115 protein-coding genes and 1 pseudogene (2 of these 116 cut by a window edge) are annotated in these 114,021 nt (G+C 66.9%); 43 read left to right on the top strand and 73 right to left on the bottom strand.

The genetic code is table 11. The features are described 5' to 3' along the window. The 8 genes from AC59JP_RS18750 to AC59JP_RS18715 all read right to left on the bottom strand — a co-directional run. Window positions 1-729, bottom strand: the 5' portion of a protein-coding gene (locus tag AC59JP_RS18750) for a DNA-directed RNA polymerase subunit alpha (protein ID WP_188545693.1). Its footprint begins 333 nt before the window's first position; the window shows 729 of its 1,062 coding nt (coding positions 1-729); it begins with the start codon at window positions 727-729; the stop codon falls past the left edge of the window. Window positions 730-839: 110 nt separating this feature from the next. Next, window positions 840-1,445: a 30S ribosomal protein S4 gene (rpsD, locus tag AC59JP_RS18745; protein ID WP_188545694.1), complete on the bottom strand. Its 606-nt coding sequence runs from the start codon at window positions 1,443-1,445 to the stop codon at window positions 840-842. Between the two features lie 18 nt (window positions 1,446-1,463). After that, window positions 1,464-1,877, bottom strand: a complete 414-nt coding sequence (gene rpsK, locus AC59JP_RS18740) for a 30S ribosomal protein S11 (RefSeq protein ID WP_188545695.1) — start codon at window positions 1,875-1,877, stop codon at window positions 1,464-1,466. Continuing rightward, on the bottom strand, window positions 1,877-2,251 hold the full coding sequence (gene rpsM, locus AC59JP_RS18735; RefSeq protein ID WP_497327319.1) for a 30S ribosomal protein S13: 375 nt from the start codon (window positions 2,249-2,251) through the stop codon (window positions 1,877-1,879). The genes rpsK and rpsM overlap by 1 nt, the downstream gene beginning before the upstream one ends. 182 nt (window positions 2,252-2,433) lie before the next feature. Next, the gene (gene rpmJ, locus AC59JP_RS18730) at window positions 2,434-2,547 is read right to left on the bottom strand and encodes a 50S ribosomal protein L36 (protein ID WP_024332746.1); all 114 of its coding nucleotides are present in this window, start codon (window positions 2,545-2,547) and stop codon (window positions 2,434-2,436) included. A gap of 92 nt (window positions 2,548-2,639) precedes the next feature. Further along, window positions 2,640-2,861, bottom strand: coding sequence for a translation initiation factor IF-1 (infA, locus tag AC59JP_RS18725; RefSeq protein ID WP_003418601.1), 222 nt, complete (start codon window positions 2,859-2,861; stop codon window positions 2,640-2,642). A gap of 241 nt (window positions 2,862-3,102) precedes the next feature. Further along, on the bottom strand, window positions 3,103-3,519 hold the full coding sequence (locus tag AC59JP_RS18720; RefSeq protein WP_497327318.1) for a VOC family protein: 417 nt from the start codon (window positions 3,517-3,519) through the stop codon (window positions 3,103-3,105). Window positions 3,520-3,524: 5 nt separating this feature from the next. Continuing rightward, complete coding sequence (locus AC59JP_RS18715) at window positions 3,525-4,364, bottom strand: helix-turn-helix domain-containing protein (protein ID WP_497327317.1); 840 nt, start codon at window positions 4,362-4,364, stop codon at window positions 3,525-3,527. 67 nt (window positions 4,365-4,431) lie between these two features. Here AC59JP_RS18715 and AC59JP_RS18710 point away from each other — a divergent pair, with 67 nt between their 5' ends. The 5 genes from AC59JP_RS18710 (at window position 4,432) to AC59JP_RS18690 (ending at window position 8,683) form a co-directional block, all read left to right on the top strand. After that, window positions 4,432-5,178: a hypothetical protein gene (locus AC59JP_RS18710; protein WP_497327316.1), complete on the top strand. Its 747-nt coding sequence runs from the start codon at window positions 4,432-4,434 to the stop codon at window positions 5,176-5,178. Further along, window positions 5,175-6,020, top strand: a complete 846-nt coding sequence (locus tag AC59JP_RS18705) for an LLM class F420-dependent oxidoreductase (RefSeq protein WP_497327315.1) — start codon at window positions 5,175-5,177, stop codon at window positions 6,018-6,020. The genes AC59JP_RS18710 and AC59JP_RS18705 overlap by 4 nt, the downstream gene beginning before the upstream one ends. Window positions 6,021-6,098: 78 nt before the next feature. After that, entirely contained in the window at window positions 6,099-7,163 is a 1,065-nt protein-coding gene (locus tag AC59JP_RS18700; protein WP_497327314.1) for an ABC transporter ATP-binding protein, read from the top strand. After that, complete coding sequence (locus tag AC59JP_RS18695; protein ID WP_497327313.1) at window positions 7,160-7,924, top strand: ABC-2 transporter permease family protein; 765 nt, start codon at window positions 7,160-7,162, stop codon at window positions 7,922-7,924. Before AC59JP_RS18700 ends, AC59JP_RS18695 begins: the two co-directional genes overlap by 4 nt. 3 nt (window positions 7,925-7,927) lie before the next feature. Next, complete coding sequence (locus AC59JP_RS18690; RefSeq protein ID WP_497327312.1) at window positions 7,928-8,683, top strand: SDR family oxidoreductase; 756 nt, start codon at window positions 7,928-7,930, stop codon at window positions 8,681-8,683. An 11-nt stretch (window positions 8,684-8,694) separates the two neighbouring features. On the opposite strand, the gene AC59JP_RS18685 is transcribed toward AC59JP_RS18690, so the two are convergent. From AC59JP_RS18685 to AC59JP_RS18670, 4 genes are all read right to left on the bottom strand, one after another. Then, a complete protein-coding gene (locus AC59JP_RS18685) occupies window positions 8,695-9,645 on the bottom strand; it encodes a TAXI family TRAP transporter solute-binding subunit (RefSeq protein ID WP_497327311.1) in 951 nt (316 codons plus the stop codon). Between the two features lie 23 nt (window positions 9,646-9,668). Next, window positions 9,669-11,030 (bottom strand): MFS transporter, encoded by a 1,362-nt coding sequence (locus tag AC59JP_RS18680; RefSeq protein WP_497327310.1) that lies wholly within the window; start codon window positions 11,028-11,030, stop codon window positions 9,669-9,671. An 82-nt stretch (window positions 11,031-11,112) separates the two neighbouring features. Next, window positions 11,113-12,504, bottom strand: a complete 1,392-nt coding sequence (locus AC59JP_RS18675; protein WP_497327309.1) for a sensor histidine kinase — start codon at window positions 12,502-12,504, stop codon at window positions 11,113-11,115. Window position 12,505: 1 nt separating this feature from the next. Next, window positions 12,506-13,165: a response regulator transcription factor gene (locus AC59JP_RS18670; protein WP_497327308.1), complete on the bottom strand. Its 660-nt coding sequence runs from the start codon at window positions 13,163-13,165 to the stop codon at window positions 12,506-12,508. 59 nt (window positions 13,166-13,224) lie between these two features. On the opposite strand from AC59JP_RS18670, the gene AC59JP_RS18665 reads away from it, so the two are divergent. Beyond that, window positions 13,225-17,025, top strand: a complete 3,801-nt coding sequence (locus AC59JP_RS18665; RefSeq protein WP_497327307.1) for an ABC transporter ATP-binding protein — start codon at window positions 13,225-13,227, stop codon at window positions 17,023-17,025. A 36-nt stretch (window positions 17,026-17,061) separates the two neighbouring features. Continuing rightward, a complete protein-coding gene (locus AC59JP_RS18660) occupies window positions 17,062-20,829 on the top strand; it encodes a multifunctional oxoglutarate decarboxylase/oxoglutarate dehydrogenase thiamine pyrophosphate-binding subunit/dihydrolipoyllysine-residue succinyltransferase subunit (protein WP_497327306.1) in 3,768 nt (1,255 codons plus the stop codon). Window positions 20,830-20,916: 87 nt separating this feature from the next. Here AC59JP_RS18660 and AC59JP_RS18655 read toward each other — a convergent pair whose 3' ends face one another. Together AC59JP_RS18655 and AC59JP_RS18650 are read right to left on the bottom strand one after the other, a co-directional pair. Next, window positions 20,917-21,948 (bottom strand): beta-ketoacyl-ACP synthase III, encoded by a 1,032-nt coding sequence (locus AC59JP_RS18655; protein ID WP_497327305.1) that lies wholly within the window; start codon window positions 21,946-21,948, stop codon window positions 20,917-20,919. A gap of 52 nt (window positions 21,949-22,000) precedes the next feature. Next, window positions 22,001-22,648, bottom strand: a complete 648-nt coding sequence (locus AC59JP_RS18650) for a TetR/AcrR family transcriptional regulator (RefSeq protein ID WP_497327304.1) — start codon at window positions 22,646-22,648, stop codon at window positions 22,001-22,003. A 74-nt stretch (window positions 22,649-22,722) separates the two neighbouring features. Between AC59JP_RS18650 and AC59JP_RS18645 the strand changes: the two genes are divergently transcribed. From AC59JP_RS18645 to AC59JP_RS18635, 3 genes are read left to right on the top strand one after another with little or no spacing between them, the layout of a single operon-like run. Further along, a complete protein-coding gene (locus AC59JP_RS18645; protein WP_497327303.1) occupies window positions 22,723-24,258 on the top strand; it encodes a flavin-containing monooxygenase in 1,536 nt (511 codons plus the stop codon). Next, window positions 24,255-25,085: an SDR family NAD(P)-dependent oxidoreductase gene (locus tag AC59JP_RS18640; RefSeq protein ID WP_497327302.1), complete on the top strand. Its 831-nt coding sequence runs from the start codon at window positions 24,255-24,257 to the stop codon at window positions 25,083-25,085. Before AC59JP_RS18645 ends, AC59JP_RS18640 begins: the two co-directional genes overlap by 4 nt. Then, the gene (locus tag AC59JP_RS18635; protein WP_497327301.1) at window positions 25,085-25,987 is read left to right on the top strand and encodes an alpha/beta hydrolase; all 903 of its coding nucleotides are present in this window, start codon (window positions 25,085-25,087) and stop codon (window positions 25,985-25,987) included. Before AC59JP_RS18640 ends, AC59JP_RS18635 begins: the two co-directional genes overlap by 1 nt. Here the strand turns inward: AC59JP_RS18635 and AC59JP_RS18630 are convergent. Then, window positions 25,981-26,757, bottom strand: coding sequence for a glycine betaine ABC transporter substrate-binding protein (locus AC59JP_RS18630; protein ID WP_497327654.1), 777 nt, complete (start codon window positions 26,755-26,757; stop codon window positions 25,981-25,983). The genes AC59JP_RS18635 and AC59JP_RS18630 overlap by 7 nt on opposite strands. Window positions 26,758-27,016: 259 nt before the next feature. On the opposite strand from AC59JP_RS18630, the gene AC59JP_RS18625 reads away from it, so the two are divergent. From AC59JP_RS18625 to AC59JP_RS18610, 4 genes are read left to right on the top strand one after another with little or no spacing between them, the layout of a single operon-like run. Continuing rightward, the gene (locus AC59JP_RS18625; RefSeq protein WP_497327300.1) at window positions 27,017-27,964 is read left to right on the top strand and encodes an ABC transporter substrate-binding protein; all 948 of its coding nucleotides are present in this window, start codon (window positions 27,017-27,019) and stop codon (window positions 27,962-27,964) included. Further along, the gene (locus AC59JP_RS18620) at window positions 27,961-29,088 is read left to right on the top strand and encodes an ABC transporter ATP-binding protein (protein ID WP_497327299.1); all 1,128 of its coding nucleotides are present in this window, start codon (window positions 27,961-27,963) and stop codon (window positions 29,086-29,088) included. The genes AC59JP_RS18625 and AC59JP_RS18620 overlap by 4 nt, the downstream gene beginning before the upstream one ends. Then, on the top strand, window positions 29,085-29,744 hold the full coding sequence (locus AC59JP_RS18615) for an ABC transporter permease (protein ID WP_497327298.1): 660 nt from the start codon (window positions 29,085-29,087) through the stop codon (window positions 29,742-29,744). Before AC59JP_RS18620 ends, AC59JP_RS18615 begins: the two co-directional genes overlap by 4 nt. After that, the gene (locus AC59JP_RS18610; protein ID WP_497327297.1) at window positions 29,741-30,424 is read left to right on the top strand and encodes an ABC transporter permease; all 684 of its coding nucleotides are present in this window, start codon (window positions 29,741-29,743) and stop codon (window positions 30,422-30,424) included. The genes AC59JP_RS18615 and AC59JP_RS18610 overlap by 4 nt, the downstream gene beginning before the upstream one ends. On the opposite strand, the gene AC59JP_RS18605 is transcribed toward AC59JP_RS18610, so the two are convergent. From AC59JP_RS18605 to AC59JP_RS18585, 5 genes are all read right to left on the bottom strand, one after another. Next, window positions 30,421-31,665 (bottom strand): HNH endonuclease signature motif containing protein, encoded by a 1,245-nt coding sequence (locus tag AC59JP_RS18605; RefSeq protein WP_497327296.1) that lies wholly within the window; start codon window positions 31,663-31,665, stop codon window positions 30,421-30,423. The two genes, AC59JP_RS18610 and AC59JP_RS18605, sit on opposite strands and share 4 nt — an antisense overlap. Before the next feature lie 90 nt (window positions 31,666-31,755). Then, a complete protein-coding gene (locus tag AC59JP_RS18600; protein ID WP_497327295.1) occupies window positions 31,756-32,940 on the bottom strand; it encodes an NAD(P)-dependent malic enzyme in 1,185 nt (394 codons plus the stop codon). Between the two features lie 180 nt (window positions 32,941-33,120). After that, window positions 33,121-33,381: a hypothetical protein gene (locus tag AC59JP_RS18595; protein ID WP_497327294.1), complete on the bottom strand. Its 261-nt coding sequence runs from the start codon at window positions 33,379-33,381 to the stop codon at window positions 33,121-33,123. Window positions 33,382-33,385: 4 nt separating this feature from the next. Beyond that, entirely contained in the window at window positions 33,386-34,000 is a 615-nt protein-coding gene (locus tag AC59JP_RS18590; RefSeq protein WP_497327653.1) for a MarC family protein, read from the bottom strand. Further along, a complete protein-coding gene (locus tag AC59JP_RS18585) occupies window positions 33,997-34,860 on the bottom strand; it encodes a PHP domain-containing protein (RefSeq protein ID WP_497327293.1) in 864 nt (287 codons plus the stop codon). Before AC59JP_RS18585 ends, AC59JP_RS18590 begins: the two co-directional genes overlap by 4 nt. A gap of 155 nt (window positions 34,861-35,015) precedes the next feature. On the opposite strand from AC59JP_RS18585, the gene AC59JP_RS18580 reads away from it, so the two are divergent. Beyond that, window positions 35,016-36,038 (top strand): magnesium and cobalt transport protein CorA, encoded by a 1,023-nt coding sequence (locus tag AC59JP_RS18580; protein ID WP_497327652.1) that lies wholly within the window; start codon window positions 35,016-35,018, stop codon window positions 36,036-36,038. A 69-nt stretch (window positions 36,039-36,107) separates the two neighbouring features. Here the strand turns inward: AC59JP_RS18580 and AC59JP_RS18575 are convergent, their stop codons facing one another. After that, window positions 36,108-36,689, bottom strand: a complete 582-nt coding sequence (locus AC59JP_RS18575) for a suppressor of fused domain protein (RefSeq protein ID WP_497327292.1) — start codon at window positions 36,687-36,689, stop codon at window positions 36,108-36,110. Window positions 36,690-36,730: 41 nt separating this feature from the next. On the opposite strand from AC59JP_RS18575, the gene AC59JP_RS18570 reads away from it, so the two are divergent. Both AC59JP_RS18570 and AC59JP_RS18565 read left to right on the top strand, forming a co-directional pair. After that, window positions 36,731-37,426, top strand: coding sequence for a metallophosphoesterase family protein (locus tag AC59JP_RS18570; RefSeq protein WP_497327291.1), 696 nt, complete (start codon window positions 36,731-36,733; stop codon window positions 37,424-37,426). After that, window positions 37,416-38,264 (top strand): chromosome partitioning protein ParB, encoded by an 849-nt coding sequence (locus AC59JP_RS18565; RefSeq protein ID WP_497327290.1) that lies wholly within the window; start codon window positions 37,416-37,418, stop codon window positions 38,262-38,264. Before AC59JP_RS18570 ends, AC59JP_RS18565 begins: the two co-directional genes overlap by 11 nt. Window positions 38,265-38,310: 46 nt before the next feature. Here the strand turns inward: AC59JP_RS18565 and AC59JP_RS18560 are convergent, their stop codons facing one another. The 5 genes from AC59JP_RS18560 to AC59JP_RS18540 all read right to left on the bottom strand — a co-directional run bounded on the left by AC59JP_RS18560 (window position 38,311) and on the right by AC59JP_RS18540 (window position 43,335). Then, window positions 38,311-39,471 carry an ABC transporter ATP-binding protein gene (locus tag AC59JP_RS18560; protein ID WP_497327289.1) on the bottom strand — a complete coding sequence of 387 codons (1,161 nt, stop codon included), beginning with the start codon at window positions 39,469-39,471 and terminating at the stop codon, window positions 38,311-38,313. Between the two features lie 4 nt (window positions 39,472-39,475). After that, a complete protein-coding gene (locus AC59JP_RS18555; protein ID WP_497327288.1) occupies window positions 39,476-40,306 on the bottom strand; it encodes a carbohydrate ABC transporter permease in 831 nt (276 codons plus the stop codon). A gap of 3 nt (window positions 40,307-40,309) precedes the next feature. Beyond that, window positions 40,310-41,254, bottom strand: a complete 945-nt coding sequence (locus AC59JP_RS18550; protein ID WP_497327287.1) for a carbohydrate ABC transporter permease — start codon at window positions 41,252-41,254, stop codon at window positions 40,310-40,312. Beyond that, window positions 41,251-42,591 carry an extracellular solute-binding protein gene (locus AC59JP_RS18545; protein ID WP_497327651.1) on the bottom strand — a complete coding sequence of 447 codons (1,341 nt, stop codon included), beginning with the start codon at window positions 42,589-42,591 and terminating at the stop codon, window positions 41,251-41,253. Before AC59JP_RS18545 ends, AC59JP_RS18550 begins: the two co-directional genes overlap by 4 nt. A gap of 252 nt (window positions 42,592-42,843) precedes the next feature. Beyond that, window positions 42,844-43,335, bottom strand: coding sequence for a YflT domain-containing protein (locus AC59JP_RS18540; RefSeq protein WP_497327650.1), 492 nt, complete (start codon window positions 43,333-43,335; stop codon window positions 42,844-42,846). Window positions 43,336-43,417: 82 nt separating this feature from the next. Between AC59JP_RS18540 and AC59JP_RS18535 the strand changes: the two genes are divergently transcribed. The 5 genes from AC59JP_RS18535 to AC59JP_RS18515 all read left to right on the top strand — a co-directional run bounded on the left by AC59JP_RS18535 (window position 43,418) and on the right by AC59JP_RS18515 (window position 48,483). After that, window positions 43,418-44,692, top strand: a complete 1,275-nt coding sequence (locus AC59JP_RS18535) for a magnesium transporter MgtE N-terminal domain-containing protein (RefSeq protein WP_497327285.1) — start codon at window positions 43,418-43,420, stop codon at window positions 44,690-44,692. After that, the gene (locus tag AC59JP_RS18530) at window positions 44,689-45,285 is read left to right on the top strand and encodes a DUF1003 domain-containing protein (RefSeq protein ID WP_497327284.1); all 597 of its coding nucleotides are present in this window, start codon (window positions 44,689-44,691) and stop codon (window positions 45,283-45,285) included. The genes AC59JP_RS18535 and AC59JP_RS18530 overlap by 4 nt, the downstream gene beginning before the upstream one ends. Window positions 45,286-45,367: 82 nt before the next feature. Then, a complete protein-coding gene (locus tag AC59JP_RS18525) occupies window positions 45,368-46,360 on the top strand; it encodes a lytic transglycosylase domain-containing protein (RefSeq protein ID WP_497327283.1) in 993 nt (330 codons plus the stop codon). Window positions 46,361-46,475: 115 nt separating this feature from the next. After that, a complete protein-coding gene (locus AC59JP_RS18520) occupies window positions 46,476-47,321 on the top strand; it encodes a lytic transglycosylase domain-containing protein (RefSeq protein ID WP_497327282.1) in 846 nt (281 codons plus the stop codon). A 25-nt stretch (window positions 47,322-47,346) separates the two neighbouring features. Next, on the top strand, window positions 47,347-48,483 hold the full coding sequence (locus tag AC59JP_RS18515; RefSeq protein WP_497327281.1) for an Mrp/NBP35 family ATP-binding protein: 1,137 nt from the start codon (window positions 47,347-47,349) through the stop codon (window positions 48,481-48,483). Window positions 48,484-48,492: 9 nt separating this feature from the next. On the opposite strand, the gene tatB is transcribed toward AC59JP_RS18515, so the two are convergent. The 4 genes from tatB to sigE all read right to left on the bottom strand — a co-directional run bounded on the left by tatB (window position 48,493) and on the right by sigE (window position 51,559). Beyond that, on the bottom strand, window positions 48,493-48,915 hold the full coding sequence (gene tatB / locus AC59JP_RS18510; RefSeq protein WP_497327280.1) for a Sec-independent protein translocase protein TatB: 423 nt from the start codon (window positions 48,913-48,915) through the stop codon (window positions 48,493-48,495). A 34-nt stretch (window positions 48,916-48,949) separates the two neighbouring features. Next, on the bottom strand, window positions 48,950-50,428 hold the full coding sequence (locus AC59JP_RS18505) for a S1C family serine protease (RefSeq protein WP_497327279.1): 1,479 nt from the start codon (window positions 50,426-50,428) through the stop codon (window positions 48,950-48,952). Window positions 50,429-50,478: 50 nt separating this feature from the next. Beyond that, complete coding sequence (locus AC59JP_RS18500; protein ID WP_497327278.1) at window positions 50,479-50,823, bottom strand: hypothetical protein; 345 nt, start codon at window positions 50,821-50,823, stop codon at window positions 50,479-50,481. Window positions 50,824-50,899: 76 nt separating this feature from the next. After that, the gene (gene sigE / locus AC59JP_RS18495) at window positions 50,900-51,559 is read right to left on the bottom strand and encodes an RNA polymerase sigma factor SigE (protein ID WP_497327277.1); all 660 of its coding nucleotides are present in this window, start codon (window positions 51,557-51,559) and stop codon (window positions 50,900-50,902) included. A 262-nt stretch (window positions 51,560-51,821) separates the two neighbouring features. On the opposite strand from sigE, the gene AC59JP_RS18490 reads away from it, so the two are divergent. After that, window positions 51,822-52,442, top strand: a complete 621-nt coding sequence (locus AC59JP_RS18490; RefSeq protein WP_497327649.1) for an O-methyltransferase — start codon at window positions 51,822-51,824, stop codon at window positions 52,440-52,442. Window positions 52,443-52,457: 15 nt separating this feature from the next. Here the strand turns inward: AC59JP_RS18490 and glgC are convergent, their stop codons facing one another. Then, on the bottom strand, window positions 52,458-53,672 hold the full coding sequence (gene glgC / locus AC59JP_RS18485) for a glucose-1-phosphate adenylyltransferase (protein WP_497327276.1): 1,215 nt from the start codon (window positions 53,670-53,672) through the stop codon (window positions 52,458-52,460). A gap of 78 nt (window positions 53,673-53,750) precedes the next feature. Between glgC and glgA the strand changes: the two genes are divergently transcribed. Continuing rightward, window positions 53,751-54,917, top strand: coding sequence for a glycogen synthase (gene glgA / locus AC59JP_RS18480; protein WP_497327275.1), 1,167 nt, complete (start codon window positions 53,751-53,753; stop codon window positions 54,915-54,917). Window positions 54,918-54,958: 41 nt separating this feature from the next. Here the strand turns inward: glgA and AC59JP_RS18475 are convergent, their stop codons facing one another. From AC59JP_RS18475 to dapE, 10 genes are all read right to left on the bottom strand, one after another. Then, entirely contained in the window at window positions 54,959-55,807 is an 849-nt protein-coding gene (locus tag AC59JP_RS18475) for a methyltransferase domain-containing protein (RefSeq protein WP_497327274.1), read from the bottom strand. Window positions 55,808-55,883: 76 nt separating this feature from the next. Further along, window positions 55,884-56,051 carry a DUF3117 domain-containing protein gene (locus tag AC59JP_RS18470; protein ID WP_008714277.1) on the bottom strand — a complete coding sequence of 56 codons (168 nt, stop codon included), beginning with the start codon at window positions 56,049-56,051 and terminating at the stop codon, window positions 55,884-55,886. A 109-nt stretch (window positions 56,052-56,160) separates the two neighbouring features. Beyond that, entirely contained in the window at window positions 56,161-56,763 is a 603-nt protein-coding gene (locus tag AC59JP_RS18465) for a DNA-3-methyladenine glycosylase I (RefSeq protein WP_497327273.1), read from the bottom strand. Further along, window positions 56,760-57,101: a DivIVA domain-containing protein gene (locus AC59JP_RS18460; protein WP_497327272.1), complete on the bottom strand. Its 342-nt coding sequence runs from the start codon at window positions 57,099-57,101 to the stop codon at window positions 56,760-56,762. The genes AC59JP_RS18465 and AC59JP_RS18460 overlap by 4 nt, the downstream gene beginning before the upstream one ends. A gap of 27 nt (window positions 57,102-57,128) precedes the next feature. Further along, window positions 57,129-58,049: a glucosyl-3-phosphoglycerate synthase gene (locus AC59JP_RS18455; RefSeq protein ID WP_497327271.1), complete on the bottom strand. Its 921-nt coding sequence runs from the start codon at window positions 58,047-58,049 to the stop codon at window positions 57,129-57,131. After that, on the bottom strand, window positions 58,046-58,924 hold the full coding sequence (gene folP, locus AC59JP_RS18450) for a dihydropteroate synthase (RefSeq protein WP_497327270.1): 879 nt from the start codon (window positions 58,922-58,924) through the stop codon (window positions 58,046-58,048). Before folP ends, AC59JP_RS18455 begins: the two co-directional genes overlap by 4 nt. A gap of 19 nt (window positions 58,925-58,943) precedes the next feature. Further along, window positions 58,944-60,719, bottom strand: coding sequence for a long-chain-acyl-CoA synthetase (locus AC59JP_RS18445; RefSeq protein ID WP_497327269.1), 1,776 nt, complete (start codon window positions 60,717-60,719; stop codon window positions 58,944-58,946). A gap of 57 nt (window positions 60,720-60,776) precedes the next feature. Next, window positions 60,777-61,358, bottom strand: a complete 582-nt coding sequence (locus AC59JP_RS18440) for an LOG family protein (protein ID WP_497327268.1) — start codon at window positions 61,356-61,358, stop codon at window positions 60,777-60,779. Continuing rightward, window positions 61,355-62,131 (bottom strand): LOG family protein, encoded by a 777-nt coding sequence (locus AC59JP_RS18435; protein WP_497327267.1) that lies wholly within the window; start codon window positions 62,129-62,131, stop codon window positions 61,355-61,357. The genes AC59JP_RS18440 and AC59JP_RS18435 overlap by 4 nt, the downstream gene beginning before the upstream one ends. A 14-nt stretch (window positions 62,132-62,145) precedes the next feature. Further along, the gene (gene dapE, locus AC59JP_RS18430) at window positions 62,146-63,255 is read right to left on the bottom strand and encodes a succinyl-diaminopimelate desuccinylase (RefSeq protein WP_497327266.1); all 1,110 of its coding nucleotides are present in this window, start codon (window positions 63,253-63,255) and stop codon (window positions 62,146-62,148) included. On the opposite strand from dapE, the gene AC59JP_RS18425 reads away from it, so the two are divergent. Beyond that, window positions 63,254-64,150, top strand: coding sequence for an NAD-dependent epimerase/dehydratase family protein (locus AC59JP_RS18425; protein ID WP_497327265.1), 897 nt, complete (start codon window positions 63,254-63,256; stop codon window positions 64,148-64,150). The genes dapE and AC59JP_RS18425 overlap by 2 nt on opposite strands. 16 nt (window positions 64,151-64,166) lie before the next feature. Continuing rightward, window positions 64,167-65,117, top strand: coding sequence for a 2,3,4,5-tetrahydropyridine-2,6-dicarboxylate N-succinyltransferase (gene dapD / locus AC59JP_RS18420; protein ID WP_497327264.1), 951 nt, complete (start codon window positions 64,167-64,169; stop codon window positions 65,115-65,117). Here the strand turns inward: dapD and AC59JP_RS18415 are convergent. The 11 genes and pseudogenes from AC59JP_RS18415 to AC59JP_RS18365 form a co-directional block, all read right to left on the bottom strand. Further along, window positions 65,114-66,066: pseudogene (locus AC59JP_RS18415) on the bottom strand (isopenicillin N synthase family dioxygenase). The gene dapD and the pseudogene AC59JP_RS18415 overlap by 4 nt on opposite strands. Then, a complete protein-coding gene (locus AC59JP_RS18410; protein ID WP_497327263.1) occupies window positions 66,063-66,509 on the bottom strand; it encodes a nucleoside deaminase in 447 nt (148 codons plus the stop codon). Before AC59JP_RS18410 ends, AC59JP_RS18415 begins: the two are co-directional and overlap by 4 nt. Next, window positions 66,506-67,894: a purine-cytosine permease family protein gene (locus AC59JP_RS18405; RefSeq protein ID WP_497327262.1), complete on the bottom strand. Its 1,389-nt coding sequence runs from the start codon at window positions 67,892-67,894 to the stop codon at window positions 66,506-66,508. Before AC59JP_RS18405 ends, AC59JP_RS18410 begins: the two co-directional genes overlap by 4 nt. A gap of 64 nt (window positions 67,895-67,958) precedes the next feature. After that, on the bottom strand, window positions 67,959-68,795 hold the full coding sequence (locus tag AC59JP_RS18400; RefSeq protein WP_497327261.1) for a hypothetical protein: 837 nt from the start codon (window positions 68,793-68,795) through the stop codon (window positions 67,959-67,961). An 85-nt stretch (window positions 68,796-68,880) separates the two neighbouring features. Next, window positions 68,881-70,281, bottom strand: a complete 1,401-nt coding sequence (locus AC59JP_RS18395; protein ID WP_497327260.1) for an acyl-CoA synthetase — start codon at window positions 70,279-70,281, stop codon at window positions 68,881-68,883. A gap of 12 nt (window positions 70,282-70,293) precedes the next feature. Then, window positions 70,294-70,512 carry a hypothetical protein gene (locus AC59JP_RS18390; protein ID WP_497327259.1) on the bottom strand — a complete coding sequence of 73 codons (219 nt, stop codon included), beginning with the start codon at window positions 70,510-70,512 and terminating at the stop codon, window positions 70,294-70,296. A gap of 32 nt (window positions 70,513-70,544) precedes the next feature. Continuing rightward, on the bottom strand, window positions 70,545-71,084 hold the full coding sequence (locus AC59JP_RS18385) for a DUF6584 family protein (protein ID WP_497327258.1): 540 nt from the start codon (window positions 71,082-71,084) through the stop codon (window positions 70,545-70,547). 11 nt (window positions 71,085-71,095) lie between these two features. Further along, on the bottom strand, window positions 71,096-72,217 hold the full coding sequence (gene dapC / locus AC59JP_RS18380) for a succinyldiaminopimelate transaminase (protein ID WP_497327257.1): 1,122 nt from the start codon (window positions 72,215-72,217) through the stop codon (window positions 71,096-71,098). Between the two features lie 2 nt (window positions 72,218-72,219). Continuing rightward, on the bottom strand, window positions 72,220-72,543 hold the full coding sequence (gene fdxA / locus AC59JP_RS18375) for a ferredoxin (protein ID WP_497327256.1): 324 nt from the start codon (window positions 72,541-72,543) through the stop codon (window positions 72,220-72,222). A gap of 112 nt (window positions 72,544-72,655) precedes the next feature. Beyond that, complete coding sequence (locus AC59JP_RS18370) at window positions 72,656-73,417, bottom strand: hypothetical protein (protein ID WP_497327255.1); 762 nt, start codon at window positions 73,415-73,417, stop codon at window positions 72,656-72,658. Next, the gene (locus tag AC59JP_RS18365; RefSeq protein WP_497327254.1) at window positions 73,414-75,987 is read right to left on the bottom strand and encodes a bifunctional FO biosynthesis protein CofGH; all 2,574 of its coding nucleotides are present in this window, start codon (window positions 75,985-75,987) and stop codon (window positions 73,414-73,416) included. The genes AC59JP_RS18370 and AC59JP_RS18365 overlap by 4 nt, the downstream gene beginning before the upstream one ends. Before the next feature lie 162 nt (window positions 75,988-76,149). Between AC59JP_RS18365 and AC59JP_RS18360 the strand changes: the two genes are divergently transcribed. Genes AC59JP_RS18360 through AC59JP_RS18350 form a run of 3 tightly spaced genes read left to right on the top strand, consistent with a single transcriptional unit; the run spans window position 76,150 to window position 78,958 of the window. Continuing rightward, a complete protein-coding gene (locus AC59JP_RS18360; RefSeq protein WP_497327253.1) occupies window positions 76,150-76,704 on the top strand; it encodes a PH domain-containing protein in 555 nt (184 codons plus the stop codon). Beyond that, the gene (locus tag AC59JP_RS18355) at window positions 76,701-78,248 is read left to right on the top strand and encodes a PH domain-containing protein (RefSeq protein ID WP_497327252.1); all 1,548 of its coding nucleotides are present in this window, start codon (window positions 76,701-76,703) and stop codon (window positions 78,246-78,248) included. The genes AC59JP_RS18360 and AC59JP_RS18355 overlap by 4 nt, the downstream gene beginning before the upstream one ends. Beyond that, window positions 78,233-78,958: a uracil-DNA glycosylase gene (locus AC59JP_RS18350; protein WP_497327648.1), complete on the top strand. Its 726-nt coding sequence runs from the start codon at window positions 78,233-78,235 to the stop codon at window positions 78,956-78,958. The genes AC59JP_RS18355 and AC59JP_RS18350 overlap by 16 nt, the downstream gene beginning before the upstream one ends. Before the next feature lie 15 nt (window positions 78,959-78,973). On the opposite strand, the gene AC59JP_RS18345 is transcribed toward AC59JP_RS18350, so the two are convergent. The 5 genes from AC59JP_RS18345 to typA all read right to left on the bottom strand — a co-directional run bounded on the left by AC59JP_RS18345 (window position 78,974) and on the right by typA (window position 84,234). After that, window positions 78,974-79,384, bottom strand: coding sequence for a hypothetical protein (locus AC59JP_RS18345; RefSeq protein WP_497327251.1), 411 nt, complete (start codon window positions 79,382-79,384; stop codon window positions 78,974-78,976). Beyond that, window positions 79,381-79,539, bottom strand: coding sequence for a hypothetical protein (locus tag AC59JP_RS18340; RefSeq protein WP_497327250.1), 159 nt, complete (start codon window positions 79,537-79,539; stop codon window positions 79,381-79,383). Before AC59JP_RS18340 ends, AC59JP_RS18345 begins: the two co-directional genes overlap by 4 nt. Window positions 79,540-79,623: 84 nt before the next feature. Next, window positions 79,624-80,511 carry an N-acetyl-1-D-myo-inositol-2-amino-2-deoxy-alpha-D-glucopyranoside deacetylase gene (gene mshB / locus AC59JP_RS18335; protein WP_497327249.1) on the bottom strand — a complete coding sequence of 296 codons (888 nt, stop codon included), beginning with the start codon at window positions 80,509-80,511 and terminating at the stop codon, window positions 79,624-79,626. After that, the gene (locus AC59JP_RS18330) at window positions 80,508-82,292 is read right to left on the bottom strand and encodes an ABC transporter family substrate-binding protein (protein ID WP_497327248.1); all 1,785 of its coding nucleotides are present in this window, start codon (window positions 82,290-82,292) and stop codon (window positions 80,508-80,510) included. The genes mshB and AC59JP_RS18330 overlap by 4 nt, the downstream gene beginning before the upstream one ends. 22 nt (window positions 82,293-82,314) lie before the next feature. Then, entirely contained in the window at window positions 82,315-84,234 is a 1,920-nt protein-coding gene (gene typA / locus AC59JP_RS18325; protein WP_497327247.1) for a translational GTPase TypA, read from the bottom strand. A 184-nt stretch (window positions 84,235-84,418) separates the two neighbouring features. On the opposite strand from typA, the gene AC59JP_RS18320 reads away from it, so the two are divergent. Then, the gene (locus tag AC59JP_RS18320) at window positions 84,419-84,598 is read left to right on the top strand and encodes a hypothetical protein (protein WP_497327689.1); all 180 of its coding nucleotides are present in this window, start codon (window positions 84,419-84,421) and stop codon (window positions 84,596-84,598) included. Between the two features lie 15 nt (window positions 84,599-84,613). Here the strand turns inward: AC59JP_RS18320 and AC59JP_RS18315 are convergent, their stop codons facing one another. Continuing rightward, window positions 84,614-85,033 carry a (deoxy)nucleoside triphosphate pyrophosphohydrolase gene (locus AC59JP_RS18315; RefSeq protein WP_497327246.1) on the bottom strand — a complete coding sequence of 140 codons (420 nt, stop codon included), beginning with the start codon at window positions 85,031-85,033 and terminating at the stop codon, window positions 84,614-84,616. Here AC59JP_RS18315 and AC59JP_RS18310 point away from each other — a divergent pair. Continuing rightward, window positions 85,032-85,319 carry a 4a-hydroxytetrahydrobiopterin dehydratase gene (locus AC59JP_RS18310; RefSeq protein ID WP_497327245.1) on the top strand — a complete coding sequence of 96 codons (288 nt, stop codon included), beginning with the start codon at window positions 85,032-85,034 and terminating at the stop codon, window positions 85,317-85,319. The genes AC59JP_RS18315 and AC59JP_RS18310 overlap by 2 nt on opposite strands. On the opposite strand, the gene AC59JP_RS18305 is transcribed toward AC59JP_RS18310, so the two are convergent. After that, window positions 85,264-86,553 (bottom strand): mannosyltransferase, encoded by a 1,290-nt coding sequence (locus tag AC59JP_RS18305; RefSeq protein WP_497327244.1) that lies wholly within the window; start codon window positions 86,551-86,553, stop codon window positions 85,264-85,266. The genes AC59JP_RS18310 and AC59JP_RS18305 overlap by 56 nt on opposite strands. A 372-nt stretch (window positions 86,554-86,925) precedes the next feature. Between AC59JP_RS18305 and AC59JP_RS18300 the strand changes: the two genes are divergently transcribed. Further along, complete coding sequence (locus AC59JP_RS18300; RefSeq protein WP_497327243.1) at window positions 86,926-87,621, top strand: Rv1157c family protein; 696 nt, start codon at window positions 86,926-86,928, stop codon at window positions 87,619-87,621. Window positions 87,622-87,804: 183 nt separating this feature from the next. Here AC59JP_RS18300 and AC59JP_RS18295 read toward each other — a convergent pair whose 3' ends face one another. Further along, on the bottom strand, window positions 87,805-88,542 hold the full coding sequence (locus tag AC59JP_RS18295; RefSeq protein WP_497327242.1) for a DUF1906 domain-containing protein: 738 nt from the start codon (window positions 88,540-88,542) through the stop codon (window positions 87,805-87,807). Between the two features lie 180 nt (window positions 88,543-88,722). Beyond that, complete coding sequence (locus AC59JP_RS18290) at window positions 88,723-89,316, bottom strand: class I SAM-dependent methyltransferase (RefSeq protein WP_497327241.1); 594 nt, start codon at window positions 89,314-89,316, stop codon at window positions 88,723-88,725. Between the two features lie 71 nt (window positions 89,317-89,387). On the opposite strand from AC59JP_RS18290, the gene AC59JP_RS18285 reads away from it, so the two are divergent. Further along, a complete protein-coding gene (locus AC59JP_RS18285) occupies window positions 89,388-89,927 on the top strand; it encodes a permease (RefSeq protein ID WP_497327240.1) in 540 nt (179 codons plus the stop codon). A 6-nt stretch (window positions 89,928-89,933) separates the two neighbouring features. Here AC59JP_RS18285 and AC59JP_RS18280 read toward each other — a convergent pair whose 3' ends face one another. From AC59JP_RS18280 to AC59JP_RS18265, 4 genes are read right to left on the bottom strand one after another with little or no spacing between them, the layout of a single operon-like run. Then, window positions 89,934-90,704 carry a site-2 protease family protein gene (locus AC59JP_RS18280; protein ID WP_497327239.1) on the bottom strand — a complete coding sequence of 257 codons (771 nt, stop codon included), beginning with the start codon at window positions 90,702-90,704 and terminating at the stop codon, window positions 89,934-89,936. Between the two features lie 23 nt (window positions 90,705-90,727). Next, the gene (locus tag AC59JP_RS18275) at window positions 90,728-92,041 is read right to left on the bottom strand and encodes a WS/DGAT domain-containing protein (RefSeq protein WP_497327238.1); all 1,314 of its coding nucleotides are present in this window, start codon (window positions 92,039-92,041) and stop codon (window positions 90,728-90,730) included. Window positions 92,042-92,060: 19 nt separating this feature from the next. Next, complete coding sequence (locus tag AC59JP_RS18270; protein ID WP_497327237.1) at window positions 92,061-92,528, bottom strand: SRPBCC family protein; 468 nt, start codon at window positions 92,526-92,528, stop codon at window positions 92,061-92,063. A gap of 16 nt (window positions 92,529-92,544) precedes the next feature. Continuing rightward, a complete protein-coding gene (locus AC59JP_RS18265; protein ID WP_497327236.1) occupies window positions 92,545-92,910 on the bottom strand; it encodes a VOC family protein in 366 nt (121 codons plus the stop codon). Between the two features lie 78 nt (window positions 92,911-92,988). Between AC59JP_RS18265 and AC59JP_RS18260 the strand changes: the two genes are divergently transcribed. Beyond that, window positions 92,989-93,558, top strand: coding sequence for an FAS1-like dehydratase domain-containing protein (locus AC59JP_RS18260; protein WP_497327235.1), 570 nt, complete (start codon window positions 92,989-92,991; stop codon window positions 93,556-93,558). Here AC59JP_RS18260 and AC59JP_RS18255 read toward each other — a convergent pair whose 3' ends face one another. Further along, on the bottom strand, window positions 93,559-93,969 hold the full coding sequence (locus AC59JP_RS18255) for a DUF6992 family protein (RefSeq protein ID WP_497327234.1): 411 nt from the start codon (window positions 93,967-93,969) through the stop codon (window positions 93,559-93,561). After that, window positions 93,966-95,237 carry an MFS transporter gene (locus tag AC59JP_RS18250; protein ID WP_497327233.1) on the bottom strand — a complete coding sequence of 424 codons (1,272 nt, stop codon included), beginning with the start codon at window positions 95,235-95,237 and terminating at the stop codon, window positions 93,966-93,968. The genes AC59JP_RS18255 and AC59JP_RS18250 overlap by 4 nt, the downstream gene beginning before the upstream one ends. Before the next feature lie 13 nt (window positions 95,238-95,250). Here AC59JP_RS18250 and AC59JP_RS18245 point away from each other — a divergent pair, with 13 nt between their 5' ends. The 3 genes from AC59JP_RS18245 to AC59JP_RS18235 all read left to right on the top strand — a co-directional run bounded on the left by AC59JP_RS18245 (window position 95,251) and on the right by AC59JP_RS18235 (window position 100,028). Beyond that, window positions 95,251-97,398, top strand: a complete 2,148-nt coding sequence (locus tag AC59JP_RS18245; protein ID WP_497327232.1) for a molybdopterin-dependent oxidoreductase — start codon at window positions 95,251-95,253, stop codon at window positions 97,396-97,398. Window positions 97,399-97,401: 3 nt separating this feature from the next. Continuing rightward, window positions 97,402-98,421 carry an LLM class flavin-dependent oxidoreductase gene (locus tag AC59JP_RS18240; protein ID WP_497327231.1) on the top strand — a complete coding sequence of 340 codons (1,020 nt, stop codon included), beginning with the start codon at window positions 97,402-97,404 and terminating at the stop codon, window positions 98,419-98,421. Between the two features lie 203 nt (window positions 98,422-98,624). Next, a complete protein-coding gene (locus AC59JP_RS18235) occupies window positions 98,625-100,028 on the top strand; it encodes a WS/DGAT/MGAT family O-acyltransferase (RefSeq protein ID WP_497327230.1) in 1,404 nt (467 codons plus the stop codon). 21 nt (window positions 100,029-100,049) lie between these two features. Here AC59JP_RS18235 and AC59JP_RS18230 read toward each other — a convergent pair whose 3' ends face one another. Genes AC59JP_RS18230 through AC59JP_RS18215 form a run of 4 tightly spaced genes read right to left on the bottom strand, consistent with a single transcriptional unit; the run spans window position 100,050 to window position 103,032 of the window. Beyond that, window positions 100,050-100,949 carry an alpha/beta fold hydrolase gene (locus AC59JP_RS18230; RefSeq protein WP_497327229.1) on the bottom strand — a complete coding sequence of 300 codons (900 nt, stop codon included), beginning with the start codon at window positions 100,947-100,949 and terminating at the stop codon, window positions 100,050-100,052. A gap of 55 nt (window positions 100,950-101,004) precedes the next feature. Further along, window positions 101,005-101,439: a VOC family protein gene (locus AC59JP_RS18225; protein ID WP_497327228.1), complete on the bottom strand. Its 435-nt coding sequence runs from the start codon at window positions 101,437-101,439 to the stop codon at window positions 101,005-101,007. Window positions 101,440-101,449: 10 nt separating this feature from the next. Then, window positions 101,450-102,529, bottom strand: coding sequence for a redox-regulated ATPase YchF (ychF, locus tag AC59JP_RS18220; protein WP_497327227.1), 1,080 nt, complete (start codon window positions 102,527-102,529; stop codon window positions 101,450-101,452). Between the two features lie 20 nt (window positions 102,530-102,549). Next, window positions 102,550-103,032: a CD225/dispanin family protein gene (locus tag AC59JP_RS18215; protein ID WP_497327226.1), complete on the bottom strand. Its 483-nt coding sequence runs from the start codon at window positions 103,030-103,032 to the stop codon at window positions 102,550-102,552. Between the two features lie 169 nt (window positions 103,033-103,201). Here AC59JP_RS18215 and AC59JP_RS18210 point away from each other — a divergent pair, with 169 nt between their 5' ends. The 4 genes from AC59JP_RS18210 (at window position 103,202) to AC59JP_RS18195 (ending at window position 107,963) form a co-directional block, all read left to right on the top strand. Beyond that, window positions 103,202-105,475 carry a carbon starvation CstA family protein gene (locus tag AC59JP_RS18210; protein ID WP_497327225.1) on the top strand — a complete coding sequence of 758 codons (2,274 nt, stop codon included), beginning with the start codon at window positions 103,202-103,204 and terminating at the stop codon, window positions 105,473-105,475. Next, window positions 105,472-105,663 (top strand): YbdD/YjiX family protein, encoded by a 192-nt coding sequence (locus tag AC59JP_RS18205; protein WP_497327224.1) that lies wholly within the window; start codon window positions 105,472-105,474, stop codon window positions 105,661-105,663. Before AC59JP_RS18210 ends, AC59JP_RS18205 begins: the two co-directional genes overlap by 4 nt. Window positions 105,664-105,685: 22 nt before the next feature. Further along, the gene (locus AC59JP_RS18200) at window positions 105,686-106,594 is read left to right on the top strand and encodes a DNA-3-methyladenine glycosylase family protein (RefSeq protein WP_497327223.1); all 909 of its coding nucleotides are present in this window, start codon (window positions 105,686-105,688) and stop codon (window positions 106,592-106,594) included. A 103-nt stretch (window positions 106,595-106,697) separates the two neighbouring features. Next, a complete protein-coding gene (locus AC59JP_RS18195; RefSeq protein WP_497327222.1) occupies window positions 106,698-107,963 on the top strand; it encodes an AI-2E family transporter in 1,266 nt (421 codons plus the stop codon). Between the two features lie 2 nt (window positions 107,964-107,965). Here AC59JP_RS18195 and AC59JP_RS18190 read toward each other — a convergent pair whose 3' ends face one another. Together AC59JP_RS18190 and AC59JP_RS18185 are read right to left on the bottom strand one after the other, a co-directional pair. Next, the gene (locus AC59JP_RS18190) at window positions 107,966-110,947 is read right to left on the bottom strand and encodes an AAA family ATPase (protein ID WP_497327221.1); all 2,982 of its coding nucleotides are present in this window, start codon (window positions 110,945-110,947) and stop codon (window positions 107,966-107,968) included. Beyond that, a complete protein-coding gene (locus tag AC59JP_RS18185) occupies window positions 110,944-112,146 on the bottom strand; it encodes an exonuclease SbcCD subunit D (RefSeq protein WP_497327220.1) in 1,203 nt (400 codons plus the stop codon). The genes AC59JP_RS18190 and AC59JP_RS18185 overlap by 4 nt, the downstream gene beginning before the upstream one ends. 111 nt (window positions 112,147-112,257) lie before the next feature. On the opposite strand from AC59JP_RS18185, the gene AC59JP_RS18180 reads away from it, so the two are divergent. Together AC59JP_RS18180 and AC59JP_RS18175 are read left to right on the top strand one after the other, a co-directional pair. Next, window positions 112,258-113,442, top strand: coding sequence for a DNA recombination protein RmuC (locus tag AC59JP_RS18180; RefSeq protein ID WP_497327219.1), 1,185 nt, complete (start codon window positions 112,258-112,260; stop codon window positions 113,440-113,442). A gap of 23 nt (window positions 113,443-113,465) precedes the next feature. Next, a protein-coding gene (locus AC59JP_RS18175; RefSeq protein WP_497327218.1) for a DUF6542 domain-containing protein crosses the window boundary here: on the top strand, window positions 113,466-114,021 show its 5' portion. Its footprint extends 473 nt past the window's final position; 556 of the gene's 1,029 nt are visible here — the first part of the coding sequence; the start codon lies at window positions 113,466-113,468; its stop codon lies off the right edge, out of view.

Below are 114,021 nucleotides of genomic sequence, written 5' to 3'. Positions count from 1 at the left end.
GTGATCGGCCTCGGCGGGCGAGGGTCCGATCTCGATGCCTTCTGCTTCGACGTTGAGCTCACGGGCGAGCCCGAAGAGTTCAACCAGGGTCTTGCCCGCCGAGGCGAGCGCGTCCCGCGCGGTGATGGAGTTCTTGGTCTCCACGTCGAGAACGAGCCGATCGAAGTCGGTGCGCTGTTCGACGCGGGTGGCCTCCACCTTGTAGGTGACCTTGAGCACGGGCGAGTAGATCGAGTCGACCGGGATGCGGCCGATCTCGGCGCCGGACGCCTTGTTTTGAACGGCGGGAACGTAGCCGCGGCCGCGCTCGACGACGAGCTCGATCTCGAGCTTGCCCTTGTCGTTCAGAGTGGCGATGTGCAGATCGGGGTTGTTCACGGTGACGCCGGCCGGGGGCACGATGTCGCCTGCGGTGACAGTGCCGGGGCCCTGCTTGCGGACGTACATGGTGACCGGCTCGTCCTCTTCGGAGCTCACGACGAGGCCCTTGAGGTTCAGGATGATGTCGGTGACGTCTTCCTTGACTCCGGGGACCGTGGTGAATTCGTGGAGAACGCCGTCGATGCGGATGCTGGTGACAGCAGCGCCGGGGATCGACGAGAGCAGCGTGCGACGGAGCGAGTTGCCGAGGGTGTACCCGAAGCCAGGCTCGAGGGGCTCGATGACGAACTTCGAGCGGTCGTCAGCGATGACCTCTTCGGTCAATGTGGGTCGCTGAGAAATGAGCATTGATGTCCTCCTGTAGGAGCGTCCGCTATTTGACGCTCGGGATTGGGCCTACGGCCGTGCGCGAAAACCGCCCCGCCAGGGGCCGTTTTCGCGCACGGTCGCGTAGTGCCTTACTTCGAGTAGTACTCGACGATCAGCTGTTCGGTCAGCGCGATGTCGATCTGCGCGCGTTCCGGCTCCTGGTGGACCAGGATGCGGAGGCGGTTCGGAACGACCTGCAGCCAACCCGGGATCGGGCGGTCACCCTGGGTCTCGCGGGCGATCTGGAAGGGCAGTGTCGCCAGCGACTTCTCCTTGACATCGATGATGTCGTACTGGGAGACGCGGTAGCTGGGGATGTCGACCTTCTTGTTGTTCACCAAGAAGTGGCCGTGCGAGACCAGCTGACGTGCCTGGCGGCGCGTACGTGCGAGTCCGGCGCGGTAGACGACGTTGTCGAGGCGAGTCTCGAGGATGCGCAGCAGGTTCTCACCCGTCTTGCCCTTGAGGCGGTTCGCTTCCTTGTAGTACAGCGAGAACTGCTTCTCCATGACGCCGTAGGTGAAGCGTGCCTTCTGCTTCTCCTGCAGCTGGAGCAGGTACTCGCTCTCCTTGATGCGCGCGCGGCCGTGCTGGCCCGGCGGGTAGGGACGACGCTCGAAAGCCTGGTCGCCTCCGACGAGGTCGACGCGCAGTCGACGCGACTTGCGGGTGATGGGTCCGGTATAGCGTGCCATTGTTCTTGTTCCTTCCCGCTAGACGCGACGGCGCTTGGGCGGACGGCAGCCGTTGTGCGGCTGGGGGGTGACATCGGAGATGGTGCCGACCTCGAGGCCTGCCGCCTGGAGCGAACGGATCGCGGTCTCGCGGCCGGAGCCGGGACCCTTCACGAACACGTCGACCTTCTTCACGCCGTGCTCCTGCGCCTTGCGGGCAGCGGACTCGGCAGCGAGCTGAGCGGCGAACGGAGTCGACTTACGCGAGCCCTTGAAGCCGACATGGCCCGAGGACGCCCACGAGATGACGTTTCCGGCCGGGTCGGTGATCGACACGATCGTGTTGTTGAACGTGCTCTTGATGTGTGCGGACCCGTGGGGGACGTTCTTCTTGTCCCTGCGACGCGTCTTCTGCGTCTTCTTGGGTCCGGCGGTGCGTGACTTGGGGGGCATTACTTCGCCTTCTTCTTGCCGGCAATGGTGCGCTTCGGGCCCTTGCGGGTGCGCGCATTGGTCTTCGTGCGCTGTCCACGTACGGGCAGACCACGACGGTGGCGAAGGCCCTGGTAGCAGCCGATCTCGATCTTGCGACGAATGTCGGCCTGAACCTCGCGGCGCAGGTCGCCTTCGACCTTGAGCGACTCCTCGATGTACTCGCGGAGCTTGGTCAGGTCCTCGTCCGTGAGGTCCTTGCTGCGCAGGTCGGGGCTGACGCCCGTTGCGCTGAGGATCTCGTGTGAGCGGGTACGGCCGATGCCGTAGATGTAGGTGAGTGCGATCTCCATGCGCTTCTCGCGCGGAAGATCCACACCGGCTAGACGTGCCATGTGGCGGTTTCCTTTGTTGTGTGCGGAGGTCTTCTCCCAGTCCGTCCCCACGTGTGGTGCTCGGGGCCTCGGCCTCCGCGGCCGAGGGTGTACTGCTCGCGAATGAGCAGCTGGTGCTGAGAGGTCTTCTTTTCACCGGTGCTACCGGTTGGTGCCAAGTGGATCTTCGAGATGGGGGTTGATCAGCCCTGACGCTGCTTGTGACGCAGGTTTTCGCAGATCACCATGACCCGGCCGTTACGGCGGATCACTTTGCACTTCTCGCAGATCGGCTTGACGCTGGGGTTTACCTTCACGTCTGTTCGATCTCCTGGTCGTGTGTTCGGAAGAAGTTGGAGCATCCCGAACATGGTTGATCCCCGACTGATGACCCAGCCGGGGACGGGTGTTACTTGTAGCGGTAGACGATGCGTCCGCGTGACAGGTCGTAGGGAGACAGCTCGACCACGACGCGATCCTCGGGGAGGATGCGGATGTAGTGCTGCCGCATCTTGCCGCTGATGTGGGCCAGAACCTTGTGACCGTTCTCCAGCTCAATGCGAAACATTGCATTGGGCAGGGGTTCGACAACTCGACCCTCGACCTCGATTGCGCCGTCTTTCTTTGCCATGTCCTCCGCGATCCTGGCGTTGTCACACCTTGATTGACTTCGTTCTTCCACCTGCCGGTGCTCGAGCCGATCGGGAGGGGAACGCGCGGAAACGAGCACGCGGACACACAGACGACCGGCGCGTGAAACGCACCGACGTTCCATGCTACCGGCTTTTGCAGGTCAGTCCAAATAACCCCGGACCGACGACGGCAGGGCTCGTTGATGACGACGATACGACACCCTGCCGACGTGCGCTCGACTAATCGGTGCTGGTTTCTTCACCGCGATACGTGCCCAGGCTCCAGTGCACTCCCTCGGGATCCCGGCACACGAAACCGCTGCCGCCGTAGTCCTCGGTCTGCAGCTTTCGCGGCATCGGAGCGCCGCCCGCCACCGCCCGCTCGTAGATGCGAGTGAGCTCCTCCTCCGTGTCGATCACCAGGTAGACGGACCCGACGCCGGCGGGAACCTGTGAGATCGCGCTGTCCTCGCGGGCGCTGCCCAACATCACTCCCCCGCCGCCCGGCCGGTTCAGCTGCGCGTGCTCGACGCGATCACCCTCGCCGTACACCGCGGTCTCCTCGAACCCGAGCACGTCGACGAGCCACCTGATCGCCGCTCGTGCGTCGTCGTAGCGGAGTGCGGGCCATACCAGTGTCTTCGTTGTCGTAGTCATGACGATCAGTATCGAGACACGAGGTCGTCGGAGTCTTGGACGAATGCGAACTGTTCGTTGGCCCGCCAGATCGAAGGAGCCGATCCCGCCAGCTCGCGCCATTCGCGCGCCATGTGCGCCTGGTCGTAGTAACCGCACCGAGCGGCAATGGACGCGAGCGGTAGGGGGCGCTGCCGCTTCAACAGCTGATGCGATCTGTCGAAGCGGGCAACCCTCGCAGCGTCCTTGGGGGTGACCCCGTACTCGGCGACGAACTTGTTGATCAGATGTCGACGGCTCCACCCGAGCGTGTCGGCCACCGACTGAACCCTCGGCCCGTCCGTCCCGACGAGCAGATTCCATGCAGCGTCCACCCGCTCCTCCGGCCCGACGGCGTCGGCGGCGACGCCGAGGCGTCGGGTCAACACCTCGTCGAGCACGGCGAATCGCTCGCCCCAATCCGACTGCGACGCGATCCGGTGGTGGATTTCGGCGGCGTCACGGGCGAGCAGGTCGTCGAGCGAGACCACGAGATCCTTGATCTCCGCGGCCGGAACAGCGAGAAGGGTGCGCGCACCGCGAGGCGTCAACGACAACTGGACCCCGTGCTGCGCGCCCGAATGGAAAATCGTGATCGGAGTGGTTCCGAGACCGCTCGCCAGCGGGCCGAATCGGGCCGACGGTTCCCCCGGCCAGGCGAGCTCCAGCGGATCGTCCAGCGGGATGATGACGGTGATGTCCGGTGAGGGCATCCCGACGTGGGTTCCGGCCTCGAAGCCGCTCATGCGGTAACCGTCGTACCTCGTCACGAACGGGCGCAGCGCCGGGCACGGCCTCGCCGTCGCGCCGCTCGACACACCTCCCATGCGCCCACGTTAAGGCCTCGAGCTGCGAACATCCAGGGCCGTCGGAGCGCGTCCATAGGATGGAAACATGGCAACCGACGAAGGACGCATCGAGAAGGCGCTCGTGTCGATTCTCGACAACGGGAGCAAGCTGCAGGGCCCGACCGTCGACAAGTACGTGTGGAGAATTCGGCGCGCGCACCCCGACGAATCGCCCGCTCAGATCATCGAGCGCATGGAGAAGACGTTCCTCACCGCCGTCACCGGAAGCGGCGGTGCTGCCGGTGCGACGGCAGCGGTTCCGGGCGTCGGCACCCTCGCGTCCGTTGCCGCCGTCGGGGCCGAGACCACCTTCTTCGTCGAGGCCTCCGCGCTGCTCACACTCGCGGTGGCGTCGGTACACGGAATCCCGGTGCACGATCAGGAACAGCGCAAGGCGCTGGTACTCGCGGTGGCGCTCGGCGAGACCGGTCGAGAGATCGTGCAGAAGACCCTCGGCACAACTTCGGGCAACGTCGGCAAACTCATCACCGGCAAGATCCCGGGAGCGGGCGGGCTGTCCGGGCTCAACAAGCGACTCATCAAGAAGTTCGTCGCCAAGTACGCGGCCAAACGCGGCGCCCTCTTCCTGGGCACGATGCTGCCGGCCGGTATCGGTGCAGTCATCGGCGGCGCCGGCAACCGCTCACTCGGCAAGGGCGTGATTCGCAACGCGCGCGAGACCTTCGGCCCGCCCCCCACCTCGTGGGCGACGGCGCCAGGAGTGATCGACGATCGACCGGACGAACTGAAGGCAAACGACATGAAGGCAAACGACATGGAGGCACTGCCGTGACCACGACACCACCGCTCGGTACCTACGGCCTGTGGCGCGCTGCGGGCGGCGTCACCGGAGAACTCGCGGCCACCGTCGAGACACTCGGGTTCGGCACGCTGTGGGTCGGCGGGTCACCCGACGCCGACCTCGCCGTCGTCGAGACGGCTCTCGCGGCCACGACCTCGCTGACCGTCGCCACCGGCATCGTCAACATCTGGTCCGCGGACGCGCACGAGGTTGCTGCCTCGTATCACCGACTGGCAGAGCGCTTTCCGGGACGTTTCCTTCTGGGGATCGGCACCGGGCACCCCGAGGCGACGAAGGAATACAAGAAGCCCTACGCCGCGATGGTCGAGTACCTCGACGTGCTCGATGCGGACGGCGTCCCTCCCGAGGGCCGCGTGCTCGCCGCTCTCGGCCCGCGCGTCATGCAGCTCGCCGCCGACCGGTCGGCGGGCGCGCACCCCTACCTGACCGTCCCGGACCACACCCGTAGCGCCCGCGAGATTCTGGGACCCGACAAGATCCTCGCGCCGGAACACAAACTCGTGCTCGAAGCGGACCCCGAGCGCGCCCGTGAGATCGGGCGCCCACCGGTGAACAACCCGTACCTGCACCTGCGCAACTACACCAACAATCTCGAGCGGCTCGGATACTCGCCGGAGGAGATCGCCGACGGCGGCAGCGATCGCCTGATCGACGCCCTCGTCGCACACGGAACCGCCGGCGAGATCGTCGACACCGTGACCGAACACCTCACGGCCGGCGCCGATCATGTTGCGCTGCACGTGCTTCCGGACACCGAGGATCCGTCGGACGTACTTCGGCGACTCGCCGAGGTCATCGGGGCGGGGCGATGATCGGGATCGAGCAGTAACCTCCACGCTCGAGACTGCACAGACCTACGCACCCGATCCTCGATCCACGGGAGACCCGCGTTGAGCTACCCCGGATACGGACCACCGCCCGCCCCGGCACTCGAAGCCAGAGGGTTGAGCAAGACCTTCGGGTCGATACAGGCGGTACGCGACCTGTCGTTCTCGGTGCAGCGAGGCTCCGTGACGGGGTTTCTCGGCCCCAACGGCTCGGGCAAGTCCACGACCCTGCGCATGATGTTGGGGTTGGTGCGCCCCACGACGGGCGACGCCTTGGTGAACGGAGTGCCGTACACCAGCCTGCAGCACCCCTCGCGCGTGGTCGGCGCGGTGCTGGACGCTCAGAGCGTGCACCCGAAACGCACTGCGCGCCATCACCTTCGGTTGTTCACCCCGGTCCTCGGACTGCCGGATCAGCGGGCCGACGACGTGCTCGCGCTGGTCGGTCTGACCGATGCCGCGGACCGTCCTGCCGGCCAGTTCTCGCTCGGCATGCGCCAGCGGCTGGCCCTCGCCACAGCACTGCTGGGCGACCCCGAGATCCTGGTGCTCGACGAACCCGCCAACGGACTGGACCCCGAAGGCATCGCCTGGCTGCGTGACTTCCTGCGGTCGTACGCGCGATCGGGGCGCACCGTGCTGGTGTCGAGCCACATCATTCGTGAGGTCGAGCAGATCGTCGACCACCTGGTGATCCTGAGCTACGGGTCCCTCGTCTACCAGGGCAGCATCGATCAGCTTCGACAGATGCGACCCGGCCACGTGCTCGTCGCCTCGTCGGACCCGCCCGCTCTCGCCGTCGCGCTGGCCGCCCGCGGAGTGACCGACACGCGCATCGGCCCCGACGGGCGTCTGGTGGTGACGGGGTCGTCGGAACCCGACATCAACGCGATCGCGTCCGAGGCCGGGGTGACCGTGTTCGGGACATCGGCGGAGCACATCGATCTCGAGCAGGTGTTCCTGTCGATGACCGCCGGTCAGTACGTCGCGGCACCGGTCGGGCCGAACCAGCCACAGAACTATCCGCCACAGAATTACGCACCACCGAATCAACAGTGGGGTCAGCCGCAGCAGTGGGGACCGCCGCCGCCGTACCAGCAGGGCCCGTGGAACGGAGGTCGGCCGTGAACGGTCTGCTCGTATCCGAAGTTCGCAAGGTCACCTCCCTCAAGTTCTGGTGGGCACTGTTGATCGCCCCCGTCGTGATCGGCGGGTTCGCCAGCGCCATCTACGCGAGCATCGCGTCGAGTTCGTCGGTCACCGAACTCGGCATCGAGGGCGAGATCTCGATGGTGGGACTCTTCGTCACGATCGCCGCGACCACGCTGTTCGCCGCCGTCTTCGGGGCCGTCAATGCCGCGGGAGAACTGCGACACCACACGATCACGACGTCGTTCCTGTCGTCGTCGGGTCGCGGCGGCGTCATCGGAACCAAACTGGCCGTCACCGCGATCTTCGGACTCGCGTACGCGCTGGTGGCCCAGATCATCAGCATCATCTCGATGCTGCTGTTCGGTATCGGCACGTTCGAGGTCACCGGTTTCGTCGTGCAGGTGTTCCTGCTCGGTCTGCTGGTCACCACGATCTGGACGGTGATCGGCGCGGGACTGGGTCTGCTGTTCGCGTCGCCCACCTGGGCGGCGGTGACACTGGTGGTGTGGATCCCGGTCGGCGAATCCATCGTCGTTGCCATCCTCAGCGGCATCGACGCGCAGCCGCTCGCGCAGTTTCTGCCCGGTATGTCCACGATCTCGACCCTCGCGGCCGGATCGATCTCCGACGGCGATCCGTTCCTCGGTTCGGTGGCCGGCACGGTGGTGCTGATCCTGTGGGCCGTCGTGTTCGGCGGCGCGGGATGGCTGCGGACCCAGCAGCGAGACATCGCCTAGACCATGGCCGATGTCGAACGCAGCGCACAGGTCGTAGTGGTCACCGGCGCGGGATCGGGGCTCGGCCGCGCGATGTCGGTGGCGTTGCTCGACGCCGGTCACCACGTCGTGCTGGTCGGACGCACTCGAGACACTCTGGAGGAGACGGCAGCGGGCCGGGACAACGCGGTCGTGGCCGCCGCGGACGTGACGTCGGCGCAGTCCGTCGAATCGCTGTTCGGGGAGGTGGTCGGTCGGTTCGGCCGACTCGACGTTCTGATCAACAACGCGGGCACCTTCGGGCCGTCCGCAAGCGTGGACGCTCTCGATCCGGACGGGTGGGACGCCACCGTCGCCGTCAACCTCACCGGCGTCTTCCTCTGCGCGCGCGAGGCGATGCGCATCATGAAAGCGCAGGACCCTCGCGGCGGGCGGATCATCAACAACGGATCCATCTCCGCGCATACGCCGAGACCGTCCAGCGCCGCGTACACGGCAACCAAGCACGGGGTGTCGGGGTTGACGAAGTCGATCTCACTGGACGGCCGCGCGTTCGACATCTGCTGCACCCAGATCGACATCGGCAACGCCGCGACGGACATGACGTCCGGCATCGGTCACTCGGCGCTTCAGCCGGACGGCTCGACTCGCCCGGAGCCCACCTTCGACCCGAAGCACGTGGCCGACACGATCGTTCACCTCGTGGACCTGCCGCTCGACGTCACCGTGCCGACGCTGACGATCATGGCGAACCGGATGCCGTACGTCGGCCGCGGCTGAGCAGTTCCCGCTCAGCCGTGTCGCCTGCGGTATTCCTCCTCCGCACCGGGATGCAGCGCAACGGCGCCGGTCATCACCAGCGACCTGGCGTCGAGAAACTGAGTGCCGATGGCCTGCTGCGGAACCAGCGCCGACGACCGGTCGAGCAACACACCCACCAAAGCGGCGACGGCGTCGTTCGGCACCTCGGGACGCACCAACAGCAGATTCGGAATGCCGACGGTCGACACCTCGGGGTGCTCGCCGTAGACGTCGGCCGGCACCGTCACCACCTCGTACGCCGTGCCGAAACGTCCCCGCAGGGACGCGACGAGCCCTCCCAGATCGAGCAGTCGAATAGGCGTCGGCGGGTCGGCGAACGCGGGGGTCGGTAGCCCACCCGCCCACATGACGGCGTCCACCTCGTTCGCGGCCAGAGCGCCGACCGCCGAGTTCATCGCCAGCTGGACCGTGCGCACCGCGCCGGGATCGGACAGACCGGCGGCGCCCAGAACACGCTGCGACACCATGGCCGCGCCGGAGCCGCTGGCCCCGATGCTCACCGTGCGTCCCCGAAGGTCGGCGAGGGTCGCGATGGACGAGTCGCTGCGCACGGCAACCTGGAAGTAGTTCTCGTAGACGCAGCCCACGGCGACCAGAGTGCCGACCGGCCGACCGTAGGCGGTGTCGGTGAGCGTCATCGCCAGTTCGGCGCCGCCGGCGGTCAGAATGTCGAGGTTCTCGATCGAGCCGGACGTCTCGAGGGGAACGATCGCCGCGGCCCCCGCATCGGCGGCGGCGGAGGACAGCAATCCGGCGAACTCGTAGAAGAATCCGCCCGATTCTCCCGCAGCGAGCCGCAGCCGGACGGGCGGCGGGGACGCGCACGAGCCCGTCGCGGCCATCACCGAGAAGGCCAGACCGGCCCGCAGCACCGTCCTCCGGGAGAACGGTGCTGCGGTTATCGAGCCGGCCGAGGGCATGGGGCCAACCCTAGGATGCCGGTTCAGTGAAACGCTCGACCCTGCTCCCGGTCGAGCACCGTTTCGGACTTGTTCCGCAGAACGAACACGTACATCAGGAGCGACACGGCGATCACGACGGTCACGTAGAGGATGAACCACGTGACGTGGCCGCCGTTCTTCGCGGCCTGGTAGATCAGCGGAGCCGTTCCGCCGAACGCCGAGTTCGCGAGTGCGTAACCGAGGCCGACGCCCAGTGCGCGGATGTGAGACGGGAACAGTTCGGCTTTCACGATCGCGTTGATCGAGGTGTAGCCGGTCAGAATGACGTAGCCGACGCAGATCAGCGTCAGGGTCTGCACCACGGAGGTTGCCGTGGGCAGGTACGTGATGAGCACGTAGGTGTAGATCACGCCGCCGATTCCGAAGAACACGAGCAGCGGCTTGCGCCCGACCTTGTCGCTGACGAGTCCGCCGATCGGCTGCAGCAGCATGAGGAAGATCAGTCCGGCGAGGTTGATCCACGTGCCGGTCATCCCGCGGTCCTCGTAGGTCGCCTTGACGATCGAGGGCGCGTTGACGCTGTAGGTGTAGAAGGCGATGGTGCCGCCGATAGTGACCATGAAGCACACCAGCAGTGCGCGTCCGTGGTTGACGAAGAGTTCCTTCATCGACCCGGACGACTGGTCCGCCCCGCTGCGCACGGCGTCGAGGTGTTCCTCGTTCAACGACTCGTCCATGCTGCGACGCAGCCAGAAGACCACCACGGCAGCCACACCGCCGATGAAGAACGCGAGGCGCCAACCGAAGTCCGCGATCTGTTCGCGGTCGAGGAACGCCTGCATCACCAGCAGCGTCAGCTGCGCGAGAACGTGTCCGCCGACGAGGGTGACGTACTGGAACGACGAGAAGAATCCGCGACGCTCGCGGGTGGCCGCCTCGGACATGTAGGTCGCGGACGCGCCGTACTCACCGCCGGTGGCGAAGCCCTGGACCAAGCGGCACAGGACCAGGATGACCGCGGCCCAGACGCCGATGCTCTCGCGGCCCGGGGTGAACGCGATGACCATCGAACACGCGGCCATCAGCGAGACGCTGAAGGTGAGGGCGGCTCGTCGCCCCTTCCTGTCCGCGTAGCGACCGAAGAACCACGATCCGACGGGCCGCATGACGAACGTGACCGCGAAGATGCCGTACACGTAGAGCGTCGAGTTCTTGTCCGCCGAGTCGAAGAACTGATTCTCGAAGTAGCTCGCGAACACGGTGTAGACGTACACGTCGTACCACTCGACGAGGTTGCCCGACGATCCTTTGAGCGTGTTCAGCACCGCACGCCGAGTGGCGGCGGGCGAAGACAGTGGCGCCGATCGCGCCGAGGTGGCGGTCGAGGTGGCGTCGTGAGCCATGTGCGTGATTCCTTCCGGACGGTGTGACGAGTCCTCCCACTGTGACCGTAGGCACACTCACATCCAAGCGATTCCGCGTTTCCTAACAGTCCCTTAGGAAAGTCATGACGATGCGCAGCCCCGTCGGGCGACGTGCGGTCACCTCGAGGCTCCCGCCGGCCCGTTCGGTGAGGGCACGAACGATGGACAGGCCAAGCCCCGTGCCCTCTCCGCGAGTACCGGAGGCGCGGAAGAAGCGGTCGGCGATCATCGGCAACTCGTCGGCGGGAACGCCCGGTCCGGTGTCGGACATCCACACGACGACGTGGTCGTCGGTGAGGTGGTGACCAACTTCGACGCTCGCACCGGCGCCGGCGTATTTCGTTGCGTTGCTGAGCAACACGTCGAGAATGCGCACCAGATCGTCCTCGGGCAGCGTCTCGAGGTGGACCCCGCCGGGACCGGTGGTGGTCACGGTGATGCCCGCGACGTCCGCTGCCCCGGCCCAGAATTCGACACGGGCGTCGATCACCGCACCGATGTCGCTTCCGGTTGCGGCACGGCGGCCCGGAGCCTCGGCGGCCGCGAGGACGAGCACGTCTTCGACGACCTTGCCGAGACGTTCGACCTCCGCCGTGGTCTTCGCGTGCGCGTCGGCAGCCGAGGCGGGCATCTTCATACCGAGCAAGTCGAGACGGATCCGCAACGCTGCCAACGGGTTTCGTAGGGAATGCGCCGTGTCCGCGACCAGCCGACGCTGCGCAGCGGTGGCCGACCGGACGTCGGCGGCCATCGCGTCGAAGGCGCTCGACAGCTCGCGCACCTCCGGGGGCCCCACAGACGGGGCCGACCCGTCCGACCCGTCGACCTCCACCGGGCCCCGATCGGGGAACGTGTCGCCGAACGAATGCACCCGCGTCGACAGCGCGGTCAGCGGCCGAACCACCCAGCGAGACAACACCGCAGCGATCAGAGCAATCGTGACGAGCATGGCCAAGGCCGCCGCGGCAACGACGGCCCAGGCGACGGCGACGTCTCGCCGCGCGGCGGCGGTGGACGCCGCGATCACGACGGCCCCGTCCACCTGCGATCCCCCGCCCACTGGCACGGCGACCAGGACCGAGGGCTGGGACCACGGCGTCAGGTCGGACGGGATGTCGCCGCGCTGGTTCCGCAGGGCACCGGCAACCGCCTGCTGCACGTCCCCGCGCGCGAGGTCGAGGCCCGCCACCGCACGCGGCGCTCCCGCCCGGTCGACGACAGCAACCCCCTCGCCGTAGAGAGTGCTGTAGCGCTGCACCGACTCTCGCAGCCTCGGTTCACCGGACACGTCCTCGCGGGAGCTCAGTTCGGCCATGAAGTTCGCGGCGGCGGTTCGGTTCTCGGCGAACCTCTGCACACGTTCACGGCCGACGAACAGGGCCAACGGCACCGACAGGGCGAGCACGACGACGACGGAGTAGATCACCAGCACCACCAGCACCCGGCGTCGCACGTCAGGTGTCCCAGCGGTAGCCGAAGCCGCGGATGGTGGCGATGGCGCCGGGCCGGCCGAGCTTGGCGCGCAGGGCCGTCATGTGCACGTCGAGCGACCGCGAGATCGCCACGTACGCGTCACCCCAGATCGCGTCCATCAATTGCTCTCGGCTCACCGCTTCACCGCGCCGCGCCACGAGGTGCGCGAGAAGGTCGAACTCCTTGGTGGTGAGCCCGATGTCCCGGCCGTCGACTTCGGCGCTGCGGCCGACGAGATCGACGACGATGTCGCCCAGCTCGATCTTCTCGGCGACGCCATCGGTCTGCGTCGGCCGCCGACGAGCCGCCGTCTCGAGACGTGCGTGCAGTTCGCCGAGGCGAGCCGGTTTGACCACGTAGTCGTCCGCTCCCCCGCGCAGCGCCCGCACCACCGACCGTTCGTCGTCGCGCGCCGTCAACACCACCACCGGAACCGAACTCAGCGCTCGCAGTTTGCGGAGCACCTCCAGACCGTCCATGTCCGGCAGCCCCAGATCGAGCAGCACCACGTCCATGTCGCGATAACCGAGCAGCAGGTCCGCGCCGCGGCGCATCCGGACAGGAGCGTGTCCGACCTCGGTCAGCGCGTCGACGAGTGCATCACCGACTCCGTCGTCGTCCTCCACCACCGCTACTCGCATCTCCGTCAACATAGGTCAGCGCGACGGTCTTCGAAACGGACAGGGCTACTCTCGACCCAGTGGTGAGCGGAGGTAAGAAGCCGGGTTGGATACGACGGTTGACGGCCGATTGCTTCGCTCATCGGCGCACCGCCATCGGCGCTCTGCTGGTCACGTTCGTCGCCGCGGGCATCGACATCACGTTCCCTCTGCTGACTCGCGCCGCCGTCGACGACGCCACTGCATCGCGAACGGACACCATCGCGACCATCGCACTGGCCATCGCCGGGCTGGGAGTGGTCCGTTTCGGCTGTCAGTTCGGTCGGCGACTTCTGGCCGGCCGGTTGTCCATCGACGTTCAGCACGATCTGCGGCTGCGACTGCTGGGCGCGTTGCAACGACTCGACGGGAAGCGGCAGGACGAGATCAGCACCGGGCAGGTGGTGTCGCGTTCCATCACCGACCTCCAACTCGTGCAGGGGCTGCTGGCGATGGTTCCGCTGTCGGCCGGCGCGCTGCTGCAGTTCGTGCTGGCACTGGCCGTCATGGCCTATCTGTCACCACTGCTGACGCTGGTCGCGCTCGCCGTGGTGCCCGCGATCTCGCTGGTGGTGGTTCGTCTGCGACCGCAGCTGTTCGCCGCCACGTGGTCCGCGCAGCAGCGAGCGGCGGAACTGGCCGGGCACGTCGAGGAGACGGTCACGGGCGTACGCGTCGTGAAGGGGTTCGGTCAGGAATCTCGGGCCATCGACCAGCTCGAGACGCACAGCCGCGTGCTGTACGCCGAGCGTCTGCGCGCCGCGGTCATCAACTCGCGTTTCGCCCCCACCATGGCGGCATTCCCCCAGCTCGGCCTCGCGGGCATCATCGGACTCGGCGGGTTCCTCGCGCTGCGCGGATCCATCACCATCGGAACGTTCCTGGCGTTCGCGAGCTACGTCGCCACGATGTCGGCCGTCGCACGAACCATCACGTCGGTGCTGGTGATGGCGCAGCTCTCGCGCGCCGCGGTCGAACGCGTCTACGACGTGACCGACACCGAGCCGTCGGTACTCCCTCCGGCCGATCCCGTCGACCTGCCCGACGGACCGCTGGGCCTGCGGATCGACGGGGTGACCTTCGGCTTCGACTCCGCCCACCCCATTCTGCGCGACCTCGACCTCACCGTGCGGCCGGGTGAAACTCTTGCGATCGTCGGGCATTCCGGGTCGGGCAAATCGACGTTGTCGCTCCTGATCCCTCGCTTCTACTCACCCCAGAGCGGATCCCTCGCTCTGACGACGCCGGACGGCGCTGCGATCGACATCGCGACCGTGTCCTCGGACTCGTTGCGCAGCGCAGTCGGGGTGGCGTTCGACGATCCGTTTCTCTTCTCCGACACGATCGCCGCGAACATCGCGCTCGGCAGACCGGACGCCGACGCTGCCTCGATCGAGGACGCGGCACGGATGGTGATGGCGCACGATTTCGTCTCCGCGCTTCCCGACGGTTACGACACCGTCGTCGGTGAACGCGGGCTGACACTGTCCGGCGGTCAGCGTCAGCGGGTCGCCCTGGCGCGAACCATGCTCGCGTCGCCGCGCGTCCTGGTGCTCGACGACGCCACCTCCGCGGTCGACGCCGAAACCGAGGCGTCGATCTTCGACGCGTTCCGTCGCCGCGGATCGTCCACGACAGTCGTTCTCGCACACCGGCGTTCGACGCTGACGCTGGCCGATCGCGTTGCCGTTCTGGATGAGGGTCACATCGTCGACATCGGCACGGTGGCCGAACTCGACGCTCGGTGCCTGCTGTTCCGGCAATTGCTGTCCGGGTCCGACGACGAGGCCGAGGCGGCGCCCGCCGAGCCGACGCAGGCGCAGCTGTGGCCGGAGACGAGCGAGGTGGTCGGCTCTCGCGAGGCCGTCGGCGTCCCGACGGTCGGTGGTCACGGCGCCGTGTCCGGCGCGTTGGGAAGCGTCGCCCCGACGGCCGCCCTGCAGGAATCGGTGAAACGCCTTCCGCCGGCCGACGAATCACCGGCGCTCGATCCGGCGTCTCTCCGCGCGCCCGACCCCGACTTCCGCCTCACGCGATTGCTGCGGCCGGTGCGGTGGCTCCTGGCCGCCGTCGTCGTCTGCCTCGCGCTGGATTCCCTGATCGGCATCACCTTTCCGTCGGTCGCGCGGTTCGCCGTGGACCACGGCGTTGCCGCCGATTCGTCGACCACTCTGTGGGTGATCACCGGTGTCGCGGTGGCGCTCGTGGCGATCGACTGGCTCGTGGTGCGCCTGATGACCGTGATCACCGCACGTGCAGGCGAGCGTGTGCTCTACGGCCTGCGTGTGCGGAGTTACGCGCACCTGCAACGCCTCGGTCTGGACTACTACGAGCGCGAGCTGTCCGGCCGCATCATGACGCGCATGACCACGGACGTCGATGCGCTGTCGTCGTTCATGCAGACGGGAATGTCGACCGCGATCGTGAGCGTGCTGACCGTCGTCGGGATCTCGGTGGCTCTCGTGCTGACCGACACCGTCCTCGGGTTGGTGGCGTTGAGCGTGGTTCCGCCCCTCATAGTCGCCACGCTCGTCTTCCGGCGCATCTCCTCACGCGCGTATTCGGTGTCACGAGAACGCATTTCAGCGGTCAACGCCGACTTCCAGGAAAACGTCGCGGGATTGCGAGTGGCGCAGGCGTTCAGGTACGAGCCCGTGGCCGCCCGCCGCTTCGCCGACCGTTCCGACCTCTACCGCTCCAGCCGAATGCGATCCCAACGCGCCATCTCGGTGTTCTTCCCGTCGATCACTCTGCTCTCCGACCTCTCCCTGGCCGTTGTGGTGCTCGTCGGCGCGAGTCGCGTCGCGTCGAGTGAGACGTCGTCCGGAACCATGGTCGCGTTCGTGCTGTATCTCGGGTTGCTGTTCGGTCCGATCCAGCAGCTCTCGCAGGTGTTCGACGGGTACCAGCAGGCATCGGTGGGACTGAGCAGAATCGGTGATCTGCTCCGCACGCCCAGCTCGATCGAAGCGGCGTCGTCCGCCGGCGGCCGGGTGGTCGACGGACATCTGCGCGGGCGCGTCGAGTTCGACGACGTCACCTTCCGGTACGCGGGAGCCCACTCGGACGCGCTGTCCGACGTCTCGCTCACCATTGCGGCGGGAACGACCGTGGCGCTCGTCGGCCGAACCGGCGCCGGCAAGTCGACCATCGTCAAACTGATCGCCCGCTTCTACGACCCGACCGACGGATCGGTGCGGGCCGACGACGTCGACCTGCGCGACTACGCGTTGCTGCCGTACCGCCACCGTCTCGGAGTGGTGCCGCAGGAAGCGCACCTGTTCACCGGAACCGTGGCCAGCAACATCGCGTACGGCCGCCCCGACGCGTCGCGAGCCGAGATCGACGCCGCGGCACGCGCGGTGGGCGCTCTGCCCCTCATCGGATCGATGAGCTCGGGCATGCTGACGCCCGTCGGCGAGCGCGGCCAGGGCCTGTCGGCCGGGGCACGGCAACTCGTCGCCCTCGCGCGCGCCGAGCTGGTCGATCCCGACATCCTGCTGCTCGACGAAGCCACCGCCACACTGGACCCGGCGACCGAGCGAGCGGTGCTCGACGCGAGCCGAACGGTGACCCGTTCGCGGACCGCGGTGATCGTCGCGCATCGACTCGCCACGGCGGCGCGTGCCGACTTCGTCCTGGTTGTCGACAGAGGTCGTATCGTGGAGCGCGGCACTCACGCAGAGTTGCGTGCGTCGAGCGGGTTCTACTCGCGGCTCTGGGACATTGCGGAAGCTTCTACCGGTGACGCCGGGCATTCGCCCGGTGAGACCAGTCACAGGCCCGGAACGAGGGCACGAGCCGCGCGCGATAGGTCTAGCCTGGATGGTGCCGTGCGCTGAGCGAGGACAAAGAAGGAAACGAGGCGAAACCCTGCCGTGAGCAGCAGCTCTACAACAGAATTCGGACAGAACCAGTGGCTGGTCGACGAGATGTACCAGAGATTCCAAAAGGATCCTGAGTCCGTCGACTCCAGCTGGCACGAATTCCTCACCAATTACAGCCCGGACGCAGCCGCCACGACCGGCTCGGCGTCGAACGGAAAGAACGGGTCCGCATCCGACAAGGGCGCCCCGAAACCCGAGACCAAAACTCCCCCCGCCGCGCCGGCGCCGCCCAAGGCAGCGCCGAAGGCCGAGGCACCCAAGGCCGAAGCTCCCAAGGCTGACAAGCCGAAGGCAGAAGCTCCCAAGGCCGAAGCTCCCAAGGCCGACAAGCCGAAGGCCGAGGCTCCCAAGCCCGCCGAGTCGAAGCCGGCAGAATCCAAGCCGGCCGAAGATTCCAGCAAGGTTCTGCGCGGCGCAGCTGCGGCCGTCGCGAAGAACATGTCGGCATCGCTGCAGATCCCGACGGCCACGTCGGTGCGCGCCATCCCGGCCAAGCTGATGATCGACAACCGGCTCGTCATCAACAACCACCTCGCGCGCACGCGAGGCGGCAAGATCTCGTTCACCCACCTGCTCGGGTACGCGATCGTGCAGGCCATCAAGAGCTTCCCGAACATGAACCGGCACTTCGCCGAGGTCGACGGCAAGCCGAACGCGGTCACCCCCGCGCACACCAACCTCGGACTCGCGATCGACCTCCCCGGCAAGGACGGCAGCCGTTCGCTGGTCGTCGCCGCGATCAAGGGCTGCGAAGAGTTCACGTTCAATCAGTTCCACGCCGCGTACGAGGACATCGTGCGTCGCGCCCGCGACGGCAAGCTCACGGCTGCCGACTTCTCGGGTGTGACGATTTCGCTGACCAACCCCGGCACCATCGGCACGGTGCACTCCGTGCCGCGCCTGATGCAGGGACAGGGCGCCATCATCGGCGCGGGCGCCATGGAGTACCCCGCCGAGTTCCAGGGCGCGAGCGACGAGACGATCGCCAACATGGGCGTCGGCAAGCTCATGACCCTGACGTCGACGTACGACCACCGGATCATCCAGGGCGCCGAGTCGGGCGACTTCCTGCGCACGATCCACAACCTGCTGATCAGCGACGAGTTCTACGACGAGATCTTCCACGGTCTGTCCATCCCGTACGAGCCGATCCGCTGGCGCCAGGACCTGCCCAAGGGCACCGTCGACAAGAGCACCCGGATCCTCGAGCTCATCGCGGCGTACCGCAACCGCGGTCACCTCATGGCGGACACCGATCCGTTGATGCTGCAGAAGGACAAGTTCCGGATGCACCCGGACCTCGACGTGATCAGCCACGACCTCACGCTGTGGGATCTGGACCGCGAGTTCAACGTCGGCGGATTCCAGGGCAACGAGAAAATGAAGCTGCGCAACGTGCTCAGCGCGCTGCGCGACGCGTACTGCCGGCACGTCGGCGTCGAGTACACCCACATCCTCGAAACCGATCAGGTGGCGTGGCTGCAGGAGCGCATCGAGGTCAAGCACGTCAAACCGACTGTCGCACAACAGAAGTACATTCTTTCGAAGCTGAACGCCGCCGAGGCCTTCGAAACGTTCCTCGGCACCAAGTACGTCGGACAGAAGCGCTTCTCGCTCGAGGGTGCCGAGTCGGTCATCCCGCTGATGGACGCCGTCATCGACCAGAGCGCGGAACACGGTCTGGACGAGGTCGCGATCGGCATGCCGCACCGCGGCCGATTGAACGTGCTCGCCAATATCGTCGGCAAGCCCTACTCGAAGATCTTCACCGAGTTCGAGGGCAACATGAACCCGGCCGCCGCACACGGCTCCGGCGACGTGAAGTACCACCTCGGTGCCGAGGGCAACTACATCCAGATGTTCGGTGAGAACGACATCAAGGTCTCGCTCACGGCCAACCCGTCGCACCTCGAAGCCGTCGACCCGGTTCTCGAAGGCCTGGTCCGCGCCAAGCAGGACCTGTTGGACAAGGGCACGGGTCCCGACGGCTTCTCCGTCCTCCCCCTGATGCTGCACGGCGACGCAGCGTTCGCCGGCCAGGGCGTCGTTCCCGAGACCCTGAACCTGTCGATGCTGCGCGGCTACCGCACCGGCGGCACCGTGCACGTGGTGGTCAACAACCAGGTCGGCTTCACCACCTCGCCCGAGCACTCGCGCTCGTCCGAGTACTGCACCGACGTCGCCAAGATGATCTCGGCGCCGGTCTTCCACGTCAACGGGGACGATCCCGAGGCGTGCGTGTGGGTTGCACAGCTCGCCGTCGACTACCGCCAGAAGTTCGGCAAGGACGTCGTCATCGACCTCATATGCTACCGCCGCCGCGGTCACAACGAGGGTGACGACCCCTCGATGACGCAGCCGTCGATGTACGACGTGATCGACACCAAGCGCAGCGTCCGCAAGAGTTACACCGAGTCGCTGATCGGTCGTGGCGACATCTCGCTGAAGGAAGCAGAGGACGCGCTCCGCGACTACCAGGGTCAGCTCGAGCGGGTCTTCAACGAGGTGCGTGAGCTCGAGAAGTACACCCCCGAGCCCAGCGAATCCGTCGAGCTCGACCAGCAGCTGCCGTCGAAACTCAAGACGGCCGTGGACAAGTCGGTGCTTCACCGCATCGGCGACGCGTTCCTCGACGTCCCGGAAGGCTTCAACGTGCACCCGCGCGTCAAGCCGGTGCTCGAGAAGCGTCGCGAGATGGCGTACGAGGGCAAGGTCGACTGGGCGTTCGGCGAGCTCCTCGCGCTCGGCAGCCTCGTCGACGAAGGAAAGCTCGTGCGTCTGTCCGGTCAGGACACACGCCGCGGCACGTTCACCCAGCGTCACTCGGTGATCATCGACCGCAAGACCGGTGCCGAGTACACCCCGCTGCGCAACCTCGGCGGCGAGGGCGGCGGCAAGTTCATGGTCTACGACTCCGCGCTCAGCGAGTTCGCGGCCGTGGGCTTCGAGTACGGCTACTCGGTCGGCAACCCGGACGCACTGGTGCTCTGGGAGGCGCAGTTCGGCGACTTCGTCAACGGCGCGCAGTCGATCATCGACGAGTTCATCTCGTCGGGTGAAGCCAAGTGGGGTCAGCTCTCCGACGTCGTGCTGCTGCTCCCGCACGGCCACGAGGGCCAGGGCCCGGACCACACGTCCGGCCGCATCGAGCGGTTCCTGCAGCTGTGCGCGGAAGGGTCGATGACGGTGGCAGTTCCGTCGACACCGGCCAACTACTTCCACCTGCTGCGCCGCCACGCCCGTGACGGCATCCAGCGTCCGCTGGTCGTCTTCACGCCGAAGTCGATGCTGCGCAACAAGGCTGCGGTCAGCAACATCGAGGACTTCACCGACGGCAAGTTCCACTCGGTGTTCGACGAGCCCACCTACGAAACGGGTACCGGCGACCGCAGCAAGGTCGAGCGTGTCCTGATGGTCAGCGGCAAGTTGTACTACGAGCTGGTGGCGCGCAAGCAGAAGGACAAGCGCGACGACGTGGCGATCGTGCGCATCGAGCAGCTCTACCCGATTCCGGTGCGCCGCATCCGTGACGCGTTGAACAGCTACCCGAACGCAACGGAGTTCCGCTGGGTTCAGGAGGAGCCGGCCAACCAGGGTGCATGGCCGACGTTCGGCTTGGCGTTCCCGGAGTTGTTGCCGGAGTTGCTGACCGGGATCAAGCGCGTCTCGCGTCGCCCCATGTCGGCCCCGTCCTCGGGTTCGAGCAAGGTGCACGCCGTCGAGCAGCAGGAGATCATCGAGGAAGCCTTCAACGGGTAACCCCGCACACGACGAAGCCGGGTCGAGTTCATCTCGACCCGGCTTCGTCGTGTCTGCAGCTACCGTGTGTGCAGAAACTCCGCGACGTCAGCTCTTCGGCGCCGCCGGCAACGTCACGACCTGGCCCGCGTAGGACAGGCCCGCACCGAATCCGAGGAGCAGCGCCGTGTCGCCCTCCTTGGCCTTGCCGGTACGCAGAACTTCTTCGACGGCGAGCGGAATCGAGGCGGCGGAGGTGTTGCCCGCTTCGGCGATGTCGTGGGCCACCGGAATGTCCTCGCCCAGGTCGAGACTCTTCGCGAGGAGGTCGGTGATGCGCGAATTGGCCTGGTGCGGCACGAACACGTCGAGCTCGGAGGCGGCGACACCGGCCTTGTCGAGCGCGAGTTTGGCGACCTTGGCCATCTCGAAGGCGGCCCAGCGGAAGACGGCGATACCGGTCATCTTGATCCAGGGGCGGTCGGCCTTCGGATCTTCCTTCAGATCGTCGAAGTACTGCAGCCAGTCCTTGTCCTGCGTGATGGCGTCGGCCTGCGAGCCGTCCGATCCCCATACGACGGGTCCGATTCCCGGCTCGTCGGTGAGGCCGACGACCATGGCGCCGGCGCCGTCGCCGAAGATCATGCGTGTGCCGCGATCGTCGGGACGTGTTGTCACAGAGAGGATTTCGGTACCGATGACGAGCACCTTGTCCTCGGTACCGCTTCGAATCATGTCCGAGGCCAAGCTGAGGCCGTAGCAGAATCCGGCGCACCCGGCGCCGACGTCGAATGCTCCGGGCCCCCCGGTTCCGAGCGCGTCGGCCACGATGGGCGCCGCGGGCGGGGACAGAAGCAGGTGGGTGGACGTCGCGATGACGACGCAGCCGATCTCGGCAGGGTCGACGCCGGCGTTCTCGAGTGCCCGTCGTCCGGCTTCGATCGACATGGATACGACCGTCTCGTCGCGTGCGGCGAATCGACGGCTCTCGATGCCGGTGCGGGTCCGGATCCATTCGTCGTTGGAGTCGATCGTCTGACAGATCTCCTCGTTGGTCACCACTCGCTCAGGTCGATATGCACCCAAGCCGAGAATCCCCGAGTGCCTCGTTTCGGTTGTGACCGTGATTCGCGCGCTCATCGATAGCCGTCCTCTCGTGCCGCAACACGAGCGTTGGCCCGTGCGGTGCGCATCACGTTACTGGGACCGCCCGACGCGAGTCCTCGGTGGTCGCGTTCGCGCCGAGCAGTGCGGCGGAAACGTCGGGTGTCAGGGCGAGCGCGGGCAGGGCCCGAGCCGTGAGGTCGATCAGTTCGGACTTGCTGATCTTGGGGTCGCCGAGCCAGGAAATGGTGACTTCCTCGACGAACGCGATCCAACCGCGCACGGCCAGGTCCATGGCGTCGGTCCGCGGGATGTTCAGCCGGGGAAGCTGGTCGAGGACGCGTTCGGCCATGACGCTGCGAGTCTCCTCGAACACCGCGCGCATGTCGGGGTCGCCGCTGGCGGTGCCGCGCAGCAGTGACACGTAGGTGTCGCGCTGGTCTTCGACGTAGTCCACGTAGGACGTCAGCGCGGACCACAGCGTGTCGAGCGGTTCGAGCCCCTCCTCCGGCGCGGTGCGCTCGAGCATCTGGCGAGAGTTGTGCCGCACGATCTCGAGGTGGAATTCGTGCTTGGAGGCGAAGTAGTGGAACAGCAGGCCGCGCGAGACTCCCGCCTGGTCGGCGATGTCCTCCACCGAAATCTGCTCGAGCCGCCGATCGGCGAGCATGGTCACCCCCAGCTCGATGAGCTGCGCTCGGCGCTGCTCCGGGGTGAGTCTGGTTCTCTTCACCATTCCATGAGAACAGCTTATTGAGTCTTGGTCAATAGCTATTGACTGTGACTCAGTAGGCGTCTAATCTCTGGTGCATGAGTCTTCCAGTCACAGATAACTCGGCCGCCACCACGACGGTGGGCACGCTGATCATCGGCAGCGGATTCGCCGGCCTCGGCGCCGCGATCAAGCTCGTGCAACAGGGAAAGAACGACTTCCTGGTGCTCGAGCGGGGCAACGACGTGGGCGGGACTTGGCGCGACAACACCTACCCCGGTGCCGCCTGCGACGTTCCGTCACACCTGTACTCGTACTCGTTCGCGCTGAACCCGGACTGGACTCGCTCGTTCTCCAAGCAGCCGGAGATCCGCTCGTACATCGAGTCCGTCGCGGCGAAGTACAAGGTGTACGACAAGCACGTCTTCGGTGCCGCGGTGGAATCCGCGCGCTGGAACAACGACACCTCGCGGTGGGACGTGACCACGACCAAGGGGAACTTCACCGCCAAGATCCTGGTGTCGGCAGTCGGCGCGCTCGCCGAGCCGAACCTGCCGGACATCAAGGGCATCGAGGGCTTCCAGGGTGAGGTCTTCCACTCCGCTCAGTGGAACCACGACGCCGATTTGACCGGCAAGCGCGTCGCCGTCATCGGAACCGGAGCGTCGTCGATTCAGATCGTTCCCGCCATTGCGGGCAAGGTCTCGCATCTCGACGTGTACCAGCGCACCGCGCCGTGGGTCCTCCCCCGCGCCGACCGCGAGTACACCAAGATCGAGCGCTTCGCCTTCAAGCACGTTCCGGGATTCCAGCGCCTCTCGCGCGCCGGCATCTACGCCACTCGCGAGACACAGGTCATCGGCCTCACCAAGTCCAAGCTCTTCATGAAGCCGCTCGAACTCGCCGCGCGTCGCCACATCGCGACGCTCATCAAGGACAAGAGCCTGCGTGAGAAGGTCACGCCGAACTTCCAGATCGGCTGCAAGCGCATGCTGATCTCGAACAACTACTACCCGGCTCTCGATCGACCGAACGTCGACCTCGTCACCGACGGTATCGCCGAGGTGCGCGCCAATTCCATCGTCACCAAGGACGGAACCGAGCGGCCCATCGACGCCCTCGTCGTCGCCACCGGCTTCCACGTCACCGACTCGCCCACCTTCCAGGGCATCTTCGGCAAGGACGGACGCTCGTTGGCCGAGGTCTTCGACGAGCGCGGACAGCAGGGATACAAGGGCTCGTCCGTCGCCGGCTTCCCCAACATGTTCTTCCTCGTCGGGCCCAACACCGGTCTGGGCCACACGTCGATGGTGTTCATGATCGAATCGCAGCTGAACTACGTGATCGATGCCATCGACACGATCGACAAGCACGAGATCGGGATCGTCGAGGTGCGCCGCGACGTGCAGGACCAGTACAACGCCGATCTGCAGAAGCGCATGTCGACCACGGTGTGGATGAACGGCGGATGCGCCAGCTGGTACCTCGACAAGCACGGAAACAACACCACCCTGTGGCCGGGATTCACCTTCGACTTCCGCCGCATCACCAAGCACTTCGACCTCGACGCGTACGACAGCGTCCCCTCCGCCGACGTCACGTCGGCCGCTCAGGAAAAGGTGGCAGCACTGTGAACGCATTCGCCGGCAAGGTAGTGGTCATCACGGGAGCGGGCTCGGGCATCGGCCGCGCGCTGGCCCTGGATCTGGCGGGCCGCGGGGCCAAGCTCGCCCTCTCCGACATGGACGACATCGGTCTCGCCGAGACCGTGGACAAAGCCCGCGCCCTGGGCGCCGAGGTCAAGAGCGATCACCTGAACGTGACCGAGCGCGAAGCGGTGCTCGACTACGCGGACGCCGTCGTCGCCCACTTCGGCAAGGTCAACCAGGTCTACAACAACGCCGGCATCGCGTACCACGGCGACATCGAGGTCACGCCGTTCAAGGACATCGAGCGCATCGTCGACGTCGACTTCTGGGGAGTCGTCAACGGCACCAAGGCATTTCTCCCCCACATCATCGCGTCCGGTGACGGTCACATCGTCAATGTGTCCTCCCTGTTCGGCATCCTCGCGATGCCGTCGCAGGCCGCATACAACGCAGCGAAGTTCGCGGTGCGCGGATTCAGCGAGGCGTTGCGTCTCGAGATGATGATCGCGAAGCACCCGGTGAAGGTGACCGTCGTGCACCCGGGCGGCATCAAGACCGCCATCGCCCGTAACTCCACCGTCGCCGAGGGACACGACCAGAAGACGGTCGCGGAGTTCTTCGACCGCAAGCTGGCCAAGACCACGCCCGAGAAGGCGGCCGAGGTGATCCTCAAGGGCGTCGAGAAGGGGAAGGGCCGCGTCCTGATCGGCAGCGACGCGATCGCGCTCGACCTGCTGACCCGCATCACCGGGTCGAAGTACCAGAACGTGGTTGCCCGCGTGGCGACCCGCGTCATGCCGAAGCCGTCCTGATGAAACCCACCACGATTCCGCTGCCCGTGGTGGCCGCAACGCTGCGACCGATCTACCGGGTCATGCTCAATCCCAAGTTCTCCTTCCGGACGCAGCGTGCGCTCATGCACTTCTCGGCGAAGTCGCAGCCGGTGCCGGACGGGAGCGTGTTCCGTCAGCAGAGCATCGGCGGCGTGCCCGTAGAACGTGTCACCGTCGGCGCCACCGAACGCAAGACGGTCGTGCTGTACCTGCACGGCGGCGCGTTCACCATGGGGTCGCCTTTCACGCACCGTCCGCTGACGGCGTCGCTCGCGAAGTACACGGGCAGCGTGGTCATCGTCCCGGACTACCGGTTGGCACCGGAGCATCCGTTCCCCGCCGGTCTCGACGACGCGGCCGCGGTGTACGACTCGTTGGTCGACGATCTCGGCTTCGCGCCGGAATCGATTGTGATTGCCGGTGATTCGGCCGGCGGCGGAATGACCGTCGCCCTGGCGCGTCGCATGGTGGACAAGGGCCGAGCGCCCGCGGCCATCGCGCTGATCTCGCCGTGGGTCGATCCGGGTGACCGCAACGCACCGTTCGATCGCGATCTGCTGGTGAACACGGGTTGGTCGTACACCTCGGCCGACGCGTATCTCGGCTCCGGTGATCGTTACGACCCCGGCTTCGCTCCCACGCACGGACCGCTGGAGGGCCTCCCCCCGACGGTCATGCACATCGGCACCACGGAAGTGCTGTACCAGCAGGTGCGTGACTTCGGCGAAAAGCTTCGCACGGCCGGCGTCGACCTCACCTACGTCGAGTACGACAAACTCTGGCACGTGGCGCACCTGCAGGCGACTCTGATGAAGGAGGCGGACGACGCCGTCAAGCATTTGGCGTCGTTCCTCACCGAGCACCTGCGCACCACTCAGTAGTCGCGTTCTCCCAGCCACTCGTCGGCCACTGCGTCGGCACTGGCACCGCCGCGGACCCGGGCGACCATGTCGGCCAGGTCCGCGGTGGTCAGGTCACCGGCCACCACACCGAGCGCCGTCGTCTGCGCCTCGCCGAGGGAGTTCTTGCGGAACAGCGGCACAACGTTCTGCGCGCGGTAGGCGTTGTCGGTGTCGGCGAGGGTGACGTCCGGCGTTTCAGAATCGTCCGCGCCGACGTCGGTCGCGGGAATGATTGCCGCCTGAATCTCGTTGCGACGCAACAACTCGCGCGCCTCGGCGGCATCCACGGACCGCACTGCGGCGAACGAGCAGCCGTACGTCGCGCGCAGGGGCGCCAGCACGGTGTCCGCGTCGCCGGTCACCGCGACCGTCGACCGGGCACAGATCGGCGCGAGATCGGCCAGCGTCGCTCCGGCGAGAGACGCGGCCGTCCCCTCGGTCACGAAGACACTTTCGCGATTCTCGGCGCCGGCGGCGTCGGACACGGAAAGCCATTCCGGTAGCGATCGATTGAGCGCGTCGAACACCTCCTCCGAGGTGGTCGCCGTCGACTCCGGGTCGAGCTCGGTCAACAGGTCACCGGAGAAATCGGGGACGAACGTCACCTCGAGCTGATCCAGCGCGTCCACGACGTCCGATCGCGAGGCCGACGGCGGAGCGACGGTCACCTCCGCCCCCGTGCGACGCAGGGAGCCGGCGTAGATCCGAGCCAGAACCGTGGACACGACCGACTCCTCGGACCCGACCACCACCGGTCCGGCCGGCACCCCACCCGGGGGCGGGGCCGACGTGCATCCAGCCACCACGATCGCAGTCGCCAGCGCTCCGATCCATCTACGCCCGATCGTGATGGCGGCTCACCTCTTTCGCCGGTACCAGGGTCACGTGTCGGCCCTATCGTTACACTGATTATCGATACCATCTCAGAGCGGCCGAGAGATCCGGCTTGTCGACGCCGCAGCAACCAGTCCAGTGCTAATGCCGGAACCGATGGAAGGACCTTCCCCCATGTCACGTCTGACCCGTGTGTCCGTCGCTGCCCTCGCAGCTCTTTCGCTGGCGGCGCTGACCGCATGCGGTGGAAACTCCGACCCCCTCAGCAGCGGTGGCGGCTCCACGTCCACCGATACCAACACGATCGTCGTCGGTTCCGCGAACTTCACCGAGTCCGAGATCGTCGCCAACATCTACGCCGAGGCGTTGAAGGCGAACGGGTTCGACGCCAGCACCAAGCTCTCCATCGGCAGCCGTGAGGCCTACGTTCCGGCGGTGCGCGACGGCTCGATCGACATGATCCCCGATTACACCGGCAACCTGCTGCAGTACTTGGATCCGTCGGCCACCGCGTCGTCGGCGTCGGATGTCGACGCCGCTCTGCCGGCCGCGCTGGGATCCGATCTGGCCATCTCCACTCCCGCGCCCGGTGAGGACAAGGACGCCGTCGTGGTCACGCGCGCAACCGCGCAGCGCTGGAATCTGAAGACCATCGCCGATCTCGCCCCGTACTCGGCTCAGCTGAAGTTCGGCGGAACGCCCGAGTTCACCGAGCGCGTCGCGGGCCTGCCCGGCCTCAAGGACAAGTACGGCGTGGACGTTTCGCCCGCCAACTACGTCACGATCGCCGACGGCGGCGGCCCGGCGACGGTGCAGGCGCTGGTGGGCGGCCAGGTCGATGCGGCCGACATCTTCACCACGTCGCCCTCCATCGCGCAGAACGACCTGGTCGTGCTCGAGGACCCGGAGAACGTGTTCGCCGCGCAGAACATCGTGCCGCTCTACAACGCGAGCAAGAAGTCGGACAAGCTGACGACCGTTCTCGACGCCGTCTCCTCGAAGATCACGACCGAGGAGCTGCTTGCGCTCAACACCGAGGTGTCGGGTGACGCGAAGACCGAGCCGCTCGCTGCGGCCCAGGCCTGGGTGAAGGAACAGGGTCTCGACCAGCCGGTCTCGTGATCTCCTTCGAGAACGTCACCAAGCAGTTCCCGGACGGGACCACTGCCGTCGACTCGCTGAACCTGACGATCGAGCCGGAGTCGTTCACCGTCTTCGTCGGTCCGTCCGGGTGCGGCAAGACGACGTCGATGCGAATGATCAACCGCATGATCGAGCCGTCGTCCGGTGTGATCACGGTCGACGGCAAGAACATCGCGAATGTCGACGCGGTCAAACTGCGGCTCGGCATCGGTTACGTGATTCAGAGCGCCGGGCTTCTCCCGCACCGCACGGTGGTCGACAACGTGGCCACGGTTCCCGTGCTGCGGGGGGACTCGCGCCGTGAGGCACGCAAGGCCGCACTAGGCGTCCTCGAACGCGTGGGCCTCGACCTGTCTCTGGCCAACCGCTACCCGGCTCAGCTGTCGGGCGGTCAGCAGCAGCGCGTGGGTGTGGCACGAGCGCTGGCCGCCGACCCGCCGATTCTGTTGATGGACGAGCCTTTCAGCGCCGTGGACCCGGTGGTACGTGAGGACCTGCAAGCGGAAATGCAACGGCTGCAGGCAGATCTGAAGAAGACGATCGTCTTCGTCACCCACGACATCGACGAGGCCGTCAAGCTCGGTGATCGCGTTGCCGTGTTCGGAACGGGTGGGCGGCTGCAGCAGTACGACAAGCCGCAGACCGTGCTCGCCGCTCCCGCAACGGATTTCGTGGCGTCGTTCGTCGGACGCGATCGTGGCTACCGCGGCCTCTCGTTCCGAACGGCCGCGGATGTGTCGGTCCACCCGGTTCGCACCGCGACCGAAGCGGAACTCGCGTCGTTGAAGCTCGAGTACGGCGAATGGGTCCTGCTGGTGAACGAGAACGGTGCACCTGGCGGGTGGATGGACGTCGGCGGGCTGGAGGCGCATCGCAACGGGCGCAGCCTTCACGACAGCACGTCGGCGGGCGGATCGCTGTTCGTCCCCGGCGGCGATCTACGGCAGGCGCTGGACGCGGCAATTTCGTCGCCGTCGGGAATTGGTGTCGCCGTCGACAAGTCGGGTGTGGTCGTCGGCGGCGTCGACGCCACCGAGATCATCGATCTCCTTGCCACGCAACGCAAGCAGGAAGATCGTGACCGAACGGCTCAGGAGCGATGAACTACCTCGTCGACAACTTCGGGACCGTTGTCGACCTGACCAAGACGCACCTGTACCTCGCCCTCGTTCCACTTCTGATCGGGCTCGTCATCTCGGTCCCCGTCGGCGCCGCAGTGCGGTCGGTGTCATGGTTGCGACGCATCACCCTCGTGGTCGCGAGCATCATGTTCACCATTCCGTCCCTGGCGCTGTTCGTCACGGTGCCGCTGATCGTCGGCCTGCGCGTGCTGGACCCGTTGAACGTGGTGATCGCCCTGTCGGTGTACTCGACGGCGCTGCTCGTTCGTGCGGTTCCCGAAGCTCTCGACTCTGTGTCCCCCGCCGTCGTGGACGCGGCGACTGCCATGGGCTTCACCGGTCTGCGCCGGGCAATCACCGTCGAACTCCCCCTGGCCCTTCCGGTTCTCGTGGCGAACGTTCGTGTCGTCGCCGTCACCAACATCTCGCTGGTGTCGGTCGGGTCTGTCATCGGCATCGGCGGACTCGGTCAGCTGTTCACGCAGGGGTACCAACGCGACTTCCCCGACCAGATTCTGGCGGGCATCATCGCAATCGTCGTTCTCGCGCTCTTCTTCGACGCGGTGCTCTACCTGCTCGGGCGAGCGCTCACCCCGTGGACCCGCGTCGGCACCCGAACCAAGGCGGCGCGCGCATGAACATCTTCTCGCAGGCGTTCGACTACTTCGCCGACGGCGCCAACTGGTCCGGACCCACCGGCATCGTGTCTCGGCTCCTCGAGCAACTCTGGTACAGCTTCATCGCCGTCTTCTTCTCGGCGATCATCGCGGTGCCGATGGGTCTCGCGATCGGGCATGTCCGCAAGGGCGAGGTGCTTCTGGTCGGAATCGTCAACGCGCTCCGGTCCATTCCCACCCTGGGCTTGCTCACGTTCCTGGTTCTGCTGATCGGGTTGGGTCTGATGCCGCCCGTCATCGCGCTCGTTCTGCTCGGCATTCCGTCCATCCTCGCGGGCACGTACGCCGGTATTGCGAACGTCGATCGCACGGTGGTCGACGCGGCGAACTCGATGGGAATGACGCAGCGACAGGTGATCTTCCGCGTGGAAGTGCCGAACGCGATGCCGTTGATTCTGGGCGGCATTCGCAGCGCCACGCTCCAGGTCATCGCCACAGCGACCATCGCTGCGTACGTGAACCTCGGCGGGCTCGGGCGGTACATCTTCGACGGCCTGGCGCTCTACCGCTACGACCGAGTCGTGGTGGGCGCCATCCTCGTCGCGCTGTTGGCCCTGGTGGTCGACGGCATCCTGGCGCTGGCGGTGTGGCTGTCGCAGCCGGGCACCGGACGCCTGCGGGTCAGCACCGCGATCCGCTAGGCCGCCAGATCCCGCCGTTTCTGCTCCAGGTCCCAGTTGCGGAGCAGAACGTCGGTCGCGTAGGGCAGGTCGAGAGGTTCGCCACCCCAGTCCGCCGTCGCCGCGGACGATTCGACGTGTCGATATCGGTCGGTGAGGCCGTCTGCAGTGCCCTTCGCCGTCGGCGCGTACTCGATCTCCCTGCCGTCCGGATGCTGGAACACGAACCGCTGATCGCCGGCTGCCTCGATGCCGAATGCGCCGTCGTGCAGCAGTCGATGGTGCTCACCGCAGAGCATGACGAGGTTGTCGAGATCGGTTGTCCCGCCACGTGACCAGAACGTCACGTGGTGAGCATGCAGAAACCGCACACGGCCACATCCCGGCGCCGCGCAGCCCCGGTCACGCATCAGCAGAACACGCAGTTGAGCACGCGAGGACGTTCGACGCTTACGACCCAACGTCAGCGTTTCACCCAATCGGCCGTGGCCGATCCGTCGAAGCGTTGCGTCGCACAGCAATTCCTCCGTCGCACCCGCGCCCAGTCCGGGCCCGTTGTCGAGACGGGTGTGTCCATCCTGCTCGACATGGACGATGACCTCTGCCGCCGGTGAGTTGATCGGCGAGTTCGGTTCTGCACGAACAATATTCGACATGGCGACCACGGCGGGTGCGATGTTCGACGGTGTCGGGGCGTTCAGATCGGCCGGATCGTCACCGGTGCGGGTGCGCTCGTACTCGGCTCGGGTCACCGCCGCGAGGAAGCTGGCGCCGTCTTCCGGGGCGAGGCGAAGCGCAACCTTCAGCGAACCGTCCTCGTCCCACCACCACCGGCCACCGCATCGGTTCTCCCGGGCCGGGTCGGCGTCGGCTTGGCGCAGCCCGCGGCACAGGCGCTCGAGGTGCGCGGCCGGCGACACGAGAGCGACCTCGACCAGCGACTCCTCGGTGTGCTCGGTGGCCACACGGGTCATCGCCCGCACCTTGGAGAAGGACAGGGCACCCGAGGCGAACGATGCGGACATGACCGGGAGATCGACGAGCGCCCGCGCCACTCGAACCTGCTCGCGCGCGGTGTGCAAGTCCACGCCCGCTTTCCACGACAGCCAGTGCGCGCACGATCTGATCTGCGCGCCGGCCCAGCCCTCGCGGGCGTCGAATTCGGCCAGCAGCGCCAGATACCGAGCGGTGCCGGCCGCGATCTGCCCGGCCAGGGTGCAGATTTCTTCTTCGAGGTCGTCGATGGACCGAACGGTGTGCATGGAATCCCCCATATCGAACCGATGTTCGACCACCGTACGAGACCCCACCGACAACCCCGATCGCAAACGTCCCCGCGGGGACGTTCCGCGCTACGCGACCCCGTCTTCCTTCGCGGCAGCGGCCACTGCAGCCGCGACAGCGGGCTCGACTCGAGGGTCGAGTGGGCTCGGCACGATCATCGTCGGTGACAGGTCGTCCGCCACCACTTCCAGGATCGCGTGCGCGGCAGCCAGTTTCATGCGCTCGGTGATGCGTCGCGCACCCACGTCCAGCGCACCGCGGAATACGCCGGGAAACGCGAGAACGTTGTTGATCTGATTGGCGAAGTCGCTACGACCGGTGGCGACGATCTCGGCGTACCGGGCGGCGACGTCGGGCGCGATCTCCGGATCCGGGTTCGACAGGGCGAACACCACGGAGCGAGGAGCCATCGACGCAATCAGCTCCTCGGCGATCTTTCCCGCCGACAGGCCGAGGAACACGTCGGCCCCGTCCAGCGCTTCGGCTGCGCCTCCCGCGAGGTGGCGCGGGTTCGTCCGAGCGGCAAGGCCTGCCTTGACGTCGTTCAATCCGTCGCGTCCCTCGTAGATGATGCCCTTCGAGTCGAGCACGACCACGTCGTGGATCCCGGCGAGCAGCAGCATGTTCGCGCATGCGACACCGGCGGCGCCCGCACCCGATATGACCACCTTCAGATCGGCGATCTCGCGGGACTGCACACGAGCAGCACCGAGGAGTGCCGCGAGAACCACGATCGCGGTGCCATGCTGATCGTCGTGCATCACCGGGCAGTCGAGGGCCTCGATGACCCTGCGCTCGATCTCGAAGCAGCGCGGCGCGGAGATGTCTTCGAGGTTCACGGCGCCGAAGCTCGGGCGCAGACGAATCAGCGTCTCGACGATCTCGTCGGGATCGTTGGTGTCGAGCACGATCGGAATGGAGTTCAGGCCGGCGAACTTCTTGAACAGCGCCGACTTGCCTTCCATGACCGGCAGCGACGCGCGCGGTCCGATGTCGCCGAGTCCCAGGACAGCCGAACCGTCGCTCACCACCACGACGAGACGGTCGGTCCACGTGTACTTCCGCACCAATTCCTGATCGGCCGCGATCGCACGGCTGACCTGCGCCACACCAGGCGTGTAGGCGATCGAGAGGTCACGCTTGTTCTCGAGGGGGGCCGTCAGCTCGACGCTCAGCTTCCCGCCCTCGTGGCTGCGAAAGATCTCGTCGTCGGTGATGGCGGTCAGGTCGGGACGGTCGATGTCTGTGCTCACGGGACGCTCCTGGGCTACGACGAAACTGGGCTACGACGAAACAATGGCGACGGCATCGGGTGGCGGGCGGCTGGTGAGCCACGCACATCGCACACCCGGCAGGGACAGACGGGCGCGGTGGCGCCGTCGACGACTTGCACCCAGTGTGCCATTACCCCCGACGGCGACGGCCCGAGGCTGCTAATTCCACCACTGCGTCCACAGGAGGGCGCCCGCCACGACGAAGACGCCGAACGATCCGAGCACCGACACCGCTCGGCCACGGTGATCCGCGAGTCGCTGCAGGAACACAGCAACGATCGTCGCACCCACGTGCCAGACGACGGTCGAGATGCCGGGACCGGGGAAACCCCGATCTCCGCCGAGGATTTCCGTTCCGATCACCACGAGCATCAGAACCACCAGACCGGCGACGACGCTTCCACTCAATCCGCGCAGCATCGCCCTATCCCCCTGCCACGAATCCGCGAACGGACTCGGCGATCAACTGCACGGCGATGGCAGCGAGGAGCAGACCCGCGATCCGCGCGAGCAGCGTGATGCCGCCCTGCCCCAGGATCCGAATGAGCACCGTCGAGAACCGCAGGACCAGGAAGAACACCACGTGAATGGTGATGATGCCGGCGGCGATGGCCAGCAGGGACGAGGCGCGACCGTTGGACTGGCTCACGTAGACGATCACCGCGGCAATGGCGCCGGGGCCGGCCATCAACGGCGTGCCCAACGGCACCAGCGCCACGTTGACGTCCTCGTTGCCGGGGGCTTTCGCCGATTCGCGGCCGGTCAGCAGTTCGAGCGCGATGAGCAGCAGCAGCAAGCCGCCGGCGCCCTGCAGCGCGGGAATGCCGATGTGCAGGTAGCTCAGAATGGCCTGCCCGCCGACGGCGAACACCGTGATCACCGTGAGCGAGACGGCGGGCGCCTGCCACGCCGCCCGGTTCCGCACCTCGCGGGACTTCCGGCCGACGAGCGAGAGGAAGATCGGGATCGCGCCCGGCGGGTCCATGATCACGAACAGCGTCACCACGACGGTGAGGTACAGGGTCACGTCCATGGCTATCCGATCACCGGTACGCCGCTCGCCCGGTCGACGATCATCGCGAACTGGTCGGGAGCGGTGGTGAACGCGCCGATCGGCGTGGTCTTGTTGGTGCCGTGGTAGTCCGAGGACCCGGTCGCCGCAATCGAGTGCTCGACGGTGAGCGCACGGAGCCAGTTCGCGTCGTCCTCGGTGTGGTCCGGGTGGTCCACTTCCAGCCCACCGAGCAGGCCGCCCGCGGCAAGTTCCTCGATGTGATCGGCGGCGAGAATGCGGCCGCGTGTGCGTGCCCGTGCGTGAGCGATCACCGGAACACCTCCGGCGTCGACGACCAGGCGCACCGCCGCGTCGAGCGGGGCGTCCTCTTTCTCGACGTAGTACTTGCCGCCCGTTTTCAGGTAGGACTCGAATGCCTCCGACACGGACGACACCAACCCCAACTTCACCAGCTCGCGGGCCAAGTGTGGTCGACCCGCCGACGGCCCGGCCGCCTCGAGGATCGCGTCGGCGTCGAGCGGAATATTGTCGGCCTGGAACCGAGCTGCCATGGCGCGCAACCGAATACGCCGCTCGTCGCGTAGACGTTCACGCTCCGCGGCGAAGGCTTCGTGATCGGGGTCGAACAGATAGGCGAGCACGTGCACCGGCACCGGGTCACCGTCCGCGCCGCGGCCGACACACGACATTTCCATTCCCCGCACGAGGCGCATCGACGAACCCGACGCCTCCAGCGCAGCCGTCGCGTCGGCCCAGCCCGACGTGGTGTCGTGATCGGTGATCGCGAGAACGGACAGGCCGGCGTCGATGGCGGTGCCGACGAGCTCGGACGGCGATTCGGTGCCGTCCGATGCGGTCGAGTGGGTATGCAGGTCGATAAGCACGGGGGTCAGTGTGTCAGGTCGCGGCGGCAGCGTCGCGCGCCAGGACGGACGTAGGATTGAGCGGCTCGACAGGAAAGGATGTCTCGCTCGTGCCCACCAGGCCCTCGCTCCCCTCGTTGCCGTCGCTGCGCCCCTCTGCGCGCGGGGCCGAGCCGATGCATCGCCTCCCCATTCCCACCGCGCGCGCCATCGTCGACTGCGCCGTCTATGTCGACGGACAGCGGTTGCCGGGCAAGTACACCCACTCGGCCGCCATCGCCGAGGTGCGCAAGCGTGGCGAGGGCTTCGTGTGGGTCGGTCTGCACGCCCCGGACGAAGGTCAGATGGGCAGCGTCGCATCGTGTTACGGGCTGCACGAGCTCATGGTCGAGGACGCGGTGCACGCTCACCAACGCCCCAAACTCGAGCGCTACGACGACGTCCTGTTTCTCGTTCTGCGCACGGTGAACTACGTCGAACACGACTCGGTCACCACCGCCAACGAGATCGTCGAAACGGGCGAGATCATGATCTTTCTCGGCGCCGACTTCGTCATCACCGTGCGCCACGGCCAGCATTCCGAACTGGCCACCACCCGTGCGCTCATGGAAGCCAATCCCGACCGGCTCGCCCTCGGCCCGTCGTCGGTCATGCACGCGATCGCCGACCACGTGGTGGACACCTACCTCGACGTGACCGAGAAGATCGAGCGTGACGTCGACGTCATGGAGGAAGAAGTCTTCAGCCCCAACCATCACGTGCCGATCGAGCAGATCTACCTGCTCAAGCGGGAGATCGTCGAACTGCGGCGCGCGGTGAGCCCGCTGTCGGCGCCGCTGGCTCGCCTCACCCAGGAGTCGGAGTCACCGGTCCCGAAGGCCGTACGGCGATACATGCGCGACGTAGCCGATCACCACACCGCCGTCGCGGAGCGGATCGGCGAGTTCGACGAGGTGCTGAGCACCCTGGTCGACGCGGCGCTGGCGCGCGTGACGATGCAGCAGAACCTGGACATGCGCAAGATCTCGTCGTGGGTCGCCATCGCATCGGTGCCCACGATGGTGGCCGGGATCTACGGTATGAACTTCGACAACATGCCCGAGCTGCACTGGACGTACGGTTACCCGCTGGTCGCGGGGTGTGTGGCGTCGGTGTGCGTCGGGTTGTTCGCCACGTTCCGGCGGAACCACTGGCTCTAGAACGACTGGCTGCAGAACGACTGGCTGCAGAACGACTGGCTGCAGAACCGCTGGCTCCAGCACGACTGCTCAGAACGCAGCCGCGGCCCGTTTCGGCTCCCGCACGTCGATCCCGGCTTCGGTCCACGCGTCGCGGAGCGCATCGGCTCCGCGCAAGCGCACCCACGCCGCTTCCGTCTGGGTGATCGGTACCGCGTCGAAGAAGACGACGGGATCGGCGGGTTCTGCGAGGGGAAGCTCGTCCACCTCTGCGCTGCGGCCGAGCAGCACCGCGGTGAACGGCGCGCCGTCCCACATCGGCTCACCCAGGTCCAGGAGCGCATCCGCCACCAGCACGACCCCTTCGACGGCGGGCGACGCCGCGAGCACGGCCAGCTTCTTGTGAATGCCGGCGGCGCCTCCGCGCATGCTCAGGATCAGCTCGGCCCGCGGGCCGCGATCGGGGTCCGCCACCATCGCGCCCGGATCACCCATCGGATGACGGGAACAGCCGACCGTGACGTATCGGACGACGCTCTCCGCGTCCGAACCGAAGCGCAGCACGTCGATGGGTTCGAGGCCGAGGAAGGTCACCGACGCCGTACCGGGAGCGTCGTCGTCGAGGGCTGCGATCACATGGGCCCGAACCAGGGCGGCGACGTCTCGGCTCACCTCCCCATACAACCACCCGCGCGGAAGGTACCGTTCACGGCGTGGTTTCCGTCCTGACGATCTCCGACGAGGTGATCGAAACTCTGTGGAGTGCGCAGGTCCGCACGCTCGACGTCGACCTGGTCCTGGCGGCGGGCGATCTTCCGTTCGACTACATCGAGTACGTCACCGACATGGTGAATGCTCCCTGCGTGTTCGTCCCCGGTAACCACGACGCCGACCTGAGCGGCTACTCCGCCGGCCGGACGGGCTGGATGCGCGCAGGCCTGCCCGCAACGTGGCCCGGGCCGGTGGGTGCGATCAACGCCGACCGCAGGATCGTCAGCGCGGCCGGGCTGCGGATCGCCGGACTCGGTGGCTGCATTCGCTACAACGACGGACCCAACCAGTGGACCGAGCGCCAGCAACGGCGGCGGGCTGCGTCGCTTCTGCGCACCAACTCCTGGCATCCGACGCTGCGCGGCAAGGGCGTCGACATTCTGCTGACCCACAGCCCCGCCCGCGGCGTCGGCGACGGTGACGACGGGCCGCACCGCGGATTCCAGTGTTTCGACACTCTCGTCGAGAAGCTCACCCCACAACTGTTCGTACACGGGCACATTCATCCGCACGGACAGCGCCCACCGGATCTCGAACTGCATGGGGCGGCCGTGGTGAACACGGTCGGCTACGCGCTCATCGAGATCACCCCCGGAGGGACCGCCCCCACGATCGGAAGGCGACGCTATGGCGCGTGACACCGGATTCCCGGCCGCAGATGCCGAGAACGATTTCTCCCGCCAGCGGCGACGAGCCGAGATGGCGAGGCTGGTCGGCTGGTTGCGCCGCCAGCCCGACGACGTCAACACCATCCTGCCGTTCGACGAAGTCGTTGCGGCACTGGGCAAGACGGGTGAGCGGCGCATCGGACTCGAAGTGATCCGCGTGGATTCGATCGTCGGCAGCGTCGACCGCACCCGCGACTTCGACCGTTACTTCCGGCCGACGTCGGCGCGGACCCGCGAGCGGTGGCAGCGGCTCGCGACGGCCACGAGGCGCGGTGAGGCGATGCCGCCGATCGAGGTCTACCGCATCGGGCAGATGCATTTCGTGATCGACGGCCACCACCGGGTGTCGATCGCCTGCTCCCAACACAACACGTTGATAGAGGCCTACGTCACCGAGATCACCACCCGCATCTCCCCCGACGGAATCAGCTCCCGCGCAGACCTGTTGGTCAAGGATCACCGGCGCATCTTCCTCAGCCGTGTTCCCCTGACGGGCAAGGCGCGCGACGCCATCGAATTCAACGACCCGTGGCACTACGCCGAACTGTCGGAAGCGGTGGAGGCGTGGGGATTTCGGCTGATGCAGGAGCTCGGCGAGTTCGTCGACCGCCGAACGGTGGCGCGCCGATGGTTCGGTGAGGAGTTTCTTCCCGTCGTGCGCATGGTGCGGTCGGTGGGCGGCATGATGACTCGCCACACGGACGCCGAGGCGTACATGTGGATCGAGCGCGAGCGGTATCGGTTGGTGCGCAGCCACACCTGGAACGACGAGATCATCGCGCAGCTCAAGGAGACTGCCCCGAACTGACGGAAGCCGGCGCGCAGTGTGCGCCGGCTTCCGTTGCGAACTCGGGTCAGAGAGTCAGGTTGTCTCCACTGGACGCGTCGAACACCGACACGCGCTTGGGGTCGAACCACAGCTCGATCGACTGTCCTTGCTTCGCAGCCGATTCAGCTGCCACACGGGCCACCATCTGCGTGCGCTCCCCGCCGGAGTCGGCCGCGAGCTCGCGAAGTTCGTTGGAGTCGACCTTGCCGCCGTCGACACCGAAATACACGTACTTGTCCGACCCCATGGATTCGAGTACGTCCACGTTCGCGGTGAACGTCGATCCCGACATCTTCTGGTACGAGTCGATGAGGCCGGCGTCCTCGAGGTGCTCGGGACGAATTCCGACCACCACGTCACGCCCGGAGTTCTTCTGCGAGATGAGCTGACGACGATCGTCCGGCAGCTCGATCGAGCCGAACGGGGTGTCGACGCCCGACTGCGTCAGCTGTCCCGGAACGAAGTTCATCGACGGCGAGCCGATGAACCCGGCCACGAACAGGTTCCGCGGGTTGTCGTAGAGCTCCTGCGGGGACCCGATCTGCTGAACCAGGCCACCGCGAAGCACGACGACGCGATCGCCGAGCGTCATGGCCTCGGTCTGGTCGTGCGTGACGTAGAGCATCGTGGTGCCCAAGCGGCGCTGCAGCTGCGCGATCTCGGTGCGCATCTGCACGCGCAGCTTCGCGTCGAGGTTGGACAGCGGCTCGTCCATGAGGAACGCCTTGGGGCTGCGCACGATCGCACGTCCCATCGCGACACGCTGACGCTGACCACCGGAGAGGTTGCCGGGCTTGCGATCGAGATGCTGTGAGAGATCCAAGATGTTGGCCGCGTCGGTGACCTTCTTGTTGATCTCGTCCTTCGAGAGCTTCTGCAGCGTGAGCGGGAACGCGATGTTGTCGCGGACCGTCATGTGCGGGTACAGCGCGTAGGACTGGAACACCATGGCGATGTCGCGGTCCTTGGGCGCCTTCTCGTTGACGCGCTCACCGCCGATACGGAGCTCACCGGTGGAGATGTCTTCGAGTCCGGCGACCATGTTGAGGGTCGTGGACTTACCGCAGCCGGACGGTCCGACGAGGATGATGAATTCGCCGTCGGCGATGGTGATGTCGACGTCGCTCACCGCCTTGGCGCCGTCCGGGTACAGCTTGGTCACTTTGTCGAGAACGATTTCGGCCATTGACTTATCCCTTCACTGCGCCGGACGTCAGGCCCGCCACGATACGACGTTGGAAGAACAGCACGAAGATGATGATCGGGATGGTGATGACCACCGCGGCTGCGGCGATCGATCCCGTCGGCTCCTCGAACTGGGAACTACCGGTGAACTGAGAAATGGCTGCCGGCACCGTGATCGAGCGTTCGGTCGCGGTGAGCGAGATGGCCAGCAGCAGGTCGTTCCACGCGAAGATGAACACGAGGATCGCGGCGGTCACGATGCCGGGCGCCGCGAGCGGAGCGATCACCTTGCGGAACGCCTGAGCGGGAGTGGCACCGTCCATCTTGGCGGCCTTCTCCAGCTCCCACGGAATCTCGCGGAAGAACGCCGATAGCGTGTAGATCGACAGCGGCAGAGCGAACGTGATGTACGGGATGATCAGGCCGGGCCACGTGTCGAACAGTCCGAGCGCACGCTCGATGTCGAACAGCGGGGTCACGAGCGAGATCTGCGGGAACATCGCGATCAGCAGGGCCGCGCCCACGAGCACCTTCTTGCCCGGAAAGTCCAGCCGGGCAACGGCATACGCCGCCATGGTGCCAATGACCACGGCGATGAGCGTGGTGATCAGTCCGATGCCGATGGAGTTGACGAGCGCCGAGGTGAACTGCGACGTCTGGAAGATGCCCTTGTAGTTGTCGAACGTCCACTGCTTCGGGATGAAACTTCCGTCCGCGATGGTGGCGACCGGCTTGAAGGACAAGCTGATGATCCAGACAAGCGGGATCAGTGCGTACAGCAGCACGAGCAGGTTGACGATGGACCAACCGGCTTTCTGCTTGGTGGTGTTCGCCACGGCCTATCGTCCTTCCGCGTCGGATCCGGGCGCCGAGGCACCGAACAGTTTGATGAAGATGACGGCGATGATCGCCACGCACACGAAGATCAGGACGCTGATCGCGGAGCCGATACCGAGGTTGAACGCCCCGAACAGGTTGTCGTATCCGAGGATCGAGACGGAACCGGTTCCGTTGCTGCCCTTGGTGAGCACGTAGATGTTGTCGAAGATGCGGAACGCGTCGAGGGTGCGGAAGAGCAGTGCAACCAGGATCGCGGGCTTCATCAGCGGAAGGATGATGCGGAACAACCGGGTCCACGCACCTGCGCCGTCCACCTGCGCCGCCTTGAGCAGGTCGTCGGGGACCAGAGCCAGTCCGGCGAGGAGCAGCAGCGCCATGAACGGCGTCGTCTTCCACACCTCGGCTAGCACCACGATCGCGAGCGAGGGGATCTGCTCGGTCAGTGGGGCGCTTCCCGTCGGCAGCAGGTTCGCGAGGTAACCGGTGCCCGGCGTCCACGCGTAGTACCAGCTGTAGGCCGCCGCCACGGTGACGATGCCGTACGGGATGAGGACCACGGTGCGGACCACGCCGCGCCCGAAGATGGTGCGGTGCATCACGAGTGCGACGGCCAGACCGAGAACGAACTCGATGGCGACCGAGATGACCGTGATGCCCACCGTGACGCCGAACGCCGTCCACCAGTACGAATCGGACAGCACGGCACCGTAGTTGGACAGTCCCACGAATGCCTTGTCGTCGGGGAACGCCAGGTTGTACCGCTGCAGGCTGAGCCACAACGCGTAGATGATCGGGTACGCGGTGACGGCCAGCATCAGGATGGCGGCGGGCGCCACCAACAGCAGGCCGAGGCGACGCTCCGCCTTCTTGCCGTCAGAAAGTCCGTGCGAGACCGGCTCGTCCGGCTTCGCGTGCGCCGGAGACGCAGACGCTGTGGCGGTCATGGGATCAGCCCTTTCGATTCGACGGCCTGCTTGACCAGGTCTGCCAACTTGTCGACGTCACCGACGGGGTCGATGTTCTGAGGGGGGTTGAGCGCGTCGGTCAGCAGAATCGAGATCGACTGGTACGCCGGCGACACCGGGCGCACCGTGGCGGATTCGATGGACCCCAGCACGCCTTCCCACGCGGGGTAGGCCGCCTGGAAATCCTTGTCCTGGTAGAGATCGGCGCGCACCGGGGGCACACCGCCGTTGACCGCGTTGTTGCGCTGGTTCTCGCGGTCGGTCAAGCACGCCACCGCTTTCCAGGCCAGATCCGGATGCTGCGTCGTCTTCGCGACTCCGATGTTGAAGCCGCCGATGGTGACCTTGGCGGGCTGGCCGGGAATCACCGACGGGTACGGAGCGCTCTTGAACACCTCGTTCACCTTCGCGTCCTGCTGGTCGGCGGGAACGTTGGACAGATCGAGGAACGACACACCACCGGCGGCCGCGTTCTCCTTCAGACCCGGCAGCACGAACGGGTAGTTCACCTCGGCGAACATGGTGCCCGCCTCGACTCCGAGTCGCGCCGTTCCCTCGTCGCTCTGCGAGACCGACGGGTCCGCGCCGGGCGCGGTGGCGACACCCTTGATGATGGACAGCGCCTTCTCGGTAGCCGCGCGGTGCTCGGGGGTGTCGTTGAGGGTCACCGTGGTGCCGTCCTCACCGACCACCGAACCGCCGGCGCTCTCGAGCAGGGTATTGAACCAGACCATGAAGCCCTCGTACTGCTTCGCCTGCACGCCGATGGCTGCGGGCTTGCCGGCCGCCTGGTTCGCCGCCGCGGTCGCGATCATGTCGTCCCACGTGGCGGGCGGCGTGCCGTTCGGTACCAATTCGGGCCGGTACCAGAGCAACTGGGTGTTCGAGTTCAGCGGAACGGCGAAGAGCTTGTCCTTCTTCTCCGTCTGCGGATCCAGCCATTCCGCGGTGGCCAACGGGCCCGCGAGCGTGGAGCCGTCACGCAGCGATGCCGCGAGGTCGTCGGGAACCGGAAGAGCCCACCCGGCCTCTGCGAATTCGGCTGTCCACACGACATCGAGCGTCATGAGGTCGAGGGTCTTGTCGTTGCCGGCGAGACGCCGCGCGAGCTGCAACCGCTGATCGTTTGCACTCTTCGGCAGCGTCCGCTGCTCGACCGTGTACTCACCACCCGACTGGGCGGTGCACGCTGCGGCGGCCGCCGCGTACTGCTCGGCACCGTCGGCCGCGGTGTAGAAACTGAGGACGATTCCGTTGTTCGAAGATCCGCACGCGGCAAGCAGTGGACTCGCCACTATCGCTGCGGCCGTGATCAGCCCGAACTTCTTCACGTCGAACCTCGAGCGCTTTTTCGCAGCGCAGTTGGACTTCGATGGCACTTCCGCCTCCTCCGCTGCGAAGGAGGCTTTACGTGGCCCCGACTCCGCAGCGTGCACTCCGTTGGACACGCTTTACCCTGCGCAGGAGAACCTAGCGGAAACGCGGTTCCGAATGGGCAGCTTGATCGAATTCCGTATCCGCAATGAGACCTTGGGGTTTCTGCTGGAATTTCGGGCTGCTTCTCGGCGTCAGAGAGCCAGTTTGGCCAGCAGATCCCGCGCCTTCTCGGCCGACTTCGGCTCGCACAGTACGTCGTAGCGTCCGGCCACGAGTTGCATCGTCGAGGCGAAGTCGCGCTGACCCTTGGTGGCGGCGTACGGGATGGACGCCGAGATGAGGCCGAACACGATGCCGCCGAGCACACCGACGATCAACGCGCTGATGTAGTTGGTGTTGGTGATGATGCCGAGCACCAGGCCGAGGAAGACGCCCAGCCACGCACCCGAAATGATGCCGCCGCCAATCACTTTGGCCCAGGTGAGGCGACCGATGACTCGCTCGACCTGCATCAGGTCGACGCCGACGATGGTGACGTCCTGCACGGAGAACTCTTCGTCGGACAGGTAGTCGACGGCGCGCTGCGCCTCGGCGTAGGTGGGGTAGGAGCCGATGGGCCAACCGGACGGCGGGGTGGGTAGACCTTGGCCGGCGCGGTTGGGCTGAGACAGGGGGTTCGTCATATGTCCATTGTGCCCGTTGACCTGCTCGGCGCTCCACCACTGGTGTCCGAGCGCACCCGGGCCGGCGTCTAGTCTGTCGGGCATGGCAGCTGTCAGCAAAGTGTTCGCCGCCAGGCTCGCGGGCCTGGTCGTGCTCGGTCCGGACGGTGAGTCCATCGGACGTGTCCGCGACATCGTGATCACCGTGCGCGTCGGCCGTCTGCAGCCTCGGGTTCTGGGTCTGGTCGTCGAATTGGCAACGCGCCGGAAGATTTTCGTGCCCATGCTGCGCGTGACCGCGATCGAGCCGACCTCGGTCACGCTGACCACGGGAAACATCAGTATGCGGCGGTTCGGGCAGCGCCCCGGTGAGGTGCTGGCGCTGGCGCAGGTCCTCGATTCTCGGGTCCGCAGCGACGATCCCGAACTGCCGGAACTGCTGGAGACCGACGCGATCGTCGTGGACCTCGGCATCGAACAGACGCGCACCCGCGACTGGGTCGTCTCACGCGTCGCGGTCCGGGCGCATCGCGCTCGACTCGGCCGCCGCGGGGCGCTGCACGTGATCGACTGGCAGCACGTGGTGGGCCTGACGCAGACCGACCTGGCGATGCCGGGCCAGGGCGTCTCCCAGTTGCTGCAGCAGTTCGAGGGATTGCGGCCCGCCGACGTGGCCGACGCCATCCGCGACCTCCCGGAGAAGCGTCGACTGGAAGTGGCTCTGGCGCTGGACGATCAGCGCCTCGCGGACGTCGTGCAGGAGATGCCCGACGACGACCAGATCGATCTGCTCAAACACCTCGAACTAGAGCGCGCCGCCGACGTTCTCGAGGCCATGGACCCCGACGACGCGGCCGACCTGCTGGGTGAACTGCCCGACTCGGAGGCGGAATCGCTGCTGCGCCTGATGGATCCGCAGGATTCCGAGCCCGTGCGCCGACTGCTCGAGCACTCCCCCGACACGGCGGGTGGTCTGATGACGCCGGAACCGGTGGTGCTCAACGCGTCGGCCACCGTCGCCGAGGCGCTCGCGCGTGCCCGTAACCCCGACCTCACCCCGGCGCTGTCGTCCCTCGTGTTCGTGGTGCGGCCGCCCACCGCCACCCCGACGGGCCGCTACCTCGGGTGTGTCCACCTTCAGCAGTTGCTCCGCGAGCCGCCGGCCAGCCTGGTGGGCGGCGTCATCGACACCACGCTCACGCAGCTTTCCCCCGACGACAGCCTCGCTGCCGTCACCCGATACTTCGCCGCGTACAACTTGGTGTGCGGTCCGGTGGTGGACGAAGAGGATCACCTCCTCGGCGCCGTGACCGTCGACGACGTTCTCGACCATCTGCTCCCCGACGACTGGCGCGAACAGGAGCACCTCGGCCAATGAGCGACAAGACCTCCACCCAGGCAGCCCGTCAGCGTCTCGACACCCCGCGCGGCACCCGGCGATTCGCCGTCACCTTCGATCCCGAAGCCATCGGGCGTACCGGCGAGACGGTCGCGCGGTTCCTCGGCACGGGCCGGTATCTGACCATTCAGACCGTCATCGTGATCATCTGGATTCTGCTGAACGTCTTCGCGCTGAACCTGCAGTGGGACCCGTACCCGTTCATCCTTCTGAACCTCGCGTTCTCCACGCAGGCCGCCTACGCGGCGCCGCTGATCCTGCTCGCCCAGAACCGGCAGGACGACCGGGACCGAGTCTCGCTCGAAGAGGACCGTTCCCGAGCGGCACAAACCAAGGCGGACACCGAGTTTCTGGCCAGAGAACTTGCCGCGCTCCGCATTGCGGTCGGTGAAGTGGCCACGCGCGACTATTTGCGACGCGAATTGGACGACTTCCGCGACGACCTCCGATCGCTGCTGGCCGACCCCTCCTCGATCACCGAGGACGAGGCGTCTCGACCGCGAAAGAAGCCGCGCAAGAAGGTCGTCGACGAATCGACTCGTTCCGACAACAGCGGCGACACGGTTATGTAACGTCGGCATCGGGGAGCGCGTCGGGCACAGGAACGTGTGCGCACCACCGGATGGCGCGAAGGGGAACACCGCAGTGCGTGTCGTGGGAATTGTCGCAGCAACAGCCGTGGTGATCACCGCTGCGGCCATGGCCACCGGATCCGCCGCGTCGGGCGCGCAGGCACCCCCGGATCTGGAACTCGCCACTGCCGCAACAACTTCCCCGACGGTCACCTCCTTCGAACTCGTCGACGTCGCGCCCCGCGCGCCTCTGGCGCTGAAGTCACCGAAGGCTCCGGCCACGCCCACGCCCACTCCCCTTCCCGCACCTCCCGTCACCACCGCGCTCGCGGCGGTCGGTGTCACGATCGGCGCGCTCGGCATTCCGGAGCTCGTCCTTACCGCGTACAAGGCGGCCGAGACCACGCTCGCCGGCACCACCCCCGGCTGCCACCTTTCCTGGAGCCTGCTCGCCGGAATCGGACGCATCGAGTCCGGCCACGCCGGCGGCGGGCGCACCGATGTCCACGGCACCACGATCAGCGCCGTGCTCGGTCCCGTGCTGGACGGTCGCGGCGCGGGAGATGCGGTGATCACCGACACCGACGGGGGCAAGTACGACGGCGACGCCTCACACGATCGCGCGGTCGGTCCGATGCAGTTCATTCCGGGTACGTGGGCCAAGTACGGGGCCGACGGAAACGGTGACGGAGTCGCCGACCCGAACAACGTCTTCGACGCGTCGCTCGCGGCAGGAAAGTACCTGTGTTCGGGCGGCCTCGATCTCGCCGATCCGGCGCAGGCCACCGCGGCGGTGCTGCGCTACAACAACTCCGCCGCGTACGCGGCGAACGTGCTCGGGTGGGCGTCGGCGTACGCGTCGGGCGCGAGTTCGGTGCCGGGTGAGATCGGTTCGCCCGCTCCGGTGCCCACCCCGACGCCGACGGACCCGCTCGCCGTCGAAGCAGCGGCGGTGGCCACCGCTGCGAGCACCGCGCCCGAGCAACCGGTTGCGCCTCCAGCGTTCGGGATCCCCGGTCTGCCACCCCTGCCCGTATTGCCGTGCCTCGTGTTCTGCCCCGCCCCGACTCCGTAGCGGTTGTGACGTCCTCGTTGTGACCTGCACAACAGATCACGGCGCGGTAACGGAAGTGCAACGAATCGGGTAGCCTCGTCTCCGGAAGTTTTACGGAGTATCAGGAGGCACATCAGTGGGTCGGCACAGAAAACCATCGCATTCCAGGATTCGACGGAATTCGGTGATAGTGCTGACCGGCCTCGTCCCCGCCGGTGTCATCGCGGGCGCGACTGCCTACGGCGCCAGCGCCGACATCCCGTTCCTCCAGTCGGTCAACACCGCCAAGGAGACGAACGCGACGCCCGCGGTCGCAGCGCCCCAGCCCACGCCCGCCCCGGCCCCGATCGCCCCGGCCCCGGCTCCCGAACCGGTCGCCGCTCCCCCGGCACCTGCGGAACCCGTCCTGCCCGACAGCTTGAAGGCCGGCGTTCTCGGTGTCCCCGGAATCAACGTCGCCGCCTACAAGAACGCCGAGAGCATGCTCGCCGTCTCCGACCCCGGCTGCGGAATGTACTGGGCGCTGCTCGCCGGCATCGGCCGCGTCGAATCCACCCACGCCAACGACGGGCAGGTGGCACCGGACGGCACGCTGCTCCAGCCCATCCTGGGGCCAGTTCTGGACGGCAGCCTGTCCGGAAACAACGTGATCATGGACACGGACGGCGGTGAGCTCGACGGCAACGCCACCTACGACCGCGCCGTCGGACCCATGCAGTTCCTCCCCCAGACCTGGAAGCGCTACGCCACGGACGGCAACGGAGACGGCAAGGCCGATCCGCAGAATCTGTTCGACAGCGCCGTCACCACCGGAAAGTACCTGTGCGACGGTGGCCTGAACATGCGCGACCCGATTCAGGCGACCAAGGCGATCCTGCGCTACAACAACTCGATGGCCTACGTGGCCAACGTGCTCGCCTGGTCCGTGGGCTACTCCACCGGAATCGCGCCGGTGGCAGCGGACCTGCCGCGCATTCACTGATCCCCACCCGCCTACCATCGACGGTATGGCTGTACCCACGGAAACCGACGTCCGCAGCGCACTCGCGCGCGTGAACGATCCCGAGATTCGCAAGCCCATCACCGACCTCGGGATGGTCAAGAGCATTCGGCTGAGCGAGGACTCCTCGGTCGACGTCGGCATCTACCTCACCACCGCAGCGTGCCCGATGCGGACGGAAATCAGCGAGCGTGTGCGCAAGGCAGTGGCCGACGTGGCCGGTGTCGGCGAGATTCGAGTCGAACTCGACGTCATGAACGACGAGCAGCGCACCGAACTCCGCAAGTCCCTCCGCGGAGATTCCGCGGAACCGGTCATCCCGTTCGCGCAGCCCGGTTCGCTCACCCGCGTGTACGCGGTCGCGTCCGGCAAGGGCGGCGTCGGCAAGTCCAGTGTCACGGTCAACCTCGCTGCCGCCATGGCGGCTCGCGGACTGTCGGTGGGCGTCCTCGACGCCGACATCTACGGGCATTCGGTGCCGAGAATGCTCGGCACCGACGCCAAGCCGACGCAGGTCGAGCGCATGATCATGCCGCCGGTGGCCCACGACGTGAAGATGATCTCCATCGCGCAGTTCACCACCGGCAACACTCCTGTTGTCTGGCGTGGACCCATGCTGCACCGGGCCCTGCAGCAGTTCCTGGCCGACGTGTTCTGGGGCGACCTGGACGTTCTGCTCCTCGACCTTCCCCCGGGCACAGGCGACGTGGCCATCTCCGTCGCTCAGCTCATCCCCGGCGCCGAGATCCTCGTCGTCACCACCCCGCAGCAGGCCGCCGCCGAGGTTGCCGAACGAGCCGGCGCCATCGCGCTGCAGACGCGGCAGCGGGTGGTCGGCGTCGTGGAGAACATGTCCTGGCTCGAACTTCCCGATGGGTCACGGATGGACATCTTCGGGTCCGGCGGTGGACAGGCGGTGTCGGAGCGGCTCACCGTCGCCGTCGGCGCAGAGGTCCCGCTGCTCGGTCAGATTCCCCTGGACACCAAGGTCCGCGAAGCGGGCGACAACGGCGTACCGATCGTGCTCAGCGCGCCGGATTCGCCTGCGTCCGTTGCTCTTCGGGGTGTGGCGGACAAGCTGTCGGTGCGCAGCCGCGGACTCGTGGGAATGTCGCTGGGCATCGACACCACCCGCCACCTCTGAGCCCTGCGCTCAGGTTGCGTCGGAGTCGATCGGCGGGCGTTCACCGGACGAGAGTGACCCGTCCGTCTTCTTCGTCAGATTCGCTGCGCCGGTGCCGTTGGGCGGCGGTGGGGTCGACGTGGGCGGCGTCTGGCCCTTCTCGAAGTTTCCGGTGAAGATCGAATCGTCGCCGTCGAGCAGGTGTTTGGTGATCACGGCACGCGGCGTCATCCCGCGAAGCTGATTGAGATCCGCGAGCGGTTTGCGAAAGTCGTCGAAATCGGTGCCCAGCTCGTCCTTGAGTTGCTGGCTGGCACCGCTGGCGTACTCACGCACCTGGCGCATCGTCTGGGTCACCCAGGTGACCGCGCCGGGCAGCCGCTCCGGACCGAGAATGACGAGTGCTGCGACGAGAAGAACCATCAACTCGCCCCAGCCAATGTTGGCGAACACACCGCAAGACTACGTGGTCGCCACCGACCGCGCCTCAGTCGGAGACGGTGGTGACCGATACGTCCACTACGCGCCCGGACCGCACGAGTTGCACCGGAACGGTCTCGCCGATCGCGCGTTCCTGAACGGCGACGATCAGCTCGTCCGAGCTCGCCACGGTGCGATCCCCCACCTTGGTGATCACGTCACCCTCGACGATCCCGGCCTGCGCAGCGGGGCTTCCCGCCACGACGTTGGCGACCTGAGCACCGCTGATGGCGTCGTTGACCACACTTCGAGCGTTGACGCCGATGGTGGCGTGGCGCATCACGCCGTCCCTGATCAAGGTCTGCGCCACTTGCGTCACGGTGTCGATCGGAATCGCGAAGCCGAGGCCCACGGACCCGCCGCTCTCGCTTCGGATGGCGGAGTTGATCCCGATGACCCGACCCTCGAAGTCGACGAGGGGTCCGCCGGAGTTACCCGGGTTGATGGCCGCGTCGGTCTGGACCGCGTCGATGACGGCGTCGGTGTCGGTGCCCTCACCCGACAGGCTGACGGGGCGGTTCTGCGCGCTGACGATGCCGCTGGTGACCGTTTTGCTCAAACCCAACGGGGAGCCGATCGCCACGACCTCGTCGCCCACCTCGACATCCGACGACGCACCGAGCTGGGCGACGGTCAGGCCGGCCACGTCGGTCTTGATCACGGCGAGGTCGGTCTTCGTGTCGCGGCCGACGATGCGCGCCGGCACCTTGGTCGCGTCGGAGAAGGTGACCGACAGCGTGGCCGACGGGTTGGTCGCCGCCATGGAGATCACGTGATTGTTGGTGACGATGTATCCCGCCGGGTCGATCACCACGCCGGAACCGGTTCCGGCGCCGTCGCCGAACGTCACCTGAATGGAGACGACCGACGGCAGCACCGCCTGCGCGACGCGGGCAACCTGCCCCTCCGGCACATCTCCGGTGTCCTGGGTCAGCGATACGCGTGAGCTGGTGAGCGACCCACCGAGACCGGCGGTGAAACTGCCGACGAGTCCGCCGACCAGCGCGATGATAAGTGCCGCCGCGCCGAGTGCGGCCAAGGCACGCGGCGAGACGCGACCGCCGTACAGAACTTCCCGCACTCCCAGTTTGCGACCGGGTGTGCGCTCCGGTTCCGGATCCTCGGGTGCACCGGGCCGCCCCAGCGTGACGGCGGAATTCGGGTCGCGCCACGGATCCTCCGGCGCGGGCTCCGCGACGGTGGTTCCGGCGGAATCCGGTTCGCGCACAAGCGATTCGCGCACACCCTCGGGCCGCCCGAACGCCTGCTCGAGCACCGGATCGGGTGGTGCGATCGCAATGGAGCCGGACGGAGCGCGGCGCGCAGCGGGAGCGGCGAAGGAACCGTCGACACCGCCGGGGCGCGAAAACGCGCGAGCGGACCGATCGTCGATGGTCGGGCGGTAGACCGGCCGCGGCGGGAGTCTGGGTGGGTCCGCGCGCACCGAGGTCGAGTCGGAAGAGCCACCCTGATCGTCGGAACTCACGCGCGCACGTACTCCCTCATCTGCGGGTACTTCCTGAACCGCAGTCGACTCTACTTGCGGCGGAATCGAGCGCTCACGACGGAGCCGAGTCCGTGCAACCTCGACGTCGGATCACCGAGGGCCCGGTCGTTGGAACCCTGCGGGGTGCAGTGCGGAATCTGGTTGAGGACGCCGAGCAACGAGTGCGGCATGGAGACTTCCGACGACGACCGCAGAAGGCCGCGGGCCTGCTGTTGCGCATCCACCTCGGCCGCGCACGACGGGCACTGGGCAACGTGGTGTGCAGCGCGAAGGTAAGCGTTCATGCGCAATTCGCCGTCGACGTACGCCGCAACGGCCTCACTGGCCAGATGTTCGGTAGGGCTGAACTGACGAGGTTTGCGTGCCTGTGTCATCTCACTCCTCCTCCGATCGAATCCAGCGCTCGACACCTACTAATTTCCCACCTACGAATGTACCGCCGCGTCGCGGTCAGCGTGCGACGTACGACGCGCGGTCCTGGACGCCCTGGTGGGCGGCGAGGTGGTCGCGCAAAGCCTGGCGTCCGCGGTGGATGCGGCTGCGCACGGTTCCGAGCTTCACGCCCAGGGTGGCGCCGATCTCCTCGTACGACAGACCTTCGATGTCACAGAGCACGATGGCGGCGCGGAACTCGGGAGCCAACGAATCGAGTGCAGCCTGCAGCTCGGGGTCGAGGCGCGCGTCGTGGTAGATCTGCTCGGGGTCGGGACGGTCGGACGGCACCCGGTCGTAGTCCTCGGGCAGCGCTTCCATACGGATGCGGTTGCGGCGGCGGACCATGTCCAGGAACAGGTTCGTCGTGATGCGGTGCAGCCAGCCCTCGAACGTTCCCGGCTGGTAGTTCTGCAACGAGCGGAACACGCGGATGAAAGTGTCCTGCGTCAGATCTTCGGCGTCCTGCGCGTTTCCGGACAGGCGGTACGCGAGACGGTAGACGCGATCGCCGTGCTCGCGGACGAGGTCGTCCCACGTCGGCATGGCGGACTGGTCGCCGGTGGCGTCGAACACGGCCGTGCCGGAGAGATCCTCGAAGTCGACATCGGAAGCAGAAGCGGAAGTGGAAGGAACGAGGACGGGCAGGTGTGCGTGTTCGCGCGGGGCATTGATCATGTGGATCGGTGAATCCTCCTACTCGAAGGCCGCTGATGGTCCGTGGCCCGAGGGTCTAGCAATACCCGGTGCAACTGCTCGGAAAACCGGTTTGTTCCTCGACCTGCGCTCGTTCTCGGGAACGGACCACGTCTCGCCTTATCGCGATGCACTGATCATGTCCGACCATGATGTGGCCCGAGTGTGAGCAAGCTGAGCGTGCCCTGAGAATGTTTGCCGGTCGTCGCGATAGCCTCGTGACGTGCCTGCCGACGCCGAGAAGATGCTGTCCTACGCCGAGAACTCCGTCGTCGAGGACGACGTTCTCGTCGCCGCACGCGAGAGGGCCGTCGACCTGGGCGCTGCGCCCGTCCCCCCGGCGGTCGGAGCGGTGCTGTCGATCTTCGCGCAGATGCTCGGGGCGCGCACCGTCGTCGAGGTGGGAACGGGCGCCGGAGTGAGCGGGTTGTGGCTGCTCGACGGCATGCGCAGCGACGGCGTGCTCACCACGATCGACTCCGAACCCGAACACCAGCGGGCGGCGAAGGACGCGTTCAGGGCCGGCGGAATCAGCGCCTCGCGCACCCGGCTGATCAACGGCCGCGCGTCGGACGTGCTGCCCCGGCTCGCGGACGAGGGATACGACCTGGTGTTCGTCGACACCTCGCCCCGCGATCATGTCGCGTTCGTGACCGAGGGCGTGCGGTTGCTGCGCCCCGGAGGCGCGCTGATCCTGCACAATGCGCTCCTCGGCGGACGAGTCGCCGACGCGTCGCAGCGGGACGCCGCCACGATTGCCGTCCGTGCCGCGGCGCGGCAGGTGGCCGAGGACGAGCGGCTGACCCCGGTGCTGCTCCCGCTGGGCGACGGTCTGCTGTGCGCGTCGCGGGTGAACGAGGGCTAGCGGCCCGTCAGGCTCTCAGATCCAGACGCCCTTGCCGACGGCGACCACGCCACCGGCCGACACGGCGAACCGTTCCTTGTCGCGTTCGAGGTCGACACCGATGATCTCGCCGTCGCCGACCACCACGTTCTTGTCCAGGATGGCGTTGCGCACGACGGCGTTCTTGCCGATCCGTACCCCTGGCATGATGACGCTGCCCTCGACCGTGGCACCGGCGTCGATCATGACCGACGAACTCAGGACCGAATTACGGACCGTGGCCGCGGACAGGATGGAGCCCGCACCGACGATGGATTCCTGCGCGAGGCCGCCCTGCACGAACTTGGCCGGGGCGAGGTTCTCCGCGGCACCGCGGATGGGCCAGCGCTTGTTGTAGAGGTTGAAGATCGGGTGCACCGACACCAGGTCCATGTGCGCGTCGTAGAACGCGTCGAGGGTTCCGACGTCGCGCCAGTAGCCCTTGTCCCGCTCGGTGGCGCCCGGAACCACGTTGTCCTTGAAGTCGTACACCGACGCCATGCCAGCCTCGACGAGAGCGGGAATGATGTTGCCGCCCATGTCGTGATCGGAGTCGGTGTTCTCCGAGTCGGCACGAATCGTGTCGACGAGAACCTTGGTGGTGAAGACGTAGTTGCCCATGGACGCAAAGGTCATCGTGGGATCGTCCGGAGTGCCCGGCGGATCGGCCGGCTTCTCGAGGAACTGCGTGATGTTTCCCGACGCGTCGGAGTCGATGCAGCCGAACGCCGAAGCCTCTTCACGCGGCACGCGAATACCGGCGACGGTGACTCCTGCGCCCGAGTCGATGTGCTGCTGCACCATCTGCTCCGGGTCCATTCGGTACACGTGATCAGCACCGAAAACGACGATGTACTCGGGATCTTCGTCGTAGACCAGGTTCATCGACTGGAAGATCGCGTCCGCACTGCCGGTGTACCACCGGGGGCCGAGACGCTGCTGCGCCGGAACCGGCGTGATGTATTCACCACCGAAGCCCGACAGTCTCCACGTCTGAGAGATGTGGCGGTCCAACGAATGCGACTTGTACTGAGTCAGTACGCACAAACGTAGGTAGCCGGCGTTGACGAGATTGCTCAGCACGAAATCGATCAACCGGTAAGCGCCACCGAACGGGACTGCGGGTTTTGCCCGGTCCGCCGTCATCGGATACAGGCGTTTGCCCTCGCCACCGGCGAGCACGATTCCGAGCACATGCGGCTGGGTCCTCACATCTGACAACCTATCCGTTTCGAGCGGCCCGCGTCGGATATAGCCCGACACGGACCGAGAAGCGTTACGTTTCTACGCATGCGAGTCGCCATGATGACCAAGGAATACCCGCCCGAGATCTATGGCGGTGCAGGAGTTCACGTTACCCAGCTCGTCGATCGTCTTCGGCATCTCTGCGACGTCGACGTGCACTGCATGGGCGCCCCCCGCGACACCGCAACCGTGCATCAGCCGGACCCGGCGCTCGACGGCGCGAACTCGGCACTCGTCACGCTCAGTACGGAACTTCGGATGGCGGCGGCAGCCGACGGAGCCGACGTGGTGCATTCGCACACCTGGTACACCGGACTCGCCGGCCATCTTGCGGGCGAGCTGTTCGGCGTTCCGCACGTGCTCACCGCGCACTCGCTCGAGCCGCGCCGGCCGTGGAAAGCCGAACAACTCGGCGGCGGTTACCGCATCTCGTCGTGGTCCGAACGCAACGCCATGGAGTTCGCCGACGCCGTCATCGCGGTGAGCGACGGCATGAAACTCGATGTGCTGGACTGCTATCCCGGCATCGACCCCGCCCGAGTGCACGTGGTGCGCAACGGAATCGACACCGACGTCTGGCACGCCGGCGGACCGGCCGACCCGTCCGCGTCCTCGCTGCGCACCATCGGCGTCGACCCGTCGGCTCCGATCGTCGCGTTCGTCGGACGGATCACGCGGCAGAAGGGCGTCGGCCACCTCGTGGCCGCGGCGCACCACTTCGACCCGTCGATTCAGCTTGTTCTCTGCGCGGGCGCGCCCGACACCCCCGAGATCGCGGCGGAGACCGAACGCGCCGTCGCGGAGCTCTCGGACAAGCGCGGCAACGTCTTCTGGGTCAGGGAGATGCTCCCCACGGAGCAGGTTCGCGAAATACTCTCGGCGGCAACCGTATTCGTCTGCCCTTCGGTCTACGAGCCGCTCGGCATCGTCAATCTCGAAGCGATGGCCTGCGAAACGGCCGTCGTGGCGTCCGACGTGGGAGGCATTCCCGAGGTGGTCGCGGACGGTTCCACGGGCACCCTGGTTCACTACGACGCGTCCGACACCGCCACCTTCGAACGCGACCTCGCCGACGCCGTCAACTCTCTCGCAGCGGACACCACGACCGCCGAGAAGATGGGCGTCGCCGGACGCGAGCGTGCCGTGGCGGAATTCTCCTGGGAATCCATCGCGCAGCAGACCGTCGAGGTCTACGAGCAGGCTCGCTCGTAGACGACTTCTCAGCGCAGGGCTTTACAGAACGGCGTAGGGCTTTACAGAACGGCGTACACCCCGACCACCACCGAGACCGTAACCGAGAACGGATCGGGCAGGGCCGCAATCCGTTCGGACCACTGGGCGGGTGAGGCGTGCCGCGCGGACGGCCCCATCGCCACCGCGCCTTCGATCGACCGGTGATCCATCGGCACCGTGAAGCTCACGGGTCGGCGAGAGATCCGTTCGAAGACCCCGGACATGGAATCGCCCAAGCGCCGGCTCTTGTCGGCGTCGACGCGAATGAGCCCGAGTGCGGACACCAGTTCTTCGAGGTGATGATCGGTCGGAGTGAGCACCACCAGACGTCCGTCGTCGGTCAGGACGCGGCGCAGCTCGGACGTGTTGCGCGGGGAGAACACCGACGTGACCACGTCGACCGCTCCGGAGCGGACCGGAAGTTGTTGCCACACGTCGGCCACCACCGACGCGATGCGCGGATGCGCTCGCGCGGCCCGCCGGGCGGCAGGCTTGGACACGTCGATACCGAGCCCGATCGTGTCCGCCGAGGTGTCCAGAATGCGCGCCAGATAATGACCGGTTCCGGCGCCCACGTCGAGCACGCTGCGCACGGCGGGCGCGTCCGCGACGGCGTCGGCGACCGCGTCCATCAGCGGGTCGTAGTGACCGGCGTTCAGGAAGTCGTCGCGGGCCGCGATCATGTCGGGCGAATCGCCCACGATCTTCCCCGCGGACCCCGGGAGCAGACTGACGTACCCCTGCCGGGCCACGTCGAACGTGTGCCCGCGCTCGCAGACCAGTTCCCTGGCGCGCGCGTCGTCGGAATCGAGTTCGAGATCGCCGCCGCAGTGCGGACACGCGAGCAGGTCCACCGCGTCGGCTAACACTGGTCACCGAGTTCGGCCAAGAACAAACCCCACCGACCGCGAACGGTCGGTGGGGTTTCGTCGATCCGGTGTGCCGTCAGCCGGTCACACCCTTCAACTCGTCTCCCAGCGCTGCTGCCTCATCGGGTGTCAGTTCGACGACCAGACGTCCTCCACCCTCGAGTGGAACCCTCATGACGATTCCTCGTCCTTCTTTGGTTGCCTCGAGGGGACCGTCCCCGGTCCGGGGCTTCATGGCCGCCATTCGCTGCTCCCTCCAAATCTGCGCGAACCTGCTCTGCGCCTCGGCTCCTGCTGTTTTCTCTCCCGTCGACGCGCGACGAGGTCCTGGACAACCATTCTTCCCTATCCTCTTACGGGCCGGGAATCGGACTGCCGCTTGCGCTCGGCGGGACCCAACAATCGGCGACGTGCTCGTCGATCATTCCCGTGGCCTGCATCAGTGCGTGCGCGGTCGTGGGACCCACGAAGCGGAAACCCCGACGCTTGAGATCCTTTGCCATGGCGGTGGATTCGGCCGAGATGGCCTGCACGCCGTCCGCCGCCTCCGGACGAGGTCTCGGCGGATCGGGTGCGAACGACCACAGCAGGGTGTCGAGGTCGGTGCCCTCCAGGTCCAGCACCGCCCGAGCGTTGTTCACGGCCGCGTCGATCTTCGCGCGGTTGCGCACGATGGACGCGTCCGCCATCAGCCGTGCGGTATCGGCCTCGGTGAACCGGGCAACCGCGTCGGGGTCGAACCCGGCGAACGCAGACCGAAACGACTCTCGTTTGCGCAGAATCGTGATCCACGACAGGCCCGACTGGAACGCCTCGAGACAAATTCGTTCGAAGAGCGCGTCCCGTCCGTGCACCGGCCGTCCCCACTCGTAGTCGTGGTAATCGCGGTTCAGCTCGTCGGCCGGTCCGCCGGTCCCCGTCGCCCAACTACACCGCACGCGCCCGTCGTCGGTCACGACGTCGGCTCCGATCCACGCTCGCCGTCCGCATCGGGAGTAGGCGCACCCACTCGCTCCTCGAGATCCCTGAGCCTGATGCGCAGCGAGTCGATCTCGGTGGCCACCCGGTCCAGTGCCCAGTCGACCTCCGCGGAGTCGTACCCCCGCAGATCGACCTGGAACTTCAGGGCCCGAACGTCCCGCCCGGTGACCCCGGACGCCGGAAGCGCCGTCGCCGTGGTGCCGGGAGGAAGCGGTTCGAGTTCTTCACCCCGCCCGAACACCGCGGAGGCGACGAAGAACAGCACCGCCGCCACCACGGCGATCACGACGACGTAGGTCAGAACCGTCAGCATGGGTCGATCTTGTCACGCCGAGCTGTTTCAGGGCCGCAGCGTCTGCATCGGTGGCCGGTCGAGAAGCGAGACCTCCGTAACGGCCGGAACGAAGTCGTCCCCGTCGAGAACGAACTGCGTCAGTCCGGCGCCCGAGTCCGCGATTCCCGCTCGACTGAGCATGGTCCCGACGATCTGCCGGCTCATCGCACCGAGCTCCACGAGAGGGCGGTTGCGATGCTTGCGCACACCGAGATTCACCTGACCCACCGCTTGAATCCCGAGCTTGTCGTAGGTGTCCATCAGCAAACCGATCTCGACTCCGTAGCCCGGAGCGAACGGCACCGAGGTGAGCAGCTCGCGGGTCCCGGCGTACTCGCCGCCGAGCGGCTGAATGATCTGCCCGAGTTCCGGACGCAACGCCGCCAGCAGCGGACGCGCGACCAACTCGGTGACCCGGCCTCCGCCGTGCGCCTCCGACGATCCCGCGAGCGGGCGTCGGTAGTACGCCTTCACCAGGTGGATACCGTCGCCGGTCAGCATCGGACCGAGAAGCTTGGGCACGAACATCGGGTCCGGATCGATGAGATCGGAGTCGACGAACGCGACCACGTCACCGGTCGTCGCGGCGAGCGAGCGCCACAGAACCTCACCCTTGCCCGGCGCCGGAGCCACCTCGGGTACGGCTTCCTCCCGCGACACCACACGAGCGCCGGCGGCGCGCGCACGCTTGGCCGTTCGATCGGTCGAGCCGGAGTCGAGGACGACGAGCTCGTCGACGATCACTCCCACCAACGGGGAGATCGAGTCGATCACGGACGCGACCGTGTCCTCTTCGTTCAGAGCGGGTAGCACCACGGACACCGTGCGGGTGCCCTTGGCGAGCCGAAGCTCCTCCACGGTCCACCAGGGGTCGTCCCACCGGCGTGCCTCTCGAACGGTCATGGAGTCGATCTCGGCGAGCGTCATGCGAGCCCCCGTACCGAACGCGACGGCGCCCTGGTCCCGGCGATCGCTGCGACCATGTCCACGACCCGTCTAGTCGCCGCCACCTCGTGCACTCGGAACATCCGTGCACCCTGTGCGGCAGCCAATGCTGTTGCGGCCAACGTTCCCTCCAACCGTTCGGCGAGTCCTACACCCAGAGTCTCCCCGATGAAGTCCTTGTTGCTCAGCGCCATCAGGACTGGCCATCCGGTGTTTACAAGACTGTCGACGCGACGCAACAGTTCGAGCCCGTGGAAGGTGTTTTTACCGAAATCGTGGGTCGGATCGATCAGAATTCCGTCGCGGCGCACCCCGATGTCGGCGGCGCTCTGCGCCGCACGCGTCACTTCCGACAGGACGTCGGCGACCACGTCGTCGTAGCGGACGCGGTGCGGTCTGGTCCGGGGAATCGCTCCGCCGGTGTGCGAACAGACGATGCCGGCGCCCATCTCGGCGGCCACGTGGACGAGCTCGGGGTCCGCTCCGGCCCAGGTGTCGTTGATCAGGTCGGCACCCTCGGCGCACGCCTCACGGGCCACCTCGCCGCGCCAGGTGTCCACGCTGATGACCAGATCCGGATGCGCGGCGCGAATGGCGGCGACGAACGGAACGACCCGGCGCGCCTCCTCGGCGGCGTCCACCGTCGCTCCGGGACCGGCCTTCACCCCGCCGATGTCGACGACGTCGGCGCCCTCGTCCACTGCCCGGTGCACCGAGGACATGGCGGCCTCGTCGGTGAAGTTGGCGCCGCCGTCGTAGAAGGAGTCGGGCGTTCGGTTGACGATCGCCATCACCAGCGCCCGGTCGGTGGCGACCGGGCGGCCGCAGAACGTGTCCGCCGGAGTCACAGCTGTCATGACACCAGCTTGCCAAAACTCAGTTCTTGGGCAGCTTCCCGGCTCCCACGGCCTCGACGTACTCGTCGTACACGGGTACGTAGCCCTTCGACTTGCCCTCGAGCACGTAGAGGTCGCCCTCCGCGTCCGCGTCGTACCCGATCTTGCGCAGCTCGACCTTCTTGCTCTTGAAGGTGGAGGTGGCCTCGAGGGAGTCGACGACGCGGATGAACAGCGGAACCGCGTACGCGGGAAGGGACTTGTAGGCGGCAGCGGCGAAGGACTTGCCGTCGAAGGACTTGCCGCTGCGCAACGTCACCGCCGCCATGCCGGCCTTGCCGTCCGCGTTCGGGATGTCGACGCCGTACACGACGGCCTGATCGACGTCGGGGTGCGAGTTGAGCGTGCCCTCGACCTGGGTGGTCGCGACGTTCTCGCCCTTCCAGCGGAAGGTGTCACCGAGCCGGTCCACGAACGCGACGTGCCGGAAACCCTGCTGCCGCACCAGGTCTCCGGTGTCGAACCAGCAGTCACCGTCCTCGAAGCCGTCGGTGAGCAGCTTCTTCTTGGTGGCTTCCTCGTCGGAGTACCCGTCGAACGGTGCACGGTCGGTGATCTTCGACAGCAGCAGGCCGACGTCGCCCTTCGAGACCTTGCGCAGGCGTCCCGAATTGTCGCGCTTGGCCTTGCCGGTCTCGTCGTCGTACTCCACGACGGCGTACGGCAGGGGGCAGAAGCCGGCGGTGCGGTCGATGTTGAAGGCGTTGATGAACGCGATGTTGCACTCGCTGGCGCCGTAGAACTCGGCGACGCGTTCGATACCGAACCGGCCGGTGAATTCCTTCCAGATCTCCGGGCGCAGTCCGTTCCCGACGATCAGGCGGATGGTGTTGTCCTTGTCGTCCGGCTTCTCGTCCTGGGTCAGCAGGTAGCGGCAGAGCTCACCGATGTAGGTGAATGCGGTCGCCTGGTTCTCGCGGACGTCCTTCCAGAAGTTCGACACCGAGAACTGCCGACCGATCGCGAGTGTGGCGCCCGAGGACAGCACCGACGAGAGCGAGACCGTCAGTGCGTTGTTGTGATAGAGCGGCAGGCAGCAGTAGAGGACGTCGTCCTTGCGCAGGCGCACACCCATGCTGCCGAGTCCCGACATCGACTTGAGCCAGCGGAAGTGGCTCATCAGGCTGGCCTTCGGCATGCCGGTGGTGCCGGAGGTGAAGATGTAGAACGCTTTTTCCTTCGCCTGGATCTCCGTCGTGGCGGCCGGGTTCTCGGCGCTTGCGGAGGCAGCCTTCTCGTCGAGCTCGTCGGCGTGCAGGATCACCTTCTCCGGCAGCGCCTCGTCCAGCGACTCGAGCGCCTCCACGCACTCGGGATCCACGACGAGGACCCGCGAGTCGAGAATTCCGAGGCTGTGGTCGAGTACCTCGCCGCGCTGGTTGAAGTTCAGCATCCCGGCGGTCGCGCCCAGCTTCACGGCGGCGAGCGCGACGAGGAGCGTGCGCATCGAGTTCTTGGCGAGCACGCCGACGACGTCGCCGCGCTGCACGCCCCGATCGGTGAGGACGCTCGCGTAGCGGTTCACCAGGTCGTTCGCCTGCCCGTAGGTCAGGGTGTCACCCTCGAAACGGACGAACGGATGGTCCGGCGTCTTGGCCGCGACCCGCTGGAAGATGTGTCCGATGGATTCCTTGTCGTCGGGCTTGCGCAGCAGACCCGGCACACCGCGGAGCACGCTCGGCAGAGCCGTGGTCATTCTCGGCAGCGTTGTGGCGATCTCCAACAATCCGACCTTGTGACGAGCCTCGGCACCCATACGAATTCCTCCCCTGGCGAGCCGGCTACGTCCGGACCGGCTGTGACAATGCTTACCTTACTGATTGGTAATGTTCACCGTTCGCACTGGCCCACACGCATCGAGCGCGGCAGTCACGTCGGCGGTGGTCACGAGACGATCCAGCGAGGCGGCGGAGACGAATCCGGTTCCGACGAGCGAGCGCAACCACGCGAACAACGGCTCGAAATGGTTGGTCGGGTCCAGGATCACCACCGGTTTGTCGTGCATTCCGAGATAGCCCGACGTCCAGGTCTCGAAGAGTTCTTCGAGTGTTCCGATTCCGCCAGGCAGCGTGATGAACGCGTCCGCGCGGTCGTCCATAATCTGTTTGCGCTCGCGCATTGTGGCGGTGACGACCAGCTCGTCCGCGTCGACGTCGGCCACCTCGCGATCCACGAGTGCGGTCGGGATGACGCCGACGGTGTTGCCGCCGGCGGCGCGAGTGGCGCGGGCGACCGCCCCCATCATCGACACGTTTCCGCCGCCCGAGACGAGGTGCCACCCGCGTCGGCCGATCTCCTCCCCCACCGCGGTCGCCAGGTCGAGGTACTGCTGATCGACGGGACCGGAGGCGCAGTAGACGCAGACGGTCCACGTCGTGCCGACAGGTTCGGTCATGACGGATCACCGTGGACCCGTGCAGCAGCGTCGTCCTCGCGACGCGCCGCAGCGATGGCCGCGAGTGCGTCCTCGACGCTGTCGGTGCACTGGAGCAACTCGACATCGCCGGGCGAGACCGTCCCGCGCTCCACCAGCGTTCCGCGAATCCAGTCGAGCAGTCCACTCCAGTAGGACGTGCCCAGCAGAATGATCGGGAAGCGCGTCACCTTGCGGGTCTGCACCAGAGTGAGCGCCTCGAACAGCTCGTCCAGAGTGCCGAAGCCGCCCGGCAGACAGACGAACGCCTGCGAGTACTTGACGAACATCGTCTTGCGGACGAAGAAGTAGCGGAAGTTCACACCCAGATCGACCCAGTCGTTCAGGCCCTGCTCGAACGGCAATTCGATGCCGAGGCCCACGGAGAAGCCTCCGGCCTCGCTCGCCCCGCGGTTCGCCGCTTCCATCGCCCCCGGGCCGCCGCCGGTGATGACGGCGTAGCCGGCCTTGGCGAGTTCGCCGCCGAGGTGTCGTCCGAGCTCGTACTCGGGCGAGTCGACGGGAGTTCGGGCCGACCCGAAGACCGTGACGGCACTGGGCATTTCGGCCAGAGCGCCGAAGCCTTCGACGAATTCGCTCTGAATGCGCAGCACGCGCCACGGGTCGGTGTGCAGCCAGTCGCTCGGCCCTCGCGAATCCAGCAGACGCTGGTCCGTGGTCGTGTCCTCGCGACGACGGCGATCCATGATCGGCCCGCGGTAGTTGGTGGTAGGTCGATCCGGATGCGGTCCCATGCGCACGAGATTAGTCAGCTCAGATAACGCCGTAACACCTCGGTCACGTCGGTGATCTGCTGGACCGGGACGTGTTCGTTCCGTTTGTGCGCGAGGTTGGGATCTCCCGGCCCGTAGTTGACGGCCGGAATCCCCAACGCGGAGAAGCGCGAGACGTCGGTCCACCCGTACTTGGCCCGGAAGGCTCCCCCGGCCGCGTCGATCAGCGCCGCGGCGGGCGGAGCGGTGAGACCGGGGAGGGCGCCCGGCGCGGAGTCGGTGACCTCGAACTCGACCGGTAGCCCGTCGAAGACGGTACGGACGTGGTCGACGGCGGTGTCCACCGATCGGTCCGGCGCGAAGCGGAAGTTGACGTCGACCTGCGCTTCGTCGGGCACGACGTTGCCCGCAACTCCGCCACTGACCCGAACTGCTTGCAGCCCTTCGCGATACACGCATCCGTCGATGTCCACCGAGCGCGCCTCGTACGCGGCGAGTCGCTCGAACACACCGCCGAGCTTGTGAACGGCGTTGTCTCCCAGCCACGATCGCGCCGAGTGCGCCCGCGTTCCGCGGGCGGTGAGCCGCACCCGAAGCGTGCCCTGACACCCGGCCTCGATGTATCCACCCGACGGTTCGCCCAGGATGGCGACGTCCGCTGCCAACCAGCCGGGCATCTCGCGCTCGATCCGGCCGAGCCCGTTGGCCGACGCCTCGATCTCCTCGCAGTCGTAGAAGACCAAGGTGATGTCCGCGTTCGGCTCCGCGACGGTGGCGGCGAGGTGCAGGAACACCGCGTCGCCGGATTTCATGTCGACGGTCCCGCACCCGTGCAGGATGTCCCCGTCGCGCCGCGACGGAACGTTGTCGGCGATCGGCACCGTGTCCAGATGCCCCGCGAGCATCACGCGCGTGGGCAGCCCGCGGTTGGTCCGCGCGAGAACGCAGTGCCCGTCGCGGACGATCTCGAAGCCGGAAGTCTGTTCTCGCAGCGCCGATTCGACGGCATCTGCGATCGTGGCCTCGTCCCGGCTCACACTCGGAATGTCGACCAGTGCCGCGGTCAGGTCGATGGGGTCGGCGTGCAGGTCGAGTGCAGTCACGAAATCCGAGTTTACGTGCCGCACGGTGTACGAATGAGTCATGCGGATCTTCTTCACCGGCGGCAGCGGCAAAGCCGGACAACACGTGGTCGCGTTTCTCGCCGAGCAGGGCCACCACGTCACCAATGCCGATCTCGTCGGACTCGGACATCCTGACGTCTCCGACCTCGCCGTCGATCTCACCGACGCCGGCGAGGTGTACTCGGCGCTGGCGGGTCTGGCGACTCTGGACGAACTCGAGCTGCCGAGCGTGCCGTCGTACGACGCGGTGGTGCATTTCGCAGCCATCCCCCGGATCGGTCTTCGCAGCGACTCCTCCACCTACGCCACCAACGTGCTCAGCACTTACAACGTGCTCGAGGCGGCCACCCGGCTCGGCGTTCGCAAGGTCGTGTTCGCGTCCTCCGAGACCACCTACGGCATCTGCTTCGCACAGGGAGAGCGTCGTCCGCAGTACGTGCCTGTCGACGAAGAGCACCCCACGGTGCCGGAGGACTCGTACGCGATGTCCAAGGTCGCGGGCGAAGTGACGGCACGGTCGTTCGCGGCCCGCTCCGGTGCCGACGTCTACGGCCTGCGCATCAACAACGTCATCGAACCGCACGAGTACGCCGAGATGTTTCCGCCCTTTCTCGAGGACCCGGCACTTCGCCGTCGCAACCTGTTCGCCTACATCGACACCCGCGACCTGGGGCAGATGGTGCAACGTTGCCTCGAGACGGACGATCTGGGCTACCAGGTCTTCAACGTGGCGAACGCCGACATGTCGGTGGCGGCCACCACGTCCGAGGTGATCGACCGTTTCTACCCCGACGTGGAGGTGCGGCGCGAGATGGGCCGCGACGAGACGTTCTACTCGATCGCCAAGGCGCGCGATCTGCTGGGCTTCGAGCCGCAGCACACCTGGCGAGACGAGTTGGCCGACCCGGGCGCCTGACATAGGCTCTTCACCCGTGACCACAGGCGCATCGGCAGTCGGCATTGCACACATCACGACCTCGGGCGTCGTACTCGACACCTGGTATCCCGCGCCCGAACTCGGCTCGTTCTCGGACGCCGGCACCGTTCGCCTGCAGGGTGACGACATCCCGGCCGAGCTGCGCGACCTGGTCGGGCCCGACGATGCGCGCGACCTCGAGAAGGTTGCCGTCCGCACCACCATCGCCTCGCTCGAGGACGCCCCGACCGACGCGCACGACGTCTACCTGCGCCTGCACCTTCTCTCGCATCGCCTCGTCGAGCCGCACGGGGTGAACCTGGACGGCCAGTTCGGGTTGCTGGCGAACGTGGTGTGGACCAACTTCGGGCCGGCCGCGGTCGAGGGCTTCGAGGCGACGCGCGCCAAGCTGCGCGCCCGCGGACACGTCACCGTGCTGAGCGTCGACAAGTTCCCGCGACTGGTGGACTACGTGGTGCCCACGGGAGTACGCATCGGTGACGCCGATCGTGTACGCCTCGGCGCGCATCTCGCGAGCGGCACCACCGTCATGCACGAGGGCTTCGTGAACTTCAACGCCGGCACGCTCGGCAACTCCATGGTCGAGGGCCGCATCTCCGCGGGCGTCGTGGTCGCCGACGGTTCGGACGTCGGCGGCGGCGCGTCCATCATGGGCACGCTGTCCGGCGGCGGCAAGACCGTGATCTCCGTCGGCGAGCGGTGCCTCCTCGGCGCCAACGCGGGCGTCGGAATTTCGCTCGGCGACGACTGCGTGGTCGAGGCGGGCCTGTACATCACCGCCGGCACCAAGGTCACCGGTCCCGACGGCACCGTCGTCAAGGCAGCCGATCTGAGCGGCAACAGCAACCTGCTCTTCCGCCGCAACTCCGTCTCCGGCACCGTCGAGGTCGTTCCGTGGAAGGGCACCGGCGTCGAACTCAACGCCGCCCTGCACAAGAACGACTAGCCGGGCATCGTGATCGCGGCGAGACGCTCGCCGATGAACTCGCCCGTGACCACCGGCGGCAGACCGTCCACCGAGCCGATCGGCGGCCGCAGCGCCTCGACGACCGCGTCGTGGTTGAGCTCGTAGAAGAAGATCAGCGAGACCAGGTCCTCTTCCGGCGCACCGGGTTGCGGCGGTAGAACGCGGTGCCGTCCCGACGGCCACCGGCGTCCGCTCCAGTATTCGAGGAGATCGCCGATGTTGACGGTGAGCGCGTCCTCCTCGAACGGCGCGTCCTCCCATCCCCCGTCGTCGGTGTAGACCTGCAACCCGCCCGCGCCGGGCTCGCGGTCGAGGATCGTCACCGTGCCGAAGTCGGTGTGGGGACCGATACGGAACTGGCCGGGCTCCGGTTCGCCGACCTCCGTCATCGGTGGGTAGTGGTTGACGTTGCGGGTCCAGGTCGACCGATCGGCCAGTGCGGCAAAGGGATCGGCGTCACCGTCAGGGCTGCGGTAAACATCTCGAGAAGCTCGTCGGCGAGCGCCTGCATTTCGGTGGTGTACTGCGTGAGCAGCGTCCTCATGCGCTCGACCTCGGCCGGCCAGACGTTGGGCGGAAACCACACGGCGTCGACCGCGGGATCTCCACTGACCGTCTGCGCCCCGACGGCGAAGGTCTCCTTGAGATCGGGCGGCGTCTCGGTGCCTTCGGCGTATCCGTTCGCTTCGAGGCCCGGCCCGATCCATCCTCGACCCCCGACGACGGCCGCGTACCGCTGCTTCACCTCGGTGGGCAGGGCAAAGAAGTCACGGCAGGCGGCGCGCACGTCCCGGCCCAGACCGGGCGTGACTCCGTGTCCGGTGACCAGGAGGAAACCGGCCCGGCGCAGACCGTCGTCGACCGCGGCGCCGACCTCCTCGGGACGGCGGCGCCACTGCTGCATGTCGACGGTCGTGACGGCGCTCATTCGGCCACACCGATGTCCTCGTTCCACAGAACTGGTTGCGCTGCAACGAATTCCGTCATCATCTGGACACACCTCTCGTCGTCCACCACCGTCACCTCGACTCCGGCCGACCGCAACCAGTCGATGCCGCCGTCGAAGGTCCGGTTCTCCCCCACCACCAGCGACCCGATGCCGAACTGGCGGACCAGACCACTGCAGTACCAACACGGAGCCAGGGTGGTCACCATGGTGGTCGACCGGTAGTCGCGCTGGCGGCCGGCGGCGCGGAAGGCGTCGGTTTCGGCATGAATGGACGGGTCATCGTTCTGCACCCGTCGGTTGTGACCCCGACCGAGGAGGGTGCCGTCGGCCGCGAACAGCGCGGCGCCGATGGGGATGCCGCCTTCACGCAGCCCCGTCTCCGCTTCGGCCCGCGCCACCTCCAACATCTTTTCGGGTGTCATCGAGATTCCTGGTGCGACACGGATTTTCCGGCAAGAGCGACGTAGACGACCGCGGCGACGACGAATCCGACGAAGAAGGTGATGTCCCCCAGCTCGGGAAACGCACGTACGGCGTAGCCGACGAATCGTTCCTGGTTCGAGAACAACAGAACCGAGACCACCAGCGCGACGACGAAGGCGGTGAAGCCTCCCCAGTTCGAGTACGTCTTGTCGTAGAGGAAGCCCGCGATGTGTTTGCCGCGGCGCAGGTACTGGTCGACGAGAACCACGCCGAGCCAGGGGCCGATCCAGTAGGCGACGACGAGGAGGAACGCCTCGTAGCTCGCCGCGGCATCGGCGAGCGCCCACCAGGCGACGAGGAAACCGAGGACGCCGAAGCCGACCACCACAACCGCGCGCTGCGTCTTCACCGGCAGCGCGAACCCGATGGTGGTGAACGCCATGGCACCGGAATAGACGTTGAGGGCGTTGGCCGCGACGGCGCCGATCGCGATGGCGAGGAGGGTCAGATCACCCAGGAGTGTCGGCAGGTTGGAGGTGAAGGCGTCCGTCGGGTTGTCGGATGCGGCGGGTCCGATCGTCACCGACGCGGCGCCGACGAGTTCGAGAGCGACGCACGAGACGAACAACCCGGCCGACGCGAACAGCCCGGTGCGGTGCCGGTTGGTGTCGGCGGGGAGGTAGCGGGTGTAGTCGGCCGCGTACGGCGTCCAGCCGGCGGCGTACCCGAACGCGGTCCCCACCGTCAGCAGGAACCCGCCCATTCCGCCGACTCCGTCGGGCACGGCCGCGGCGCCGGGATCGGACTTGCTCAGAATCACCACTGCCGTCACGGCGAACACCACGGCGAGAACGGGGAAGGCGAACTTCTCGAATGCCTGCACGAGGTTGTGGCCGAAGAACGCGAACGCGGTCTGCGCGAGGACGACGATGACAAGGGACGGCAATGGGCCGAGACCGAACAGCGTGCTCAGTGCGAAGGCACCGCTGACGCTGTTGGTGGCGAACCAGCCGACCCCGCACATGATCGACATGAACGCCGCCGGAAGGGCATTGCCTCGGTACCCGAAACCCAACCGCCCGAGCACCATCTGCGGAACTCCGTGCAGCGGTCCGCGGGCGGAGAGCACGTAGTGAGCTGCCGCTCCCAGGCCCGTTCCCACGGCCAGACCGAGGACGGCTTGCCAGAACGTCATGCCGTAGACGGCCACCGCGAGAACACCGACGAAGATCGTCGCGAACTCGAGGTTGGGCGAGGTCCACGTCCAGAAGAGTTGCCGGGGCCGACCGTGTCGGTGCTCGGCGGAGATCGGTTCGTTCCCACCCGGCTCGACCGCGATGACGCGGGTGCCGTACTCGCCGTGGGCGGTGTCCATCGAAGTCATCGAATCATCATCGGACACCGCACCCGACGCCGCTCACCGAAATCGGGCGTATCGCCCGAGTAAATCAGGTGCCGAGGATGGACCGTACGAGCTGTTCGAGCGTCTCGCCCGGCTTCCACTCGGGGTACGCCGATGCGGGCGGCTGCACCCGCGTCAGATCCACGCCGCCGAGGACTGCCTGCACGTCCTGGTTCTGCTCGTCCGGACCACTGAGAGTGATGGCCGCAACCGCGAATCCAGGGCCGATCGACGCCGATGCCACCGCGGTGGAAATGTCGTCCGCCCATCCCCATTTGGTGCCCTGCACGCCGACGAGCTGCGAGGTGCCCCAGTTCTGGACGGTTCCGTCGGACGCAACCGGCTCGGCCGCGGCCATCCACCCCGGAATCGGGCTGTCGGGGTGCAGTGCCCGCAGACGCTGGAGGAACGTCACCAGATCGGCGGCGCTGGTGTACGAGTCGCCCCAGAAGGATCCCCGCGTCGTGGACGTCAGGCCGTACTCGGTTGCGATGTCGTCGATCGCCGACGGGTACTTGCTGTCGAGCTGCGATGCGTCGTAGTCGTCGCTCGAGATCACCATCTGCTGCGCGAGATCGCGGTCCTCCGCCGACCCGTCACCGCGGCGCAGGGCGTAGTCCGCGATGAACAGCTTGACCTCCGACAGACCGGGCCGGGCCTCGGCCGCATTCGGTGTCTCGATGCGCGTTCCTGCGCAGTCGAGCACGAGTGCGGTGCGTTCCGGCACAACGGCGAAATCGGCGGGCAGCGCCGGAGCGGCTGCAGGTTGCGCCGGCGCAGCAGTGGGCTGTGCGGATGCCGCAGGATTCGCGCCGAGCACGAGGAGTGCGGAGAGCCCCACGATCACGGCGAGACGGCGCGTTCCGGAGAGGGGTGTTCTCATCGTGATTGTTCTCCGAGCGATTCGAGCAGCTGACGATCAGCCGTAATTTCAAAGTAATGGAACTTTGAACTTCTGGCGAACCGGGTCAACCGAGGCGCGACTTCTGCACCTTGCCCATCGCGTTGCGCGGAAGTGACTGCACCGACCTGATTTCGCGCGGCCGCTTGTGCACGGAGAGCCGCGAGGCGACGTGGTCGATCAGCTCCTGCTCGACCACGTTCTCGCCCACGACGTACGCCACGATGCGCTGACCCAGATCCGGATCCGGCACACCGATCACCGCGACCTCGCGCACCGACGGGTGACCGAGCAGTTCCGTCTCCACCTCGCCGGCGCCGACTCGAAACCCGCCGGTCTTGATCAGATCCGTCGATTCACGTCCCACGATGCGGTGGAAACCATCGGGGTCGATCACCGCGACGTCGCCGGTGACGAACCATCCGTCGTCCGTCGTGGACTTCGCGGTCGCGTCGGGATTGTTCAGGTAGCCCTCGAACAGCATCGGCCCCCGGACCTGAAGTGCGCCGATGCTCTGGCCGTCGCGCGGCACGTCGTTGCCCGCCTCGTCGCGCAGTCGAGTCTCGACCCCGCGCACCGGAAGGCCGACCCAGCCTGGGCGGCGCTCGCCGTCGGCGCGCGTACTGACCGTGATCAACGTCTCGCTCATGCCGTACCGCTCGATGGGCGCGAGCCCGGTGAGTTCGGACAGCTTCTCGAACACCGGAACCGGGAGTGCCGCGCTGCCGGAGACCAGCAGTCGGGCGCTTCGCAGACTCCGGGCTGCGTCGGGATCGTCGGCGATGCGCGACCAGACGGTGGGAACGCCGAAATACATCGTGCCGCGCGCCGACGCGTAGTTCTCGGGTGTGGGCTTCACCGTGTGGATCACGCGAGAGCCGATGCGGAGCGGGCCCAGGATTCCGAGGATCAGGCCGTGCACGTGATAGAGCGGAAGTCCGTGCACCAGAACGTCGTTGGCCGTCCATGCCCACGCCTCCGCGAGCGCGTCGAGGCCCGCCTCGATGGCTCCGCGGCTGAGCAGCACGCCCTTGGGCGGGCCGGTGGTCCCCGAGGTGTAGAGAACGAAAGCCGTTGTCGTGACCGGCGGTTCGGGGTAGGAGTGCCACGACCGGGCGTGAAGCCGTACCGGCACGGTGGGCACCCCACCGTCGTGTTCCGGCGCGGGTCCCAGCCACGCCTGCGCCCCGGAGTCGGACAGAATGTGGTCCAGCTCGGCGGGCCCGGAATCCGGCGGGACCGGCACCACCGGAACTCCCGCGATGAGGGCACCGATCACAGCGATCACGGTGGAGACCGTGGGTCGAGCCAGCACGGCCACACGCTGCGCGCCCATGATGCGCTCGGCCACCGATGTGGCGGCGCCGAGAACGTCACTACGCGAGAGAACCTCGTCGCCGACGGTGACCGCGTCGTCGATGTCGTCTCCGCGGGCGACCGTGTACGAGTTCAGAGACCGAAGAAGCACGTCAGAAGTGTGTCACGACGCCAGCAGAGCGGACTCCTCGCCGTCGGCGCACGTGCACCCTCCGGCGACGGCCGAGCAGTCGACCACGAAGACGTGGCGTACTGCCTGCAGCTCCACACACGCCTCGTCGGTGCACTCCACGACGCGAGTCGAGTGAACGATCAATGTTCCGTGGCAATGATCGACGGCTGCGGCGCATTCGTGGCACGTCATGACCTCGGTAGTACTCATGACCTCAGTAGTACCACCGGTCACAGACAAGATCAGAGAAGCAAAAGCACCAGTGTGGCGACGGAGGCGCCCGCGAGCATGGCGATCACCAGTACCGCGGCGACGATCTTGATGCCCGACCTGGACGTGGCCACCGTCGTCGGCCACTCGCGGAAGGCCTCGACGTCGACGCCGTCCTGCTCGAAGAAGTGCATTTCGCCGGGCGGTTCCCAGTCCTGGCCGCCGGCGCGCACTCGCGAGCCCAGCACGGCCAGACGCTGACGGGCACGAGGCGGGTATGCCGACGACGGCGCGCGGATCGGCAGTGCGTGCGCCAGCGCGAGCGGGTCCGGATAAGCGGAGCTCAGCGCCCGCAGCGCCCGCAGCACGTCGGGATCGTCGTCGGAGCGGTTCGTCAGGAACCAGGCCGCACCCGCGGCGGGGAGATCGTCCATCGCCAGGTACGCGTAGCCGAGGAGGTCCAGCGCTCCCTGCGACGCCGGTTCCTGTTCCAGGACGGAACTGAGCCGGTTTCGAGCTCGCCACGGCTCACCGCACGCGATGTCTTCCTGCGCCCGATCCAGTGCACCCACGCCGACTGTCCTCAGTTCGTGCTGAGCCGGGCGACCGCTGCGTCGATGCGCTCGTCCGTCGCGGTCAGCGCGATGCGCACGTGCTTCGATCCACGCGGCCCGTAGAACTCGCCGGGCGCGACGAGGATGCCGCGCTCGGCGAACCAGGCCACAGTGTCGCGGCAGGGCTCACCGCGCGTCGCCCACAGGTACAGGCCCGCCTCGGAGTGGTCGATCGTGAAGCCGGCTGCGGCGACGGCGGCGTGCAGCAACTCGCGGCGCCGGCGGTAGCGCTCGCGCTGTTCGCTCTCGTGCTCGTCGTCCGACAGAGCGGCAGTCATGGCGACTTGAACGGGGTAGGGCACCATCATGCCCGCGTGCTTGCGCACGGCGAGAAGCTCGGCGACGAGGGATCGATCTCCGGTGACGAATCCGGCCCGATAGCTCGCCAAGTTGGATGTCTTCGACAGCGAGTGGACGGCGAGCAGGCCCGTGACGTCGCCGCCGCACACCCGCGGGTCGAGAATCGACACAGCCGGGCCGTCCCAGCTCAGGCCGAGGTAGCACTCGTCCGAGACGACGATGGTGCCTCGTTCGCGGGCCCATTCGACGACCTTGCGCAGGTGCGCCTCACCTAGCACCTGCCCGGTCGGGTTGGACGGCGAGTTGACGAAGATCAGCGACGCAGTCTCTGGGCCGAGACCGGCGGTGCTGTCGGATCGGGTCACGCGTGACCCGGCAAGCAGCGCACCGACCTCGTAGGTGGGATACGCCAGCTCGGGAATCACCACCAGGTCGTCGGCGCCGAAACCGAGCAGAGTCGGCAGCCACGCGATCATTTCCTTGGTGCCGATGGCCGGGAGAACGGCGTCCTCTGCAAGACCGGTGATGCCGTAGCGCCGTTCGAGCGCTGAGACCGCGGCGGCGCGCAGGGCCGGCGTCCCCGCGGTGACGGGGTATCCCGGCTCGGCGGAGGCGCGATCGAGCGCGTCGCGAATGACGGGGGCGACGGGATCGACCGGAGTCCCCACCGACAGGTTCACGATGCCGTCGGGATGCGACGCGGCCGTCGCCTGCACGTCGGCGAGCGAATCCCACGGGAAGTCCGGTAGACCGGCTGCCCGCGGGATCCGGCCCGTTGTTGCGACCGGCAAGGTCAGCTCTCACCCATCGGCGGCAGAGCCTTGATGAAGGGCGGGTCGTAGTCGGTCTTGCCGACCTTGGCTGCGCCGCCCGGGGACCCCAGATCGTCGAAGAAGTCGACGTTGGCGCCGACGTACGCGGACCACTGATCGGGAACGTCGTCCTCGTAGAAGATCGCCTCGACGGGGCACACCGGCTCGCACGCGCCGCAGTCCACACACTCGTCGGGGTGGATGTACAGCATGCGGCCGCCCTCGTAGATGCAGTCGACAGGGCATTCCTCGATGCATGCCTTGTCGAGAACATCGACGCACGGTTCTGCAATCGTGTAGGGCACTGGTGTCTCCTTGACCTTTCTCGGGGCTCGTGGGGCGAGCAGGTACTACCCGAACCGAAGCTCAAGTATCACCCGGCTACCGCCCCGTTTTGCGCTGAGGGTGCCCTGACCGCTAGGCGGCGGCCAGACCTTCTGTGCGTATCCATTTTCGTGCAAGTTTCACCGCTCGTGACAACGCACCACGTTCGCCGACGTATCCCGCGACTGCGCCGACCACGGGCAGGTTGCCGAGCCACCGGTAAACGGTACGGGCGTCGGGTCGCTTGTCCAACTCGTCCGCGATGCCCCGAAGAATCTTCGTGACCGACCACAACGCCGAGAGCACAGCGGAGGGAGAACGCGGACGATCGGTGGTCACCGCGTCCTTCGTGCGGGTCTCGAGCGCAGCCGCCTCGCCCACGGTGCGCCGCGGCAGATTCCGCTTGCACAGCACCGCGGCGAGCAGTCGCACCAGTTCGTCGTGATCGGTCACGCCGCACTCGCGGGCGACGGCCACGATCACCATGGCCTGATTGGCGAACCCCAGGATGTCCTGCAGCGGGAGTCGGCGCGCCAGCACTCCGAAGAAACCGGGGAACGCCACAGCGACGGTCCCGAGGGCGCCGACGCGGTTGACCCACCACGACGCACGCTTGTCGAGCGACATCCGCGACCACGCCTCGGTGCCGGGAACGTCGGTGGCGTCGAAGACCCAGGCGACCGCGTTCAACGCCTGATCGAGCGTCGAGTCGGTGTCGGCGGCGTTCCGGAACGTGCGCTTCTTGATTCCGAACGGATCGCGTTCGGCGAGCAGAGTCAGGGTCGGGACGATGACGCGAACGGCGGCGCCGAGTGCGGCGGCCACCTTCTCGTCACCGAGGCGATCGGGGCTCACGCAGCTGTGCTCCTGTCGGTGTAGGCGGTCGTGCGCTGGACGGCACGCCGGCCGATGCCGTCGGCGATGGCGTGCAGTTCTTCGACGGTCTTCTCGGATCCGTGTTGCGATCCTGCCATCCTGGAGATGGTCTCCTCCATCAACGTTCCACCGAGGTCGTTGGCGCCACCGTTCAGCATGACCTGCGTTCCGGTGATACCCAGCTTGACCCACGAGGTCTGAATGTTGTCGATCCGGCCGTGCAACATGATGCGCGCGAGCGCGTGCACCGCACGGTTGTCACGATTGGTCGGGCCGGGACGCGAGGCGCCCGCGAGGTACAGCGGTGAACTCTGGTGTACGAACGGCAGCGGCACGAACTCGGTGAATCCACCGGTCCGATCCTGAATTCCCTTGAGCACATTGAGGTGTCCGACCCAGTGCGACGGGTTGTCGACGTGCCCGTACATCATCGTCGACGACGATTTCAGCCCCACCACGTGCGCGGTCGTGACGACGTCGATCCAGGTCTGCGCCGGCAGCTTGCCCTTGGTGAGCACCCACCGCACCTCGTCGTCGAGGATCTCCGCCGCCGTGCCGGGAATGGTGTCGAGCCCCGCGGACTGCAGTTCGACGAGCCAGTCCCGCACCGACTGTCCGCCGCGCGACGCGCCGTTCACGATCTCCATGGGCGAGAACGCGTGGACGTGCATCGACGGAACTCGCGCCTTCACCGCGCGCACGAGATCGGCGTACCCCGTCACCGGAAGCTCCGGATCGATGCCGCCCTGCATGCACACCTCTGTGGCGCCGAGCACGTGCGCTTCCCACGCACGGTCCGCCACCTCGGCCGACGAGAGGGAGAACGCGTCGGCGTCTCCCTTGCGCTGAGCGAACGCACAGAAGCGGCAGCCGGTGTAGCAGATGTTGGTGAAGTTGATGTTCCGGTTGATCACGTAGGTGACGTCGTCGCCCACGACGTCCTTGCGCAGATGGTCGGCGAACGCCGCGACGGCGTCGAGCGCGGAACCGTCAGCGGTGGCGAGGGCGAGGTACTGCTCGTCGCTGAGTCCGCCCGGATTCTTCTCGGCTGCGCGCAGCGCTGCGGCGACGTCGCGGTCGACGGTCTCGAGCGCCGTGAGTCCGGCAACCTGCTCCCGGATCGATTCCCAGTCACCGAACGCGGATCCGATGTCGGAGCGGGTGTCGGTGTTGCGGCCGTCGGTGTCGATCTCGGTGTTGAGGTCGACTCGTCCGGTCGACTCCCACACTTCGTCGGGTTCCTGCCACGGCAGGCCCACCGCGATCGTGTCGGTGCGGGCGAGCCCCGACGTCGGGTCGGAGAGCGCGCGCACGTGCGCAGCGATACGCGGGTCGATCCACGGCGACGCGGCCAACACGTACTTCGGTTGCGCCGCAGTGCGTTCGGTGAGAGTGAACCCGGCCGCGGCACTGATCTCTGCCAACGACTCGAGGTTCGGCCAGGGACGCTCGGGGTTGACGTGGTCGGGCGTCAGCGGCGACACCCCGCCCCAGTCGTCGACGCCGGCCGCGAGCAACGCGGCACATTCGTCGGCGGCAACGAGGTTCGGCGGCGCCTGGATGCGCATCGAGGGTCCGAGCAGCAGTCGTGCGACCGCGATGGTCGCGCGGAACTCGTCGAGTCCGGCGTCGGGCGCGCCGCGCATCGCGGTGTCGTCCTTCGCCAGGAAGTTCTGCACGATCACTTCCTGCACATGACCGAACGCCTTGTGCGACGAGCGAATTGCCATGATGGATTCGGCGCGGTCACGGATCGTCTCGCCGATGCCCACCAGGATTCCGGTGGTGAACGGCACGTTCAACCGACCCGCATCGGTCAGGGTGCGCAACCGCACCGCGGGATCCTTGTCCGGGCTCCCGTAGTGCGCCTGGCCCTTCTCCTCGAAGAGTCGACGCGAGGTGGTCTCGAGCATCATGCCCATGGACGGCGCCACCGGCTTGAGTCGTGACATCTCCTCCCAGCTCATGACCCCGGGATTGAGGTGCGGCAGCAGGCCGGTCTCCTCGAGCACCCGGATGGACACGGCCCGCAGATAATCGAGCGTGGAGTCGTAGCCGCGTGCGTCGAGCCACTCCTTCGCCTCGGGCCACCGGGCCTCCGGGCGGTCACCGAGCGTGAACAGCGCTTCCTTGCAGCCCATTTCGGCCCCGCGGCGCGCGATGTCGAGCACCTCGTCGGCTTCGAGGAACATCGAGTGCCCCTCGGCACGCAGTTTGCCCGGCACCGTGACGAACGTGCAGTAGTGGCACGTGTCGCGGCACAGGCGCGTCAGGGGAATGAACACCTTGCGCGAGTACGTCACGGTGGACGGACGACCCTCCGCGAGCAAGCCGGCGTCGCGCACGCGGGCCGCGGAGGCGGTCAGATCGACCAGATCCTCACCGCGCGCGTGCAGGAGAACGGTGGCCTCGTCGACGTTGAGAACCACACCGTCGCGCGCACGCCGCAGGGCGCGACGCATCGCCGACGCGGACGGCGCGGACTCGGCAGCGGGCTCGGCGATCGGCTTGGCGGATGTCGACAGGAAAGGATCGGGCAGAAAAGTCACCGCTCGATCATGCGCCTTCGGACTGTGTGGTTGCCACTGCAGGGGTCCCCGGGACACAGTGTCCTCACAGATCGATAGCAGTGCGAACAGAGCGCAGTGTGGTGAACCCGGACCACAGCGCGACCTTCGAGCCCGCCGAATCGACTCCCGGACAAGGACACCATGAGCCAAGAACCGCCCGCTCCGGTCGAGACCCCCGACAGCGTAGGGCCCGGGCCGGTGCAGATGACCGATCCGAGCCGCCGACCCAGTCCCAAGGCCAGGACACTGTGGGCGATCAACGCGGCACTGCTGTGGGCCGTCGTCGCGGTGGCCGAGATCGTGTGGGCCGTTCTGCTCGCGGTCAACTCGGACGCACCGGTGTGGTGGCCCAATCTGACCGTGGCCGCCGTGACGCTGGTTCTGGCCGTGCTGCACATCACAGTGGTCCCGTCGTGGCGCTACCGGGTGCATCGGTGGGACATCAGCGACACCGCCGTGTACTCCCGCACCGGCTGGTTCACGCAGGAATGGCGCGTCGCGCCGATCTCCCGAGTGCAGACGGTCGACACCGAGCGCGGTCCGATCGACCGTGCGCTCGGGTTGTCCACCGTCACCGTCACCACCGCGTCCTCGGCGGGTGCGGTGAAGATCGCGGCCCTCGACCAGGACGTCGCCGACACCACCGTCGCGCATCTGACGGAGGTCGCCGCGCTGACCCGCGGCGACGCGACGTGACGAACCCGGTCGAGGTTCCCGCCGCCGCGTCGGGTCCCGACGCCGTCGCGGCGGAGAACGAGCAGCCGTGGCTGCGTCTGGACAAACGGATGCTGCTCATCCACCCGGTCACGGAAGTCGTGCGATTCCTCCCGGCGCTCGTGGCCACGCTCGTTCTCGGCACGCAGAGCGGAAACCACGTGTGGAGTCTCGCGCTCCTGGCTCTGACGGTGGGTCTTGCCGTTCTGCGGTGGTTCACCACCAGCTACCGACTCGGCCCCGTGCACGTGCAGCTGCGCACCGGACTGTTCCAGAAGAAGCTGTTGTCGGTGCCGCGCACCAGGATCCGCAGTGTCGACGTCGAGTCCAAGGTCATGCACCGGTTGCTGGGACTCTCGATCGTCCGCATCGGCACGGGACAGAAGGTGGACAAGCGAGAGCAGTTCGAGCTGAACGCCCTCGACAGTGCGCTCGTACCCGCGCTGCGCGACGAGCTGATGAACTCCTCGCCCGTCGCACCGTCGCCCGGGTCGCCGCCGTCCGTGAATGGGCCGGTCGCGGCGCCCACCGAGACCGAGCTGGCGCACTTTCGGACGTCGTGGGTCCGGTACGCGCCCTTCACCGCCACCGGAGTCGTGATCGTCGCTGCCGTCACCGGGTTGATCTTCCAGTCCGGCCTGGGTCAGTCGATCGCAACGTCGAACGCCGTGGAGAGCGGTGTCGACGCAGCCGAACGCCTCGGCATCGTCGCGCTGGTCGGGATCGCCGTCGTGGCGTTTCTCGTGATCACGAGCCTGCTTGCGTGTGTGCGGTACCTGGTGGTCTACGGCAATCTCACGGTGACCGACGACGGCCGACGACTGCGCGTCGGACACGGTCTGCTCACCACTCGTCACACCACCCTGGACCGAGACCGTCTGCGCGGCACGATGTTGCGACGTCCCCTGGTTCTGCGTCTGGTCGGCGGTGCCCGGCTCGACGCGGTCATGACCGGTGTCAGTGCCGAGAAGGCGGACTCCTCGCTGGTTCTGCCGGCAGCGCCGCTCGCGGAGGCAACGCGCGTCATGCGGGCCGTCCTCGCCGACGTGGGGCCGCCCGACGCCGCGCTCGTTCCGTTGGTCGCGCACGGCCGAGTCGCGTTGCGACGCAGACTCACTCGTGCGCTTCTTCCCGTACTCGCGGTGGCGGCGCTGGTCGTGGTTCTCGAACTCGTGACGAGCCGAATCCCGCCGGCGGTGTGGATCGGCATCGGCGTCGCCGCTGCTCTGGCGGTTGCCCTTGCCGTCGATCGCTATCGGGGGCTGGGGCACGCGGCGAACACCGGATGGCTCGTCACGCAGTACGGCAGCCTCGACCGTCGGCGGGTGACGATCGAGTCCGACGGCGTCGTCGGGTGGACGGTGCGTCAGAGCTTCTTCCAACGGCGTGCGGGTGTCGCCACCATCGTCGCGGCGACGGCCGCGGGAGACGGCCACTACGACATCGTCGACGTTTCCGTCGGGCATGCCTGGTCGATCGTCGAGGCGGCCCAACCCGGAGCGGGCGACGTCTGGGCGCGCCGATGACCGCTCCGGCGTCTATCACCGAGCTGGACTCGCAGATCGCGTCGTGCCGCGCCTGCCCGAGGTTGGTGGAGTGGCGCGAGCAGGTCGCACGCGAGAAGCGGGCGAGCTTCCGCGACGAGACGTACTGGGGCAGAGCGGTTCCCGGCTTCGGACCCGCGGATGCGAAATTGCTCGTCGTCGGATTGGCGCCCGCGGCCCACGGCGCCAATCGCACGGGCCGCATGTTCACCGGCGACCGCAGCGGCGACGTCCTGTACGCCGCCATGCATGCGGTCGGTCTGGCCAATCAGCCGACGGCCACGCACATCGGCGACGGGCTCACGCTGAACGCCACCCGCATCACGGCACCGGTGCACTGCGCGCCCCCCGACAACAAGCCCACTCCCGACGAGCGCGACCGGTGCCGTACGTGGCTCGAAACGGAACTGCACCTGCTCGCCCCGACGATTCGCGCCGTGATGGTACTGGGCGGGTTCGGGTGGCAGGCGCTGCTTCCCATTCTCGGTACGTCGGGCTGGATCGTTCCCCGTCCTCGGCCCAAGTTCGGGCACGGGGCGCACATCGTCCTGGAGCCGAGCACTGCGGCCGAGCCGCTGCACGTCTTCGGCTGCTATCACGTCAGTCAGCAGAACACCTTCACCGGACGGCTGACACCGGCGATGGTGGAGGAGGTCCTGGCGCGAGCGGGGGCGTCGGCAGGGGTGCTCTGAGGCGGTCGACCCCGGTCAGCCTCGGGTGAGCGCCTTGATGCGAGCGGTGTAGAGCACCAGGGCGGGCGGTGCGACGCCGGCGACGAGGAACAGCGCTGCGCGCCAGTCGGCGAGCAGAATCACGTCGCCGCCCGGTCCGCCCAGCGCACACAGCACGAGACCGAGGAAGAACCCGACCAGCGGGAGGGAACCCTGGCCGATGCTTCCGGACACGGCCATCGCCGCCCGCACGAGGACGACGTTGAGCGCCCCTGCGGCGAGCGCGCTGATCGGGAACGGGGTGGAGCCGGCGTACAGGGGAAGGAAGAGCGCACCGACGACGGCGCACAGAAAACCGTCGAAGGTGAGTGCGGCGACGGTGGCGACCGAGACCGCCTCGAGTACCGATCTGCCCCTGGTGAACGTCTGTGTGGAGGGCTCCGTCAACGGGGGGGATAGCCGATCGACGTCAGGAATCCGCTTGCGGCGTTGGCGAACTGAGACAGGATCGACTCGTAGAGCGCAGCCTGCGCGTCCCCCATCGGACGGATGGAATCGACGAACGCCACAATCGCGTTCTGAATGTCGTAGTTGAACATCATGGTTCCCTCCCGGGGTCGTGCTCACCGTCCGAGGAGCGATCGGTGATGACGCTCACAGCATACTTCGACCTGCGGAACGCACTCTCACCCGATGCCTGCGAAGAGGTCGCTCTCGCGGCCGTCGTCACCGGTCTCCCCGAGTGGTCCCCGCACCAGGATGTACTGCTCGTCGTCGAACACCGGCTGAACCACGTTGTTGGACAAGGCAAACGCACGACCACCACTCGCCAGGGTCACCTGGGTCGCGTGGGCTCGAAACGCTGCCCGCTTCGCCTCCCCCACCGCGCGAACGTCGACCGAGGTCGTCACGTCGGCGTCGGGAACGGAGGGAAGCTCGCCGGGCTCGGGGAACGTCCAGTGGGCCGGGTACTCACCGAGGTCGGCGAGACCGTCCGCCAACTGGGAAGCACCGGTCACCGTCCAGTACATCTTCGACGGGGCCCACGGCTCCCCCGCGCCCGTGAACGCAGCCGGGTCCCCCGACGCGTCGAACGCCGCCGAGGTCAGGAGGTGAACTTGCTGATGATCCGGGTGCCCGTACCCGCCGGCCGGGTCGTAGGCGACCACCACGTGCGGGCGCAGCTCCCGGATGACGGCGACCATCGCTCCGACGGCTTCGTCGGGGTCGGCGCGAACGAAGGCGCGTGGGTGGTTCGCCGCGGGTGTCCCGACCATGCCGGAGTCGCGCCAGCGGCCGGCGCCGCCGAGGAAACGTGGTCGCGCGCACCCCAATTCGGCCAGCGCACAGGTCAATTCGTGTATGCGGTAGCCGCCTAGCTGATCACCGCGGTCGGCGACCAGCCCGGCCCACTCGTCACCGATGACTTCGCCTTCCTCGCCGAGCGAGCAGGTCAGCACCGTGACCTCCGCACCGGAACGCGCGGCGGCCGCAATGGTGCCGCCGGTGGTGATGGTCTCGTCGTCGGGGTGAGCGTGAACGAACAGAATCCGTCGCGCCGACGTGTCGGTCACTGCTCCGTCCGCATCCACTGCGCCGCGTCGGAGAAGACCCCGAGCTCCGGCGGCCCGGCGAGCGACACCCCGGCCACGCCCGGTCCGACGGCGACGACGGAGGTGTCCTGCACGATCGGAAGCACGGCGGCGAGCGACCACAACTTCGGCTCCGCCTCGGCGATGACCCGGCCGACGTCGGTCGTCCCGGCGAGCGCCTGGTCGAACGACGCCTGAAGGCTGGGATCGCACAGTCCCGAAACGTTGCTCAGCAGGAGCGGTTCGGGGGCGCGTTGATCGGCGGTCTCCGTGGCACTCGACGGCGCGACAGCCGATCCAGCGGCGGGGCATCCGAACCGAGACGCCATCACCGTCGCGGGGTCGGACACGGCACGATTCCACCCGACCACCGCATCGACCGCTCCGGTGGTGAGTGCGGTTCCGTACAGCTCCTGCGGATCCGTCGGGGCCACACTGGCTTCGATCCCGGCGTCGCGCAATTGATCCGCGGCCGTGTTGGCGACGGCCGTCGCGATGTCGTCGCCCTCGGGTGCTCCGATCACGAAGTTCAGAAGCACCGGTCCGTCACCCGTGCGTGTCGGTGTCGCCGTCGGCGTCGCGGACACCGTCGGAGTGGGGCTGGGAGCCGGTGCGCCCGCGAAGACGCCTGCAGCGGTGAGCAATTCGATGGCGGCGACCCGGCCGATCGGGGTGGGTTCGGTGCTCGCGTAGCCCGGCTGGGACGGCGACAGGATCTGCGCGCCCGCCGATCGGGCCACCGATTCCCCGCCCGCTGCAACGATCGCCAGAAGGTTCTGATCGAGCAGACCCAGGATGCCGCGCCGGATGTTCGGATCGGTGAGCTCCGGAACTCGACCGTTGATGGTGAGCGCCAGAGAGCGAGGCTGAAAGATGTTGCCCGTCCGGATGTTCGGGATGGCGCTGAGCTGCGCCTCGGTGGCCGCGCCGCCGCGAACCTGCGCGACCTGTGCGTCACCCGAGCGCATCGAATCCGCCAACTGGGCCGCCGAGCCCCCGCGCCGCAAAAGAATTTGATCGGGGGTCGCGGGGGCACCCCAGAACCGATCGTTGCGTTCGAGCAGGATCTCGTCACGGCCCTTGTCGATCGACTTGATGCGGAACTGCCCACCCGAGACGGGGACGTTGTCCCGCAGACCCTGCTCGAAACCGCCCGGCGAATCCTTCACGAGATGGGACGGAAGCAGGTCGGTGAACAGTTCGCGCCACGCCGGATAGGCCGACTTCATCGTGACCGCGACCGTCTTGCCGCCGCCCGAGGACTGCACGTCCTCGATCTGGTTGTACCCGGCCGGATCGACGACACCCGGCTGGGTGATCATCTGCTGCCACAGGTAGCGGAAGTCCTCCGCCGCGATCGGTGCGCCGTCGGACCACTGCGAATCGTCGCGAAGAACGTAGGTCACCGTGAACGGCGCGAGCGACGTCACCTCCGCCGACACCATCAGTGCAGCATCGAGACCCCACGTCGACGCGCCGCCCTCCGAGGCCAGACGGCGGAACGGACTCGGCAGGACCAGGGTGCTCACCGCGGTGTTGGCAGGGGACTGATCGGCGAGCAGATGCGGATTGAACCCCGTCCCGACGTCGTCGATGGCGACGACGACGGGATTTCCCGCCGCCGACGCCGCCGGCGGACTCGACTCGGGCGTCTCCGTGCTCTGAATCGCCGGAGGCGGGTCCGCAGTACATCCGGACACCGCGACCACGAGGCCGACGACACCGACGACGAACCGAGTTGCAGTCAGTCGGAGGAGACCCACCGTCTGTTCGTCTCGTCGCCGACTACAGAGCAGCCTTGTCACGCGACTTGCTGCGCGAACGCTCACGCGCACGCTCGTTGGAGTCGAGGTGCACCTTGCGCACGCGGACGACCTCCGGCGTGACCTCGACGCACTCGTCACCGGCACAGAACTCCATCGCCATTTCCAGGTCGAGCTTCTTCGGCTTGGCGAGGGTCTCCATCACGTCGGCGGAGGACTGACGCATGTTGGTCAGCTTCTTCTCGCGGGTGACGTTGATGTCGAGGTCCTCCTGGCGGGGGTTGATGCCCACGACCATGCCCTCGTAGGTGTCCGCACCGGGCTCGACGAAGAACGTTCCGCGGTCGGCCAGCTGGATCATGGCGAACGGGGTAACGCTGCCTTGACGGTCCGAGACGAGCGAGCCGGTGTGGCGCGCGCGGATCTCGCCGGCCCACGGTGCGTAACCGTGGAAGACGGCGTTGGCGATGCCGGTGCCGCGCGTGTCGGTGAGGAAGTCCGTGCGGAAGCCGATGAGACCGCGCGAGGGGACGATGAACTCCATACGAACCCAGCCTGCGCCGTGGTTCGTCATCTGAACCATCTTTCCCTTGCGGGCGGCGAGTAGCTGGGTGACGCCACCGAGGTGCTCCTCGGGGGTGTCGATGGTCAGCTCTTCGAACGGCTCGTGCAGCTTGCCGTCGACCTGCTTGGTGACCACCTGGGGCTTGCCGACGGTCAGCTCGAAACCTTCACGACGCATCTGCTCGACCAGGATGGCGAGCGCGAGCTCACCACGGCCCTGCACCTCCCAGGCGTCGGGCCGGCCGATGTCGAGGACCCGGAGCGAGACGTTGCCGACCAGTTCCTGGTCGAGCCGCGACTTCACCATGCGAGCGGTCAGCTTGTGGCCGCTGACGCGTCCGACCAGCGGGCTGGTGTTGGTTCCGATGGTGACCGAGATGGCGGGCTGGTCGACGGTGATGCGCGGGAGTGCGACCGGGTTCTCGAGGTCGGCGAGGGTGTCGCCGATCATGATGTCGGGGAATCCGGCGACGGCAACGATGTCGCCGGCCACACCCTTCTCACCGGGAACGCGCTCGACACCGATGGTGGTGAGCAGTTCGGTGATCTTGGTCTTCTGCACGACGGGCTCGCCGTCGACCTCGCGCATCCAGCTGACGGTCTGACCCTTGTTCAGCTCGCCGTTGTGAATGCGAACCAGGGCGAGACGACCGAGGAAGGCCGACGCGTCGAGGTTGGTGACGTGAGCCTGCAGTGGCGCGTCGACGTTGCCCTTGGGGGCCGGGATGTAGCTGAGGAGGATCTCGAACAGCTCGTCGAGGTTCTCGGCGTCCGGAGCCTGTCCGTTCTCGGGCTGCTTCTTGCTGGCCTTGCCCTCGCGGCCCGACGCGTACAGAACCGGGAGGTCCAGTGCGAGCTCGGCGGCTTCGGCGGCCTCGTCGTCGAGGTCCGACGCGAGGTCGAGCAACAGGTCGTGGCTCTCGGAGACGACCTCCTCGATGCGCGCGTCGGGACGGTCGGTCTTGTTGACGACCAGAATGACGGGCAGCGACGCGGCGAGCGCCTTGCGCAGCACGAAGCGGGTCTGCGGCAGCGGCCCCTCGGATGCGTCGACGAGCAGGACGACACCGTCGACCATGGACAGGCCGCGCTCGACCTCACCGCCGAAGTCGGCGTGGCCGGGGGTGTCGATCACATTGATGACGGTGGTGCTGCCGTCGGCGTTGCGCTTGTGGACGGCCGTGTTCTTGGCCAGGATCGTGATGCCCTTTTCCTTCTCCAGGTCACCGGAGTCCATCACGCGGTCGATGGCCTCGGCACGCTCGGCGAAGGCACCGGACTGACGGAGCATGGCGTCGACCAGAGTGGTCTTGCCGTGGTCGACGTGCGCGACGATGGCAACATTGCGGAAGGTGGTCGGTGCAGTGGGGCTGGTCACGCAGAAATCTCCGTTGGTCGTGTGCGGGGTGAAGAGCCAGCGGCTTCGTCTCCCAGAGAGCACGCTGCGTCGCGAGCAAAAGTGCGACCGCTGTAGTTTAGCGGTAGGGCCGCAGTGATCGCAGTCACGCACGGCAGTGAGGGTGCCCTTCCCCAGCGCAGCGAGTTAAGTTACCCTCACCTTCGTGTCGAAGAAGACAGCCGCCGCCAAGGTCGCCGGCATGAAGCCGAAGAAGAAGTGCTGCCGTAAAGACATCCGGTGCATGACGTGTCCGGTCGTGGTGATGCGCATGAAGAAGCTCGAGAGCGCCGGCGTGTGCGGCAAGGACCTGAAGAAGGGTCTGAAGAAGGCCCGGGCGGCCTGAGGACTCGCCTCACCATCAGAGCAGCGCCACCAGGTCCGGGATCCACTGCCTGTCGGCATCGACCAGATCGACGGTGTGCAGTTCTGCCGCATCGAACCACCTCAGAGCCGAATGTTCGAGCGGCGCAGGGGAACCCGACAGCACGCTCACCCGATACGCGCGCAAGACGAGCCCACCGCCCAGATCGACGTCCGCACCGATGGGATCCCCCACGACGACGTCGATCGCCAATTCCTCCCTGAGCTCACGCGTCAGCGCGGCTGCGTCCTCCTCACCCGGTTCGACCTTGCCGCCGGGCAGCTCCCACCGACCGGCGAGCTCGGCCGGGTGCGCACGCTGAGCGAGAAGAAGTCGCGCATCGACGATCACGGCTCCCGCGACGACTGTTCGTGATTCCGGCACCACACCCATCTTTCCCGAGGACCATGGAGTCATGGCCGAACTTCTGGACGACGCGCAGATCGACGAGGCACTCACTCAGCTCACGGAGTGGACGAGAGACGGTGACTCGCTCCGCCGGACGATCACGTCGTCGACCTTCCTCGACGCCATCGATCTGGTCGGCGCGGTCGCGCGTGAGGCGGAATCGATGGACCACCACCCCGACATCGACATCCGCTGGCGATCGGTGACCTACTCGCTGTCGACGCACTCGTCGGGTGGCATCACGAGCTTGGACGTGGTTCTTGCCGGAGCGATCGATCGGCTGGCGCAGCAGTAGTCGACCGCCTGCCGATGTAGGCGATCCATCCGAACAACAACACACTCCCGACGACGTCGACTGCGCCGAGCCAGGCGAGCAGCGCCGGTCGCTGCACCTCCCAGATCGACGGCTGGAAGAAGCTGAGAATCCAGGGCACACCCACGACGGTGGTGACGAGCCAGTATCCGGCGACGATGCGAGTTCCGAGGTAGCTCCCGTATGGCCCGTGCAGGAGCCAGACGAACAGCGGAACCACCCACACCCAGTGGTGCGACCACGAGATGGGTGAGATCAGGAGCCCGACGAACTGGACGATCAGCATCGTGCCGAGTCGGTCGTCACGGCGCAGTGCCCGCCAGGCCAGGAAGGCGAGAACGAGCAGTACCGCGGCGCAGATCAGCCACAGCGGGCCGTTGCCGACGTCACGACCCATGATGCGGCTCAGCGCACCGCGTAGCGACTGGTTCCACACCGATGCAACCGGTCCGATGCGGTTGGCGTCGCCGAGTATCTCGGTGAAGTACTGCCGAGCTTGTTCGCTCGCGATCAGCCAGCTCACCGCGATGGTTGCGAAGAACGCCACCGCCGAGAACACCGCCGCCTTCCAGCGTCGCTGCGCCAGGAAGTAGAGCCCGGTGATGGCCGGAGTCAGCTTGATTCCGGCCACGAAGCCGACGATGCCGCCCGAGACCCACCACCGCGCACTGCGGACCGCCAACATCCCTCCGAGCACGAGGAACACGTTGACCTGTCCGTAGTCCATCGTCGTGCGCATGGACTCGGTCCAGATTCCCACCGCGGTCCACAGCAGTGCCGCGCGGCGCCAGGACGGGAGGTCGGCGCGGTCGCCGACGACCAGGCGGATGCTGATGCGCACCACCGCGTAGAGAGCCGCGATGGTGGCCACCTGCCAGGCGATGCCGACGAGCGTGAACGGCAGGTAGTGCAGCGGGAAGAACACGACGGCCGCGAACGGTGGATAGGTGAACGGGAGCGGAAAGTCCGGAGTCTGATCGGCATAGACGAACCGGTAGAGGTCTCCCCCGACGAGCGACGCGGACCCGTCCACGTAGACATGGAGGTCGACCCAGTTCATCCCGTTCGCGGTGAAGAAGGTCCAGACGATGCGGAACAGAAGCGTCGCGGCCAACAGGTAGGGCGCGGCGCGGAGGACGGGGTGGAGACGCTCACGCGGTACCGCTGTCACTGTCCGCGTGCTCCTCGAAAGAATTGGTTGGGACGGAAGCGACATGGTCAGGACATGGCGTTCCCCGACGGAGCTTAGCCGCCTGTGACGGCGCCTCGTGTACACAGCCCGCGTTGATCGATCACCACAAGAGGATCGATAACATTTGTATCAACAACCTCAATTTTCACTTCATTAACAGGATATGGTTCAAAAAGTCGGAAACGACACGGTCAATCGGGACATCGGGCGGCTGTACAACGGTCGCGCTGTGTACATAGAGTGACCACCCGGAGCCCGGACGGTGAGAATTTTCGCCTTTCGGAAGTTCCGCAAGCTTAGTCGGGGGTCTGCGATCCCCGGCTCTCTACACCTAGACGAGATGGGGGCACGGTGCACCGCAGTCGTGTTACGCGTTCAGCACTGGTCGGCATCGCCATGGCAGCCGCCTGCGCCCTTGCCGCACCGACGACCGCGTCGGCCGCGCCACTGCCGCAACCGATACCCGAAGGCGAATCGGCACTGCCGCTGTCGTTCCTCGCGCCCGCCGTGTTCGCCGCCGTCGCAGCACCCACCGAGGTCGCCGGCACGTCCAACGCACTGCTGGCACAGGCTCGTGCGATCCTCGCCACCGCACCGCTCCCGGCGCAGACCAAGACGACGCTGTCCTCGGTGATCACGTTCCTCGACGGCAGCGCCGGCGGCGGACCGGACATCCCCGAGAACGGGCCTGTCATCGCGCAGTTCCTCTACCCCACCCTCGGGCGTGGATGCATCTCGCCGACCGCGGACAGCGTCGGCACGGCCCTGGCCGTTCCCGGCCCCGCTCAGCTGCCGCCTCCGGGACCGGGCACGGCGCAGGCCGGGTTCGTGTTCACCGCCCTGGGTACGGCGCCTCTGGCCGCCGAGCAGACCGCACCGATGACGGTGTCCTGGGTCAACATAGACACCTTGAAGACGGGCACCGCGACGCTCACCGGCGCCGCGAAGATCAACCCGGACGGCCCGTCCACCCTGTCCGCGATCGCCGACACCGGGAAGGGTCGCATCATGGCGGCCATCACCGGGTCCGTGACCACGACGGCGGGACGTCCCTGCACCTTCTTCCCGACGGTGGGATTGTTCGTAGTCTGAGCCTGGCAATATGGCCGTGATCAGCACTCCGGGTGCGGTGATCACGGCCATATTGTCGGCAAATGGGGCCCTACGAGGACCCGAACATGCTGGACAAACTCGTGTAGATGCTGTCCAGCACTGTGTAGAACAAGTCGATGACGACGTTCACTGCGCTCTCCTCTGTCGTTGCGGTGCCTGCGATCAGGCGAGGGACCACTGCCCGTAGTCGGGCTTCAGGATGTTGTTGATGTCCACGCCGACACCGTCGATGGTGTCCTTGTCGATCCGCACCTGATGAAGGTGTGCGGCAGGATTCACGTAACCTTTGGGTGTACCCCAATTGTGTTGCCAGAAGAAGGTTCCCAGCCCGGCCGCGTTCGCGAGATCGATCGTCGGCGAGTTCGCGTAGACGCCCAGGTTCTCGGCGCCGATCACGGACTGCCATCCGATCAGGTACGGCGCGATCATCGTGGCGAACTCGATCGGGGTCGGGTTGTCGTCGATGGACGCGTAGATCGGCCGATCGTCGGGTCCGCCTGCAGCCTGGTGCAATTCGAGGCCGCGCGCCGCGTGCTTCTTGCCGCCTTCGAGCCCCGCACGCCAGTCCGCGGTGGCGCCCTTACCGAACTGGTAGCACGACACCACCTCGGCTCCGACTGCTTTCAGGCCCTCCGCCTCGTCCGCGGTCATGGGCTTGCCCACCATCCACTCCGCGCCCGGTCGACGATCCGAGACGTACCGCACGGCACCCTTGTGTCCGTCCGCGATGATCGACAGCGGGGTCGGAACCCCGCCGGCGTAGTCGACGACCGTTCCGAGAATCGCGGGATCGGCGTGCGCTCGTGCACGCGACCCGAGCGCTGCGACGCCGACGACCGCGGACCCCGCCGCGGCAATCCTGAACAGACCTCGACGCGAGACGTCTGAAACTCCTGGCACTGCCACCCTCACTTCGTACATCGCGCACCCCGGCGTGCCTCACCGATTCGATGCGAGGTCACTGCTACGTTTTGATGTTTGCCCACGCATTGCACCACACACCACATGAACCTCGCTAGTCACCAAAAAACTCATCGGTAACTTCCACCGCTGTCATTTACAGCAGCCCCAGCTGCTACGTCAGCGTGGCGTGCGCGCTACCGCGACAACCCACTCGGCATCGTCGGTCCACGGATCGAGATTCCAGGTCGAGAACAACCGAACGTCGACGAAATCGGCCGCGGACGCCTCCCGAACGAAGTCCGCCACCGTGTACTCGCGATCCGTGGCGAACCCACAGATCAGCACGCCGCCGGGACGAAGGTGCGCGTGGAAGCGCTGCAGGACAACGCTTTCCGTGCCCGGCTCCAGAAAGACCATGACGTTGCCCGCCGCGACCACGGCGTCGAACGGTGCGCCGTCGAGGTTCAACTCGGCCAGGTCGGCTTGGTACACGTCCAGGTTGTCGTGCCGACGCGCCTCCGCCACCAGAATCGGATCGAGGTCCACGGCCGTCACCCGGTGACCGCGGCGCGCCAGAGCTGCGCCGACGCGTCCCGTCCCGCACCCGGCGTCGAGAACCGTCGACCCACGGGCGAGGACGGCGTCCACGAACCGCGCTTCCCCGTCGGTGTCGATGTCGCCGGCCTCCAACTCCCGGAATCGCTCGACGTAGGCGTGGGAGTCGTCGGGGGTGCGTTCGGCAGCCCATCTCGTGCTCGATTTGTTGGCCATGTCGGTCACGATATAGCTACCGACCTGCGGCTCCGCCGTGCCGGACACCCCGCCCATTTAGACTTGCCACCATGACAGCCGAAGCGACGTCGCCCGCGCCCAAGTCCGGTTCGACCGCAAAGCGTAAAGCCATCGTCGCCGGTGTCGGTGTCGTGGTCCTGGTGGTCGCATACTTCGTTCTGGCCGCCTTTCTCCCGCGCTGGTGGAGCCTGCGGGTGGCCGATCTCGCCACGGGAACCTTCCACAAGGGAATTCTGTGGGGACTGGTGTTCGGCGTCGTCTGCACGCTGGTGCCGCTGTTGTTCTTCTATTCCGCGTGGTCCGGCCGGAAGCGTCGGGGAGCGAAGTTCGTCGCGATCGTGTCGGTGGTTCTCGCTGTCGTGACGGCCATCCCGAACTTGTTGACGCTGTCGATCGTGTTGGGCGGCAACAACGCGGCGCACGCCGGTGAGCGCACGCTCGACACGGAGGCGCCGGGATTCCGCGGTGCCACGGCCACGGGCGCCATCATCGCGGTGGTCGTCTTCGTCCTTCTCGCGTTCGTCCTGGTTCGGGCGGGACGACGGCGGGCGACCAAGCGAGCCGCTCGGTCCGCCCCGGTCACGAGCTGAGCCCGATCAGTACCACTGCGTCCAGAAGCGAGTGAGGGCGCTGCCGTACTGCGCCCAGAGCGACGGCACGCCGGACACTCCGAAAAGCGCGTAGACCGCGTCGAAGAATGCCCGGTTGATCGCGGGCACGAACAGCAGCGCGAAGACGATGAGGATTCCGTAGGGCGCGATCTGCGCGAATTGGCGTCGGGTGGACGGCGACAGGTACGGCTCGATCGCACCGAAGCCGTCGAGTCCCGGAATCGGTATCAGGTTGAGTATCACCGCGATCACCTGCAGCAGAGCCAGGAAGCTCAACCCGAACCAGAACGACGGGTTCTCCCCTGTCAGGCCGAACGAGCTGATCACGATCAGAAGCACCACGGCCAGAACAGCATTGGCGAGCGGACCGGCCAGGCTCACGATGGTCCGCTGGCGCCGCGTCATGCCGGCCGTGTTCAACCAGACTGCGCCACCGGGCAATCCGATGCCGCCGAGCGCAATGAACACCAGTGGCAGCACGATGGACAGCGACGGCACGGTGTACTTGAACGGGTTCAGGCTGAGGTATCCGCGCGCTGCGGTGTCGTGGTCGCCGAAGCGCCACGCGGTGATGGCGTGCCCGAATTCGTGCAGGCACAGCGACACCACCCAGCCCGCGACCACCAGTACGAAGACGCCGGCGTAGGACATCGCACTCCCCGGCACTGCATTCCACGCCAGTGCGCCGCCGATCGCGGCAAGGGCGATCACGCCGAGGAACACCGGACTCGGACGCACCGCGGTTCGCATTGCCATGGGCGCCAGGATAGGCGCGTTCGTCAGGTGGCCCGGAATGCCTGTTCGACGTCGCGCACCGCGGATCGAACGAGATCGGCGTAGAAGTCGACGTCGGGCATGACGGCGGGACTGGTCACGATGGTGATGGTCACGGTGTCACCGATCCCGTGCACACCGTGCGTCAACCCCATCGCCGGCGACAGGGCCGGAAATCCAGCCGTCCACACCACGGTTCCTCCACCGAGAGTGAGATCGGCTCGCCCTCGATCGACGCTGGAGACAACCGTGTGCCCGACGACTCGCTCCGGCACGGCGTCCGCATCGAACTGGCGGGTCCCCCACTTCATCAGTGGAGCGGGAACGGCGGCCGTGGCGCGGTCGGCGGCGGCGAAGGACGGATGCGCGAAGCGTCGACGCCGCTCGTCCATGGACGTCGCGATGGCGCGGGCACGCTCCACGAGGTCGGCGATCCCGGGATGAAGGTCGACGGATCCGTTGCGAAAGTTGTTGACCGACATGGCTTCGGCTTTGCCGAGCGTCGTTTCCGCCGCCAGGTCGTCCGGCACGTCGTGACCGTGATGTTCGAGGTAACGAGCGAGAGCCGACGACACCACGGTCAGCGCGCCGACCGTCACCGTCACGCCGGGCCGCCGCAGCGCGGCTGTGTCGCACACGATCGGTCGAACGCTGCGCGTCGAACCCGGCCGCGAGTTGATCGGGAGCAGTGACCGCCCGTCGGACGGCACGGGAACCCGTCCGGCATCCGTGTCCTCTGCCAGCCGGGCACTCTCGCGCTGGGCAATCCGGCCGAGTCGCACGAGCGAGACGATCCGACCGGGGAACCAGGCCACAGCGGACACGACGGGATGCAGAGTCCGTCGCGGAGGTGGACGCCCTGGCCTGTCGCCGTGTCCGAAGAGCGCCCGGGCCACATCGGACGCCCCTCGCCCGTCGACGAGAGCATGCGAGATCTGCAGCACCACCACCAGAGCGGTGCCGCGGCACCGAGGCGCATCGGACACGGGCTCGAAGACGTGGACGCGCCACGGAGTCTCGTGAACGTCGACTGCCGTGGTGATCAGCTCCTCGAGTGCCGATCGGCAGTCCTCCCAGCGCGACGACGGCAGCCGGTGCTCCCGCACGTGTGCCGCCGTCACCGGCATCGGAACCCAGTTCGGGTAGTCCAACGTGAAGGGCACGTCCCGGCACTTCAATTGCAGTGCGTCGATGGTCTTCGCCCGTTCGACGATCGTCTCGCGAACGTCCGCAGCTGCATCCTCGAAGCAGAACAGCAGGAACTGATCGTTGGGGATCTTCGCCGACATCCACAGCATCTGGGCGTCGGACGCCTCCATGCGCGGCACCGGACCCGGCTCAGGCCTCCTCGGCCCGCGCCTTGAGAGAAGCCAGCCCCTTGTCGAAGTCCTTGCCGACCAGCTTGTCCATGCTGAACAGGAACCCGAACAGCTTGAAGAACACGTTCTGCTTACCGGTCATCTGCCACCGCACCACGATGTGACCGCCCCGAGGTTCGATCGAGAACGTGGTGACGTTCTGCGCCGCGAAAGGCTTGGTGAAGTTCAGGTCCAGCACCACTTTTTCGCCGGGTACGGACTCGGTGATCGTCATCGATCCCGCTCCGGCCTTGCGGTTTCCGGACCACGCGTAGGACGCACCCACGCCCGATTCCGGGCCCGTGAAGGTCTTGTCGAGATCGGGGTCGATCCCCTCGTAAGGCGACCACGATTCCCACCGATGAAAATTGTCGATCAGCGCGTGGACGGCTTCCGGGCTCGCATCCACCACGGTGGACCGCTCGACGAGAAACGTGTTCGACGACATGACTGCGAATCGTAGGTCACGCCCGCGCGCAGAGGCAGAAGAAGTGCCCCGCCGGGTCCCGGTAGACCCTGAACGTGGGGTGGTCGTCCGAGGCGTCGATCAGCTCGGCGCCCAGGCCCAGGACGTGCTGCTCCGTCGTCTCGAACTCGTCGACCACGAAATCGAGGTGCGCGTGGACACCCACCTCGGGCCACGCGAGCGGCGTGAAGTCGGGAGCGAGCTGAAACGCCAGCCGCAGCGCACCCGGGCCGCGGATCTCGGCCCAGTCGCCCTCGTCGCGCGCGACGTCCCACCCCAGGACGCCGCTGTAGAAGGCCGCCAGGGCGCCCGGATCCGGGCAGTCCAATACGGTGTAGTCCATCTCGATCGCGGGTGTCGTCATACCAGTGAGACTAATTTCGCACTCCAGAACTCGTCCAGGGTGGAGTGAGAGCACAACCGTTGCCGCTAATCTAGTGAAATGTCCCAAACGACAATCGGTCGCCCCGACGCGCAGACGCGCGACGTGGCCGCGCACATGCACAGCCTGGTCGGCGAACATTTCCGGATGCCCGACTTCTACGAGGTCGGCCGCGAGAAAATCCGCGAGTTCGCCACTGCGATTCAGGATGCGCATCCAGCCCACCACACCGAGGCCGGCGCCGCCGCACTGGGACACGACACGATCATCGCGTCGCCCACCTTCGTCAGCGTGCTGGGCGGCATCGCACTGGAAAACCTGTTCGAGCACGTCATCGGTGATTACGACCCGGGCAGCCTGCTGCAGATCGATCAGGGTTTCAAGATCCACAATCAGATTCGCGTGGGCGATCGACTCACCTCGGACCTGTATCTGGAGTCCTTTCGGCAGCTGGCCGGCAGCGACATCATCGTGATCAAGAACGACATCACGGACGAGAACGGTCGACCCATGGTCACCACCAGGACGACGTTCATGGCTCAGACCGGCGCCACCATCGATCCCGCGCTCACCAAAGTGGTCGACGACGTGATGGCCCGCGCCTCGAAAAGCCGCACCCGCACGCCGTAGTCAGCTCAGGGCGCGGGCGTGCACCGTGTCCAACACCAACAGCGCCGCTCCCTGGACGACCACGGCGACGCCGTGCCCCACGGCTTCCGCGGCAGTGATCCGGCCTCCGAAGAGGGGCTTGCGCACCGCGACGTGCGCGCCCGCCGCGATGTACCCGACATCGAGACCTGCGTTGACCCACAACGTCTTTCGCAGTGTCGACGATTTCGCAGGCTTCTTCGACAGCGATCCCGCACCCGCGATCAGCAGGTCGATCGCTCCCCACCCCGCACTCTGAACGCCGAACGCACGGACGGCCGGAGACGGACTCGCGATCGCCAACGCGCCGCCGAGCACCACGCTGCCTCCTCCCCACATCGTGAGACGGCGGCCGAGCCGATCGGCGACGGACTGAGCGGCGATGTCGATCATGCCTCCAGTGTGCCGCGCCCGCCGCCGAGAAGATTCGCTTCCCGCAAACCCGCTGGACCGACACCACGCGCGAGCGCCGACACCATCACGGCGCACCCGATCCCGGACAGGACCAGCGCGGTCGCAAACAGTGCCGGGTACCCGAGCATGTCCCCGACCACCCCGGCCGCCAGACCGGCGATTCCCTGCGAGAACACCACGGCGCACGCGAGCAAGGTGTAGTCGCTTCCCGCGTACTCGGGGTCGGACGCGTCCATCATCAGTGCGAACACCACCACCGTGGCCGCTCCCCCGAACACGTGCTCCGCGACGGAGGCCGTCACGATCACAGGCAGTGCATCCGCTCCGAGTGACACCGCGCCGTAGAGGGCGAGCGACGCGGTTTGCGTGATGCCCGCGAACAGCAGTGCGCGTCGGCGACCGAAGCGGTAGGCGTACCAGGCGCCGACCGCAGCGCCCGCGAGGGCGGACACCGACGAGAGACCGCCCTCGATCAGTGCGATCTGCGGCAGAGTGAGCCCGACGTCCGACAGGAACGGTCCCACCAGGGCCGATCCCATCGAGTTGCCGAACTTGTAGCTCGCGACCAGCGCAATGATCGCCACCATCCCCGGCCGGCGCAGGCGCTCGAGCCAGACCACGGGCAGTCGACGCGCCGACGGTCGGTCCCCACCTGCTCCTGCGGCGTCGGCCGCCTCGAGTTGTTTCCGCATCGTCCACACCGGAACGGTCGACGCGATCAGCAGGAGCGCCATGGCCACGAACAGCGTCCGCCACCCCGCGATGGAGAACAGCCACAGCAGCGCGCCGCCTCCCACCACCATGCCGATGCGGTAGGCACCGACCTGGATGCCGTTGCCGATTCCGCGGCCGCGCGGCCCGAGTAGTCGCACCGCCAGCCCGTCCGTCACGACGTCCTGGGTCGCCGACACCAGGTTCACGGCAGCGATTCCCACGAACAGCCACCGAAGCGTCGAGGACAGGTCGAGGCAGGCCAAGACCAGAGCGATTGCAGCAGAGAGACTTTGGAGGGTGAGCAGCCACCGCCGACGCGATCCGTACCGATCGACCCAGGGTGCCCACAGAAACTTCAGCGCCCACGGGGCGAACAGGATGCCGGCGGCGCTGATGGTCACCAGCGAATAGCCCGACCTGCGCAGGACAACGGGAAGCGCCTGGGTGAAGAAGCCGAACGGCACGCCCTGAGCGAAGTAGAGCGCGGTCAGAAGTGCGAACGTACCGGACGTCAGCGCAGCGGACCGGCTCATGGAAGATCACCCTATGACTGCGGAATCGGGTACGCATCGGCTGGGCGCTTGCAACCTCTGCGAGGCCATGTGCGGCCTCACGTTCACCGTCGACGACGGGGCCATCACGTCCACGCGTGGCGATTCCGACGACCCGCTCTCGCGTGGCCATCTGTGCCCGAAAGCGCTCGCGCTGGGCGACCTGCACACCGACCCCGATCGGCTCCGACGTCCGGTCAAGAAGGTCGGGTCGACGTGGGTCGAGATCGAGTGGGACGAAGCATACGACCTCGTGGTCGACGGGCTCGTCCGAACGCGCCGCGAGCACGGACCGGATGCCGTGGGCGTGTACTGGGGAAACCCCATGGCGCACAGTCTCGGAGCCCTGACGCACGGGATCGGCGGGTTCTCACCGTTGCTGGGAACGCGTAATCGCTTCTCGGCCACATCACTCGACACGTTGCCGCACTTCGTGATTCATCGCCTGCTGTACGGACATCAGTTGCTGGCGCCGATTCCCGACATCGACCGCACCGCATATTTCCTCGTGATCGGTTCGAACCCGCTGGTGTCCAACGGGAGCACCATGACCGTGCCCGACGTCGCCAACCGACTCAAGGCGCTGAAGGCACGTGGAGGCTCGCTCGTCGTCGTCGATCCGCGGCGCACCGAGACTGCGCGGCTCGCCGACAGACACCTGTTCGTACGCCCCGGTAGCGACGCCCTGTTCCTCCTGGCCCTCCTCCGCACCGTCCTCGTCGAGGGTCTGGCCAACGCCCGGCAGTACGTCGATTCCATCGAGGCCGTTGCCGAGGCGGTCGAGCCGTTCACTCCCGAGGCGGTGGCGCCGCACACCGGCATGGCGCCCGGAGACATCCGCACGGTCGCACGCGACTTCGCGACGGCCTCGTCCGCGGTTGCCCACGGGCGAATGGGGGTGTCCACCCAACAGCACGGAGCGTTGTGCCAGTGGGCAATTCAGGCGCTGAACACCGTGACCGGCAACCTCGACTCCGTGGGCGGTGCGCTGGTGGCCACGCCCGCGGCAAATTTGATCAAGACCAAGACGATGAAGCCGGGCGAACTCGGACGGCGCCGTAGCCGGGTCCGAGGACTCCCCGATTTCGGTGGCGAATTACCGACGGCGACGCTGGCGGACGAGATCGAGACTCCGGGGCAGGGGCAGATTCGGGCAATGGTCGTGATGGCCGGGAACCCGGTCTTGTCCGCTCCCAACGGTTCTCGATTGAGCGAGGCGTTGCCGTCCCTCGATTTCATGGTGGCGTTCGACTTCTACGTCAACGAGACGACCCGTCATGCCGACGTGATCCTTCCGCCGGCGCCGGCGGTGACCCGCGATCACTACGACCTCTTCCATCACCACTTCGCCGTGCGCAACACCAGTCGGTTCTCCCCCGCGGTGCTGCCGAAAGCCGCCGACGAGAAACACGACTGGGAGATCTATCGGGACGTCGCCATCCGGTACGGCCGCGCCGTGGGGCGGCGGTTCAACCTGATGGATGCGGTCAAACTACGACTCTCCCCGGTCCGCAGCCTCGACGTGCTGCTGCGGCTGAGCGGCCGAGGAGTCACGGTGGCGAAATTGCGAAAGGCGCCGCACGGTATCGACCTCGGGCCACTGACACCCTCGTTTCCTGACGCCCTGCACACGAAGAACAAGCGAATCGACCTTCTGCCCGAACCGATCGAGAAGGAAATCGCGACGCTTCGCGAGCGGCTGGCCGCCACACCGAACGCCGACGAGCTGCTGCTGATCGGCCGCAGGCACCTGCGCAGCAACAATTCGTGGATGCACAATGCACCGCGGCTGGTGAAAGGCGCAGCGCGCCATCATCTTCTGGCGCACCCGTCCGATCTCGAGGCACGCGGGCTCTCCTCCGGTGACACGGTGTGTGTCACGTCGGCGAGCGGACGAATCACCATCGAGGTGGGTGAATCAGACGACCTCATGCCCGGCGTGGTGAGCATTCCCCACGGATACGGCCACCGGCGGGACGGGGTTCGGCTGTCCGTGGCGTCGACGCTGACGGGTCCGAGCGCCAACGACCTGACGGACGACGCCGTGACCGAGTCGCTGACCGGTGCGGCCGTGTTCAACGGGGTACCGGTGACGATGAGGAAGGCCGACGGGAAACATTCCGAGCCGTCGAGTGTTGGTTGAATCATGAAGAAGATTGGGTTCCTGTCCTTCGGACACTGGTCACCGTCGCCACACTCGCAGACTCGGTCCGCATCGGACGTGTTGTTGCAGTCCATCGACCTCGCGGTCGCCGCCGAGGAGCTGGGTGCGGACGGTGCGTACTTCCGTGTCCACCACTTCGCCAACCAGCTCGCATCCCCGTTTCCGCTGCTCGCCGCGGTGGGCGCCAAGACGTCCACGATCGAGATCGGCACCGGCGTCATCGACATGCGGTACGAGAATCCGTTCTACATGGTCGAGGACGCCGGCTCCGCCGACCTCATTTCTGGGGGACGTCTGCAGCTGGGCGTGAGCCGGGGATCGCCCGAGCAGGTCGTCGAGGGCTACCGCTACTTCGGGTACTCCCCCGCCGACGGCACGGACAACGGCGACATGGCCCGTGAGCACACGCGAATCTTCCTCGAACTGCTCGAGGGCAAGGGCTTTGCCGAGCCCAACCCGTCGCCGATGTTCCCGAACCCGCCGGGCTTGCTGCGGCTCGAGCCGCACTCCGAGGGCCTGCGCCAGCGCATCTGGTGGGGCGCCGGCACCCGCGCGACCGCGGAATGGACTGCGCAGCAGGGCATGAACCTGATGAGCTCCACTCTGCTCAGCGAGGACACCGGTGTCCCGTTCCACGAGCTGCAGGCCGAGCAGATCGAGCGGTTCCGCAAGACGTGGTCCGACGCCGGACACTCCTTCGAGCCGCGGGTGTCGGTGAGCCGCAGCATCTTCCCGATCGTGAACGACACCGACCGCGCGTACTTCGGCCGCGAGAGCGGTAGCGGCGATCAGGTCGGCTACCTCGACGGTGGCAAGGCTCGTTTCGGCAAGACCTACGCGGGCACGCCGGACAAGCTCATCGACGACCTGGCGAAGGACGAGGCCGTCGCCGCTGCCGACACCCTGCTGCTGACCATCCCGAATCAGCTGGGAGTGGACTACTGCGCACACGTACTGGAGTCGATCCTGACCCACGTGGCGCCGGAGCTCGGCTGGCGGTAATCCGCTCGAGAAATCCGGTGCCATCGACCGCGCTCATCGCGGTCGGTGGCACCGGATTTTTGCGTTCGGGCTCCATGAAGCATGTGGTGAAACGGACGAAAAAAACTGAAACCGGTTCCAGAGATGGCCCACTCGAGGAAGAGTGCGAACCGACAGGGGATACCCCCTTCGGACAGAGCTGGCGACGACTCGAGGAGTTTCGGGTGGAACGACTGAGTGGCATGGACGCAGCGTTCCTGTATCTGGAATCGCGTGCCCAGTTGATGCACATCAACGGTGTGATCGTTCTCGACCCCACCGCCGACGAGGACAACGATTTCGACTTCGGCGTCTTCCGCCGCGCCCTCGCCGACGCCGTGAAAAGCCTCCCGGAATTCCGGCGGCGACTGAAGGATTCGTTTCTCAACCTCGACCACCCCGTGTGGGTCGAGGATCGACGCTTCGACATCGACCGTCACCTGTTCCACGTCGCGGTGCCGGCGCCCGGCGGGGACGACGAGCTCGCCCGCCTGTGTGGCCATCTCTCCGGTCAGAGTCTCGATCGCGACAAACCGTTGTGGGAGATGTGGGTGATCGAGGGCCTCGAGCGCGGCAGGGTCGCGGTCCTGGTGCGGATGCACCACGCCACCGTCGACGGTGTGACCGGAGCGAACCTGATCACCCGTCTGTGCTCGCTGACCACCGAGATGGCTCCACCGGATCCCGAGCTGATGCGGAAGAACTCCGGAAACGCCCCGCTGCTGCAGCTCGCCGCCGACGGCATGATCACCGTGGCGCGCAGACCCTTCCAGTACGCCGGTCTGGTCCCCGAGATCGTGAAGATTCCCATCAACTGGATCGGCCGGGCGCGCCGGGGCAAGTCGATGCCGGTCCCGTTCACGGCGCCCCGCACCTCGTTCAACGGTGCGCTGACGCCGCACCGCACCATCGGCTTCGCCCAGGCCGAGCTCGCAGACGTCAAGAAGGTGAAGAATGCGCAGGGCGTGACCGTGAACGACGTCGTCCTCGCCATCTGCAGTGGAGCGCTGCGCGCCTACCTCGACAAGCGTGGTGAACTACCCGACCGCTCACTCATCGCCGTCGTCCCCGTTGCGGTCAGCGAAGACGAAGCGATCGACGTGGGAACGAACCGCGTCACCGGGATGTTCACCAAGCTGGCCACCGATATCGCGGACCCACTGGAACGCCTGCAGGCGATCCGGGAGTCGACGGGATCTGCGAAGGAACACCTCGGTGAGTGGTCGGCGAGCATGCCGCAGATGCTCGCCCAATTCATTCCGCCCACCGTCACGGGAGCCGGAGTGCGCCTCTACAGCGCACTGGGCTTGGGCGACAAGCAGCCCCCGATGCAGAACCTTCTGATCTCGAACGTGCCCGGACCGGATTTTCCGCTGTACTTCCTGGGCGCTCGGATCGAGGCCATGTACCCCTTGGGCCCGATCTTCGAGACCGCGGGCCTCAACATCACCGTGGTGTCGGTGAACGGAAAGTTGAACGTGGGTCTCATCGCCTGCGCCGATCTGGTTCCGGACCTGCGTCCCATCGCGACCGGCATTCTCGATTCCCTGGACGAGTTGGTGGCGCTCACCGAAGGTCTCCCGGCCTGAATTCGCCTCTGGCAGTGCGCCTTACCAGGCGCGCGCGTTCACCGATGCGCACGCAGTCCGGAAGGCCGGAACGAACTCGCTGGGCTTCAGAACGCAGGCGGCATGCCCCGCATCGACGTCCTGCTGCGAGGCAGCGTCGATCGCGCGGGTGAGCCGACGTTGGTGCGAGGGCGGTATGAGCCGGTCTCGGGTGGTGACGCAGACCGCGGTGGGAACGTCCACTTGGTGTATCCAGTCCCGCGAGTCGAACCGAACGATCTCGTTGCCGGCGCGAGCTATGGCGCCGCGGTGCGTCGAGCGGAATTCACGCAGAGCCCATGTGCCGGGATCGGTCGCTGCGCCGGAATCGGTTGCGGCGCCTGAAGCCTTTGCGACACCTGTGTCCTCGGTGACGGCATCGACGAAGGTCGGCCGGACACGGGCAGCCACCGTCTGAATCGTGCTCAGGAGGAGGCCGTCGACACGGCCCCGCTCGAAATTGGCTGCGGTGGAACAGAGAACGATGCCGCGAACGCGATCGCGGTGCGCGCGCCAGACCAACTGCGTCACCAGGCCACCCATGGAGTATCCCGCCACCATGAAGCGGTCGATGCCCAGAACGTCGGCCAGGGCGACCACGTCGTCCGCACAATCTTCCAGATGGAACCGGTCGGATTTGATGCCCCGACCGTGCCACCGCTGATCCAGCGTGATCACCCGAAAACGGTCGGTCAGCGACGGTAACGACGGATACCAGGTGAGCAGGCCCGTGCAGGCCAGCGCGTGCAGGAGAATGACCACCGGACCGTCGGGGTTACCTGTGTCGACCACGTACGTCGACCCCCGGCCCGGCAACTCGACCATTCGGCCGGCGGGCACGTTGTCTACCGGCGCGACGTCGGCGGTCGCTCCGGACGGAACCACGTTCGAAATCCAAGACACGAGAACAGGTTATCGTTTTTGGCCCGTGGTCCTCAAACTTTGCCGAGAAATCCGGTCAGCCGCCCAGCGCCTCGGCCAGCATCACGATGATCCCGCTGGGCCCACGGACGTACGTCAGCCTGTACGCGTCGTTGTAGTTGGCCACGCCGCGCAGCGGATAGCACCCGTGCTTCGCGGCCACGGCGAGAGCGCTGTCCAAGTCGTCGACCGAGAACCCGACACGGTGCATACCGATTTCGTTGGGGAGCGTCGGATTCGTGGGGATTGCCGCAGGATGGATGTACTGGAAGAGCTCGATACGGCCGTTTCCATCGGGTGTCTGCAACATGGCGATGTTCGCGTGGTTGCCGTCCAGACCCACGGCGGTATCGGTCCACTCACCGCTGACGGTGTCGCGTCCGATCTCGACCAGGCCGAGGTCGGTGAAGAACGCGATCGTGGCGTCCAGATCCTCGACGGCGATTCCGACGTTCTCGAGTTTCATACTCATACGTACCTGCCTAGACGTTGAAGCGGAACTCCACCACGTCGCCGTCGGCCATGACGTAGTCCTTGCCCTCGATGCGAACCTTGCCCGCGGCCTTGGCCGCTGCCATCGAACCGGCTGCGACAAGGTCGTCGTAGGACACGACTTCGGCCTTGATGAAGCCCTTCTCGAAGTCCGTGTGGATGACGCCGGCGGCCTGCGGGGCGGTGTCTCCCTGGTGAATGGTCCACGCGCGGGACTCTTTCGGTCCCGCGGTGAGGTACGTCTGCAGACCCAGCGTGTGGAAGCCGGCGCGGGCCAGCGCGTGCAGACCCGGCTCGGCCTGGCCGATGGACTCGAGCAATTCCAGTGCCGATTCGTCGTCGAGCTCGACGAGTTCGGACTCGATCTTCGCGTCGAGGAACACCGCGTCGGCCGGTGCGACCGACGCTTTCAGTTCGGCGACTTTGGCCTCGTCGGTCAGGATCGACTCGTCTGCGTTGAAGACGTAGAGGAACGGCTTCGTGGTCAGCAGGTTCAGTTCGCGCAGCAGCGAGTTGTCGAGCTTGTCCTTCACCGAGTAGAGCGTCTTGCCCTGATCGAGGAACGCCTGCGCTTCCTTCGCGGCCGCGAGCATCGGAGCGCGGTCCTTCTGGGTCCGGATCTCCTTCTCCAGACGCGGGATCGCCTTCTCGAGCGTCTGCATGTCCGCGATGATCAGCTCGGTCTCGATGACCTCGATGTCCGCGGCGGGATCGACTCGGCCGTCGACGTGGACGACGTCGTCGTCGGCGAACACACGCACGACCTGACAGATGGCGTCCGCTTCGCGAATGTTGGCGAGGAACTTGTTGCCGAGGCCGGCACCCTCGGACGCGCCCTTCACGATGCCCGCGATGTCGACGAAGGTGACCGGCGCGGGCAGAATCCGCTCCGAGCCGAAGATCTTCGCCAGTTCGTTCAGACGCGGATCCGGTAGCGGGACAACACCTTCGTTCGGCTCGATGGTCGCGAACGGGTAGTTCGCGGCCAGAACGTCGTTGTTGGTCAGCGCGTTGAACAGGGTGGACTTGCCCACATTGGGCAGGCCGACGATTCCGAGAGTAAGGCTCACAGAGAGAGGAGTCTACGTTCTCAGAACGTGGTGCTGCTCGACCCCACCGACACCGCCACCGCGATGATCACGATGTAGAACACGATGAAGATGGCGAAGAATGCCGCGAAGATCCAGAGCGCGTACTTGCCGAGCTGCTCCGTCCGGTCCGAGGCGTACTGCGCGCCCTGGTAATCGCCCAACGACCAGCGCGGGAACACGCTCGACGAATGATTGAACGCGGCGAAGGCCAGCGGCCAGAAGAAGATCACCGCCGCGACGGCCCAGCCCGCGTTGGTCGGCGGCAAGGGCGGCGGGCCGTACGACTGCTGCGGGTAGGACGGTTGCTGGTCGTACCCCTGTGCTGGAAACCCCGACGTCGGATAACCCTGCGTGGAAGAACCCTGAGTCGGATAACCCTGTGCGGGCTGCTGGTATCCGGCCGACTGGTCGTAACCGGGTGTCTGCGACGCGTCGTCGCCCTTCGACAGATTCGGTGAGCTGTAGGGGTCGTTGTCGGCCATGCGGAACACCCTAAACGCCGGAACCGACGCGAACATCGCGATGAGAGAACGATCCGGTCACCGCATCACACGGACCGCCCGGCGCATCGTCTCCGAAGCTCCCCGATATGTCGGGGTCTGTGCCTATGGTGATCCGAGTCATAACAGGACAGCCGCAAGGAGATCGACGATGACCGCCGTATCGGACCGGGGAAACCCGCACGTCGAGTTCAAGAAGAACGACCCGGACCTTCCCCCTGTGGAGGTGGTCGACACCACCCCGATGTCGCCGGCCGTGCGGGTGTTGTTCGTGATCATCGGCATCCTCGGCGGTATCGCCTGGTCCGTGATCGCGATCGTCCGAGGCGAGAACGTCAACGCGGTGTGGTTCGTCATCGCCGCGGTCTGCACCTACATCTTCGCGTTCCGGTTCTACGCGCGCATCGTCGAACGCAAGCTCGTCATGCCCCGCGACGACAGGGCAACTCCGGCGGAGGTGCTGGAGAACGGCAAGGACTACATGCCGACGGATCGGCGTGTGCTCTTCGGTCACCACTTCGCGGCCATCGCCGGCGCCGGGCCTCTGGTCGGTCCGGTGCTCGCCGCCCAGATGGGATATCTCCCCGGCACCATCTGGATCATCGTGGGCGTCGTGTTCGCCGGAGCCGTGCAGGACTTCCTGGTGCTCTGGATCTCGACGCGACGCGGCGGCCGAAGCCTCGGTCAGATGGCCCGCGAGGAACTCGGCGTGGTCGGCGGCGTCGCCGCTCTCATCGGCGTGTTCGTCATCATGATCATCATCATCGCGGTTCTCGCGCTCGTCGTCGTCAACGCGCTCGCGGAAAGCCCCTGGGGCGTCTTCTCCATTGCCATGACCATCCCCATCGCACTCTTCATGGGCGTGTATCTGCGGTACCTGCGCCCGGGCAAGGTGTCCGAGGTCTCGCTCATCGGCGTCGTGCTGCTGCTCCTGGCCATCATTTCCGGTGGCTGGGTCGCCGAAACCGACTGGGGCACGGACTGGTTCACGCTGTCGAAGGTCACCATCGCGTGGCTGATGATCGCGTACGGTTTCGCGGCCTCTGTGCTGCCGGTCTGGCTGCTTCTCGCCCCTCGCGACTACCTGTCGACCTTCATGAAAATCGGCACGATCGCGCTGCTGGCCATCGGCATCCTCATCGCGCGTCCGGTTCTGCAGATGCCGGATGTCACGTCCTTCGCCAGCACCGGAACCGGACCGGCCTTCTCGGGTTCGCTGTTCCCGTTCCTGTTCATCACCATCGCCTGCGGCGCCCTCTCCGGCTTCCACGCGCTCATCTCGTCCGGCACCACGCCGAAACTGCTCGAAAAAGAGAAGCAGATGCGGCTGATCGGCTACGGCGGCATGCTCACCGAGTCGTTCGTCGCGATCATGGCGCTGGTCACGGCGTGCATCCTCGACCAGCACCTCTACTTCATCCTCAACGCACCGACGGCGCTGACCGGCGGAACCGCGGACACTGCCGCGACCTACGTGAACGGCCTGGGACTCGGCGGAACGGACGTCACCCCCGAGCAGATCACCGCAGCCGCTCAGGCGGTCGGCGAGGAGTCGATCATCTCGCGCACCGGCGGCGCTCCCACTCTCGCGTTCGGCATGTCGGAAGTGCTGCACCAGGTGTTCGGCGGCGAAAGCCTGAAGTCGTTCTGGTACCACTTCGCGATCATGTTCGAGGCGCTGTTCATCCTCACCACCGTCGACGCTGGAACTCGCGTCGCCCGGTTCATGCTGTCGGACTCGCTCAGCAACCTCGGCGGCGGCGCCAAGAAGTTCCGTGACCCGTCGTGGCGCGCCGGCGCCTGGATCTGCTCGTTCGTCGTCGTCGCCGCGTGGGGCGCCATTCTGCTCATGGGTGTCACCGATCCGCTCGGCGGCATCAACACGCTCTTCCCGCTCTTCGGCATCGCGAACCAATTGCTCGCCGCCATCGCTCTCACGGTCGTGCTGACCATCGTGGTCAAGAAGGGCCACTTCAAGTGGGCCTGGATTCCCGGTCTGCCGCTCGCGTGGGACCTGATCGTCACCATGACCGCCTCGTACCAGAAGATCTTCTCCTCCGTTCCCGCCATCGGGTACTGGGCTCAGCACAGCGACTTCAAAGCCGCGAAGGATCAGGGCCTCACCGAGTTCAGGACCGCCAAGACCGCCGACGCCATCGACGCCGTCATCCGGAACACGTTCATTCAGGGCACCCTGTCGATCGTGTTCGCCGTCCTCGTACTGATCGTCGCTGTCGCCGGTTTCGTGGTGTGCATCAAGGCATTCCGAGCCGGCGGGTTGCCGGGTAACGAAGAACCGGACGTTCCGTCGAAGATCTTCGCCCCGAGCGGCATGATCCCCACAGCGGCAGAGAAGTCGGTGCAGAAGGAGTGGGACGTTCTGATCGCCGACGGCAAGGTGCGTGCGCCGGGGTCCCACGGATGACAACACTGGCTCGCGCGGCGCGTGGCGCCGTCTGGTGGATCACCTCGGTGATGGGCGATCACGACTACGAGAGGTACGTCGCGCATCTACGTCGTGTCCACCCGGACGCGGAGGTTCCGACCGAACGGGAGTACTGGCGACGTCGTCACGCCGACGCCGGTGCGAACCCCGGCGCGCGCTGCTGCTGATCGACCCCGGCACGATGGTGCAGTGAGCACCCGGAGTTGGAGCGCCGTCTCGGTCGATCTTCCCTACCGTGCTCCCTACGACGTGCAGTGGATGCAGTGGTTCCTGTCCGGTCACGCTGTGCCGGGCATGGAGACCTTTCGCGACGGTGTCTATCGCCGATCACTTCGTCTGCCCGGCGGACCCGCGGTGATCACGGTCCGCTTCGTCACCGGACGCGACGGGTCGGGGGCGGCGCGAACCGAGGTTCGCGCGCGAGCTGGATCCGACCTCGACGCGGCAATCGACAGTGTGCGAACGGTTCTAGCTCTGGATGTCGACGCGGAACCGGTCGATCGCGCGCTGGCAGCCGATCCAGCGCTGGCCCCGTGCGTCCACGCCGCACCGGGAATTCGCGTTCCGGGCGCCTTCGACTCGTCCGAAGTGTTGCTACGCACCATGATCGGCCAACAGATCTCCCTCGGAGCCGCCGCGACGCACACCGCGAGACTGGTGGCCGCGCTCGGTGAACCGGTCGGAGACGACGAGGGCGTCGGCCGGCACGGAATCACCCACCTGTTTCCGACGAACTCGGCCGTCGCGGCCCGCGGTGCCGACGTTCTGACTGGTCCGGCCAGGCGCATCGCAGCGATCGCAGGGGCCGCAGGCGCATTGGCCGACGGCGCCCTCGACATTCGCCACGACCGGACTGCGCACGAACAGGAGAAGTCGCTCACCGACCTCCGGGGTGTCGGGCCGTGGACCGCGCGCTACGTGTCGATGCGATTGCTGCGCGATCCAGACGTTCTACTGGACACCGATCTCGTGGTTCGCCAGGGCGCTGCCCTGCTCGAGGTCGACCTAGCCGACTCCGCGCGTTGGTCGCCGTGGCGTTCCTACGTGTCGATGCATCTGTGGCGAGTGGCGCTGTCGGCCCGCGGCGCCTACCCGTGACCGCCGATGTGAGAATTCACGATTCCCGGGTACCCTCCCACGGCCACCCACTTCTCCACCGTCCTGACCGCGCTCGCCCGCTGACATACAAAAGGACACTTTCGTGACCGAGAACGCCTCCGACACCTCCTCCGGCTCACGCAGTTTTCGGGAGCGAGGTTCTCTGATCGCACACGGCGCGGTGTGGCTGGCCAAGGCATCGGCCGTGGTCATCGTCGTCGCTGCAGCGTGCTGGATCGCCGGGTGGCTGATCGGCCAGATGTGGGTGATCGTTCTCCCCGTCCTGCTGGCGCTCATCGTTGCGACCGTTCTGTGGCCGCCCACCCGGTACCTCCGCAGGATCGGTGCGCCGCCGGCACTCGCCGCCATCACGACCCTCCTGTTGTTCCTCGGGATTCTCGCGGGCGTGATCGCGTTCATCGTGCCGTCCGTGGTGAGCCAGGCGCCCGAACTTGCCGACAGCGCCACGCAGGGTGTGTCTCAGGTTCAGGACTGGATCGAAGGCCCCCCGATCAACCTGGACCAGGACCAGATCGACAACGCCACGAACGTGATCATCCAGCGCATCCAGGACAGCGGTACCGCGATCGCCGCGGGAGTCTTCGCCGGAGTCAGCACCGCGGGATCGCTGCTCGTCACCCTCGGCCTGGTCCTGGTTCTGACCTTCTTCTTCATCAAGGACGGCCCGAGATTTCTCCCCTGGTTGTACGGCCTCGCCGGGGGCAGGGCAGGCGGTCACCTCGCCGAAGTCCTGACTCGGATGTGGAACACCCTCGGCGGCTTCATCAGAACGCAGGCGATCGTCAGCCTCATCGACGCACTCTTCATCGGCGCCGGACTGCTGATCCTGGGTGTGCCACTCGCGCCCGTGCTGGCGACGCTGACCTTCCTCGGCGGCTTCATCCCGATCCTCGGCGCGTTCGTTGCCGGTGCGCTCGCCGTGCTGGTGGCGTTGGTGGCCAACGGGCTCACCACCGCGGTCATCGTGTTGGGACTCATCCTGCTGGTGCAGCAGATCGAGGGCAACGTTCTCCAGCCGATCCTGCAGAGCAAGTCGATGAACTTGCATGCGGCCGTGGTGCTGTTGGCGGTCACTGCGGGTGGCTCGGTGTTCGGCATCATCGGTGCGTTCCTGGCCGTGCCCGTCGCGGCGGCGGCGGGCGTGCTGGTGCGGTACCTGAACGAGCAGATCGAGCTGCGGTCCGACGAGGACCCGGACGCGAACACGCTCGCGGAGAAGGTATTTAAGAAGCAGGGCACTCCGGGAGACGAACCGCCGAAGGTGGTCCACCACGAGCCGTCCCGCCCCGAACCCATCACCGCGGACAGCGACAGCGACGACGATTCAGCGGAGACCGACAAGTCCTGAGGTCACACCCCGGCGTGGACGCGGACCGTCGAACCGTGACGCTCTCGAATGACATGCAGTCTCGATGGCACGCGGTCTCGAATTTCGTCGACGTGACTGACGATGCCCACCGTTCGGCCGCCGGAGCGTAGTTCGTCGAGGACGCCCATCACGGAGTCGAGGGAATCGGAATCGAGGCTTCCGAAGCCCTCGTCGATGAACATGGTGTCCAGGGTGATCCCACCGGACTCGGCAGCCACCACGTCGGCCAGGCCGAGCGCCAGAGCGAGTGATGCGCAGAAGGCCTCGCCACCCGACAGGGTGCCGGCCGCGCGCACGACGCCGGTGTATTCGTCGCGAATCTCCAACCCGAGACCGCCGCGAGTTCCTCGTGGACCGCTGGAGTCGGAATGGACGAATTCGTATCGGCCGCCCGTCATCCGCCGAAAACGCACCGACGCCGCCACGGCGACTTCCTCGAGGCGGGCGGCGAGCACGTAGGAACGCAGCGACATCTTCCTGCTGTTCTGGCCCTTGCCGCTCACCACCTCGGCGAGCTCGTGCAGTTCGGCATGAGCGGCGCGCAGCGGCTCGAGCCGCTGTCCTACCGCCCACAGCTGCGCCACCAGGTCTTCGAGCTGCACTTTGCGCTCGTCGGCCAGCTTCTTCTCGGTGAGAGCGTCCTCCAGAACCTGCCGAGCCGAGTTCTCGGCCTCCACCAACGGCTCGATGTCGACCGGTTCGGCGGCCAACGCGGCGCCGACCTCGGCGTCGGTGAGGATCGCGGTGGCGGCGACGCGTTCGGCGTCTGCGTCGGCGAGGCGACCGGTGAGCTCGGTGATGCGCTTCTGATCGCGCACCGCAGCGATCGCGTCCTCGACGTCCTCGAATTCCGCGTTCGACGCGTCCTGCCGCAGACGGGTCTCGAGGTCGGCCACTGCCTGCTCGGCCGCGAGGGCATCGTGTCGCGCGTCCCGAAGTGCCACCAGTGCAGCGACGGCGAGGTCGAGGTCGCGCCGCCGGTCGCGCGCCGACCCGGCCGACCCGAGGGCCGCGTCGATCCGCGCGGTCGAGTCGGCGATCCGCGCGCGCAGAGTATCGATCGTGGCCCGCATCTGTTCACCGTCGGCGGTGCGCGCGGCGATGCGTGACCGCAGCGACTCGGCCTTCGAGTCCTGCGCGGCGCGTGCGGCCTCCACCTCGGTCAGCTTGTCGGCCAGGGCGGTGGTGTCCTGCAGTTCCGCGCTGGCCGCATCCAATGCGGCGGTGAGTTCGGCCGCGGGCCGGGTGCCGCCCCGGGCGGCGAGCGCCTCGATGTCGCGTTGCAGCGACTCCAGTTCGGCGCGTGCCTCGTCACGGCGCTTCTCCGCGAGGTTCATCGCGTGACGCGCCTGTTCCTCGTCATCACGGGTGACCGAGTCGTCACCGGCCCTCGCGGGCGACGGATGCTCGAGCGCTCCGCAGACCTCACACGGCCGACCGTCGCGCAGTTGCCTCGCCAGTTCCGCGGCCATCCCGTCGAGTCGTTGCTCGCGAAGGTCCTGCCACAGCTGGCGAAGATCCTGATGCCGTGTGATCGCCGAGGAGTGACGCGCCGCGGCGTCCCCCGCCGCCGCGACGGCTCGCTTGTGCTCGATGGCCGCGCTGACCGCGTCCTGCGCCGCGAAGTGACGGGCCTGCACCGATGCCACCGACGCGGCGGCGTGGACGCAGGCGGTGTAGTCCGCCTGCAATCGCGCCGTCTCGGCCGGTATCGCGCGCTCCCGCTCGACCAGCAGAGCTACGTCATGATCGATGTCTCGGGCGCCGGCAAGGGCCAGCGACAACTCGTTCGTGAACTGCTCACGAGCGATCTCGTCCTCGGCGATTCCGTCGAGCACCGCGCGCTCACCGCTCCACCGCTGCACGGCCGCGTCGATCGACTCGGCGTCCGCGGGCGACGGTGGCCACGCAAGTTCGCGAACCACGTCGGCTGCCACCGTGGCCTGCGCCGCAACGGTGCGCGACGCGACGACGGCGCCGGCATCGGCACTGCGCCGCCGCGCGTCGTCGAGTTCGAGTCGGCGCCGATGCACGGGTGCGGCGGCGTGCGCTCGGTCCAGCTCGCGGCGGTCTCCGGCAAGCGTCTCCGCCATGTCGTCGAGCGCCGAGAGTCGTTGGCGCGCAGCCACTCCGCGCTCCCGTGCCCGGGTGGTATCACGCGCCACGCGGACACTGTCGGCTTTCGCAGCGTGATCGGCCCGAGCTGCCTCCAGGGTTGCGGCGCAGCCCGTCGCACGCTCGCGCGCCGCATCGAGAAGCGCAGTGGCCCACGGCAACACCTCTGGGTCCGCGCACTGCTCGACCCCCGCCGCCTGGGCCACTTTCGCGGCAATCCGGTCCGCATTCCGAGTCTTGTCGGCCAGCGCCTCCGCGCTTTCCCGTCGGCGGTCCGCGAACCAGGTCTCGATGTCGGAGAACCGGTCGGTGTCGAAGAGTCGCTCCAGCAGCTGTCCGCGCTCGTCGTTCTTCGCGCGCAGGAATCGAGCGAAGTCACCTTGCGGGAGCAACACCACCTGAAAGAACTGGTCCACCCGCATGCCGAGCAGCCGCTCGACCTCGAGCGCGATCTCGTCGATACGCGTGAGGTTCTGTCCGGTCCCGTCGAGCCAGGTCAGCGTTGCTTTCGCGTTCTGCTTCGTGGTGCCCTCACCGCGAAGCTTGGGTCGCGCGTATTCCGGGCTCCGCACCAACCGGAGCCGCCGGCCGCCCAACGTCGCGTCGAGCTGCACCGAGGGAGCCACTCCGGGTGCGGCGTGATCCGACAGAAGTCTCTTCGTCTCCCTGCGCGCACCCGGCACCACGCCGTACAGAGCGAAGGCGATGGCGTCGAGGATCGAGGTCTTGCCCGCGCCGGTGTGCCCGTGCAGGAGGAACAGGCCGTCGGCGCCGAGTTCGTCGAAGTCGACGCTGACGGTGCCGCCGAACGGTCCGAACGCGGTGACGGTCAGCGAGTGGAGTCTCATCCCGTCTGTGCCCAGTGCTGTTCGGCGCTCGTGGGTTCGTCGCTCGAGACCGCGTCCGGCTCGGCGACGGCCGACCGGGCTGCGCGTTCGAGGAGCTTCGTTTCCGACGCGGTCGGCTCGCCGCGTACGTCGCCGAGGAAGCTGGTCATCACCTCGAGGTCCGACCGTCCGACGACCTTCTCGCGGTAGCCGGCGTCGCTCGACCGGAGCGGCGGTTGCCATTCGAGATGGACCGCATGCGGGAAGCGATCCTGCAGGCGGCGCATGGCGTCGACCGGGCGAACCGGATCGGTCAGCACCGCGGAGACGTAGTTCGAGACGTGCTCGTCGTACTGCGCCGAGGTACACAGCTCGTCGAGACGTCCCGTCAGAACACTCAACCCACGCACGAGCGGGAGTTCCACCCGCGTGACATCGATACCGCCCGCCGCGTCCATGTCGATCATCCACGCGGCCTTGCGATGTGACCTCTCACCGAACGAATACGGCAGCGGCGACCCCGAATAGCGGATGCGGTGCTCGATCGTCTGCGGCGAGTGCAGATGCCCGAGCGCGACGTAGTCGACACCCGAGAACTCGGACGCGGGAACGGTTTCCACGCCGCCGACCGCGATGGAACGCTCCGAACCCGTGCTCTCGCCGCCGACCACGAACGCATGCGCGAGGACCACCGACCGTGCCGAGGAGTCGGAGGTGCGACGCGTGTCGACATCGCGCCGGATCCGGGTCATGGCCGCACGCAGCACGTCGGCGTGCGATCGGGCGGTCGGAACGTCGAGCTCCGTTCGGGTGGTCTCCGGTTCGAGGTAGGGAATTCCGTAGAACGCGACGCGTCCGTGCTCGTCGTCGACGACGACAGGCTCGTCGACGGCCGACACGGTGGTGAACAGGTGCAGCCCGCCGGCCGCGGAGAACGACGACCCGGCACCGAGGCGAACCGGCGAATCGTGGTTGCCCGACGTGGCGACGATGACTGCCCCGGCCCGGCGAATCTTCTCGAAACCGGTGTTGCACACCCGAACCGCGTCCGCACTCGGAATGGCGCGGTCGTAGATGTCGCCGGGAACGACGACGACGTCCACCGAGTTCTCCTCGACGACCGACGCGATCGCATCCAGCACGGCCCTCTGATCGGCCAGCAGGTCGACACCGTGGAAGGTGCGCCCGATGTGCCAGTCGGAGGTGTGCAGGATTCTCATGTCGGCGACGCTAACCGAGACCTCCGACAAACTCCGATCCCCGAGGCGCGTTTCGCCGCACGGGATTCGGACCGCGAAACCGTGTCGGTGCCGTGTTGCACACTCACGGCCATGAGCATCGCAACCGCAGTCGGCCTCGTCGTCGCCCTCGCACTGGGTGTCGCACTGGGCTGGCTGCTGCACTCCTCGCGGGGCAGCCAGGAACTGGCACGTACCCGCGAGCGCCTTGCCGTGTCCGCCGAGAACGAGGACACACTGCACCGCTCCCTCAATCTCCTGAACGAGGATTCCGCGCGCCGCCATTCCCGCGTGATCGGTCAGCAGGTCTCGCACCTCGTGGAACCGCTTCGCGAGGCGGTCGACACCTTGAGCGAGCAGGTCGAGCACGTCGAGCGCACCCGCATACGTGCCTATGCGGGACTGTCGGAGCAGGTGGCCGACATGCACCGCGCCTCACAACACCTGTCGTCGCAGACCTCGGAGCTGGTGACTGCGCTCCGGGCCCCGCAGGTGCGCGGCCGGTGGGGAGAAATTCAGCTCAAGCGTGTCGTCGAGCTGTCCGGGATGACTCGGCACTGCGACTTCGACACCCAGGTCGCGCGCGGCGGTGTGCGCCCCGATCTCGTGGTCCGCCTCGCGGGCGGAAAGCAGATCGTGGTCGACGCGAAGGTGCCACTCACGGCGTTCCTCGACGCGGCCGCCGCTACGGACACCGACGTCGCTGCTCGGCACCTGATGCGGCACGCGCGGCACCTACGCACCCACGTGGACCAGTTGGCGGACAAGCAGTACTGGCTGTCCTTCGAGCCGTCCCCCGAGTTCGTCGTCCTCTTCGTTCCGGGCGACTCGTTTCTCGACGCCGCACTGACCCACGACAGCGGCCTCCTCGAGCACTCCTTCGGCCGCAGTGTGATCCTTGCAACGCCCACCACGCTGATCGCTCTGCTGCGGACGGTCGCATACACCTGGAAGCAGGATGCGCTCGCGAAGGACGCCGCCACGATCCACGCCCTGGGACGTGAGCTCTACGAGCGGCTCGGGTCTGCCTCGGCTCACGTCGAGCGGCTCGGCGCCCAGCTGGGCAAGGCAGTGGACTCGTTCAACTCGGCGGCCGGATCGCTCGAATCGCGGGTGTTCGTCACGGCGCGCAAGTTGCACGAACTCGATGTCTTCGACGGCGAAGTACCGGGCGTGACCCGCATAGACGCCTGGCCCCGCACCGTTCCGCGTTACAACGAAACCGCCCAGCGCGACACCGAAACGGCCACTCCCGGTCACGCCAACGGTGCAACATGAGCACTAGACGCTAATCTCGCTGTGTGCCATCCACACAACGCGCCCGATCCGGAGTGCCTTTAGATCAGCGCTCCGTCGTGCCGTCGATCCCCGGCATACCGGCGTGGGGCGCTGTCGCGGTTGCCGTGGGCGCCTCGGTCCTGGGCATCGTCGTCGACTCGTTCGGCGGTAACGAGCTCACAGCCACCTTCGCGGCGCTGTACGTGGTCGGATGCGTGGCGGCGGTGCTCCTCGTACGCCACCGCGGTCTGTTCACCGCCATGGCTCAACCGCCGCTCATCGTCTTCTTCGGCGTTCCCCTCGCGTATCAGTTCCTCACCACCGACGCGGGCACCTCGGTCAAGGACATCGTTCTGAACGTGGCGATCCCCCTGGTGAACCGATTCCCCCTGATGATCACGGCGACGATTCTGGTCCTGCTGATCGGCGGCGCTCGCCTGCTTCTCGACCGCAAGCCGCAGCGGCCGGCAAGGTCCCAGAAGCAAGGCAAGTCCCAGAAGCAAGCCACGTCCCCCGCGTCCGCGAGGTCGCAGCAACCGGCCAAGCCCACCCGCCGACGGGCCGAGGCCACACCGGCAA

Source organism: Rhodococcus sp. 320_ES, from assembly GCF_059691855.1.
Note: the sequence above shows the minus strand (reverse complement) of the source record. Positions and strands in the feature narration are given on the sequence as shown.

Coding starts and splice junctions, on each gene's coding strand:
- AC59JP_RS18255 (WP_497327234.1), bottom strand. CDS start 93,969: ATGATCGACATCGCCGCTCAGTCCGTCGCCGATCGGCTCGGCCGCCGT.
- AC59JP_RS18540 (WP_497327650.1), bottom strand. CDS start 43,335: ATGACGAACCCCCTGTCTCAGCCCAACCGCGCCGGCCAAGGTCTACCC.
- rpsD (WP_188545694.1), bottom strand. CDS start 1,445: ATGGCACGCTATACCGGACCCATCACCCGCAAGTCGCGTCGACTGCGC.
- AC59JP_RS18595 (WP_497327294.1), bottom strand. CDS start 33,381: ATGCTGCGCGGATTGAGTGGAAGCGTCGTCGCCGGTCTGGTGGTTCTG.
- AC59JP_RS18280 (WP_497327239.1), bottom strand. CDS start 90,704: ATGGCAATGCGAACCGCGGTGCGTCCGAGTCCGGTGTTCCTCGGCGTG.
- AC59JP_RS18205 (WP_497327224.1), top strand. CDS start 105,472: ATGACAACACTGGCTCGCGCGGCGCGTGGCGCCGTCTGGTGGATCACC.
- AC59JP_RS18340 (WP_497327250.1), bottom strand. CDS start 79,539: ATGATGTTCAACTACGACATTCAGAACGCGATTGTGGCGTTCGTCGAT.
- AC59JP_RS18645 (WP_497327303.1), top strand. CDS start 22,723: ATGAGTCTTCCAGTCACAGATAACTCGGCCGCCACCACGACGGTGGGC.
- AC59JP_RS18260 (WP_497327235.1), top strand. CDS start 92,989: ATGTCCCAAACGACAATCGGTCGCCCCGACGCGCAGACGCGCGACGTG.
- AC59JP_RS18685 (WP_497327311.1), bottom strand. CDS start 9,645: ATGCCCTCGGCCGGCTCGATAACCGCAGCACCGTTCTCCCGGAGGACG.
- AC59JP_RS18670 (WP_497327308.1), bottom strand. CDS start 13,165: ATGCGAGTAGCGGTGGTGGAGGACGACGACGGAGTCGGTGATGCACTC.
- AC59JP_RS18610 (WP_497327297.1), top strand. CDS start 29,741: ATGAACATCTTCTCGCAGGCGTTCGACTACTTCGCCGACGGCGCCAAC.
- rpsM (WP_497327319.1), bottom strand. CDS start 2,251: ATGGCACGTCTAGCCGGTGTGGATCTTCCGCGCGAGAAGCGCATGGAG.
- AC59JP_RS18635 (WP_497327301.1), top strand. CDS start 25,085: ATGAAACCCACCACGATTCCGCTGCCCGTGGTGGCCGCAACGCTGCGA.
- AC59JP_RS18455 (WP_497327271.1), bottom strand. CDS start 58,049: ATGACGCTCGCCGAGATCGACTCCATGACCGTTCGAGAGGCACGCCGG.
- AC59JP_RS18190 (WP_497327221.1), bottom strand. CDS start 110,947: ATGAGACTCCACTCGCTGACCGTCACCGCGTTCGGACCGTTCGGCGGC.
- AC59JP_RS18680 (WP_497327310.1), bottom strand. CDS start 11,030: ATGGCTCACGACGCCACCTCGACCGCCACCTCGGCGCGATCGGCGCCA.
- AC59JP_RS18180 (WP_497327219.1), top strand. CDS start 112,258: ATGAGCATCGCAACCGCAGTCGGCCTCGTCGTCGCCCTCGCACTGGGT.
- AC59JP_RS18605 (WP_497327296.1), bottom strand. CDS start 31,665: ATGCACACCGTTCGGTCCATCGACGACCTCGAAGAAGAAATCTGCACC.
- AC59JP_RS18265 (WP_497327236.1), bottom strand. CDS start 92,910: ATGACGACACCCGCGATCGAGATGGACTACACCGTATTGGACTGCCCG.
- AC59JP_RS18615 (WP_497327298.1), top strand. CDS start 29,085: ATGAACTACCTCGTCGACAACTTCGGGACCGTTGTCGACCTGACCAAG.
- AC59JP_RS18565 (WP_497327290.1), top strand. CDS start 37,416: ATGGCGCGTGACACCGGATTCCCGGCCGCAGATGCCGAGAACGATTTC.
- AC59JP_RS18470 (WP_008714277.1), bottom strand. CDS start 56,051: ATGGCGGCCATGAAGCCCCGGACCGGGGACGGTCCCCTCGAGGCAACC.
- AC59JP_RS18305 (WP_497327244.1), bottom strand. CDS start 86,553: ATGTCGCTTCCGTCCCAACCAATTCTTTCGAGGAGCACGCGGACAGTG.
- AC59JP_RS18405 (WP_497327262.1), bottom strand. CDS start 67,894: ATGACTTCGATGGACACCGCCCACGGCGAGTACGGCACCCGCGTCATC.
- AC59JP_RS18440 (WP_497327268.1), bottom strand. CDS start 61,358: ATGACCGAACCTGTCGGCACGACGTGGACCGTCTGCGTCTACTGCGCC.
- AC59JP_RS18410 (WP_497327263.1), bottom strand. CDS start 66,509: ATGACACCCGAAAAGATGTTGGAGGTGGCGCGGGCCGAAGCGGAGACG.
- sigE (WP_497327277.1), bottom strand. CDS start 51,559: ATGATCAATGCCCCGCGCGAACACGCACACCTGCCCGTCCTCGTTCCT.
- AC59JP_RS18625 (WP_497327300.1), top strand. CDS start 27,017: ATGTCACGTCTGACCCGTGTGTCCGTCGCTGCCCTCGCAGCTCTTTCG.
- AC59JP_RS18285 (WP_497327240.1), top strand. CDS start 89,388: ATGACAGCCGAAGCGACGTCGCCCGCGCCCAAGTCCGGTTCGACCGCA.
- AC59JP_RS18250 (WP_497327233.1), bottom strand. CDS start 95,237: ATGAGCCGGTCCGCTGCGCTGACGTCCGGTACGTTCGCACTTCTGACC.
- AC59JP_RS18560 (WP_497327289.1), bottom strand. CDS start 39,471: ATGGCCGAAATCGTTCTCGACAAAGTGACCAAGCTGTACCCGGACGGC.
- AC59JP_RS18360 (WP_497327253.1), top strand. CDS start 76,150: ATGAGCCAAGAACCGCCCGCTCCGGTCGAGACCCCCGACAGCGTAGGG.
- AC59JP_RS18310 (WP_497327245.1), top strand. CDS start 85,032: ATGGCCGAACTTCTGGACGACGCGCAGATCGACGAGGCACTCACTCAG.
- AC59JP_RS18315 (WP_497327246.1), bottom strand. CDS start 85,033: ATGACTCCATGGTCCTCGGGAAAGATGGGTGTGGTGCCGGAATCACGA.
- rpsK (WP_188545695.1), bottom strand. CDS start 1,877: ATGCCCCCCAAGTCACGCACCGCCGGACCCAAGAAGACGCAGAAGACG.
- AC59JP_RS18530 (WP_497327284.1), top strand. CDS start 44,689: ATGAGCGACAAGACCTCCACCCAGGCAGCCCGTCAGCGTCTCGACACC.
- AC59JP_RS18500 (WP_497327278.1), bottom strand. CDS start 50,823: ATGACACAGGCACGCAAACCTCGTCAGTTCAGCCCTACCGAACATCTG.
- dapE (WP_497327266.1), bottom strand. CDS start 63,255: ATGACTCATTCGTACACCGTGCGGCACGTAAACTCGGATTTCGTGACT.
- AC59JP_RS18300 (WP_497327243.1), top strand. CDS start 86,926: ATGGCAGCCGCCTGCGCCCTTGCCGCACCGACGACCGCGTCGGCCGCG.
- AC59JP_RS18460 (WP_497327272.1), bottom strand. CDS start 57,101: ATGCTGACGGTTCTGACCTACGTCGTCGTGATCGCCGTGGTGGCGGCG.
- AC59JP_RS18425 (WP_497327265.1), top strand. CDS start 63,254: ATGCGGATCTTCTTCACCGGCGGCAGCGGCAAAGCCGGACAACACGTG.
- AC59JP_RS18690 (WP_497327312.1), top strand. CDS start 7,928: ATGGCCGATGTCGAACGCAGCGCACAGGTCGTAGTGGTCACCGGCGCG.
- AC59JP_RS18225 (WP_497327228.1), bottom strand. CDS start 101,439: ATGAGTATGAAACTCGAGAACGTCGGAATCGCCGTCGAGGATCTGGAC.
- AC59JP_RS18710 (WP_497327316.1), top strand. CDS start 4,432: ATGGCAACCGACGAAGGACGCATCGAGAAGGCGCTCGTGTCGATTCTC.
- AC59JP_RS18435 (WP_497327267.1), bottom strand. CDS start 62,131: ATGGGACCGCATCCGGATCGACCTACCACCAACTACCGCGGGCCGATC.
- AC59JP_RS18210 (WP_497327225.1), top strand. CDS start 103,202: ATGACCGCCGTATCGGACCGGGGAAACCCGCACGTCGAGTTCAAGAAG.
- AC59JP_RS18215 (WP_497327226.1), bottom strand. CDS start 103,032: ATGGCCGACAACGACCCCTACAGCTCACCGAATCTGTCGAAGGGCGAC.
- AC59JP_RS18550 (WP_497327287.1), bottom strand. CDS start 41,254: ATGACCGCCACAGCGTCTGCGTCTCCGGCGCACGCGAAGCCGGACGAG.
- AC59JP_RS18515 (WP_497327281.1), top strand. CDS start 47,347: ATGGCTGTACCCACGGAAACCGACGTCCGCAGCGCACTCGCGCGCGTG.
- folP (WP_497327270.1), bottom strand. CDS start 58,924: ATGACAGCTGTGACTCCGGCGGACACGTTCTGCGGCCGCCCGGTCGCC.
- AC59JP_RS18655 (WP_497327305.1), bottom strand. CDS start 21,948: ATGAGCGCGCGAATCACGGTCACAACCGAAACGAGGCACTCGGGGATT.
- AC59JP_RS18240 (WP_497327231.1), top strand. CDS start 97,402: ATGAAGAAGATTGGGTTCCTGTCCTTCGGACACTGGTCACCGTCGCCA.
- AC59JP_RS18245 (WP_497327232.1), top strand. CDS start 95,251: ATGACTGCGGAATCGGGTACGCATCGGCTGGGCGCTTGCAACCTCTGC.
- AC59JP_RS18400 (WP_497327261.1), bottom strand. CDS start 68,795: ATGAGAACACCCCTCTCCGGAACGCGCCGTCTCGCCGTGATCGTGGGG.
- AC59JP_RS18535 (WP_497327285.1), top strand. CDS start 43,418: ATGGCAGCTGTCAGCAAAGTGTTCGCCGCCAGGCTCGCGGGCCTGGTC.
- infA (WP_003418601.1), bottom strand. CDS start 2,861: ATGGCAAAGAAAGACGGCGCAATCGAGGTCGAGGGTCGAGTTGTCGAA.
- glgA (WP_497327275.1), top strand. CDS start 53,751: ATGCGAGTCGCCATGATGACCAAGGAATACCCGCCCGAGATCTATGGC.
- AC59JP_RS18270 (WP_497327237.1), bottom strand. CDS start 92,528: ATGTCGTCGAACACGTTTCTCGTCGAGCGGTCCACCGTGGTGGATGCG.
- AC59JP_RS18390 (WP_497327259.1), bottom strand. CDS start 70,512: ATGAGTACTACCGAGGTCATGACGTGCCACGAATGCGCCGCAGCCGTC.
- AC59JP_RS18715 (WP_497327317.1), bottom strand. CDS start 4,364: ATGGGAGGTGTGTCGAGCGGCGCGACGGCGAGGCCGTGCCCGGCGCTG.
- AC59JP_RS18290 (WP_497327241.1), bottom strand. CDS start 89,316: ATGGCCAACAAATCGAGCACGAGATGGGCTGCCGAACGCACCCCCGAC.
- AC59JP_RS18185 (WP_497327220.1), bottom strand. CDS start 112,146: ATGAGAATCCTGCACACCTCCGACTGGCACATCGGGCGCACCTTCCAC.
- AC59JP_RS18275 (WP_497327238.1), bottom strand. CDS start 92,041: ATGGAGGCGTCCGACGCCCAGATGCTGTGGATGTCGGCGAAGATCCCC.
- AC59JP_RS18490 (WP_497327649.1), top strand. CDS start 51,822: ATGCTGTCCTACGCCGAGAACTCCGTCGTCGAGGACGACGTTCTCGTC.
- AC59JP_RS18720 (WP_497327318.1), bottom strand. CDS start 3,519: ATGACTACGACAACGAAGACACTGGTATGGCCCGCACTCCGCTACGAC.
- AC59JP_RS18650 (WP_497327304.1), bottom strand. CDS start 22,648: ATGGTGAAGAGAACCAGACTCACCCCGGAGCAGCGCCGAGCGCAGCTC.
- AC59JP_RS18580 (WP_497327652.1), top strand. CDS start 35,016: ATGCATCGCCTCCCCATTCCCACCGCGCGCGCCATCGTCGACTGCGCC.
- AC59JP_RS18445 (WP_497327269.1), bottom strand. CDS start 60,719: ATGGGTGCCGAGGCTCGTCACAAGGTCGGATTGTTGGAGATCGCCACA.